At 70.6% G+C, this 115,343-nt stretch carries 104 protein-coding genes, 4 tRNA genes and 1 pseudogene (2 of these 109 cut by a window edge); 62 read left to right on the forward strand and 47 right to left on the reverse strand.

The window, feature by feature from the left end:
- Positions 1 to 992 carry the 3' portion of a replicative DNA helicase gene (dnaB, locus tag H504_RS0104230; RefSeq protein ID WP_425394036.1) on the forward strand. It extends 331 nt beyond the left edge of the window, so only the last 992 of its 1,323 coding nucleotides appear in the window; its start codon lies beyond the left edge, outside the window; the stop codon is at positions 990 to 992.
- Here the strand turns inward: dnaB and H504_RS0104235 are convergent.
- On the reverse strand, positions 989 to 1,411 hold the full coding sequence (locus H504_RS0104235; RefSeq protein ID WP_026421762.1) for a MarR family winged helix-turn-helix transcriptional regulator: 423 nt from the start codon (positions 1,409 to 1,411) through the stop codon (positions 989 to 991). The genes dnaB and H504_RS0104235 overlap by 4 nt on opposite strands.
- Before the next feature lie 48 nt (positions 1,412 to 1,459).
- On the opposite strand from H504_RS0104235, the gene H504_RS0104240 reads away from it, so the two are divergent.
- Positions 1,460 to 1,810, forward strand: a complete 351-nt coding sequence (locus tag H504_RS0104240; protein WP_026421763.1) for a helix-turn-helix domain-containing protein — start codon at positions 1,460 to 1,462, stop codon at positions 1,808 to 1,810.
- A gap of 73 nt (positions 1,811 to 1,883) precedes the next feature.
- Positions 1,884 to 2,663 (forward strand): dioxygenase family protein, encoded by a 780-nt coding sequence (locus tag H504_RS0104245; protein WP_026421764.1) that lies wholly within the window; start codon positions 1,884 to 1,886, stop codon positions 2,661 to 2,663.
- Between the two features lie 54 nt (positions 2,664 to 2,717).
- On the opposite strand, the gene H504_RS43560 is transcribed toward H504_RS0104245, so the two are convergent.
- The 3 genes from H504_RS43560 to H504_RS0104260 all read right to left on the reverse strand — a co-directional run bounded on the left by H504_RS43560 (position 2,718) and on the right by H504_RS0104260 (position 9,364).
- Positions 2,718 to 5,864, reverse strand: a complete 3,147-nt coding sequence (locus H504_RS43560; protein WP_026421765.1) for a beta strand repeat-containing protein — start codon at positions 5,862 to 5,864, stop codon at positions 2,718 to 2,720.
- 171 nt (positions 5,865 to 6,035) lie between these two features.
- Positions 6,036 to 6,905, reverse strand: a complete 870-nt coding sequence (locus tag H504_RS0104255) for a hypothetical protein (protein WP_026421766.1) — start codon at positions 6,903 to 6,905, stop codon at positions 6,036 to 6,038.
- A 218-nt stretch (positions 6,906 to 7,123) separates the two neighbouring features.
- Entirely contained in the window at positions 7,124 to 9,364 is a 2,241-nt protein-coding gene (locus H504_RS0104260; protein WP_245614069.1) for a translocation/assembly module TamB domain-containing protein, read from the reverse strand.
- Between the two features lie 64 nt (positions 9,365 to 9,428).
- Between H504_RS0104260 and H504_RS0104265 the strand changes: the two genes are divergently transcribed.
- The 8 genes from H504_RS0104265 (at position 9,429) to H504_RS0104300 (ending at position 17,209) form a co-directional block, all read left to right on the forward strand.
- The gene (locus H504_RS0104265) at positions 9,429 to 10,628 is read left to right on the forward strand and encodes an AI-2E family transporter (RefSeq protein WP_026421768.1); all 1,200 of its coding nucleotides are present in this window, start codon (positions 9,429 to 9,431) and stop codon (positions 10,626 to 10,628) included.
- Positions 10,625 to 11,779, forward strand: coding sequence for a MacS family sensor histidine kinase (gene macS / locus H504_RS0104270; RefSeq protein WP_026421769.1), 1,155 nt, complete (start codon positions 10,625 to 10,627; stop codon positions 11,777 to 11,779). The genes H504_RS0104265 and macS overlap by 4 nt, the downstream gene beginning before the upstream one ends.
- Before the next feature lie 16 nt (positions 11,780 to 11,795).
- The gene (locus H504_RS0104275) at positions 11,796 to 12,434 is read left to right on the forward strand and encodes a response regulator (protein ID WP_211239256.1); all 639 of its coding nucleotides are present in this window, start codon (positions 11,796 to 11,798) and stop codon (positions 12,432 to 12,434) included.
- A 9-nt stretch (positions 12,435 to 12,443) separates the two neighbouring features.
- Positions 12,444 to 13,061 carry a DUF1707 SHOCT-like domain-containing protein gene (locus H504_RS33220; protein WP_035303276.1) on the forward strand — a complete coding sequence of 206 codons (618 nt, stop codon included), beginning with the start codon at positions 12,444 to 12,446 and terminating at the stop codon, positions 13,059 to 13,061.
- Between the two features lie 116 nt (positions 13,062 to 13,177).
- On the forward strand, positions 13,178 to 14,206 hold the full coding sequence (gene tdh, locus H504_RS0104285) for an L-threonine 3-dehydrogenase (protein ID WP_026421771.1): 1,029 nt from the start codon (positions 13,178 to 13,180) through the stop codon (positions 14,204 to 14,206).
- Positions 14,206 to 15,384, forward strand: coding sequence for a glycine C-acetyltransferase (locus H504_RS0104290; RefSeq protein WP_026421772.1), 1,179 nt, complete (start codon positions 14,206 to 14,208; stop codon positions 15,382 to 15,384). The genes tdh and H504_RS0104290 overlap by 1 nt, the downstream gene beginning before the upstream one ends.
- A gap of 70 nt (positions 15,385 to 15,454) precedes the next feature.
- A complete protein-coding gene (locus H504_RS0104295; protein ID WP_026421773.1) occupies positions 15,455 to 16,339 on the forward strand; it encodes a LysR family transcriptional regulator in 885 nt (294 codons plus the stop codon).
- 309 nt (positions 16,340 to 16,648) lie between these two features.
- Complete coding sequence (locus tag H504_RS0104300; protein ID WP_026421774.1) at positions 16,649 to 17,209, forward strand: TetR/AcrR family transcriptional regulator; 561 nt, start codon at positions 16,649 to 16,651, stop codon at positions 17,207 to 17,209.
- Positions 17,210 to 17,594: 385 nt separating this feature from the next.
- Here the strand turns inward: H504_RS0104300 and H504_RS0104305 are convergent, their stop codons facing one another.
- Both H504_RS0104305 and H504_RS0104310 read right to left on the reverse strand, forming a co-directional pair.
- Entirely contained in the window at positions 17,595 to 17,984 is a 390-nt protein-coding gene (locus H504_RS0104305) for a hypothetical protein (RefSeq protein ID WP_245614070.1), read from the reverse strand.
- Between the two features lie 35 nt (positions 17,985 to 18,019).
- Complete coding sequence (locus tag H504_RS0104310; protein ID WP_026421776.1) at positions 18,020 to 20,134, reverse strand: MMPL family transporter; 2,115 nt, start codon at positions 20,132 to 20,134, stop codon at positions 18,020 to 18,022.
- A gap of 130 nt (positions 20,135 to 20,264) precedes the next feature.
- Between H504_RS0104310 and H504_RS0104315 the strand changes: the two genes are divergently transcribed.
- A complete protein-coding gene (locus tag H504_RS0104315; protein ID WP_026421777.1) occupies positions 20,265 to 20,993 on the forward strand; it encodes a TetR/AcrR family transcriptional regulator in 729 nt (242 codons plus the stop codon).
- A 4-nt stretch (positions 20,994 to 20,997) separates the two neighbouring features.
- Here H504_RS0104315 and leuS read toward each other — a convergent pair whose 3' ends face one another.
- Positions 20,998 to 23,808 carry a leucine--tRNA ligase gene (gene leuS / locus H504_RS0104320; RefSeq protein WP_026421778.1) on the reverse strand — a complete coding sequence of 937 codons (2,811 nt, stop codon included), beginning with the start codon at positions 23,806 to 23,808 and terminating at the stop codon, positions 20,998 to 21,000.
- A gap of 207 nt (positions 23,809 to 24,015) precedes the next feature.
- Positions 24,016 to 25,152, reverse strand: coding sequence for an esterase-like activity of phytase family protein (locus H504_RS0104325; RefSeq protein WP_035303296.1), 1,137 nt, complete (start codon positions 25,150 to 25,152; stop codon positions 24,016 to 24,018).
- A 66-nt stretch (positions 25,153 to 25,218) separates the two neighbouring features.
- Between H504_RS0104325 and H504_RS0104330 the strand changes: the two genes are divergently transcribed.
- Entirely contained in the window at positions 25,219 to 25,638 is a 420-nt protein-coding gene (locus H504_RS0104330) for an SdpI family protein (protein ID WP_026421780.1), read from the forward strand.
- Here the strand turns inward: H504_RS0104330 and H504_RS0104335 are convergent.
- Entirely contained in the window at positions 25,635 to 26,207 is a 573-nt protein-coding gene (locus H504_RS0104335) for a YqgE/AlgH family protein (protein ID WP_026421781.1), read from the reverse strand. The genes H504_RS0104330 and H504_RS0104335 overlap by 4 nt on opposite strands.
- A 296-nt stretch (positions 26,208 to 26,503) precedes the next feature.
- Here H504_RS0104335 and H504_RS0104340 point away from each other — a divergent pair, with 296 nt between their 5' ends.
- Positions 26,504 to 27,814, forward strand: a complete 1,311-nt coding sequence (locus tag H504_RS0104340; RefSeq protein ID WP_051385469.1) for an MFS transporter — start codon at positions 26,504 to 26,506, stop codon at positions 27,812 to 27,814.
- On the opposite strand, the gene H504_RS33225 is transcribed toward H504_RS0104340, so the two are convergent.
- Positions 27,722 to 29,269 (reverse strand): CCA tRNA nucleotidyltransferase, encoded by a 1,548-nt coding sequence (locus tag H504_RS33225; protein ID WP_084467369.1) that lies wholly within the window; start codon positions 29,267 to 29,269, stop codon positions 27,722 to 27,724. The genes H504_RS0104340 and H504_RS33225 overlap by 93 nt on opposite strands.
- Positions 29,270 to 29,349: 80 nt before the next feature.
- Between H504_RS33225 and H504_RS33230 the strand changes: the two genes are divergently transcribed.
- From H504_RS33230 to H504_RS0104390, 9 genes are all read left to right on the forward strand, one after another.
- A complete protein-coding gene (locus H504_RS33230; protein WP_051385470.1) occupies positions 29,350 to 29,898 on the forward strand; it encodes an NUDIX hydrolase in 549 nt (182 codons plus the stop codon).
- Positions 29,899 to 29,919: 21 nt separating this feature from the next.
- Positions 29,920 to 32,097 carry a DUF6049 family protein gene (locus H504_RS0104355; RefSeq protein WP_051385471.1) on the forward strand — a complete coding sequence of 726 codons (2,178 nt, stop codon included), beginning with the start codon at positions 29,920 to 29,922 and terminating at the stop codon, positions 32,095 to 32,097.
- Positions 32,098 to 32,131: 34 nt separating this feature from the next.
- Positions 32,132 to 33,775 (forward strand): murein biosynthesis integral membrane protein MurJ, encoded by a 1,644-nt coding sequence (gene murJ, locus H504_RS0104360; RefSeq protein ID WP_026421784.1) that lies wholly within the window; start codon positions 32,132 to 32,134, stop codon positions 33,773 to 33,775.
- Between the two features lie 97 nt (positions 33,776 to 33,872).
- Positions 33,873 to 35,414 (forward strand): protein kinase family protein, encoded by a 1,542-nt coding sequence (locus tag H504_RS0104365; protein ID WP_026421785.1) that lies wholly within the window; start codon positions 33,873 to 33,875, stop codon positions 35,412 to 35,414.
- Between the two features lie 54 nt (positions 35,415 to 35,468).
- Complete coding sequence (sigM, locus tag H504_RS0104370) at positions 35,469 to 36,098, forward strand: RNA polymerase sigma factor SigM (protein WP_026421786.1); 630 nt, start codon at positions 35,469 to 35,471, stop codon at positions 36,096 to 36,098.
- Positions 36,095 to 36,883 carry a hypothetical protein gene (locus tag H504_RS0104375; RefSeq protein ID WP_026421787.1) on the forward strand — a complete coding sequence of 263 codons (789 nt, stop codon included), beginning with the start codon at positions 36,095 to 36,097 and terminating at the stop codon, positions 36,881 to 36,883. Before sigM ends, H504_RS0104375 begins: the two co-directional genes overlap by 4 nt.
- A 138-nt stretch (positions 36,884 to 37,021) precedes the next feature.
- Positions 37,022 to 38,017, forward strand: a complete 996-nt coding sequence (trxB, locus tag H504_RS0104380; RefSeq protein ID WP_026421788.1) for a thioredoxin-disulfide reductase — start codon at positions 37,022 to 37,024, stop codon at positions 38,015 to 38,017.
- 30 nt (positions 38,018 to 38,047) lie between these two features.
- The gene (trxA, locus tag H504_RS0104385) at positions 38,048 to 38,377 is read left to right on the forward strand and encodes a thioredoxin (RefSeq protein ID WP_026421789.1); all 330 of its coding nucleotides are present in this window, start codon (positions 38,048 to 38,050) and stop codon (positions 38,375 to 38,377) included.
- Positions 38,378 to 38,576: 199 nt separating this feature from the next.
- Positions 38,577 to 39,725 (forward strand): N-acetylmuramoyl-L-alanine amidase, encoded by a 1,149-nt coding sequence (locus H504_RS0104390; RefSeq protein WP_026421790.1) that lies wholly within the window; start codon positions 38,577 to 38,579, stop codon positions 39,723 to 39,725.
- 77 nt (positions 39,726 to 39,802) lie between these two features.
- Here the strand turns inward: H504_RS0104390 and H504_RS0104395 are convergent, their stop codons facing one another.
- Positions 39,803 to 40,429, reverse strand: a complete 627-nt coding sequence (locus H504_RS0104395) for a GNAT family N-acetyltransferase (protein WP_026421791.1) — start codon at positions 40,427 to 40,429, stop codon at positions 39,803 to 39,805.
- Between the two features lie 171 nt (positions 40,430 to 40,600).
- On the opposite strand from H504_RS0104395, the gene H504_RS0104400 reads away from it, so the two are divergent.
- Positions 40,601 to 41,920: an aminotransferase-like domain-containing protein gene (locus H504_RS0104400; RefSeq protein ID WP_026421792.1), complete on the forward strand. Its 1,320-nt coding sequence runs from the start codon at positions 40,601 to 40,603 to the stop codon at positions 41,918 to 41,920.
- Positions 41,921 to 41,991: 71 nt separating this feature from the next.
- Positions 41,992 to 42,936 (forward strand): D-alanine--D-alanine ligase family protein, encoded by a 945-nt coding sequence (locus H504_RS0104405; RefSeq protein ID WP_026421793.1) that lies wholly within the window; start codon positions 41,992 to 41,994, stop codon positions 42,934 to 42,936.
- 326 nt (positions 42,937 to 43,262) lie between these two features.
- Here the strand turns inward: H504_RS0104405 and H504_RS0104410 are convergent, their stop codons facing one another.
- The 8 genes from H504_RS0104410 to rpmH form a co-directional block, all read right to left on the reverse strand.
- Positions 43,263 to 44,246, reverse strand: a complete 984-nt coding sequence (locus H504_RS0104410) for a ParB/RepB/Spo0J family partition protein (RefSeq protein ID WP_026421794.1) — start codon at positions 44,244 to 44,246, stop codon at positions 43,263 to 43,265.
- Positions 44,243 to 45,139, reverse strand: coding sequence for a ParA family protein (locus tag H504_RS0104415; protein WP_026421795.1), 897 nt, complete (start codon positions 45,137 to 45,139; stop codon positions 44,243 to 44,245). Before H504_RS0104415 ends, H504_RS0104410 begins: the two co-directional genes overlap by 4 nt.
- A 78-nt stretch (positions 45,140 to 45,217) precedes the next feature.
- Complete coding sequence (gene rsmG, locus H504_RS0104420; RefSeq protein ID WP_035303279.1) at positions 45,218 to 45,910, reverse strand: 16S rRNA (guanine(527)-N(7))-methyltransferase RsmG; 693 nt, start codon at positions 45,908 to 45,910, stop codon at positions 45,218 to 45,220.
- Between the two features lie 588 nt (positions 45,911 to 46,498).
- On the reverse strand, positions 46,499 to 47,044 hold the full coding sequence (locus tag H504_RS0104425; protein WP_026421797.1) for a Jag family protein: 546 nt from the start codon (positions 47,042 to 47,044) through the stop codon (positions 46,499 to 46,501).
- Positions 47,045 to 47,074: 30 nt separating this feature from the next.
- On the reverse strand, positions 47,075 to 48,148 hold the full coding sequence (gene yidC / locus H504_RS0104430; RefSeq protein ID WP_026421798.1) for a membrane protein insertase YidC: 1,074 nt from the start codon (positions 48,146 to 48,148) through the stop codon (positions 47,075 to 47,077).
- Between the two features lie 4 nt (positions 48,149 to 48,152).
- Entirely contained in the window at positions 48,153 to 48,458 is a 306-nt protein-coding gene (gene yidD, locus H504_RS0104435; protein ID WP_026421799.1) for a membrane protein insertion efficiency factor YidD, read from the reverse strand.
- Positions 48,455 to 48,844 carry a ribonuclease P protein component gene (rnpA, locus tag H504_RS0104440; RefSeq protein WP_026421800.1) on the reverse strand — a complete coding sequence of 130 codons (390 nt, stop codon included), beginning with the start codon at positions 48,842 to 48,844 and terminating at the stop codon, positions 48,455 to 48,457. The genes yidD and rnpA overlap by 4 nt, the downstream gene beginning before the upstream one ends.
- Before the next feature lie 16 nt (positions 48,845 to 48,860).
- Positions 48,861 to 48,998: a 50S ribosomal protein L34 gene (gene rpmH / locus H504_RS0104445; RefSeq protein WP_026421801.1), complete on the reverse strand. Its 138-nt coding sequence runs from the start codon at positions 48,996 to 48,998 to the stop codon at positions 48,861 to 48,863.
- A 475-nt stretch (positions 48,999 to 49,473) separates the two neighbouring features.
- Between rpmH and dnaA the strand changes: the two genes are divergently transcribed.
- The 13 genes and pseudogenes from dnaA (at position 49,474) to H504_RS0104515 (ending at position 65,694) form a co-directional block, all read left to right on the forward strand.
- On the forward strand, positions 49,474 to 51,060 hold the full coding sequence (gene dnaA, locus H504_RS0104450; RefSeq protein WP_026421802.1) for a chromosomal replication initiator protein DnaA: 1,587 nt from the start codon (positions 49,474 to 49,476) through the stop codon (positions 51,058 to 51,060).
- A 1,131-nt stretch (positions 51,061 to 52,191) separates the two neighbouring features.
- Entirely contained in the window at positions 52,192 to 53,322 is a 1,131-nt protein-coding gene (dnaN, locus tag H504_RS0104455; protein ID WP_026421803.1) for a DNA polymerase III subunit beta, read from the forward strand.
- Positions 53,323 to 53,354: 32 nt separating this feature from the next.
- Positions 53,355 to 54,266, forward strand: a complete 912-nt coding sequence (gene gnd, locus H504_RS0104460; protein ID WP_026421804.1) for a phosphogluconate dehydrogenase (NAD(+)-dependent, decarboxylating) — start codon at positions 53,355 to 53,357, stop codon at positions 54,264 to 54,266.
- Positions 54,266 to 55,423, forward strand: coding sequence for a DNA replication/repair protein RecF (gene recF, locus H504_RS0104465; RefSeq protein ID WP_026421805.1), 1,158 nt, complete (start codon positions 54,266 to 54,268; stop codon positions 55,421 to 55,423). The genes gnd and recF overlap by 1 nt, the downstream gene beginning before the upstream one ends.
- 208 nt (positions 55,424 to 55,631) lie before the next feature.
- Positions 55,632 to 56,168 carry a DciA family protein gene (locus H504_RS0104470; protein ID WP_051385472.1) on the forward strand — a complete coding sequence of 179 codons (537 nt, stop codon included), beginning with the start codon at positions 55,632 to 55,634 and terminating at the stop codon, positions 56,166 to 56,168.
- Positions 56,169 to 56,362: 194 nt separating this feature from the next.
- On the forward strand, positions 56,363 to 58,345 hold the full coding sequence (gene gyrB, locus H504_RS0104475; protein ID WP_026421807.1) for a DNA topoisomerase (ATP-hydrolyzing) subunit B: 1,983 nt from the start codon (positions 56,363 to 56,365) through the stop codon (positions 58,343 to 58,345).
- A gap of 46 nt (positions 58,346 to 58,391) precedes the next feature.
- Complete coding sequence (gene gyrA / locus H504_RS33235; protein WP_084467371.1) at positions 58,392 to 62,072, forward strand: intein-containing DNA gyrase subunit A; 3,681 nt, start codon at positions 58,392 to 58,394, stop codon at positions 62,070 to 62,072.
- 41 nt (positions 62,073 to 62,113) lie between these two features.
- Positions 62,114 to 62,911 carry a DUF3566 domain-containing protein gene (locus H504_RS0104485; protein ID WP_026421808.1) on the forward strand — a complete coding sequence of 266 codons (798 nt, stop codon included), beginning with the start codon at positions 62,114 to 62,116 and terminating at the stop codon, positions 62,909 to 62,911.
- Positions 62,912 to 62,968: 57 nt separating this feature from the next.
- A tRNA-Ile gene (locus H504_RS0104490) sits at positions 62,969 to 63,042 on the forward strand.
- 652 nt (positions 63,043 to 63,694) lie between these two features.
- On the forward strand, positions 63,695 to 63,832 hold the full coding sequence (locus tag H504_RS40800) for a DLW-39 family protein (RefSeq protein ID WP_157440197.1): 138 nt from the start codon (positions 63,695 to 63,697) through the stop codon (positions 63,830 to 63,832).
- Between the two features lie 51 nt (positions 63,833 to 63,883).
- Positions 63,884 to 63,956 (forward strand) — tRNA-Ala (locus tag H504_RS0104500).
- A gap of 331 nt (positions 63,957 to 64,287) precedes the next feature.
- Positions 64,288 to 65,017: pseudogene (locus H504_RS33240) on the forward strand (GntR family transcriptional regulator).
- Positions 65,014 to 65,694 carry an HAD family hydrolase gene (locus H504_RS0104515; protein ID WP_026421809.1) on the forward strand — a complete coding sequence of 227 codons (681 nt, stop codon included), beginning with the start codon at positions 65,014 to 65,016 and terminating at the stop codon, positions 65,692 to 65,694. The pseudogene H504_RS33240 and the gene H504_RS0104515 overlap by 4 nt, the downstream one beginning before the upstream one ends.
- Here the strand turns inward: H504_RS0104515 and H504_RS0104520 are convergent.
- From H504_RS0104520 to H504_RS0104530, 3 genes are all read right to left on the reverse strand, one after another.
- On the reverse strand, positions 65,691 to 65,849 hold the full coding sequence (locus H504_RS0104520) for a hypothetical protein (RefSeq protein ID WP_157440198.1): 159 nt from the start codon (positions 65,847 to 65,849) through the stop codon (positions 65,691 to 65,693). The two genes, H504_RS0104515 and H504_RS0104520, sit on opposite strands and share 4 nt — an antisense overlap.
- Positions 65,850 to 66,528: 679 nt before the next feature.
- Positions 66,529 to 66,960 (reverse strand): OsmC family peroxiredoxin, encoded by a 432-nt coding sequence (locus tag H504_RS0104525; protein ID WP_026421811.1) that lies wholly within the window; start codon positions 66,958 to 66,960, stop codon positions 66,529 to 66,531.
- Positions 66,961 to 67,135: 175 nt separating this feature from the next.
- Positions 67,136 to 67,570 carry a DoxX family protein gene (locus H504_RS0104530; RefSeq protein WP_026421812.1) on the reverse strand — a complete coding sequence of 145 codons (435 nt, stop codon included), beginning with the start codon at positions 67,568 to 67,570 and terminating at the stop codon, positions 67,136 to 67,138.
- 142 nt (positions 67,571 to 67,712) lie between these two features.
- On the opposite strand from H504_RS0104530, the gene H504_RS0104535 reads away from it, so the two are divergent.
- Positions 67,713 to 68,255, forward strand: coding sequence for a DUF2020 domain-containing protein (locus tag H504_RS0104535; protein ID WP_026421813.1), 543 nt, complete (start codon positions 67,713 to 67,715; stop codon positions 68,253 to 68,255).
- Positions 68,256 to 68,307: 52 nt separating this feature from the next.
- Here H504_RS0104535 and H504_RS33245 read toward each other — a convergent pair whose 3' ends face one another.
- Positions 68,308 to 68,979 (reverse strand): hypothetical protein, encoded by a 672-nt coding sequence (locus H504_RS33245; RefSeq protein ID WP_035303280.1) that lies wholly within the window; start codon positions 68,977 to 68,979, stop codon positions 68,308 to 68,310.
- Positions 68,980 to 69,076: 97 nt separating this feature from the next.
- On the opposite strand from H504_RS33245, the gene H504_RS0104545 reads away from it, so the two are divergent.
- Together H504_RS0104545 and H504_RS0104550 are read left to right on the forward strand one after the other, a co-directional pair.
- Positions 69,077 to 69,622: a peptidylprolyl isomerase gene (locus tag H504_RS0104545; RefSeq protein WP_245614071.1), complete on the forward strand. Its 546-nt coding sequence runs from the start codon at positions 69,077 to 69,079 to the stop codon at positions 69,620 to 69,622.
- A complete protein-coding gene (locus H504_RS0104550) occupies positions 69,623 to 70,510 on the forward strand; it encodes a rhomboid family intramembrane serine protease (protein ID WP_026421815.1) in 888 nt (295 codons plus the stop codon). It begins immediately after the preceding gene.
- 15 nt (positions 70,511 to 70,525) lie between these two features.
- Here H504_RS0104550 and H504_RS0104555 read toward each other — a convergent pair whose 3' ends face one another.
- Complete coding sequence (locus tag H504_RS0104555; protein ID WP_035303281.1) at positions 70,526 to 70,954, reverse strand: PH domain-containing protein; 429 nt, start codon at positions 70,952 to 70,954, stop codon at positions 70,526 to 70,528.
- Between the two features lie 108 nt (positions 70,955 to 71,062).
- Positions 71,063 to 71,329, reverse strand: a complete 267-nt coding sequence (gene crgA, locus H504_RS0104560; protein WP_026421817.1) for a cell division protein CrgA — start codon at positions 71,327 to 71,329, stop codon at positions 71,063 to 71,065.
- A gap of 156 nt (positions 71,330 to 71,485) precedes the next feature.
- Between crgA and H504_RS0104565 the strand changes: the two genes are divergently transcribed.
- The 3 genes from H504_RS0104565 (at position 71,486) to H504_RS0104575 (ending at position 73,638) form a co-directional block, all read left to right on the forward strand.
- The gene (locus H504_RS0104565) at positions 71,486 to 72,373 is read left to right on the forward strand and encodes a class E sortase (protein WP_425394037.1); all 888 of its coding nucleotides are present in this window, start codon (positions 71,486 to 71,488) and stop codon (positions 72,371 to 72,373) included.
- Positions 72,373 to 72,531, forward strand: coding sequence for a hypothetical protein (locus H504_RS41810; protein WP_169735320.1), 159 nt, complete (start codon positions 72,373 to 72,375; stop codon positions 72,529 to 72,531). The genes H504_RS0104565 and H504_RS41810 overlap by 1 nt, the downstream gene beginning before the upstream one ends.
- A 456-nt stretch (positions 72,532 to 72,987) precedes the next feature.
- Entirely contained in the window at positions 72,988 to 73,638 is a 651-nt protein-coding gene (locus H504_RS0104575) for an aminodeoxychorismate/anthranilate synthase component II (RefSeq protein WP_026421819.1), read from the forward strand.
- Positions 73,639 to 73,724: 86 nt separating this feature from the next.
- Here H504_RS0104575 and pknB read toward each other — a convergent pair whose 3' ends face one another.
- From pknB to H504_RS0104610, 7 genes are all read right to left on the reverse strand, one after another.
- Complete coding sequence (gene pknB / locus H504_RS0104580) at positions 73,725 to 75,719, reverse strand: Stk1 family PASTA domain-containing Ser/Thr kinase (RefSeq protein WP_026421820.1); 1,995 nt, start codon at positions 75,717 to 75,719, stop codon at positions 73,725 to 73,727.
- 76 nt (positions 75,720 to 75,795) lie between these two features.
- Positions 75,796 to 77,229 carry a serine/threonine-protein kinase gene (locus tag H504_RS0104585; protein ID WP_026421821.1) on the reverse strand — a complete coding sequence of 478 codons (1,434 nt, stop codon included), beginning with the start codon at positions 77,227 to 77,229 and terminating at the stop codon, positions 75,796 to 75,798.
- Between the two features lie 3 nt (positions 77,230 to 77,232).
- Positions 77,233 to 78,720 carry a peptidoglycan D,D-transpeptidase FtsI family protein gene (locus H504_RS0104590; RefSeq protein WP_026421822.1) on the reverse strand — a complete coding sequence of 496 codons (1,488 nt, stop codon included), beginning with the start codon at positions 78,718 to 78,720 and terminating at the stop codon, positions 77,233 to 77,235.
- Positions 78,717 to 80,183: an FtsW/RodA/SpoVE family cell cycle protein gene (locus H504_RS0104595; protein ID WP_026421823.1), complete on the reverse strand. Its 1,467-nt coding sequence runs from the start codon at positions 80,181 to 80,183 to the stop codon at positions 78,717 to 78,719. Before H504_RS0104595 ends, H504_RS0104590 begins: the two co-directional genes overlap by 4 nt.
- A complete protein-coding gene (locus H504_RS0104600; RefSeq protein WP_026421824.1) occupies positions 80,183 to 81,634 on the reverse strand; it encodes a PP2C family protein-serine/threonine phosphatase in 1,452 nt (483 codons plus the stop codon). Before H504_RS0104600 ends, H504_RS0104595 begins: the two co-directional genes overlap by 1 nt.
- Positions 81,631 to 82,089: an FHA domain-containing protein FhaB/FipA gene (locus H504_RS0104605; RefSeq protein WP_026421825.1), complete on the reverse strand. Its 459-nt coding sequence runs from the start codon at positions 82,087 to 82,089 to the stop codon at positions 81,631 to 81,633. The genes H504_RS0104600 and H504_RS0104605 overlap by 4 nt, the downstream gene beginning before the upstream one ends.
- Positions 82,090 to 82,282: 193 nt before the next feature.
- Positions 82,283 to 83,626 (reverse strand): FHA domain-containing protein, encoded by a 1,344-nt coding sequence (locus H504_RS0104610; RefSeq protein WP_026421826.1) that lies wholly within the window; start codon positions 83,624 to 83,626, stop codon positions 82,283 to 82,285.
- 129 nt (positions 83,627 to 83,755) lie between these two features.
- Between H504_RS0104610 and H504_RS0104615 the strand changes: the two genes are divergently transcribed.
- The 4 genes from H504_RS0104615 (at position 83,756) to H504_RS0104630 (ending at position 87,261) form a co-directional block, all read left to right on the forward strand.
- Positions 83,756 to 83,838: transfer RNA gene (locus H504_RS0104615), tRNA-Leu, on the forward strand.
- Positions 83,839 to 84,195: 357 nt separating this feature from the next.
- Positions 84,196 to 85,467, forward strand: coding sequence for a lamin tail domain-containing protein (locus H504_RS0104620; RefSeq protein ID WP_211239255.1), 1,272 nt, complete (start codon positions 84,196 to 84,198; stop codon positions 85,465 to 85,467).
- A 526-nt stretch (positions 85,468 to 85,993) separates the two neighbouring features.
- Positions 85,994 to 86,617 carry a hypothetical protein gene (locus H504_RS0104625; RefSeq protein ID WP_051385481.1) on the forward strand — a complete coding sequence of 208 codons (624 nt, stop codon included), beginning with the start codon at positions 85,994 to 85,996 and terminating at the stop codon, positions 86,615 to 86,617.
- 2 nt (positions 86,618 to 86,619) lie between these two features.
- Positions 86,620 to 87,261, forward strand: a complete 642-nt coding sequence (locus H504_RS0104630) for an SDR family oxidoreductase (protein ID WP_026421829.1) — start codon at positions 86,620 to 86,622, stop codon at positions 87,259 to 87,261.
- Here H504_RS0104630 and H504_RS0104635 read toward each other — a convergent pair.
- A complete protein-coding gene (locus H504_RS0104635) occupies positions 87,249 to 88,571 on the reverse strand; it encodes a D-arabinono-1,4-lactone oxidase (RefSeq protein WP_026421830.1) in 1,323 nt (440 codons plus the stop codon). The two genes, H504_RS0104630 and H504_RS0104635, sit on opposite strands and share 13 nt — an antisense overlap.
- Before the next feature lie 71 nt (positions 88,572 to 88,642).
- Between H504_RS0104635 and H504_RS0104640 the strand changes: the two genes are divergently transcribed.
- Positions 88,643 to 89,848 carry an alanine racemase gene (locus tag H504_RS0104640; protein ID WP_026421831.1) on the forward strand — a complete coding sequence of 402 codons (1,206 nt, stop codon included), beginning with the start codon at positions 88,643 to 88,645 and terminating at the stop codon, positions 89,846 to 89,848.
- A 21-nt stretch (positions 89,849 to 89,869) separates the two neighbouring features.
- Here H504_RS0104640 and H504_RS0104645 read toward each other — a convergent pair whose 3' ends face one another.
- From H504_RS0104645 to H504_RS0104655, 3 genes are all read right to left on the reverse strand, one after another.
- Positions 89,870 to 90,508 (reverse strand): TetR family transcriptional regulator, encoded by a 639-nt coding sequence (locus H504_RS0104645; RefSeq protein ID WP_035303282.1) that lies wholly within the window; start codon positions 90,506 to 90,508, stop codon positions 89,870 to 89,872.
- 253 nt (positions 90,509 to 90,761) lie between these two features.
- Complete coding sequence (locus H504_RS0104650; RefSeq protein WP_026421833.1) at positions 90,762 to 91,112, reverse strand: hypothetical protein; 351 nt, start codon at positions 91,110 to 91,112, stop codon at positions 90,762 to 90,764.
- Positions 91,113 to 91,125: 13 nt separating this feature from the next.
- Positions 91,126 to 91,470 (reverse strand): hypothetical protein, encoded by a 345-nt coding sequence (locus H504_RS0104655; RefSeq protein ID WP_026421834.1) that lies wholly within the window; start codon positions 91,468 to 91,470, stop codon positions 91,126 to 91,128.
- Between the two features lie 218 nt (positions 91,471 to 91,688).
- Here H504_RS0104655 and H504_RS0104660 point away from each other — a divergent pair, with 218 nt between their 5' ends.
- The 3 genes from H504_RS0104660 (at position 91,689) to H504_RS0104670 (ending at position 94,412) form a co-directional block, all read left to right on the forward strand.
- Positions 91,689 to 93,059: an NsdA family TPR-like regulatory protein gene (locus tag H504_RS0104660; protein WP_084467374.1), complete on the forward strand. Its 1,371-nt coding sequence runs from the start codon at positions 91,689 to 91,691 to the stop codon at positions 93,057 to 93,059.
- A 38-nt stretch (positions 93,060 to 93,097) separates the two neighbouring features.
- Positions 93,098 to 93,991, forward strand: a complete 894-nt coding sequence (locus tag H504_RS0104665) for a phosphotransferase family protein (RefSeq protein WP_035303283.1) — start codon at positions 93,098 to 93,100, stop codon at positions 93,989 to 93,991.
- Positions 93,992 to 94,133: 142 nt separating this feature from the next.
- Positions 94,134 to 94,412, forward strand: coding sequence for a hypothetical protein (locus H504_RS0104670; RefSeq protein WP_051385474.1), 279 nt, complete (start codon positions 94,134 to 94,136; stop codon positions 94,410 to 94,412).
- Positions 94,413 to 94,673: 261 nt separating this feature from the next.
- On the opposite strand, the gene H504_RS0104675 is transcribed toward H504_RS0104670, so the two are convergent.
- The 5 genes from H504_RS0104675 to H504_RS0104695 all read right to left on the reverse strand — a co-directional run bounded on the left by H504_RS0104675 (position 94,674) and on the right by H504_RS0104695 (position 99,098).
- Positions 94,674 to 95,693: a copper resistance D family protein gene (locus H504_RS0104675; RefSeq protein WP_026421838.1), complete on the reverse strand. Its 1,020-nt coding sequence runs from the start codon at positions 95,691 to 95,693 to the stop codon at positions 94,674 to 94,676.
- Positions 95,690 to 96,232: a copper resistance CopC family protein gene (locus H504_RS0104680; RefSeq protein WP_051385475.1), complete on the reverse strand. Its 543-nt coding sequence runs from the start codon at positions 96,230 to 96,232 to the stop codon at positions 95,690 to 95,692. The genes H504_RS0104675 and H504_RS0104680 overlap by 4 nt, the downstream gene beginning before the upstream one ends.
- Positions 96,233 to 96,235: 3 nt before the next feature.
- On the reverse strand, positions 96,236 to 96,994 hold the full coding sequence (locus H504_RS0104685; protein ID WP_026421840.1) for a YcnI family copper-binding membrane protein: 759 nt from the start codon (positions 96,992 to 96,994) through the stop codon (positions 96,236 to 96,238).
- Between the two features lie 69 nt (positions 96,995 to 97,063).
- Positions 97,064 to 97,561 carry a hypothetical protein gene (locus H504_RS0104690; protein ID WP_084467375.1) on the reverse strand — a complete coding sequence of 166 codons (498 nt, stop codon included), beginning with the start codon at positions 97,559 to 97,561 and terminating at the stop codon, positions 97,064 to 97,066.
- 1,084 nt (positions 97,562 to 98,645) lie between these two features.
- Positions 98,646 to 99,098 carry a DUF6474 family protein gene (locus tag H504_RS0104695; RefSeq protein ID WP_026421842.1) on the reverse strand — a complete coding sequence of 151 codons (453 nt, stop codon included), beginning with the start codon at positions 99,096 to 99,098 and terminating at the stop codon, positions 98,646 to 98,648.
- Positions 99,099 to 99,179: 81 nt separating this feature from the next.
- Between H504_RS0104695 and H504_RS0104700 the strand changes: the two genes are divergently transcribed.
- The 3 genes from H504_RS0104700 to H504_RS0104710 all read left to right on the forward strand — a co-directional run bounded on the left by H504_RS0104700 (position 99,180) and on the right by H504_RS0104710 (position 102,598).
- Positions 99,180 to 100,820 (forward strand): TM0106 family RecB-like putative nuclease, encoded by a 1,641-nt coding sequence (locus H504_RS0104700; RefSeq protein WP_026421843.1) that lies wholly within the window; start codon positions 99,180 to 99,182, stop codon positions 100,818 to 100,820.
- 66 nt (positions 100,821 to 100,886) lie between these two features.
- Complete coding sequence (locus tag H504_RS0104705) at positions 100,887 to 101,972, forward strand: S-(hydroxymethyl)mycothiol dehydrogenase (RefSeq protein WP_026421844.1); 1,086 nt, start codon at positions 100,887 to 100,889, stop codon at positions 101,970 to 101,972.
- Positions 101,972 to 102,598 (forward strand): MBL fold metallo-hydrolase, encoded by a 627-nt coding sequence (locus tag H504_RS0104710; protein ID WP_026421845.1) that lies wholly within the window; start codon positions 101,972 to 101,974, stop codon positions 102,596 to 102,598. Before H504_RS0104705 ends, H504_RS0104710 begins: the two co-directional genes overlap by 1 nt.
- Before the next feature lie 21 nt (positions 102,599 to 102,619).
- Here the strand turns inward: H504_RS0104710 and H504_RS0104715 are convergent, their stop codons facing one another.
- Positions 102,620 to 103,381 (reverse strand): SDR family NAD(P)-dependent oxidoreductase, encoded by a 762-nt coding sequence (locus H504_RS0104715; protein ID WP_026421846.1) that lies wholly within the window; start codon positions 103,379 to 103,381, stop codon positions 102,620 to 102,622.
- Positions 103,382 to 103,421: 40 nt separating this feature from the next.
- On the reverse strand, positions 103,422 to 104,495 hold the full coding sequence (locus H504_RS33250; protein ID WP_084467376.1) for an aldo/keto reductase: 1,074 nt from the start codon (positions 104,493 to 104,495) through the stop codon (positions 103,422 to 103,424).
- Between the two features lie 98 nt (positions 104,496 to 104,593).
- Here H504_RS33250 and H504_RS0104725 point away from each other — a divergent pair, with 98 nt between their 5' ends.
- On the forward strand, positions 104,594 to 105,541 hold the full coding sequence (locus H504_RS0104725) for an oxidoreductase (protein WP_026421847.1): 948 nt from the start codon (positions 104,594 to 104,596) through the stop codon (positions 105,539 to 105,541).
- The gene (locus H504_RS0104730; RefSeq protein WP_026421848.1) at positions 105,538 to 106,068 is read left to right on the forward strand and encodes a DUF1697 domain-containing protein; all 531 of its coding nucleotides are present in this window, start codon (positions 105,538 to 105,540) and stop codon (positions 106,066 to 106,068) included. The genes H504_RS0104725 and H504_RS0104730 overlap by 4 nt, the downstream gene beginning before the upstream one ends.
- Here the strand turns inward: H504_RS0104730 and H504_RS0104735 are convergent.
- From H504_RS0104735 to H504_RS0104745, 3 genes are all read right to left on the reverse strand, one after another.
- The gene (locus tag H504_RS0104735) at positions 106,065 to 107,813 is read right to left on the reverse strand and encodes a gamma-glutamyltransferase family protein (protein ID WP_026421849.1); all 1,749 of its coding nucleotides are present in this window, start codon (positions 107,811 to 107,813) and stop codon (positions 106,065 to 106,067) included. The genes H504_RS0104730 and H504_RS0104735 overlap by 4 nt on opposite strands.
- Positions 107,814 to 108,228: 415 nt before the next feature.
- Positions 108,229 to 109,086 carry a hypothetical protein gene (locus H504_RS0104740; RefSeq protein WP_026421850.1) on the reverse strand — a complete coding sequence of 286 codons (858 nt, stop codon included), beginning with the start codon at positions 109,084 to 109,086 and terminating at the stop codon, positions 108,229 to 108,231.
- Positions 109,087 to 109,184: 98 nt separating this feature from the next.
- Positions 109,185 to 109,994, reverse strand: a complete 810-nt coding sequence (locus tag H504_RS0104745) for a hypothetical protein (protein WP_157440199.1) — start codon at positions 109,992 to 109,994, stop codon at positions 109,185 to 109,187.
- A gap of 40 nt (positions 109,995 to 110,034) precedes the next feature.
- Between H504_RS0104745 and msrA the strand changes: the two genes are divergently transcribed.
- On the forward strand, positions 110,035 to 110,703 hold the full coding sequence (msrA, locus tag H504_RS0104750) for a peptide-methionine (S)-S-oxide reductase MsrA (protein WP_026421852.1): 669 nt from the start codon (positions 110,035 to 110,037) through the stop codon (positions 110,701 to 110,703).
- 311 nt (positions 110,704 to 111,014) lie between these two features.
- Here msrA and H504_RS0104755 read toward each other — a convergent pair.
- Positions 111,015 to 111,087 (reverse strand) — tRNA-Gly (locus H504_RS0104755).
- 243 nt (positions 111,088 to 111,330) lie between these two features.
- On the opposite strand from H504_RS0104755, the gene H504_RS42845 reads away from it, so the two are divergent.
- The 4 genes from H504_RS42845 to H504_RS33260 all read left to right on the forward strand — a co-directional run.
- Positions 111,331 to 112,902, forward strand: coding sequence for a sigma factor (locus tag H504_RS42845; RefSeq protein ID WP_084467381.1), 1,572 nt, complete (start codon positions 111,331 to 111,333; stop codon positions 112,900 to 112,902).
- Positions 112,903 to 113,060: 158 nt separating this feature from the next.
- Positions 113,061 to 113,498 (forward strand): hypothetical protein, encoded by a 438-nt coding sequence (locus H504_RS0104765; protein ID WP_026421853.1) that lies wholly within the window; start codon positions 113,061 to 113,063, stop codon positions 113,496 to 113,498.
- A 68-nt stretch (positions 113,499 to 113,566) separates the two neighbouring features.
- Positions 113,567 to 114,430, forward strand: a complete 864-nt coding sequence (locus tag H504_RS0104770; RefSeq protein ID WP_026421854.1) for an Fpg/Nei family DNA glycosylase — start codon at positions 113,567 to 113,569, stop codon at positions 114,428 to 114,430.
- A gap of 61 nt (positions 114,431 to 114,491) precedes the next feature.
- On the forward strand, positions 114,492 to 115,343 hold the 5' portion of the coding sequence (locus H504_RS33260; protein ID WP_425394035.1) for a histidine kinase. It continues 411 nt past the right edge of the window; only the first 852 of its 1,263 coding nucleotides appear in the window; its start codon is at positions 114,492 to 114,494; the stop codon falls past the right edge of the window.

Consider the following 115,343-nt stretch of genomic DNA (forward strand, 5'->3'; position numbering starts at 1 on the left):
GCAGGCTGGTCGAGGCGGGCACCCGCATCGTGCAACTGGGCTACCAGGGCGCGGAGGGCGCCGACGTCACCGAGATCGTCGACCGCGCGCAGGCGTCCATCTACGAGGTCACCGAGCGCAGCACGAGCGAGGACTACATCGCGCTCGAGGAACTGCTGCAGCCCACCATGGACGAGATCGACGCCATCGCCTCCCGCGGCGGCATCTCCCAGGGCATCCCCACCGGCTTCGCCGACCTCGACGAGATCACCAACGGCCTGCACCCCGGCCAGATGATCATCGTCGCGGCCCGCCCCGGCGTCGGCAAGTCCACCCTGGGCCTCGACTTCGCCCGCTCCTGCTCCATCAAGCACGGCATGAGCAGCGTCATCTTCTCCCTGGAGATGAGCCGCACCGAGATCGTCATGCGCATGCTCTCCGCCGAGGCCAAGATCCGCCTCGGCGACATGCGCGGCGGCCGGATGACCGACGACGACTGGACCCGCCTCGCCCGCCGGATGAGCGAGATCAGCGAGGCCCCCATGTTCATCGACGACTCACCGAACATGACCATGATGGAGATCCGCGCCAAGGCGCGGCGGCTCAAGCAGCGGCACGACCTGAAGCTCGTCGTCGTCGACTACATGCAGTTGATGACCTCCGGCAAGCGCGTCGAGTCCCGCCAGCAGGAGGTCTCCGAGTTCTCCCGGCAGCTCAAGCTGCTGGCCAAGGAGATCGAGGTCCCGGTCATCGCCATCAGCCAGCTCAACCGCGGCCCCGAGCAACGCACCGACAAACGCCCCATGCTCTCCGACCTGCGCGAGTCCGGCTCCCTGGAACAGGACGCCGACATGGTCATCCTCATCAACCGCCCCGACGCCTGGGAACGCGACGACCCCCGCGCGGGGGAAGCCGACCTCATCCTCGCCAAACACCGCGCAGGCCCCACCGCCACCGTCGTCGTCGCCCACCAACTCCACTACAGCCGCTTCGCCGACCTCGCCCAGGGCTAGCGACCGCGCGCCGCGCGGTACGAGTCGACGAACGTGTCGAGCAAGGTGGCGAATCGGACGCGGTCTGCCGCGGACCAGGACTCCATGGCCTGACCGAAGGCGGCGCGGCGTTTCTCGTGGACGGCCTCGGCGTGGGCGAGGCCCGCGGGGGTGAGGGACAGCACGACTCGACGGCCGTCGGTCTGGTCGGCGCCGCGGGTGACGGCCCCCTCGGTGACGGCGTGGGCGACGAGCCTGCTGGCGCGGGGTTGGTCGACGGCGAGTGCCGCCGCGATCTCGGTGACCGTGCTCGGTCCCAGTTCCTCCAGCGCGTCGACCACCAGGGTGACGGTCGGGTCGTGCCCGCCCGCCAGCGTTCGGCGGGTTTGCAGGCGGCGGATGGTGACCATCGCGCGTTCGACCGTTGCCACGGGGTCCATGCATGTAATCTTACAAGTACTTGTCGGATTACATACACAGGAGCGGCCGTGAAGCCGATCGGGTACTGGGTGAAGGAGTTGGACCGGCGCTTGGAGGAGCGGTTCGAGCAGGAACTCGGGGACGTGTCGCGGCGGGAGTGGCAGGTGCTCAACGCGCTGCCGGACGATCCCGTCGACCTGCTCGCACCGTTCTCGGGTACGCCGGAAGCGGTCGAGAGGTTGCGCGCGCGGGGGTGGGTGTCGGGTCGCGAACTCACCGAGGACGGCGCGACGGCGAAGGCCGAGATCGCGGCGAAGGTCACCCGGCTCCGCGCGTCGGTCACCACCGGGATCGGCGATGACGAGTACCTCGCCACGGTGAGAGTCCTGGAGCGGATGGTGCACAACCTGGGCGGGTGACCGAGGCTGGGAATAACCGACCCCACCGGTAGCGTCGTGCTAGGTTGTTCAATATTCAACCAAGAGGTGGGACATGACCGCACAGCCCGTGCTCTACCTGAGCCACGGCGCCCCGCCGTTGGCCGATGACGCGTTGTGGACCGAACAGCTCGCGCGGTGGTCGACCGGGTTGGCGCGGCCTGCGGCGATCCTGATCGTGTCCGCGCACTGGGAGGAAGCGCCGCTGGCGATCGGGGCGACGGAGACGGTGCCGTTGACCTACGACTTCTGGGGGTTCCCGGAGCGCTACTACCAGGTGCGCTACCCCGCGCCCGGTGCGCCGGAGTTGGCGGCCAAGGTGCGGAAGTTGCTGCGCGGCAAGGGAACCCCGGTGCAGGACGAACCCGCGCGCGGGTTGGACCACGGCGCGTACGTGCCGCTGGTCGAGATGTTCCCCGATGCCGACGTCCCGGTGTTGCAGATCTCGATGCCGACCCTGGACCCGGCGACGTTGCTGGAGATCGGCCGGAAGCTCGCGCCGTTGCGCGACGAAGGGGTGCTGATCATCGGGAGCGGCTTCTTCACGCACAACCTGTCCGGCCTGAGCATGAGCCGCGACCCCGGCCACACCCCGCCCGCCTGGTCCAGCGAGTTCGACGACTGGGGCGACCGGGCCATCGCCGAGCACGACCTGGACGCGTTGGTCGACTTCCAGCGCAAGGCGCCCGCGGCCCGGCTGGCGCACCCGAGGACCGAGCACTTCGCGCCGCTGTTCGTCGCGCTGGGGGCCACTGTGGACAGTCCGGGGGAGCAGCGGGCGGTGATCGACGGCTTCTGGTACGGCCTGTCCAAGCGGTCCTGGCAGTTCGGCTGAGAAAACGGGACTGGCCCGGGGGGAGTCCCCGGGCCAGTCCACTTCGGACGCGGATCAGTGGAACAGGTTCCGCAGCTGCGACTGGGTGTCGCTCAGCGACGACACGGCGGGCAGCGCGGAGTGCGTGTCCAGGCCGGACAGCGCGGGGGTGTGCACCGGGAGCGCCGAACCGTTCACCGGCAGCCCGTTCACCGGCAGCCCGTTGACCGGGAGACCGTTGACCGGGAGACCGTTGACGGGGAGAGCGTTGACCGGCAGCCCGTTCACCGGCAGCGAGGAGCCGCCGACCGGCAGGTGCGGCAGCGCCGGGGCCTGGAACAGGTTGCCGGAGAAGGCACCGCTCAGGCCGTCGGTGGGCAGGTTCGAGCGACCCGCGGCGGGCGGGGTGACGTGCACCGGCAGGCCGCCGGTCAGCCCGTCGGTGGGCAGGCCACCGATCACGTTGCCGCCGGGCAGGCCACCGCCGAGCAGACCCGCCACCGGCAGGCCATCGACCAGGCTCGCGCCGGGCAGGCCGCCGCCGGTGAGGCCACCGGTCAGGCCGCTGGTCGGCAGGGTGCCGCTGGTGGGCAGGGCGTGGGTCAGCGTGCCGGTGGACAGGCCGCCGAGCGGGCTGCCCATGGCCGAGCGCTGGGTGGGCAGGCCGCCGAAGATCCCGTTGAACGGCAGCTCGGTGGCCTCGAGGCCACCGACGGTGGGCAGCCGCAGCGGGGTCTCGTCGGTGACGCTTGTGTCACCGATGTGCGCGGTGTTGACCTGCTTGGCGGCGGCGACGGCGTTCGCCGCCACCTCGACCGGCACGTTGTAGACCGGGGCGTTGGCGTTGGTGGGCGCGGTGAGGTGGATGCCGTTGAGGCTGCCGCCCTGACCGCTGGTGGTGGAGTGGCCGCCGACCTGGCCGGTGGTGTTGTTGTCCGAGATGCCGAAGGCGTGGCTGCCGACCGCGGACACCGCGTCGCCGTGCGGCTGGACGAAGGCGCCCGCCGGGACGTCGGCGAGGGTGCCGGAGAGGAACCCGTAATCGCCGTTGGTGGTCAGGTCGCCACCGGAGTTGGCGGTGCTCGACGAGGTCGAGTTGGCCTTGTTGTCCCCGGCGACACCGGAGACCGCTGCGCCGAACGCCTGGACGACCGGGCCCGCCTGGGCACCGACGATGTTGCCGGAGATCGAACCGCGCTGGCCGCTGGTGGTGGCCTTGTCGCCCGCGGTGGTGGTGACGGTGTTGTCGGCGCCCGCGATGTTCTTGCCCGCGACGGCGATCGAGTCGCCGAAGGGCTGCAGCGCACCGGCGACCGGCACCGTCGCGATGTTGCCCGCGAGGCTGCCGTCCTTGCCGTCGGTGGTCGCGATGCCGCCGGTGGCGATGTCGGAGACGTTGCTGCCCTTGGCGTTGCCGTGGCCGCCGACGGTGCCGCCGATGCCGAACGCCTGGATCGGCAGGGCCGCCGGGCTCTGCACGATGTTGCCGGAGGCGGTGCCGCCGGTGGCCGAGGCCTTCGAGTCGCTGCCCGCGATGATCTGGTTCTCCAGCGCGGTGTCCGACGTGGTGTTGGCGACCGCGCCGACCCCGTTGCCGAACGCCTGGATGGGCGCCGCGATCGGGGTGTTGACCAGGTTGGCCGCGCCGACCGCGTTGTCGTCGGCCGTGTTGGCGTCGCCGCCCGCGCTGGAGAACTTGGTCTCGGTGGCGGTGATGTCGGAGTTGCCGCCCGCGCCGATGCCGTTGCTGATCAGCTCGGTGGGCACGGTGACCGGGATCTGGCCGCCGTTGCCGCCGCCGACGGAGTCGTCGCCGCTGGTGCCCGCGTCGCCGCCCGCGTTGGTGGTGGTGATGTTCTCGCAGGCGATGGTGGAGTTGCCACCGATGACGCCGCCGTTGGCGCAGGAATCGATCGGCGCCGAGATCGGGTTGTTGACCAGGGTGCCGGAGAGCACGCCCTGCTCGCCGCGGGTGATCGCGGTGCCGCCGACGCCGGTGTCGATCACGTTGTTCTGGTCGGTGGTGGCGTTGCCGATCACGCCTGCCGCGTTGCCGATGGCCGAGACCGGGGCAGCGGTGGAGGTGGCGCCGATCGCGCCGCCGAGCACCGAGTCGGTGCCGTTGGAGCGGTTGCCGCCGCCCGCGACGGACACCAGGTCCGAGGCGCAGGTGGTGTGCGACTGGCCGACGACGACCGACGAGGTGCAGTCGGCGGTGGTGGGCGCGGTGATGGCGGGCTGCACGATGTTGCCGCCGCCGGTGGAGTCGACGCCGTTGGTGTGCACGTACACCGGGTTGCCGCCGAGGTCGGGGCTCTGCGCGCCGGACTGGGCGGTGGTGGAGTTGACCGAGTTGGCGGTGGCCTTGCCGAGCACGCCGAGACCGGTGCCGGTGCCGCGGACCGGGGCGGTCAGCGGGACGACGGCGCCGTTGCCGCCGAGGGTGGAGTCCTCGCCGTCGGTCTTGATGACGCCACCGGCCAGGCTGTCGGAGCTGGTGGTGGAGTCCGAGTCGGCCTTGCCGCCGACGGTGACCGCGTTGCCGTTGAGCTGGACCGGGCTCGCGCCCTGGGCGCCGACGACGTTGCCGGACAGCGTGCCGTCCGCACCGGTGGTGGTGATGTCGCCGTCGGCGTGCGCGGTCTGGTCGGCGGTGTTGTGCGTGGTGGCGTCGCCCAGGATGCTGGCGGCGTTGCCGGTCACCTGGACCGGGGCGGCGTAGTCGAGGTTGACGACGTTGCCCGCGATCGCGCGGTCCTCGCCGGTCGTGCTGACCGGGCGGGAGATGTTGGTGGTCTGGGTCGAGTTGTTGGTGACCGACGAGTCGCCGCCGAGGGCGATCGCGTTGCCGGACACGTCGACCGGGACGGTGACGCCGCTGACGATCTTGTTGGCGCGCAGCGGGGCGTTGTTGCCGGTGAGCAGCTTCTCCGAGGCCGAGTCGGCCAGCGGGGCGACCAGCGTGCCACCCGGGACGGCCTTGAGGACCTCGCGGGGGCTGGTGGAGATGGTGCGGTTGACGTCCGGCAGGCGCTTGTCGCCCAGCACGGTGCCGATCGCGTTGTTCTGCACCCTTGCGTCGACGACGACCTTCGTGTCCAACGCGGGCGCGGGGGTGTCCGGGTTGACGTTGTCATCGGCGGAGGCGATTCCGGTGCCCAGCATGAGCAAGCCACCGGTGACCAGCGCGGTCTGGAATCCGCGCTTAGCCCAGGTCTGCATGGTTCTCCTTCATGGGTTGAACAGGCACGGGTGACCACGACGCCGGGCGCGTCGGGAGGCGGGTGGTCACCCGGGATTTCGGCGAGAGGTACTGGCTCAAGGCGCGGCCTCGGCCCCGCGGACGTGGGCGCTGGACCTGGGGAGCGCTGGGCTCCCCGGCCGCGCCGCGGATCAGTCGGGGGTGACGCCGGGCTGTGCGGCGACCGCCGCGACAACCACGACCGGGGTCGCGCGGTGCGCGAGTGCCGGGGTGGTGTCGGAATCGGCCGGGGTGACGGCCACCAGGCCGTGACCGAGGGCGTCCGCCGCGCCTGCGCCGGTGGTGTTCACCGGGCCTGCGGGAGCGGGCATGCTCAACGGCGCCAGCGGGCTGGGGCCGGTGGGTCGGGTGGGGTTCGGCCGGTCGGCCCGCGCGTCGGCGGTCTCGGGGGAGCCGCGCTGGGACAGGCCGGTGCCCGCGGCGCGCCGGGTGGCGCCCGCCGGGTGCCGGTCGGCGACCTGGGCGGCCGGGGCCGCGCTGGTCGCGGCCGGGTCGGCCTGCGTGACGTCGGGAGATCCGGGCGCCGGGTCCGCGAGCGGCCCGGTCGGCCCGGCCGCGGGGGCGACCTGGTGGCTGGTGCCGCGGCCTGCCGACCCGCCGAGCGGCAGGTCGAGCCGGACGGGGCGCAGTTGCCTGGCCAGGTCACGGCCGAACTGGTCGACGGCCTGGGTGGCCTGGGTGGCCGTCCGGGTCGCCTGGTGGCTCACCTCGGTCACCCGGGTGGCGTCGACCGGTTCGCCGACGAGCGTGCCCACCCGGTCGGTCAGCCCGACCAGGGCGGTCTTGACGTCGACGAGGGCGGGGGCGTCGGGGGCGGCGTCCACCACCGACCGCAGATCGTGCTGCAGGTCGGTGGCGACATCGGCGCTCGCGGTGGCGGTGGCGAAAGCCCACGCCGCCGCGGTACCCGCGAGGGTGCCACCGAGGACGAGCAGGGCACGGGAGAGGACGCGCCGCGTCGCGGTCGCCTCTCTCGTCTGCACGTCGTCGTGGCCGCTCATCGCTTGTCCCGGGTCGCCCTTCCGATCCGTGTGCACGGCGGGTCCGCCGTGCAGCGAAAACACTCGCACCCGAGCGGGTCGTTATGCACGCGTGACTCAGGATGCCCACCGGATCGTGTGACGAACACAGAGTGTTTCCACAGATCACGCTCAGCGACTATCACTGGTGATCGCGGGTTTCCGCCCCGAGCTGTCCACAGGGTCGAACCGAGCGGAACTCAGTCCCGCTTCAGCACCCGGGTCGCTCCGGCGGCCGCCGTGGTGGCCAGGATCCAGCCGACCGCGATCAGCACCCCCGAGATCCACTGGGACGCGCCGACCATCCGCCACTTGTTGTCCTGCCCCAGGTCGACGATGGGCAGCAGCAGGTCGGTGGACAGCAGCGGCGGGTTCCACACCGGGTTCACGTCGTTGTCGAGCTTCTGCATGGTGTGCGTGCTGAACCAGAGCGTGCCGAGGATCCAGAACAGCGCGAGCCAGATCATCGCCAGCCACGGCCGGTACCCGAAGCCGACGGTGATCTCCTGCAGCCGCCCCCAGAACCGGCCTGCCCAGTGGAGTTCGGCGTACCGGCGGCGCTGCCGTTCGAGGTGGACCTGTCGCGCCAGTTCCTCCTGTCCGCCTTCGGAGTAGACGGCGGCCAGTCGCTCGTAGGGGCCGGGCGCGAAGTCGGGTTGAACCTCCCGCAGCCACTGCAGCCGCGTTTTGACAGTTACCTCTGGCACCGCGGTGAGTGCGGTAAAGGTGAAATCCTCCAGTTCCACACCACCGTGCGCCGCCCACAGCCCGGGGCCGTCGAACACCGACACCGCCGACGCGCGGGTGAGGATCACCGCGCCGCGCGGCGGTCGCCGTTCGGGGAAGATCAGCACCAACTCCTGCGCAGTGAGCCCGTACGCGGAGAACACCTTGTCCGCGACGGGGTCCGCGGGTCTGGTCCGCCCACCGAGCCGGGCCCCCGCGAAGGTGGCCATCTTGCCCACCTCGACGAGCCGCACCCGTACACCGCCGATGGCGCGGAACCCGTGGCTGCACAGCAGGTCTTTGCCGATGGTCGCGACGCGCGCGTCCAGCGAGGGCTTGACCGTGCCGTCCGGGCGTAATCGCGGCTTGGTGAGGTGCGCGCCGGAGCAGTCGAGGCTGGAACCGATGTTGGCGTTCTGCAGCCGGATCGACCCCGCCGCGCGGATCTTGCGCAGGAACAGGGTGCCGCCGACGCGCAGCCGGTCGGCGAACAGCACGTCAACACCCGGCCCGCGCAACCGTGCCCGGGACAGGCTCGCGCTGCCGTGCACGTGCGCGTCGACCAACCGGACCTGGCCATAAGCGCGCAGCGCGGTCCGCGGGTCGCCGTCGGTGCCACCCACCCCGGTCTGCGCGCCGCGGGCCTCGACGTCGCCGAGCACCTCGACCCCGTCGGCGACCAGGGCCACCGACACCCGGCCGACGTCGCGGCCCTCGGCGAACGCCCGCGCCATGTCCTGGACGGCCGAGCGGCGGCCGAGGGTCGCCCCGGACAGCAGCAGGTGACCGCCGATCTTGGCGCCGCGCAGGCCGACGGTGCCGCCCGCGGTGAACCCGCTGTCGAGCTTCAGGTCGCCGTCCACCCGCAGCCGGTCGGCGTCGAGGACGTAGTGGTTGTCGACCGTGCCCCTGGGCAGCACGCGCACCTGGCCGTCGCCGTCACGGGCGTCGTGCAGCCGCGCGCCGGAGAACACCGCGTCACCGCCGATGCGCGCGCCCGAGAGGATCACCGTGCCCGCCACGTCGAACTGGCCGCCGCCGGTGTCGCACAGCATGTTGCCCACGATGACAAGACCGCTCGCCTCCAGCGCGGTCCCCGACGGGTGCGCCAGCCGGGCGCCGGTGAGGTGGACGCTGCCGCCGACGTGCGCGCCACGCAGCCGCAGTTCGCCGAACACGCGCAGCGCGACCGCCTGGATCGACCCGGAGACCCGCAGCCGGGCGCCGAGCAGCGCCGCCGCCCCCGCGTTGCGCAGCACCGCCCCGGCCAGCCGCAGCGTCCCCTCGACAGTGGCGTCGGTCAGGTCCAGCACCCCTGAACAGGTGTAGCCGGACTCCAACAGCAGATCGCTGCCCACCCGCACGTTCCGCGCGAACAGTCCGGGCATCCGGCAGCCGCGCAGGCTGAGCGCGACCAGCCGGGCCATCCGCAGCACCGGGGCGTGCTCGAACTCGCACCGCTGCAGCGTGATGACCGGGTCGACGGTGCGGCCCTCCAGGTCGAACCGGCCGGTGACGTGCGCGTTGTCCAACCGCAGCGCGGGCATCGCGCCCTGCCCGAGCGGGTAGGCGCCGACCAGCAGCGCGGCCAGCACCGGGCCGCGGACCCGTCGGTCGGCGCGGCCCGCCAGGTCCAGCCGGGCACCGTCGCGGAAGGACTCGAGGACCGCCCGTTCGGTGTCGGTGAGCTCGTCCGGCGGCACGTAGGCGGTCACGAGCCATATCACATCAGACAAGTTGTTCACCGCGGACCGGTTCGACCGATTACCGTGATCCGCGATGAGCAGAAACCGCGTCGCGGGCCTCAAGCACCGCACTACGCTCCCCGCCAACGACGTCACCCCGCTGGTGCCCAAGGGGCTCCGGGTCAGCGCCGCGCTGTCCTGGCGCTTCCTGGTGATCATCGGCGCGCTGTACGTGGTCCTCTGGCTGTTGGACTACTTCGCGGCCGCCGTCATCCCGGTGGCGATCGCCTTACTGCTCGCGGCGCTGATGGCCCCGGGGGTCGGCAAGCTGGTCGAGTGGCGGGTACCGCGCTCGCTGGCCACCGCGATAGTGCTGATCGGCGGCCTGGCCGTGGTCGGCGGTGTGCTCACCTTCGTGATCACCGAGTTCACCAGCGGCCTGCCCCAGTTGCAGACCCAGGTGAACAGCAGCCTCGACACGATCCAGACCTGGCTGTCCACCGGGCCGCTGCACCTGCGCGCGGACCAGATCCACTCGTTCCTGCAGAACGTGATCGACACGATCAAGAGCAACCAGGCGGCGATCACCTCGGGCGCGATCACCACGGCCGCGACCATCGGCGAGGTGCTGACCGGGTTGCTGCTGACCCTGTTCATCCTGATCTTCTTCCTCTTCGACGGGGCCGGGATCTGGCGGTTCGTGGTGCGCGGGGTGCCCGGTCCGGTCCGCGACCGGGTCGACGTGGCCGGTCGGCGCGGGTTCTCGTCGCTGGTCAGTTACGTGCGGGCCACAGCGGCGGTCGCGGTGTTCGACGCGGTCTTCATCGGCATCGGACTGTGGATCATCGGGGTGCCGCTGGTGGTGCCGCTGGCCGCGCTGGTGTTCCTCACCGCGTTCATCCCGATCATCGGGGCGCTGGTGGCGGGCACCGTGGCGGTGTTGATCGCGCTGGTGGCCAACGGGTTCGTCTCGGCGCTGCTGGTGCTCGCGGTGCTGGTCCTGATCATGCAGATCGAGAGCCACGTGCTGCAGCCGTGGCTGCTCGGCCGCGCGGTGAAGCTGCACCCGCTGGCCGTGGTGCTGGCCATCGCCGTCGGCCTGATCGCGGCGGGCATCGCCGGGGCGCTGCTGTCGGTGCCGCTGCTGGCCGTGCTCAACGCCGGGATCCGGTCGCTGCTGCACGAGGGCGGCACCGATCCGGACGAGGTGGACGTGCTCGACGACGCCTCGTCCCAACCCAACGTCACCGAGGACGACGAGGCGGGCGACCAGCCGGAGCCGGGGCGAGTGTGATCCGGCAGCCGGGGCGGGCGGTCCGCAAGGACGCGCTCAAGCCGCTCTGGCGGGCCTCGGTGCTGCTTCGGGTCATCACGTTGCTGTTCGCGGCGGGGGTGGTGGCCGCGCACTCGGGGCAGTACGCGGACGACGCGCTGGCCTGGGTGGCGGTCGGGGTGATGGCGGTGTGGACCGTCGTCACCTCTTACTACTACCTGGGCCGCGCCAGGGTCGCGCTCTGGTTCACCGTGGTCGACTTGGCGCTGTGCTGCGCGGTGATGTGCCTGTCCCGGCTCGTGCTGACCCACCGGCAGTTGACCGTGGACGACGTGCCGCTCATCCCCACCGTGTGGGTGACAGCCGTGGTCGCGGTCGGCGCGGTCCGATCCGGCATGGTCGGCGGCACGGTGTTCGGCGCGGTCGTCGCCGCCTTCAACTACGGGGTGCGCGGCTACGTCGACACCGACCTGACCAGGGACCTGGTGCTGCTGGTCGGGGTCGGGTTCGTGGTGGGGTTGGCGTCGTCGACGTCGAAGCAGTCGGCCGAGCGGCTGGCGATGGCGATGCGGGCCGAGGCGGCGACCGCCGAGCGGGAGCGGCTGGCCAGGACCATCCACGACAGCGTGCTGCAGGTGCTGGCCCGGGTCCGCAAGCGCGGCCGGGAGCTGGGTGGGGAGGCCGCCGAGCTGGCCGAGTTGGCGGGCAGGCAGGAGGTGGCGCTGCGCGCGCTGGTCGCCGCCGCGCCGCTGGAGTCCAACGGCAGCGGTCAGGCCGACCTGCGGCCGCGGCTGCAGGTCCTGGCCACCGACCGGTACCAGGTGTCGGTGCCCGGGACACCGGTGACCGTCCCCGAGTCGGCCGCGACCGAGCTGGCCTACCTGGTGCGGGAGGCGCTGGAGAACGTCGACCGGCACGCCGGTCCGACCGCGCGCGCCTGGGTGCTGCTGGAGGACCTCGGCCAGGAAGTGGTGGTCAGCGTCCGCGACGACGGCGTCGGCATCCCGGCGGGACGGCTGGCGGCGGCCGAGGAACAGGGGCGGCTCGGGGTGGCCCGGTCCATCCGGGGTCGGGTGGCCGAACTGGGCGGCACGGTCACCCTGGAGACCGCACCCGCGCAGGGCACCGAGTGGGAGATCCGGCTGCCGTACCCGGGGAGGTCGTGTGGCTGAGCGGGCGATCTCGGTGATGGTCGTCGACGACCACCCGATCTGGCGCGACGGAGTGGCCCGCGACCTGGCCGAACGCGGGTTCGACGTGCGGGCGACGGCCGGGGACGCGCCCTCGGCGGTGCGGATCGCCCGCGCGGTGCGGCCCGATGTGGTGCTGATGGACCTGAACCTGGGCACCGGTTCCGGCGTGGACGCGACCCGCGAGATCACCGGCGAGTTAGCCGGCACGCGCGTGTTGGTGTTGTCCGCCAGCGGCGAGCACAACGACGTGTTGGAAGCCGTGAAGGCAGGAGCCTTCGGTTACCTCGTCAAGTCCGCGTCCGCGGAGGAGTTGGACGACGCTGTTACCCGTACCGCCACAGGTGACGCCGTCTTCACCGCGGGCCTGGCCGGGCTGGTCCTCGGCGAGTACCGGCGGATGGCGGCAGGCCCGGCGGACCCGGCGACCCCCCAGCTCACCGACCGCGAGACCGACGTCCTGCGGCTGGTCGCGAAGGGGCTGACCGCCCGCCAGATAGCCGATCGACTCGTCCTGTCGCACCGCACGGTGGAGAACCACGTGCAGTCCACGCTGCGCAAACTGCAGTTGCACAACCGGGTCGAACTGGCCAGGTACGCCATCGAACACGGGCTGGACGCCGACCCGCCGCAGTAGCCTGGACCGGTGAGCACCGAACCGATCAACCCGCGAGACCTGCGGGTCTCCGACGCCGAACGGGAGCACGTCGTCGGCATCCTGCAGAAGGCCATCGGCCAGGGGATGCTCAGCCTCGACGAGTTCACCGCCCGCACCGACACCGCGCTGGCCGCCAAGACCCGGGTCGAGCTCAACGTCGTCCTGGTCGACCTGGCGGGCGTGGTCAACCGCGAACCCGGTAGCCCCACCGCGATGCCGCCGCAAGAGTTCCGCGCCGTCATGTCCTCGATCAAGCGCGAGGGGGTGTGGACCGTCCCGCGCGAGATGGCCGTGCACAACCGGATGGGCTCCAGCGAGTTCGACTTCACCGAGGCCGTCATCAACCACGCCGAGGTGCACATCCGGCTGGAGGTCCTCGGCGGTTCGGTCGAAATGCTGCTCCCCGACGGCGCGGGCTGCGTGAGCGACGAGGTGAGCGTGATCGCGGGCAAGGTGGAGAACAAGGTCGGCGCCGCTCGCGGTGGGCCGCTGTTCGTGCTGACCGGGCGGGTGAAGGCCGGGTCGGTGCAGATACGCAGGCCCAGCTACATCCACATCGGGTCGCTGACCGTCCGCAAGCCGTGGAAACTCAGTTGGGACACCTGATTCTTATGCGGAAATGCTGACAAGGCAGTGCGGAAAGTTGAGATGGACCGCGTGGCGTTGTCGGCGCAAGACTCCGCAGCGGAGGGTGTCGCACCCGCCGCAGGGGAGGAAGAACGTTGAAGGCACTGGTCAAACCGGCCGCCGGTCCCGGGCTGGAACTGCGGGACGTCCCGGACCCCGAGCCGGGTCCCGGTGACGTGGTGCTGCGGGTGCTGCGCACCGGCATCTGCGGGACCGACCTGCACATCGAGGCGTGGGACGAGTGGGCGGCCAACGCGGTGCAGGCGCCCCTGGTGGTCGGGCACGAGTTCGTCGGCGAGGTGGTCGCCATCGGCGCCGCGGTGACCAAGGTGTCCGTGGGGGACCTGGTCTCCGGTGAGGGCCACCTGGTGTGCGGGCGCTGCCGCAACTGCCGGGCCGGGCGCAGGCACCTGTGCGCGAACACCGTCGGCCTCGGCGTGCACACCAACGGCGCGTTCGCCGAGTACGCCGTGCTGCCCGAGGGCAACGCCTGGGTGCACCGGCACGACGTCGACCTGGACGTGGCCGCGATCTTCGACCCGTTCGGCAACGCGGTGCACACGGCGTTGTCGTTCCCGGTGCTCGGCGAGGACGTGCTGATCACCGGCGCCGGTCCGATCGGGCTGATGGCCGCCGCGGTCGCCAAGCACGCGGGCGCCCGGCACGTGGTGGTCACCGACGTCAGCGAGCCGCGGCTGGAACTGGCCCGCAAGATCGGCGCGACGCTGGCGCTGGACGTCAGCGCGCACCGGATCGCCACCGTCTACCCGCAGTTGACCATGACCGAGGGCTTCGACGTCGGCATGGAGATGTCCGGGCAGCCCTCCGCGCTGCGCGAGATGATCGCCAACATGACGCACGGCGGCCGCATCGCCATGCTGGGCCTGCCCTCGACCGAGATCCCGGTCGACTTCAGCGCGGTCGTGCTGAAGATGCTGACCATCAAGGGCATCTACGGCCGGGAGATGTTCGAGACCTGGTACGCCATGTCCGTGCTGCTGCAAGCCGGGCTGGACATCTCGCCGGTGATCACCCACCGGTTCCACCACACCGACTTCGCCGAGGCCTTCGCCACCGCCCGCGGCGGCGACTGCGGCAAGGTCATCCTGGACTGGGAGAACTGATGTACGGCGCGCTGCGCGACGACCTGCTCGGCACCATCGACGAGATCCGCGCCGCCGGGCTGTACAAGCCGGAGCGGGTGATCACGTCACCGCAGCGGGCGGCGGTCCGGGTCGGCGGCGACCCGGTGCTGAACTTCTGCGCCAACAACTACCTCGGTCTCGCCGACCACCCAGCCCTGGTCGCGGCGGCCAAGCGGGCGCTCGACGAGTGGGGCTTCGGGATGGCCTCGGTGCGGTTCATCTGCGGCACCCAGGCCCCGCACAAGGAGTTGGAGGCGCGGATCTCGGCGTTCCTCGGCACCGCGGACACGATCCTGTACGGCTCCTGCTTCGACGCCAACGGCGGCCTGTTCGAGACCCTGCTCACCGACCGGGACGTGGTGATCTCCGACGAGCTCAACCACGCGTCGATCATCGACGGGATCCGGCTGTGCAAGGCGGGCCGCAAGCGCTACCGCAACCGCGACATGGCCGACCTGGAGCAGCAACTGCGCGCCGCGGCCGACGCCCGCTACCGGCTCATCGCCACCGACGGCGTGTTCTCCATGGACGGCTACCTGGCGCCGCTGGACGAGATCTGCGCGCTGGCCGAGCGGTACGACGCCCTGGTCATGGTCGACGACTCGCACGCCGTCGGCTTCATGGGCGCCACCGGCCGCGGCACCCCGGAGCACTTCGGCGTCGGCGACCGGGTCGACATCTACACCGGCACCCTCGGCAAGGCCCTCGGCGGCGCCAGCGGCGGCTACACCTCCGGCCGCGCCGAGATCGTCGAGTTGCTGCGGCAGCGGTCCCGGCCGTACCTGTTCTCCAACTCGCTGGCCCCGTCGATCACCGCGGCCGCGCTGGCCGCGCTCGACCTGCTCGACTCGTCCGCCGAGCTGCTCACCCGGCTGCGCGAGAACAGCGCCCTGTTCCGGACCAGGATGACCGAGGCCGGGTTCGACCTGCTGCCCGGGGAGCACGCGATCATCCCCGTCATGATCGGCGACGCCGCCGAGGCGAGCCGGATGGCCGACCTGCTGCTCGACCAGGGCGTGTACGTGATCGGCTTCTCGTACCCGGTCGTCCCGCACGGCAAGGCCCGCATCCGCACCCAGATGTCCGCCGCGCACAGCACCGACGACGTCAACCGCGCGGTGGACGCGTTCGTCGCCGCGCGGGCGAAGATGGCCTGATCGGCGGCTTTGCGGCAATTCGACACACCCGTCGGCTGCACCGGCGGCGGGCGGGGAGCACCATGTGCTGGTGATCGACCCTCGACGACTGCGGGTCCTGCGTGCGCTCGCCGACCACGGCACCGTGACGGCGGCGGCCCAGGCACTGCACCTGAGCCCGTCCGCCGTGTCGCAACAATTGGCCTCGCTGGAGTCCGAGGTCGGGCAGGAACTGTTGCGGCGCAAGGGGAGGCGGGTGTGGCTGACCCCGGCGGGGGAGCTGCTGGTCGAACACGCGGACGCGGTGCTGGCCGAACTGGACCGCGCCGAGACCCGGCTCGCCGCCTACGCCGCCGGTGAGCTCGGTCAGGTCCGCATCGCCGCGTTCGCGTCCGCCATCACCACGGTCGTCGCCCCCACCATCGCCGCCCTGCGGCGGACGAACCCGGGCATCACCATCCTGGTGCGCGACGCCGAGGGCCAGGAAAGCCTCCCGCTGCTGCTCGACGGCGAGATCGACATCGCCATCACCATGCACACCGCGCACACCCCGGTCGAACACCGGATCGTCTGGGACCCGCTCTACACCGAGCCCTTCGACGCCGTCCTGCCGCCCGACCACCCGCTGATCGGCCGCCCCACCGTCGCCATCACCGACCTCGCCGACGACGACTGGATCGTCCCCCACCCCGGCAACCCCTGCCGCGAGGTCCTGCTCACCGCCTGTGCCAAGGCGGGCTTCACCCCCCGCGTCACCCACGCCTCCGACGACTTCACCGCCGAGGCCGCCCTGGTCACCGCCGGAGTCGGCATCGCGCTGATCCCCCGCACCGCCCTGCGCGGCATCGACCCCACCCAGGTCATCCCCGTGACCCCGGCCCCACACCGCCACGTCACCACCGCCACCCGCCGCGGCCGCGAATCCCACCCCCTCCTCCACCTCACCCGCAAAGCCCTCACCGACGCCGCGCCGTGAACAGGGGAGAGAGGTCAGGTCTTCGGTGCCACCGGCGCCGGTCGCTCGGGGGGCTACACGACCGGCGCCGATGTGCTCCCGGCTCGCGCCGGGGACCTGTGCACCCAGAGTTGGTGCGCCACAACTGACGCACAGTGTGGCACTAACGATCCCGTTGACCGTCCGATCGTTCACACTTGCGCACGTTCGCTAATGGCAACGCCCCCTGACTAGGCTCGATGCCGTGGGTAGCGCTCTCGTGGTATCGGGCGCGGCCACGCGGACCTCGTGGCGGGACGTGGGGTTACTTGGTTGTGTTAGTATTTACTCATGCAGGTAACAGTCACCGAGGCGGCCCGTCGGGAGCAGATCACAGGAGCGGCGATTGAGGTGCTGGCGGAGGTGGGGTACGGGAAGACCTCGTTCGCACGGATCGTGGAGCACGCGGGGCTGAGCAGCACTCGGCTGATCTCCTACCACTTCCGGGGTAAGGACGACCTGATGATGGCCGTCCTCCTCGCCGCGATGGGCACGGTTGACGAGCGGATGACGGAGCGCTTGGCGGGGGTGACCGACCGGGTTGGGATGGTCCGCGGGTACATCGAGGCACAGGTTGGGTTGTTGTACACGCACGCCAAGCAGGTCAAAGCCATTCGAGAGGTTGCTTCGGGGGTCGCCGACCTGGCGCCGGTATTGGCGGAGTTCCGGCATGGAAGGTTGGCTCGGCAGCTCACCCAGGGCCAGCGGGAAGGAGTCTTCCGCGAGTTCGATGTAACTGTGATGGCTCGAACAATCGCCAATGGGATTGATGGAGCTATCGACGCTGAGGTTGATCCGGAGATTTACGGACGGGAGTTGGCCGATCTGTTCATCCGGGCTTGTGTGGGATAAAAGGGCCGCGCCCCTGGGAGTCTCACTGATGAAACCCACCCCACATCGACGAAGGCCGCCAACCCACCCCACGCGCCTCAGAATAAACCCCCCGCCCATCGACGAAGCCCACCAACCGGCACCGCGCGCCTCGAAACCCGCCGACACCAACCGCCCGCTGGGGTGAAGTTGTTTTGTTTGGGGGAGCGGTGGCCTAAGCCGGCAGGCGGGGAAGGCCACGCTTTCCAGTGGCCCCGCCTTTTAGCCTTACCCAGGCCACCGCTAGGGGCCCCAAACAAAACAACTTCACCCCAACGGGCACAGCCCGAAAAATCCGGCGCCCCAGGCCGGCGTCGCCGAAGGCGACCAGGCCGAACCCCGAGGCGCAGCCGAGGCCCAGTGCCCCCTAAGAGCCCCAACCCCCCAGCCCCACCGCGTCAAACTCGTCATAGTCCCCTTCACCACAGGACACACCAAGCCACCGCAGCGCCAACGAGATCGGACTAACCGGAGTGCTGTCTCCGTCAGCCATGTGCACCGGCCCGAACACCGATTCCCCACTAGCCCACACCTGCGCCGTCTGCATCCCCATCCCCCCAAAGAACTCAGCCTCGACATAGGCCACCGCCCCCCTCCCCGAGCTCGCCAAGAGCAACGGCAGCAGCGCAGCAGGCGCACGCCAGAAACCACCCAGCTTGGGTTCTCCGACGAGAAGATCCTCCGTCATCCGCAGAATCGACAGATGCTGCCCCAGCGGAAGCACAACAGCGCCAGGCAAAGCGAGCGCGTCAAGCACACCCCGCCCCCCAATCGCAGCTTCCAACGTATACGTCACCGGGCAAGCTCCAGTTCGACCTCAGAAAGCCCCGCCTTCTCCTGCAACCGGCGCAGCGGTCGAGGCGCCCACCACGCGGCCGATCCGAACAGCCGGAGGATGGCGGGCACGAGCAGCATCCGCACGATCGTCGCGTCCAGCACCAACGCGACGATCATGCCGAGCCCGATGAACCGCATGCTCTGCAGCGACGACAACGCGAACGCCCCGGTCACGACTCCCAGCAGCAACGCCGCCGCGGTGATCATGCGGCCGGTGCGCACCAGCCCGGTCCGCACAGCGTCCTTTGTGGACATCCCGGTGTGCCGGGCCTCCACCATCCTGGACAGCAGGAACGTCTCGTAGTCCGTCGACAGCCCGAACACGACCGCGCCGATCAGCACCATCATGCCCGCCTGGGCTGGCTGCGGCGTGACGTCGAGCAACCCGGCGCCGTGCCCTTCCTGGAACACGAACACCAAGACACCAAACGTCGCCGACAAGCTAAGAGCACTCATGACAACGGCCTTGATGGGCAGTAGCACCGACCCGAACGCCAGGAACATCAGCACGAGTGTCGCCAGCACGAGGATCCCGACCATCCACGGGACCCGCGCCACGATCCCGTTGACCGAGTCGGCGACCAGGGCCGGGTAGCCGCCGACCATGACGGTCGCCGGTGCGGGCAGCGCCCGGATCGCGGTGATCGCGTCCCGGGTGGCGGGCGACGCGGCGTCGGTGGTCAGCGGGGTGGTCAGCACGACGACCGACCCGCGGGCGCCGCTGGGCACGGCGTCGGCGACACCGGGGACGTGCTTGACCGCGGCGACGAAGGACCCGACAGCGGCTTGGTCCGGGACACCGGGGAAGCGCAGCACGATCTTCAGGGTGTCGTTGCTCGCCGCCGGGAAGTTGGCGGTGATCGCCTCGGCGGTGGCCCGGTGCGGGTCCCCCGGCGGGAGTTGGCGCTCGTCCGCGCCGCCGAACTGGGCGTTCCCGAACGGGAGGGCCAGCAGGACCAGCACCCCGACGATCGGCACGACGAACCACAGCGGCCGACGCATGACGGTGTCGGCGATCCGACCGAGGAACCGGGCCTCACCACCACTACGCCGCCGCCAGGGCAGGGACAGCTTGTCCACCCGGTGGCCGAGGATCGCGAGCAGCGCGGGCAGCAGCGTCAGCGACACGATCGCGGCGATGGCGACGGCCGACATCCCGCCGTAGGCCATGGATTTCAGGAAGTCCATCGGGAACACCAGCAGCCCGGCGAGCGCGATCACCAGCAGGGTGGCCGAGAAGGCGACCGTCCGGCCCGCGGTCGCCACGGTCCGGCGCACCGCCGTCGGCACGTCCTGTCCGGCCGCCAACTCCTCGCGGAACCGGCCGACGGTGAACAACCCGTAGTCGATCGCCATGCCGAGTCCGAGCAGGGTCGCCACGTTGACGGCGAACGTGTTGACCTCCAGGCCGAGGCTGAGCAGCCGCAGCACGCCGAGCGCGCCGAAGATCGCGAGGCCGCCGACCAGGACCGGCAGCGCCGCGGCGACGGCACTGCCGAAGATCAGCACCAGCAGCACCAGGGTGACCGGCAGCGAGATCCCCTCGGCCACCGCGAGGTCCGCGTTCGACCGCTCGGTCATCGCCTGCTCGGTCGGCACCTTCCCGCCGACCTCCACCGCGACCCCGTCGACCGGCAGCAGGTCCTTGATCTTGTCGTAGGCGGCGTGCCTGGCGTCGAAGGTGTCACCGGCGAGGGTGATGGTGGCCATGGCCAGGTGCTTGTCCGGGCTGGCCAAGGCGGGCTGCTTGCTCGACCAGTAGTCCACCCGCGCGGCGACGGCGGACGCCGGGAGCTTGGCCAGCGCGGCGGTGACCCGTCCGCCGACGGCCGGGTCGTCGACGTTCGGCGCCCGGTACAGCACGACCACGTCGGCGGGTTTCTGGCCGAGCTCGTCCTGGATGACCTGGTCTACCCGGAACGACTCGCTGGCCGGGTCCTCGTAGCCGCCCTGGGTGAGCTTGCCGAACACGCCGAGGCCCCACAGGCCCGCGCCGATGGTGACCAGCAGGATGGCGACGAGCACCACCCACCGCCTACGGTGTACCACCGTTCCCCAGGATGCGAACATGGGGTGCTTCCTCCTGCCACGGCCGAAAAGTGTTGTTGCGCCGAGGTCGGCGGAGGTTCGGTTAACACCGTTCACTCGCTCGTCACACTATCGGGTGGTGAAAGGTGTTCACAAGGAGCGCGGGGTGCACATGACGCAGGCCACACGGCGGGACCGGGCCGCGACCGACCGGGACATCCGCAGGCAGGCGCGCGCCCTCCTGGTGACCGACGGCCCGGCCGCGGTGACGCTGCGCGCCATCGCCCGCGAGCTGGGCATCACCGCGCCCGCGCTCTACCGCTACTACAGCTCCCGCGAGGACCTCATCGAGCACCTGCGCGCCGACGTGTGCGCCGACCTCGCCGCCGAGCTGGGAACCGACCTGGTCGAGGTCGACGAGGCCGACCACCTCGGCCAGGTGCTGGCCATCTGCCGCGGCTTCCGGCGCTGGGCGCTGGCCCACCCGCAGGAGTTCGGCCTGGTCTTCGCCTCGCCGTCGTCGACCGGCGCGCACTGCCCGGTCGGGACCGGGGACAACCCGCAGGACTCGTTCGGCCGGATCTTCCTGACCGTCGCGGGCCGGGTGCTGGCCAACGGCCTCCCGGTGACCGTGCCCGACGACACGGTGCCGGACGTCCTGGTCACCGACCTGACCCGGTTCCGCGACGAACTGCTGGTCACCATCGCCGAGTCCGGCACCGACCTGGCCGCCGACCAGCTCGGCATCGGGATCGCGCACGCGATGCTGCAGTTCTGGGTGCGGCTCTACGGCCAGGTGGCGCTGGAGGTGTTCGGCCAGTTCCCGTTCCCCGTGTCCGACGCCGAGCCGCTGTTCGAGACGATGCTCGCCGACCTGGTGCGCGACGTCGGACTGGGGTGAGGGCTCACAGCACGATGTTGACCAGCCGCCCCGGGACGACGATCACCTTGCGCGGCGCGCCGGAGCCGACCAGCACGGCCACCTTCTCCTCGGCCAGCGCCGCCGCCTTCACCTCGTCCTGCCCGGCACCCGCGGGCACGGTGACCCTGCCGCGGACCTTGCCGTTGACCTGGATCGGGTACTCGACGGTGTCCTCGACCAGGTAGCGCTCGTCGGCCGACGGGAACGGGCCGTGCGCCAGCGACTCGGCGCCGCCCAGCCGCTGCCACAGCTCCTCGGCGACGTGCGGGCACAGCGGGGCCAGCATCTGCACCACCGCCTCGGCGACCAGCCGCGGCGCTCCGTCGGGGAACGACTTGGTGACGTGGTTGTTCAGCTCGATCAGCTTCGCGCCCGCGGTGTTGTACCGCAGGTTCGCGTAGTCGTCGTGCACGCCCGCGATCGTCTTGTGCAGCAGCCGCAGCGTCGCCTCGTCCGGCTCGGCGTCGGTGACCCGCAGCGCGCCGGTCTCCTCGTCGACCAGGTTGCGCCACAGCCGCTGCAGGAACCGCTGCGCGCCGACGACGTCCTTGGTCGCCCACGGCCGGGAGACCTCCATCGGGCCCATGGACATCTCGTACAGCCGGAACGTGTCCGCGCCGTAGGCCTCGCACATCTCGTCGGGGGTGACGACGTTGCGCAGGCTCTTGCCCATCTTCCCGTACTCGCGGCGGACTTCCTTGCCGTCGAAGAAGAACTTGCCGCCCTCCTCGACGACCTCGCCCGCGTTCACGTACACGCCGCGCTCGTCGGTGTAGGCGTACGCCTGGATGTAGCCCTGGTTGAACAGCCGCCGGTACGGCTCGACGCCGCTGACCTCGCCCAGGTCGTACAGGACCTTCTGCCAGAACCGGGCGTACAGCAGGTGCAGCACCGCGTGCTCGACCCCGCCGATGTACAGGTCGACGCCGCCCGGGTCGCCGGGGGACTGGGGGCCCAGCCAGTAGCGCTCGTTCTCCGGGGCGCAGAACCGGTCCTGGTCGGTCGGGTCGACGTAGCGCAACTGGTACCAGCAGGACCCGGCCCAGTTGGGCATCGTGTTCGTGTCGCGCCGGTAGGTCTTGGGGCCGTCACCCAGGTCCAGCTCCACCTCGACCCAGTCGGTAGCGCGGGACAGCGGCGGCGACGGGACCGTGTCGGCGTCCTCCGGGTCGAACGTCCTGGGGGAGTAGTCGTCGACCTCGGGCAGCGCGACCGGCAGCATCGACTCGGGCAGCGCGATGGCGGTGCCGTCCTCGTCGTATACCACCGGGAACGGCTCACCCCAGTAGCGCTGCCGGGAGAACAGCCAGTCGCGCAGCTTGTACTGGATGGTGCCGTGCCCGTGGTCGTGTTCGGTCAGCCAGGCGATGATCGCCTTCTTGGCCTCGGCGATGCCAAGGCCGTCCAGGAACCCGGAGTTGACCGCCGGTCCGTCGCCGGTGAACGCCTCGCCGTCGAAGTCCTCGGGCGGCGCGACGGTGCGCACGACCGGCAGGCCGAACTCGGTCGCGAAGTCCCAGTCGCGCTGGTCCTGGCCGGGGACGGCCATGATCGCGCCGGTGCCGTAGCCCATCAGCACGTAGTCGGCGATGAACACCGGGATCCGGGCGCCGTTGACCGGGTTGGTCGCGTGCGCGCCGGTGAAGACGCCGGTCTTCTCCTTGTTCTCCTGGCGGTCCAGGTCCGACTTCGTCGACGCGGTGCGCCGGTAGGCCGCGACGGCCGCGGCCGGGGTGTCCGCGCCACCGGTCCACCGACCGTCCACATCGGACGGCCAGGCAGGCGCGGTGATCGCGTCGACCAGCGGGTGCTCCGGGGCCAGCACCAGGTAGGTCGCGCCGAACAGGGTGTCCGGGCGGGTGGTGAACACCTCGACGTCGGCATCCTGGGGGTCGCCGACGGTGAACCGGACCCTGGCGCCGTGCGAACGGCCGATCCAGTTGCGCTGCATCGCCTTGACCTTGTCCGGCCAGTCCAGCCGGTCCAGGTCGTCGATCAGCCGGTCGGCGTAGGCGGTGATCCGCATCATCCACTGGCGCAGGTTGCGCCGGAACACCGGGAAGTTGCCGCGCTCGCTGCGCCCGTCCGCGGTGACCTCCTCGTTGGAGACCACCGTGCCCAGGCCGGGCACCCAGTTGACCGGCGCGTCGGACAGGTAGACCAGCCGGTGCTCGTTCAGCACGGCCTGCCGCTCGCCCGCGGTCAGCCCCGCCCACGGCCGCCCGTCCGGGGTCGCCCGCTCACCGGAGGTGAACTGCGCCTCCAAGTCGCTGATCGGCCTTGCCTTGCCCGCCGCCGGGTCGTACCAGGAGTGGAAGATCTTCAGGAAGATCCACTGCGTCCACCGGTAGTACTCCGGGTCGATGGTGGAGATCCGGCGGCGCTCGTCGTGGCCCAGCCCCAGCCTGCGGATCTGCCGCAGGTAGGTCTGGATGTTGTCCTCGGTGGTCTTGCGCGGGTGCTGCCCGGTCTGCACCGCGTACTGCTCGGCGGGCAGGCCGAACGCGTCGAAGCCCATCGTGTGCAGCACGTTGCGGCCGTTCATCCGGTGGTACCGGGCGAACACGTCGGTGCCGATGAACCCCAGCGGGTGACCGACGTGCAGCCCCGCGCCGGACGGGTACGGGAACATGTCCTGCACGAACAGCTTGTCCTCGGGCACCGGCCCGGCCAGCGGCCCGACCGGGTTCGGCGCGTGGTACGTGCCGTGCTGCTCCCAGTGGTCCTGCCAGCGCCGCTCGATCCGCCCGGCCAGCGCCGCGGTGTACCGGTGGGCAGGCTGCTCGTCAGTCATGGTGGAACGTCCCTCTCCGCGCTCTGGATCTACCCGCTGCTCAGCTCGAAGCGTCCTGGAAAAGCGAAAACCCCCCAGCCCGATGGGCATGAGGGGTTGCCGCGCTCACCAACCTGTCGCTGGTCAGCGCGGCCGACTAAGGAGCAGGCGGGCCACGCTCATGGCAGCCACTTTACCCCACCTGGTCCACTCCGTTTCGCCCCCGGGTCAGAGCCGGACGCCCAGAGCCACCAGTTGGGTGACCTGGGTTGTCGAGAAGTTGTCGTCGCTGACCAGCAGCAACGACCGCTCGCCGGTGCTCAGCCGGGGCCCCCAGGTGATCCCCTCGATGTTGTCCACAGTGGACAAGTGCAGGTCGGCCAGGTCGACCAGCAGCCGCTTGGTCACCGGCCGCACACCGGTCGGGTCGACCAGGTCGCGGTTGGCGACGTTGGTGGCGCCCCTGGTGTCCACCTCGTAGACCCGGACCTTGTTGCCCACGCCCTGCACGAACGCGCGCTCCACCACCAGGAACCGGGTCGGGTCGACCGGGTCGACGGCCACGATCGCGGGCACGCCGTTCGAGGCGGCACCGGTCGCGGGCACCGGGCGGGCGAACACCGGCTCCTGCGGGTAGGCGTACTGGGCGAGCTGGTGACCAGATCGGGTCTGCACCACGATCCGCGACAGCGCGCCGTGGTCCGGGGTGGCGTTCGGGCCGTCCTGCAGCAGCGGCCCTTCAACCGCCGACACGACGAGCGTGCCCGCGGCCGCGTACGTCAGGCCCTCCAAAACCAGGTTCTGCTGCGGACCGCGGCCCGGGGTCATCTTCAGGTTCGCGGGCAGCGGCAACTCGTTGACGAAGGTGCCGTCGCGGCGGGTGTTGCGGATCGACGGGTCGATCAGCACCTCCGGGCGGCGCTCACCCTCCTGGCTCCACGTGTAGTTGCCGCTCCACGGGTCCACCCGGATGTCCTCGGGGTCGACCGTGGTGCCGTCCCCGGTCGCCAACGGCGGGTAGGTCTTGCCGTCCGGCCGCAGGAACGGGTGCGTGCCGGTGAACTGGACGTCGCCGATGCCGTTGGCCGAGACGTCGACGCGGGCGGTGTAGAAGCGGGCGGGCTGCAGCGCCGAGCGGTCGTCGCTGATGAACACGTACCCGCCGGTGAACGGGTCGCGGTCGATGCCGGACAACCCGCCGACGGTGGTGCCCTGGTAGGTCAGCGCGTGCGGGACGATCCGCTCGCCGATCAGCCGCACACCGCGCTGCGGCTGCGGGTGGTGCTGGGCGGAGGCGGAAGCGGGGGCGGCGAGCACGCCGGTCGCGACGGCGGCGGCGCAGATGGCGGCTAAGGCGCGAGACATGACGGACAGCACACCGCACCAGGGTGTCCGCCGGGTGGCGCGGGGACTACCGCCTAACATCGAGCCGTGAACCTCGTCCCGCTCGCGCCCCTGGTGGCAGGTCTCCCGCTGCTCGTCATCGGCGGACTCGGCCTGGCCGGGCGACTGCCCCGCAACCGCTTCGGCGGCGTCCGCACCCCGGCCGCGCTGCGCAGCGACGAGGCGTTCCGGGTCGCCAACAAGGTCGCGGGCCCGCCGACGGCCGTCGCGGGCCTGGTCGGTGTGCTGGGCGCGGTCGTCGGGTTCGCCCTGACCAGCACCGCCGCCGTGCTGACCGTGTCGGTGATCGCGGTGCTCGGCCTCGCGGTGATCACCCTCGCCGCCGGGGTGCTGGGCAACCGGGCCGCCGAGGCCGTCCCCGAGCCCAAGCCCGCCGTCCCGGCCGGGTGCGCGGGCTGCCAGTGCGGCGGCTGCGACGTGCTGAGCAAGGTGTCCGGCTCGGCCTAATTCTCTCGAACGTCACCTGGATGGGTGGCCAGCAATGCCAGGGGCATGCCCTGGCGGCGCAGTACCCGACCCCAGAGGTCCTGCTCGGCGGGGGCGACCACGTCGCCGGGCAGCGCCGGGACCACGATCCAGTCGCCCCGATCGATCTCGCCCGCCAACTGGCCGACATCCCAGCCCGAGTAGCCCGCGAATACCCGCAGACCGCGGAACTTCGGGGCCAACGCGTCCGGGTCGGCGTCCAGGTCGACCAGCGCCACCGGGCCGCGCACCCCGATCAGCCCGCGCACCCCGTCCACCTGGACCCCGGTGCGCATCGCCGCCAGGCACAGCGCGGTCTTCTGCTCGACCGGGCCGCCGACGAACACCGAACCGGGTTGGGTGACGTGCGGCCCCCAGTTCGGCAGGACGTCGTCCACCGGCACATCACTCGGCCGGTTCAGCACGACCCCGAGCGTGCCCTCACCGCGGTGATCGATGACGTAGACCACCGTGCGGCGGAAGTTGCTGTCGAGCAGGCTGGGCGCCGCGACCAGCAGCGTCCCCGGCTCGACGTCGACATCGGACGGCACACCGACATGATCCCACCCGGACCGGGAAGACCGGGAGCGGAGTTGGCAATACCGATCGATGCCGATCGATGCCGCGCGGGGAGCCGGGAACATCCGGGCGATTCCACACGTTGGACACAGCGGTCGGCGCCTTCGTGTCCCCCGGGCTCAACTAGAACCGCCTTCGTGGAATACCGCTCGGCTGGAGCCACGTCGCGCAACTCGCCGTGAGGCGACCGGGTGTCGGCCAGGATGGGCGGCCTCTCGGGGCCGCCCATCCCTGTCTGCTCTGACGGGCCTGGCTACGCTGACGAGTCGTGAGCACGGCCCGCACCGGATCCGAGCCAGAGGCACCCGAGCCCCAGCAGAGCAGGGTCGGGCCGCGCGCTTTGCTGGCCCTGCGTGGTTTCCGCGGGCTGCTACTCACCCGGTTCTCCGCCCAATGGGGTGATGGGCTGTTCCAGGCCGGACTCGCCGGGGCGGTCCTGTTCAACCCCGAGCGCGCGGCCGACCCACTGGCCATCGCCGCCGGGTTCACCGCCCTGCTGCTGCCCTACTCGGTCATCGGCCCGTTCGCGGGCGCCCTGCTCGACCGCTGGGACCGGCGCCGGGTGCTGGTGGTCGCCAACGTGCTGCGCGGACTGCTGATCGTCGTGTCCGCGCTGGCGGTGGCCGTCGGGGCGAGCGGGACCGCGCTGTTCGTGCTGGCCCTGGTGGTGATCGGGGTCAGCCGGTTCATCAACTCCGGGCTCTCCGCCGCCCTCCCGCACGTGGTGCCGGTGCGCAACCTGGTCGAGGCGAACGCGCTGGCGACCACCCTCGGCGCCGTCATCGCGGTCATCGGCGCGGGCTGCGCGGTCGGCCTGCGCGGGATCTTCGGCGACGACAACTTCGGCTCCGGCATGACCTCCGGCGTCGCGTTCGTCGGGTCGGCCGCCTCGGCTTGGTTCGCCATCCGCTTCCCGCGCGGCGCCCTCGGCCCGGACGAGGTCGACGAGCCGTCGCAGACCCTGCTCGCCGTCGCCCGCGGCCTGTTCGACGGCGGCCGCGCCGCGATCAAGACCCCGACCGTGCTCGCCGGGTTCGTCGCGCTGCTCGCGCACCGGATGGCCTTCGGGATCGCGCTGCTGGTCACCGCGCTGCTCATCCGGTTCCGGTTCGCCGCCGGACTCGGCGGGCTCGGCCAGGTCGCCGCCCTGTTCGGCGTCGGCATCCTGGTCGCGGGCCTGGTCACCGCCCGGATCGTGGCCGCCGTCGGCTGGCGGCGCAGCCTCGCCGGGGGGCTGCTGCTCGGCGCCATCGGCGTCGTCGCGTTCGGGCTGCCGCTGACCATGCCGACCACACTCGTCGCCGCGCTGGTGATCTCCTTCGCCGGGCAGGTGGTCAAGCTGTGCGTGGACGCCGCCGTCCAGCGCGACATCGGCGACGAGCTGCGCGGACGGGTGTTCTCCCTCTACGACACCCTGGTCAACGTCGCCCAGGTCGTCTCGGTCGCGCTCGCCGCGCTGGTCGTGGCCCCGGACGGGGCCTCGCCGCTACTCGTCCTCGCCGCCGGGGCCTGCTACCTCGTCGGACTCGGCGGGTTCGCCATCGTGTCCCGAGCGTCCCGAGCGGCCCGAATCTCCTGAGTCCCCTGAGTCTCGCGCAGCCACGGCCAGCCCCTGGGCGCGCGCCCAGGACAACAGCGCCGCCACCGCGTCGTCGTAGTCCAGCGGGCCCTGGTCGAGCCGCAGCTCCTTGAGGAACGACCACGCCTTGCCGACCAGCGGGCCGGGCGGGACGTCGAGCAGCCGCATGATCTCGTTGCCGTCCAGGTCCGGCCGCACCCTGGCCAGGTCCTCCTCGGCGGCCAGCCGGGTGATGCGCTCCTCCAGGCCGTCGTAGGTGCGCTGCAGGGTGCTCGCCTTGCGCCGGTTGCGGGTGGTGCAGTCGGCCCGGACCAGCTTGTGCAGCCGGGGGAGCAGGTCGCCCGCGTCGGTGACGTACCGGCGGACGGCGGAGTCGGTCCACTCGCCCTTGCCGTAGCCGTGGAACCGCAGGTGCAGGAACACCAGCCGGGAGACGTCCTCGATGACCTCCTTCGAGTACCGCAGCTCCCGCAAGCGCTTGCGGGTCAGCTTGGCGCCGACCACCTCGTGGTGGTGGAAGCTGACCCCGCCGCCCGGGATGTGCCTGCGGGTGTCCGGCTTGCCGATGTCGTGCAGCAGCGCGGCCAGCCGCAACACCAGGTCCGGGCCGCCCTCCTCCAGGTCGATCGCCTGGTCGAGCACCACCAGCGAGTGCTCGTAGACGTCCTTGTGCTGGTGGTGCTCGTCGATCTCCAGCCGCATCGCCGGTACCTCGGGCAGCACGTGGTCGGCCAGCCCGCTGTCGACCAGCAGCCGGACGCCCTCGCGGGGGTGCGCGCCGCAGAGCAGCTTGCTCAGCTCGGCCTGCACCCGCTCGGCGGTGATCCGGGCGATCTCCCCGGCCATGTCGCGCAGCGCGTCGAGCACCCGCGGCGCCGGGGTGAAGTCGAGTTGGCTGACGAACCGGGCCGCGCGCAGCATCCGCAGCGGGTCGTCGGCGAAGGACTCCTGCGGGGTCGCGGGCGTGTCGAGCAGCCGCTGGGCGAGCGCGTCCAGCCCGTTGTGCGGGTCGATGAACTGCTTTGTCGACAAGTCGATGGCCATCGCGTTGACGGTGAAGTCGCGGCGCACCAGATCCGCCTCGATCGAGTCACCGAACTGGACATCGGGGTTGCGGCTCACCCGGTCGTATGAGTCCGACCGGAACGTGGTGATCTCGCACTGCGCGCCGCGCTTGGCCGCCCCCACCGTGCCGAACGCGATCCCGGTGTCCCAGACCGCCTCCGCCCACCCGCCGACCAGCCGCAGGATCTCCTGCGGCCGGGCGTCGGTGGTGAAGTCCAGGTCGTTGCCCAACCGGCCGAGCATCGCGTCCCGGACACTGCCGCCGACCAGGTAGAGCCGGTACCCGGCGGCGGCGAACCGGGCCGCCAGCTCGTCGGCGACCGGCGAGACGCGCAGCAGCTCGGCAACGGCGTTGCGGGCGGCGTTGGTCGTGGCAGACGTTCGAGACACGATGGACGAGCGTATCCGCACCACCCGGCCGGGACGCGCACGCCCGTCCCGACTGCGCCGTTCGCACTACCATCGCGGTCATGCCCCCGTCGTCCGGCAGGTCCCGAGGTGCCCGCACCGGGCGCCGGTTCCGCCGACGCGGCCGCAGGCTGACCACCGTCGACGAGACCTCGGCCGGTGGGCTCGTGGTCGACCCGGCCACCAGGTCGGTCGCGCTGATCGGCAGGCTGGACCGGCGCGGACGGCTGCTCTGGTCGCTGCCCAAGGGCCACATCGAGCCGGGGGAGACCCCGGAGCAGACGGCCGTGCGCGAGGTCGCCGAGGAGACCGGCATCGACGGCGAGGTGGTCCGCCCGCTCGGCACCATCGACTACTGGTTCATCGCCGACGGCACGAAGCGGATCCACAAAACGGTGCACCACTTCCTGCTCCGGGCCTACTCTTTCGAGCTGTCCGACGAAGACCTCGAGGTGACCGAGGTCGCGTGGGTGGCGCTCGACGAGTTGGACGACCGACTCGCCTACGCCGACGAGCGCCGTCTCGTCCGCAAGGCGAGGCAACTACTCTCCGAGCATCCGCTTTCACTCGATCCGGTGGAGCGGGATCTACCCGAGGTCGGACGGGCCTGACCCGATGGCTGGAGAGAAGCCGTGAGCACTCGACTGCGCCGCGCCGCCTGCGCTGCGCTGGCCGCGGTCTGCGCCGTTCTCGGCGCGCCGCTGACCACCCAGTCCGCCGCCGCGTCCGAGGTGGCGGCGAGACTGCGGGTCGACCTGGACCAACTGAACCCGCGGGTGGTGGAGGCCACCACCCAGTCGGTGACCGTCACCGGCCGCATCACCAACTCGAGCGACCGCCGGGTCGGGAAGATCGACGTGCGGCTGCAGCGCGGCGACGTGCTCGACGACGAGGCAGGCCTGCGGTCCGCGCTGGCCGACCCGCAACGCGGCGACGCGCTCAACCGGCCCGCGGTCACCTCGGCGTTCCAGCCGGTGGCCGACGCGCTCGATCCCAACCAGAGCGCCCAGTTCAGCATCACCGTGCCGGTCGGGCCGGACAAGGGCGCGCTGAAACTCGACAAGCGCGGCGTCTACCCGGTGGTGCTCAACTTCAACGGCCTGCCCGACTACGGCCGCACCGAGCGGGTCGGCGCGCTGAGCACGCTGCTGCCGGTGCTGGCCGTCCCGGGCGGCGGTCCGGCGGCGCCGCCCGCGCAGCCGACCCAGTTGAGCGTGCTGTGGCCGCTGATCGACGACCGCCCCCGCCGGGTGGAGACCCCGACCGACGGCAGCCGCACCGTGTTCGCCGACGACGGCCTCGCCGCGTCGATGTCCAGCGGCAGGCTGTTCAGCCTGGTCGACACCGCCCGCGCCGCCGCGACGACCAACGTCGCCGCGCTGCGGTCGCTGTGCTTCGTGATCGACCCGGACCTGCTCGACACCGCGGCCGAGATGGCGGCGGGCTACTTCGTGCGCGCCCCGGACGGGTCGGTGTTCCAGGGCAGCGGCGCCCGCACCGCGCAGTTGTGGCTCGACCAGGTGAAGGACCTGACCCGCGGCCAGTGCGTCATCGCCCTGCCCTACGCGGACACCGACCTGGTCGCGTTAACCCGGGCGGGCACCGCCGACCTCGTGTCGATGGCGATGTCCGAGACGTCCTCGATCGAGGCGGTGCTGGGCACCAAGCCGCTGACCAACACCGTCTGGCCCGCGGGCGGCACCATGGACGCCCGCACCCTCGCCGCGCTGAGCGGCAACACCCACACCACCGTGATCGTCGACAGCACCCGGCTGCAGAACGCGCAGGGCTCGCTGCCGTACACGCTCGGCTCGAACCTGCGCGCCATCCCGTACGACCAGCTCGTCGCGAACTCGCTGGCCCCGAAAGCCTCCGACGACGACTCCGGGGTGAAGACCTCGTCCATCCAGAACGGCCTGGCCTCGCTGGTGTTCCGCGGCGGCTTCCAGAGCACCCCCGGCCAGTCCGTGCTGGTCGCCCCGCCCCGCCGGTGGACCGCCACCCCCGCCGAGCTGACCGTGTTCCTGCAGACGCTGAACTCGCTGGAGAGCCAGGGCTTCATCCGCCCGCTCGGCCTCGACGGGCTCGTCGCGGGCGGCGACCACGGCACCGCGACCGGCCTGGACTACTCGCCGACCGACAGCGCCGCCGAGATCCCGGCGCCGGTCACCGCCGAGCTCGCCAAGGTCAACGCGGTCCAGCGGGACCTGGTGACCAACGTGCTCTCCGAGGACGCCACGATCAAGGTCACCCCGGACACCCTGGTCCGGCCGATGCGGTACGCGCTGGTCCGGGCCGGATCGTCGGCGTGGCGCGGCAACCCGGACGGCTCCCGCCGGGCCACCACCGCCGTGTCCGACGAGATGAACGCCATGCTCGCCCAGGTGTCGGTCACCGACCCCGGCCGCCCGTTGTCGCTGGCGTCGAAGGACAGCCCGCTGCCGGTGTTCATCAGCAACGCCCTGCCGGTCGCGGTCCGCGCGAAGATCAACGTCGGTGGCGACCCCGGGCTCAAGCCGGAGCAGGCGTCCGTGGTCAAGATCCCGGCCAAGGCGGGCATCCCGCGCTACCTGCCCGCGGAGGTCACCCGCACCGGCCGGTTCACCGTGACGATCTGGCTCACCACCGACAGTGGCACCTTGTTGGGAAAGTCCTCCCGGTTGGAGCTGAACTCCACCTCGTACGGCAGCATCACCATCGTGGTCACCGGCATGGCGGCCGGGGTCTTGGTGCTGCTGGTCGGTCTGCGGCTGGTGCGCAGGATCCGGGTGGCGCGCCGCGCCAAGGCGGCGGCGGACAGCGATCTCTAGGGCTGACCTACTGGTCGGGCGGACGGGTGGGTGGATGGAAACGAGGACGGTGCGGCGGGACGAGCCGGGCGCGGCGGACGGCGAACAGGTCCCGTCGCTGGCCAAGGCCAGCGGTTCGATGGCGGTCGCCACCCTGGTCAGCCGGGTGACCGGGTTCGGCTGGAAGGTCCTGATGGCCTGGCTGGTCGGCATCAACGTCTACAACGACTCGTTCACCATCGCCAACACGCTGCCCAACATCATCTTCGAGGCGCTGCTCGGCGGGGTGCTGGCCAGCGTGGTGGTGCCGCTGCTGGTGCGCTCCCAGGACGACCCGGACGGCGGCGCCGCCTACACGAACCGGCTGCTGACCGTCGGCATGACCGGCCTCGCGGTGGGCACCCTCATCGCGGTCGCCGCCGCCCCGCTGCTGACCAGCCTCTACGTCGACGACTCCACCGGCAGGGCCAACGGCGACCTGGTCACCGCGTTCGCCTACCTGCTGCTGCCGGAGATCCTGTTCTACGGCCTGTTCGCGCTGCTGTCCGCGATCCTGCAGGCCCGGCACGTGTTCGGCCCGACCGCGTGGGCGCCGGTGGTGAACAACCTGGTGATCGTGGCGACCCTGGTCGCCTACGCGGTCACCCCCGGCGAGATCTCGCTGAACCCGGTCCGGATGGGCGACCCGAAGATCCTGGTGCTCGGTATCGGCACCACCCTGGGCATCGTCGTGCAGTCGGCGATGCTGCTGCCCGCGCTGCGCCGGATCGGGTTCCGGTTCCGGTGGAACTTCGGCTTCGACAGCCGGTTGCGCGAGTTCGGCGGGCTGGCGCTGTGGATCCTGGGCTACGTGCTGGTCAGCCAGGTCGGCATGGTCATCACCCAGCGGGTGCTGACCGCGGCCGCGGCGGGCGGTGCCTCGATCTACGCGAACGCGTGGCTGCTGTTCCAACTGCCCTACGGGGTGATCGGGGTGTCGCTGCTGACCGCGATCCTGCCCCGGATGAGCAAGGCCGCCGCGAACAACGACATCGACAAACTGGTTGACGACCTGTCCACCGGCAGCAGGCTCTCCGCGGTGATGCTGGTCCCGATCAGCGCCGTGCTCACCGTCACCGGCTCCGCGATCGGCGTCGCGCTGTTCGGCACCGGCGCCACCGACGTCGCCCAGGCCGAGCGGCTCGGCGACGCGCTCGCCTTCTCCGCGTTCGGCCTGCTGCCGTACGCGCTGGTCATGCTGCAGTTGCGGGTGTTCTACGCGATGAAGGACGCCCGCACACCAACCTTGATCATGGTCGTGATGACCGTGGTGAAGATCCCGCTGATGTACATGTGCGCCGCCGTGGTCCGCCCCGACCAGGTCGTCATCGCGGTGCTGCTGGTCAACTCGCTGACCTTCGTGGTCGGCGCGGTGCTCGGCCAGATGTGGCTGTGGGTGCGGTTGGGCAACCTGCACAGCAAGAAGGTGGTGCGGGTCATCGCGGTGTCGGTGCTCGCCGGGGTCGTCGGCGCGCTCGCCGCCTGGGGGATCGGCCGGGTCGCGCTGCCGGACGTGCGGTCGCTGGTCACCGCCTGGGTGAACCTCGTCGTGCAGGGCCCGGTGGCCTGCGTCATCGCCTTCGGTGTGCTGGTCGCGCTGAAGGTGCCCGAGCTCAAGCCCGCGACGAGCCGAATCACCCGACTGGTGCGCCGGGGCTGACCCGCTCCGTCACCGGCACCCCGGCGATTTCCCGTAGGCTCGGTGCCGAAAGCGGCAGGTGGGGAGAGCGGTGACGACACGGCGGACCGAGTACCCGATGGGCGAGGGAGCGGCTGGTCAGCGGCCGGGCACCCTGGTCCCCGGCGGTGTGGTCGGCGACGGCCGGTACCGGCTGCTCGCCGAGTTCGGCCTCGACGAGCGGGTCGACGCCCACCTGTGGCGCGGGCAGGACAACCAGTTGCGCCGCGACGTCGCGCTCACCCTGTTGGTCGGCGACCCGGCCAACGCGACGGCCGCCAACGGCGCGCGGCGGGTCCTGGAGCGCACCATGCACGCCGCCCGCATCACCCACCCGGGGACCTCGCGGGTGCTCGACGTGCTCGGCCCCGGCAACGGCATCGGCCGCGACGAGGGCCTGCTCGGCATCGTGGTCGCCGACTGGTCCCAGGGCACCGACCTGGTCGACCTCATCGCCGAGCACCCGCTGCCGCCCGCGACCGCGGCCCGGCTGCTGGAGCCGCTGGCCGCCGCGGTCGAGTTGGCGCACCACTCGGGCATGGTGCTGGGTGTCGACCACCCGCAGCGGATCCGGGTCACCCCGGACGGCACGCTGCGGCTGTCGTTCCCCGGCCCGCTGCCCGAGGCGACCCTGCAGGACGACGTGCGCGGCCTCGGCGCGATCCTGTACCTGCTGCTCACCGGCCGCTGGCCGCTGCGCAACGCCCCCGCCCTGCCGCACGCGCCGCTGGCCCCCGACGGCCAGGTCGTACCGCCGCGCGCCCTGTTCGGCTACATCCCGTACGAGCTGTCCTCCGCCGCGGTGCGCAGCCTCGCCGACGACGCCACCGGCGGCATCCGCACCAGCGCGGGCCTGCTGCGGGTGCTGGAGCGGGCCAAGCAGAACGAGGACGCCACCCAGGCCATCGCCGCGATCCCGCCGGACGACGACGAGGGTGTCGAGGACGACGACGGCACCGTCTGGACGACCCGGCGCCCCGCCAACGACCGGGCCAAGCGGCGCAAGCTGGCCATCGGCGTCACGGTGCTGGCCGTGGCCACCGTCGGCGTGCTGGCCTGGGTGGGCATGGAGCTGATCAGCTTCTTCGGCGACAGCTCGCCGACCTCCGGTGGTCCGACCGTGGTCGCCACCGCCCCGGGCAGCGCGGGCGGCAACTCCGGTTCGGCCGCCCCGAAGCCGCCGCAGCCGGGCACGCCGATCCAGGCCGCCGGGGTCGAGGTGTTCAACACGAAGGGCACCCCGGACAACCCGCGCAAGGCGAACCGGGCCGTCGACGGCGACCAGAAGACCTCGTGGAAGACCGACAAGTACCAGCAGCCGTTCCCGGCGCTCAAGCCCGGCGTCGGCATCATGGCCTCGTTCGCCGAGTCGGTGCCGTTCGCCGAGGTGGTCATCGACTCGCCGAGCTCCGGCACCGTGGTGGAGGTCCGCACCGCGCCGTCGGAGAAGCCCGCGCTGGAGGAGACCAAGGTCATCGGCCGGGCCACCCTGCAGGCCGGGCAGACCAAACTGCAGTTGGACACCGCGGAGCCGACCCAGCACCTGCTGGTGTGGATCACCACCCTGGGCGACGGCAACGTCTCCGAACTGACCGAGATCGGCTTCGTCCGCGCCCAGTAACCCCTGGTCGACGCGGGGTTCAGCGAGCCTGCGACCGCCCTATACCCTGTCCGGGTGACCGCCGCCGCCAGTTCGGACGCCGACCTCATCGCGGCGCACGCCGCGGGAGACCAACACGCCTTCGCCGAGCTGGTGCGCAGGCACCGGGACCGGATGTGGGCGGTCGCGCTGCGCACCCTGCGCGATCCGGAGGAGGCGGCCGACGCGCTGCAGGAGGCGTTCATCTCGGCCTTCCGCGCCGCCGGGTCGTTCCGGGCGGAGTCGCAGGTCACCACCTGGCTGCACCGGATCGTGGTGAACGCCTGCCTCGACCGGGTGCGCCGCCGCCAGGCGCGGCCCACGGTACCGCTGCCGGAAGCCGGTCCCGGCGAGCCGGTCACGCCGCGGGACGCGATGGCCGAGCGGGAGACCAGGTTGGTGGTGCGGACGGCGCTGGCCGAGCTGTCCGAGGAGCAACGGGTGCCGATCGTGTTAGTCGACGTCGAGGGGTACTCGGTGGCCGAGACGGCGAAGCTCCTCGGCATCGCGGAGGGCACCGTCAAGTCCCGGTGCGCGCGGGGCCGCGCCAAACTGGCCAAAGTTCTCGGACATCTGCGGAACCCCGATGCAGATGCGAACGTCCCAGGTGGCGCTGTCGATGAGGGGCGAACCACGCCGATCCGGCGCCGCTGGGAGGGACGATGACCGACGAGCTTCGGGGCGCGAGCCCCGACGGGCCGCCATGGTCGGTCGACCTCTTGGCGGACCTGCACGCCGGTGTCCTCGACCCGCAGCGCAGCGCCCGGCTGTGGCCGCGGGTGAACGCCGACCCGGCCGCGCGAGCGGTCGTCAACGCGTTGGAGTCGGTGCGGGTCGGGCTTGGTGAGCTGAGCGCCGCCCCCGTGCCGCCGATGCCCACGCACCTGGCCGCCCGGTTGGACGCGGCGATCGCCGTCGAGGCGGGCCGCGCGTTCGGGCACGCCCCGGTCGCGGTGCAGGAGCCGCCCCGGCCCGCGCCCGTCATCGATCTCGCCGAGGCCCGGCGCAAGCGGAACCGGCGCACCGGGTTGGCCGTCGGCCTGGTGGCCGCGGCCGCCGCGGCGGTGGCCATCGGCTACGGGGTGCTGCCCACGACCCAGCCGACCGGCGGTGTCGCCGAACCGGCGCCGACCGCGAGCAAGCCGGGGTCGAGCGACCAGCCCGGCGCGGTGTCCCCGATCCCGGTGCAGAGCAACGACCTGATCGGCGCCACCGCCAAGGTGGGCAACAAGAAGGACTACGGGTTCCTGAAGAACGCCGACGGCCTGGGCAAGTGCCTCACCGCGAACGGCCAGGACGCGAAGGCCCAGCCGATCGGGGTCAGCCCGGTCACCCTCGACGGCACCCCCGGCGTGATGGCCATCCTGCTCACCGGCCAGATCGGCAGGCTGCGCGTGGTCGTCGTGCAGCCGGACTGCCACGCCCTGTTCAACGACGTCATCGGCCGCTGACCCGGCGCGCGCCGCCCCCGGGCCGGTGCGCGCCATCACCACGTCGGCGCGGAACAACGGCCGCCTACGATCGCGTTGACAACAGTGGCGACCGGGCGACACCGCCCGGGGCGACGTCGAGGGGCGATGGAGGGGCAGATGCCTGCGGAAGCAGACCAGATCCGGAACGTGGTCATCGTCGGCTCCGGCCCGGCGGGCTACACCGCCGCCGTCTACGCGGCCCGCGCCCAACTGGAGCCGCTGGTGTTCGAGGGCTCCCAGTTCGGTGGCGCGCTGATGACCACCACCGAGGTGGAGAACTTCCCCGGTTTCCGGGACGGGATCATGGGCCCGGACCTGATGGAGCAGATGCGCGCCCAGGCCGAGCGGTTCGGCGCCGAGCTGCGCCCGGAGGACGTCGAGTCGGTGGAGCTCGCCGGTGACGTCAAGTACGTCGTCGCGAACGGCACCCGCTACGCCGCCAAGGCGATCATCCTCGCCATGGGCGCCGCGCCGCGCTACCTGGGCGTGCCGGGGGAGCAGAAGCTGCTCGGCCACGGCGTGTCGGCGTGCGCGACCTGCGACGGGTTCTTCTTCCGCGACCAGGACATCGCGGTGGTCGGCGGCGGCGACTCGGCGATGGAGGAGGCGCTGTTCCTCACCCGGTTCGCCAGGTCGGTGACGCTGGTGCACCGCCGCGAGGAGTTCCGGTCCTCCCGGATCATGCTGGAGCGGGCGCGGGCCAACGAGAAGATCCGCTGGCAGCTCAACTCGGCGGTGACCGAGGTCCTCGGCGAGACCAAGGTCGAGGGCCTGCGGCTGCGCGACACAGTGACCGGCGCCGAATCGGTGCTCGACGCCACCGGTTTCTTCGTCGCCATCGGCCACGACCCGCGCAGCACCCTGGTCACCGGACAGGTCGACACCGACGACGAGGGCTACGTCGTCACCCGGGGCCGCACCAGCCACACCAACCTCGACGGCGTCTTCGCCGCGGGCGACCTCGTCGACCACACCTACCGGCAGGCCATCACCGCGGCGGGCGCGGGCTGCTCCGCCGCGATCGACGCCGAGCGCTGGCTGGCCGAGCACGGCACCGAGGCGGCCGAGACCACCCCGGAACTCGTCGGCGGCGGCTACAGCGCCGCGAACTGACCCCACCCACCGACCTCGAGGAGCGCAAAGATGGCAGCCAACACCGTCACCGTCACCGACAAGTCCTTCGCCGATGACGTCCTGACCAGCGAGAAGCCGGTGGTCGTCGACTTCTGGGCCACCTGGTGCGGCCCGTGCCGGATGGTCTCGCCGGTGCTCGACGAGATCGCGGGCGAGTACGCCGACAAGATCACCGTGGCCAAGCTGGACATCGACGCCAACCCGGGCACCGCCCGCGACTACCAGGTGCTCTCCATCCCCACCATGATCGTCTTCCAGGGCGGCCGCCCGGTGCGCACCATCGTCGGCGCCAAGCCCAAGGCGATGCTGCTCAAGGAGCTCGACGAGTACCTCGGCTGAGCCAGGCAACCCGGGACCGGGGTCCGCGCGTCTGCAGATGCGACGCACGGGCCCCGGTTTTCGCGTGATCGGACGACGCACCCGCCATCCCAGCGGGGGAACCGAACACCGACAAGGCACAATGGGTTACCTGTGCGGGGGTCACCGCACGGGTGCGCACCGGAGTCGACACCGGTGCCCGAGACGAGAGCGAGGGTGCATGCGGGTACTGCGCCGCGGCGATGGGGGGCCTGCCGTAGCCGAGGTTCGGTCCACCCTGGCGGCGTTGGGCCTGGTGCCACCGGCCGGTGGGGTGGCGGGCGCCGCCGACCAGTTCGACCTGGCCATGGAGCAGGCGATCCGCGCGTTCCAGCAGCAGCGCGGGCTGATCACCGACGGGCTCATCGGCCCGGCCACCTACCGCGCCCTGCGGGACGCCACCTACCAGTTGGGCGGCCGCCCGCTGGCCTACCTGGTGTCCGCCCCGATCACCGGCGACGACGTGGCCACCCTGCAGGAGCGGCTGCTCGAGCTGGGGTACGACGCGGGTCGCCCGAACGGGGTGTTCGGCGCCCAGACCGAGGCGGCGCTGCGCAACTTCCAGCGCGACTACGGCCTCACCGTCGACGGCATCTGCGGCCCGGAGACGGTGCGCGCCCTGCGCCAACTGTCCCCGCGCGCCCGCGGCGGCCGCCCGGTGCTGCTGCGCGAGCAGGAGCGGGTCCGCCGGTCCGGGCCGCGGCTGACCGGCAAGCGCATCGTCATCGACCCCGGCCACGGCGGCGCCGACACCGGCGTGTCGGTGGACGGGGTCAACGAGTCGGACCTGATGTGGGACCTGGCGCGCAGGCTGGAGGGCCGGATGGTGGCCACCGGCATGGAGGCGCTGCTCTCCCGCGGCCAGGACCAGTGCCCGGACGAGTCGACCCGCGCCCAGTTCGCCAACGAGGCCGGCGCGGACCTGGTGCTGTCGCTGCACTCGGACGCCAACCGGTCGCCGCTGGCGCAGGGCCTGGCCGGGTTCCACTTCGGCACCGGCAGCGGCAGCACGTCCACCCTCGGTGAGGCGATGGCCGGGCTGATCCAGCGGGAGCTGACCAAGCGGACCGGGCTGCGCGACTGCGGCACCCACCCGAAGACGTGGGAGCTGCTGCGGCTGACCCGGTGCCCGGCCGTGCGGGTGGAGATCGGGTACCTGACCAACCACGACGACCGGGTCCGGTTGACCGACCCGGCGTTCCGGGACGTGGTGGCCGAGGGGATCGTGGTCGCCGTCAAGCGGCTGTTCCTGCTCGGCGAGAACGACCAGCCCACCGGCAGCTTCACCTTCGCCGACGTGCTGGCGCACGAGCTGGCCAAGGCGGAGTAGCCGCAAACGTTTGCGCCACAGCGTCGAGAAAAGCCCCCAGGACCTGGTCCTGGGGGCTTTTCCGCTGGTCAGGGGGTTCAGCGCTGAAGGACGGGGGACGCGGTGCTGATCGACACCGTGCCGAGCAGCCGCTCCAGGGCGGCCTCCACGTCTTCCTTCCAGGTGATGCCAGTGCGCAGCTCCAGCCGCAACCGGGGCCACCGCGGGTGCGGCCGGACCGTCTTGAACCCGACGCTGGTCAGGAAGTCGGCGGGCACCACGCAGGAGATCTCCTCGTCCGGCTTGGCGTCGCCGAACGCCTCGATGGCCCGCACCCCGCGCCGGGTCAGGTCCTTGGCGACCGACTGGACCAGCATCCGGCCCAGCCCACCGCCGCGGAACTCCGGCAGCACGTGGAACCCGGTCAACACAACCGCGTCCGCGCTCACCGGCGACGTCGGGAACGCCGATGCCCGGGGGACGGCGTTCGGCGGGGCGTAGAGCACGAAGCCGACGGGGAGCTTGTCGCTGTACACCACCCGGCCACAGGAGCCCCAGTCGAGCAGAACGCTCGACACCCAGGCTTCCTTTTCCAGCTCGGTGGTGCCGAACTCCTCCGCCTGCTCTTTGAGGTGCGGCGCCAGCTCCCAGTACACGCATCCCCGGCAGTGCTTGGGGAGGTGCTCCAGGTTGTCCAGCGTGACGCCCACTACGCGTCGGGACACCCCACCTCCCGTGCTCGCGGTTCCGTCGCGCGCCCGCAGGGGGAAAGGACGCCGAGTTACCGCACCAGAATAGGGCGATGTGACCTGGGCCGGAACCGCGGACGGGAATCTCAGGGGTAAGTCACTCCTCTGGTTACACTGTTTTGACTGACCCACCCCTGGGAGTCACCCATGAGCACCTCCGGCCACCTGCCCGACAGACCGGGCGCCCGCAGTCTGGACCCGCACCTCGGCCGGTACGCGGCGCGAGCTACCGGGATGACGGCGTCCGAGGTGCGAGCCCTGTTCGCGGTGGCGAGCAGGCCGGAGGTCGTGTCCCTGGCCGGTGGCATGCCGAACCTGGCGGCGCTGCCGCTGGACTTCCTGTCCGAGCAGATCGCGTCCGTGGTCGCCGACGAGGGCCTCACCGCGCTGCAGTACGGCTCGGCGCACGGGGTCCCGCTGCTGCGCGAGCAGATCTGCGACGTGATGGCCCTGGAGGGCGTGACCGGGCACCCGGACGACATCGTGGTGACGGTCGGGTCGCAGATGGCGCTGGACCTGGTGACCCGGATCTTCATCGACCCCGGCGACATCGTCCTCGCCGAGGGCCCGTCGTACGTGGGCGCGCTGGGCACCTTCGCCTCCTACCAGGCCGACGTGCGGCACGTGGTGATGGACGAGCACGGCCTGGTCCCCGAGGCGCTGCGGGCCGCCCTGGCCGCCGCCGAACAGGCCGGGCGCCGGGTCAAGTTCCTGTACACGATCCCGAACTTCAACAACCCGGCCGGGGTGACGCTCGCGGTGTCCCGGCGGGCCGAGGTGCTCGACCTGTGCGCCCGGCACGACGTGCTGGTCATCGAGGACAACCCGTACGGCCTGCTCGGCTTCGACGGGCAGACCTACCCGGCGCTGCGGTCGATGGACCCGGACAACGTGATCTACCTCGGGTCGTTCTCCAAGACCTTCGCCTCCGGCCTGCGGGTCGGCTGGGCGCTGGCCCCGCACGCGGTCCGGGAGAAGCTGGTGCTGGCCGCCGAGTCGGCCGCGCTGTGCCCGCCGACGCTGAACCAGATGATCGTGTCCCGGTACCTGGCCACGCACGACTGGAAGGGCCAGATCAAGGCGTTCCAGAACACCTACCGGGAGCGGCGGGACGCGCTGCTGGCCGGGCTGGAGCAGTACCTGCCCGCCGGGTGCACCTGGACCCGGCCGGACGGCGGGTTCTTCGTGTGGCTGACCGTCCCCGAAGGGGTGGACACCAAGGCGATGCAGCCACGCGCGGTGACCGCCCGGGTCGCCTACGTGCCCGGCACCGGGTTCTACGCCGACGGGTTCGGCAGCAGGCAGATGCGGCTGTCGTTCTGCTACCCGCCGCCGGAGCGGATCACCGAGGGCGTGCGCAGGCTGGCGACCGTGCTGGCCGAGGAACTGGAGCTGCTGCGCACCTTCGGTCCCACCGCCAGCCGGACCCTGTCCGGCCCGCAGACCCCGGCGCCTGACACCGCCTGAGCTCGTTTCCCGCGCGGTGTACCTTCGGGTCCGCCGCTGATCAGCGCTGCCTGCACGAGGGAGAAGTCACCGTGTCCGACCGTTGGGTTGCCGTGCTCGCCGGGGGCTTGTCGCACGAGCGGGACGTGTCGCTGCGGTCGGGCCGCCGGGTGTCGGCCGCGCTGCGGCAGGCCGGGCTGACGGTGGAGGAGTGGGACGCCGACGCCAGTCTGCTGTCCCGGCTCCGGGAACACCGCCCGGACGCGGTCGTGATCGCCCTGCACGGCGGCGAGGGCGAGAACGGCTCCATCCAGACCATCCTGGAACTGCTGGACATCCCGTACGTCGGCACCGACGCGGGCGCCTGCCGCCGCGCGTTCGACAAGCCCACCGCCAAGACGGAACTGCGCCGCGCGGGCATCCTCACCCCCGACTGGGTGGTGCTGCCGCAGAGCGCGTTCCGCGAACTCGGCGCCCAGCCGGTGCTCGACGCGATGGTCGCCCGCCTCGGCCTGCCGCTGATGCTCAAGCCCGACCAGGGCGGCTCGGCCCTCGGCGCCCAGGTCGTCCGCTCACCCGGCGAACTCCCGACCGCGATGGTGGGTTCGCTCGCCTACAGCGACGCGGTCCTGGCCGAGCGGTTCATCGACGGCACCGAGGTCGCCGTCACCGTCATCGACGGCCCGGACGGCCCGCACGCCCTGCCCGCGGTGGAGATCAGCCCCGAAACCGGCGTCTACGACTACACCGCCCGCTACACCGCGGGCCTGACCACCTTCCACGTCCCGGCCCGCCTCGACGACGAGACCGCCGCCAAGGTCGCCGACTTGGCTGTCGCCGCCCACCGCCTCCTCGACCTGCGCGACGTCTCCCGCACCGACGCCGTGGTGAGCACGACGGGGGAGGTCTACTTCATCGAGGTGAACCTGTCACCCGGCCTCACCGAAACCTCGCTGCTGCCGATGGCAGCCGAGGCGGCGGGCCACTCCCTCGGCGACATCTACGCGGGCCTGGTCGACCGCGCCATCGCCCGCTAGCGGTTCTCGCCCGGCCAAGCGCTCACACCCGGTCGCCGCCGTTCCCGACGGCTCGCCGGGTCTCGACGCTCGTGAGCCGTACCGCGAGTCCTGACTGCCGACTCGGACGCCGCTCAACCGACTCGCCTTCGGTGGCGAGATCATCACAGTCGGCCCGCCCTCACCGCGCGGGAGTCGGCTTCCACACGTCGGCGCAGTCGACGTGGTCGGCTCCGCCGAATCGAGCGGAACCAACCGTCAAGATCACCGGCCGGGAGCCGGTGACTGCTCGGCGCAGGCAACTGTCACCGTGACGTATCGGCCTGGTGTGGTTGCCTGCGCCGATTTCATGTCTGATTCATCCCGTTTTGCGCCATCATGTCGACGATCCGTTCCAGGTCGTCGACCGAGCCGAACTCGACCACGATCCGGCCCTTGCGCTTGCCCAACTCGACCTTGACCCGGGTGTCGAACCGGTCGGACAGCTTGTCCGCCAGGTCCTGCAACCCGGGGGCGTGCATCGGCTTGCGCGGCGCGGGCTTCGGCTTGGCGGCGGGGGCGCCCTTGGCGAGGGTGACCGCTTCCTCGGTCGCCCGCACCGACAGCCCCTCGGCCACGATCCGGGTCGCCAGGTCCTCCTGGGCGCCCGCCTCGTCCAGACCGAGCAGGGCGCGGGCGTGCCCGGCGGAGAGCACCCCGGCCGCGACCCGCCGCTGCACCGGCAGCGGGAGCCGGAGCAGGCGGATGGTGTTGGTGATGACCGGCCTGCTGCGCCCGATGCGGCTCGCGAGTTCCTCGTGGGTCACCTCGAACTCGTCCAGCAACTGCTGGTACGCGGCCGCCTCCTCCAGCGGGTTCAACTGCGCCCGGTGGATGTTCTCCAGCAGCGCGTCCCGCAGCATCGCGTCGTCGGCGGTCTGCCGGACGATGGCCGGGATGGTGTCCAACCCGGCCCGCTGGGTGGCCCGCAACCGCCGCTCGCCCATGACGAGCTCGTAGCTGTCCGCGCCGAGTTCCCGGACCACGATCGGCTGCATGAGGCCGAACTCGCGGATCGAGTGCTCCAGCTCGGTCAGCGCCTCTTCGTCGAAGACCTGCCGGGGCTGCTTCGGGTTGGCGGAGATCGACGCGGTCCGGAGCTCCCGGTACACCGCGCCCGCGACCACGCCGCCCGAGTTCGGCTGGGCGGGGGTCGGGTCGATCGACTCACCGTTGCGCGCCGCGGGGCTGGGCAGCGTGATCCCACCGGTGGGCACGCCCGCCGGTGGGCCCTGCGGGATGAGGGCGGCCAGTCCGCGCCCCAGCCCGCCCTTGCGTCCGGGTCCGCTCATCGCGGCGCCCCCGCTCCTCGTTCGGCAACTTCACGGGCGGCGTCCAGGTAGCTCATCGCGCCGCGGGAACCGGGGTCGTACGCGAGCACGGACTGCCCGAAGCCGGGGGCCTCGGACACCTTCACGCTGCGCGGGATGACGGTGGCGAGCACCGTGTCGCCGAAGTGGTGCCGCACCTCGGTGGTCACCTGGTCGGCGAGCTTGGTGCGGCCGTCGTACATGGTGAGCAAGATCGTGGAGACGGTCAGCGCGCGGTTGAGGTGACCCTGCACGAGCTCGATGTTCCGCAGCAACTGGCTGAGCCCCTCCAGCGCGTAGTACTCGCACTGGATCGGGATCAGCACCTCACGGGCGGCGACCATCGCGTTGACGGTGAGCAGGCCGAGCGACGGCGGGCAGTCGATGAACACGTAGTCCGGGTCGAGCATGTCCAACTCCTCGTCGGACAGCGCCTCCTTGAGCCGGGACTCGCGGGCGGCCATCGAGACGAGTTCGATCTCGGCACCGGCGAGGTCGATGGTGGCGGGCACGCAGTAGAGCCGGTCCGACTGGTCGCTCATCTGCGCCGCCTCGGCCAGGCCGACCTCGCCGAGCAACACCTCGTAGACCGAGGGGGTGCCGGAGCGGTGGTCGACGCCGAGGGCAGTGCTGGCGTTGCCCTGCGGGTCGAGGTCGATGACCAGCACCCGCAGCCCGTGCAGCGCGAGCGCGGCGGCGAGGTTGACCGCCGAGGTGGTCTTGCCGACGCCGCCCTTCTGGTTGGCGACGGTGATGACCCGGCGGTGGGTGGGGCGGGGGAACATCTTGTCGGGGTGCTTCATCCGGGTGGCCCGCGCGGCTTCCTCTGCTATCGGGGTCCAGCCCGCGACGGAGGCGGGGGAGGGCTGGGTCATGCTCAGCGCACCTCCCCGGCGACCGTCCGGTCCGCGGCGGGCGCCGTGGGTTTCACGTGAAACATCCCTGCTCCGATCTCAGCCTCGGTGTGCACCCTGATCCTTCCTCGTCCGCCAGGCCTGCCCGCCCGTGGACTGCACGCGTTCGATGAGCACCACGGTCGTCGGCAGGTCGAGCACGGTGGCGCCGCAGATCTCGACCACCGGTTCGCCACCCCCCACCGCGGCGACCTCGACCCGGTCCCGATCCACTTCCTCGGCGGCGCTCGCGCCCTTGACGGCGACCATCCGGCCGCCCCGCCGGAGCAGCGGGAGACACCACCCGGCGAGCTTGGCCAGCGGGGCGACCGCCCGAGCGGTGACCACATCCGCCCCGGACACCCGCGACCTGACCCCCGGCTCCTCGGCCCGTCCACGCAGCACGGTCACCGACGACAGGGCAAGAGTCTCCACCACCTCGTCCAGCCACGCCACCCGCCGCGCCATCGGTTCGACGAGCGTCACCCGCAGATCCGGCCGCGCGATCGCCAGCGGTATCCCGGGCAGCCCGGCACCCGACCCGACGTCCACCACGGTCGCCCCGGCAGGCACCACCTCGGCGATGACGGCCGAGTTCAGCACGTGCCGATCCCACAGCCGCTCCACCTCGCGCGGCCCGATCAACCCCCGCCGCACCCCGTGCTCCGCCAACAACCGCACGAACCGCTCCGCCGGCTCGACCCGCGCACCGAACACAGCCTCAGCCGCCGCAGGACGCTCCAGCTCACTCAACAGCCACTCTCCGATGTTCCACGTGAAACCATGCCCCCCGATTGTCCCTGACGCCCCGCACTGATCCACCCAGGGTCGACAGAGTCGGTCCGTGTTCCTCAGATGGTGCTACCAGGGTTTGCTCGGGGGTGCGGCGGCGAGGGAAGTACGACACGGCGTACCCAGGCACCCGATACCGCGTCCAGGAGTCCCGTCGACCGATCACGGCACCCCACCGTGACGTGAACTCGGTCAGGGCAGGCACCGACCGCAAGACCGCCCGCCCATTCGGCGCTCACAGTCAACGACAGAGACCCGACCGCGACCGCCAGCACACGGCCGATCGAGCGCCAGACCCACGACATACCCACCCGCTGACTGTGTCGGAACCCTGACCATTCCAGCACTGACTCGCCCACGTTTCACGTGAAACACGCGATCGACACTTCGCGCAGATCCACTGCCGCCGGACTTGCCGCACCTGGAGTCCAAGGGCCGCACTGCTGCAGGCGAGTTCACCGAGCAGCGGCTGTCGGGCACAGGTCGCCCAACAAAAAGACGCGGCCCGCCGATAGCAGGCGGGCCGCGTCTTGGTCTGGCTGGAGCGAGCTACTGCGGGAAGACCACCACGCGACGGCGGGGGTCTTCGCCCTCGCTTTCGCTGTGCACGCCCTTGATGACGGCGACCGCGTCGTGAATGACCTTGCGTTCGAACGGGGTCATTGGCTGCAGACGGATGCGTTCGCCGCTGGAGAGGACCTTCTGGGCGGTGGCGCGGCCGAGGTCGCGGAGTTCCTCGCGGCGGTCGGCCCGCCAGCCCGCGATGTCGAGCATGAGTCTGCTGCGGGTGCCCGTCTCCTGCTGGACGGCGAGCCGGGTGAGTTCCTGGAGGGCTTCGAGCACGTTGCCGCGGGGGCCGACGAGCTTCTCCAGGTCTTCGCCGCCGTCGATGCTGATGACGGCGCGGCTGGCCTCGACGTCGAGGTCGATGTCGCCGTCGTAGTCGAGGATGTCGAGCAGCCGCTCCAGGTAGTCGCCCGCGATGTCGCCTTCTTGGACCAGCAGTTCCTCGGTCGAGGCCGGGGCCTGCTCGGCCGCTTCCTCGGCGCCCACACCGTCGGCGGTCTTCTCGGACACCTGCACCGTTTCCGGCACGGTTAACTCCTCTCCAGGTCGAGGCACGCCTCAGCGGTTCTTGCGACCTGACTTCTTGCTGCGGGATCGGTCTGCGCTCAGACCGGGAACCTGGGTGCCGCCCGACGCGGGTTTCGCGGCCTGGCCACTCTCGGCCTGCTGCACGGGTTTCGCCGTCGGGGCGGTCTTGCCGGACTGGGTCACCGGCTTGGGGTCGGTCGCCTCGGTGGTGGCCTCGTCGGCGGCGTCCTCGGGCGTGACCGGGGTGGGGCGCTTCTTGACCTGGGCAGGCTTCTGGCCGGGCTTGGGAGCGTTGGCGACGCGCTTCTCCTGGGCGGCGTTCTTGCGGGCCGCTTCCTCGGCGTCGATCTTCTTGTAGACGAAGCGCTGCTGCCAGAGGGTCCAGCCGTTGTTGGACAGCCAGTACATGATCAGGCCGATGGGGAAGAAGAAGCCACCGAAGAGGACACCCAGCGGGAAGATGTACAGGGTGAGCTTGTTCATGATCGCGGTCTGCGAGGTGGCGGCGTCCGGGTTCTGGCGGCCGACCGAGTGCCGCGCGGTGAGGTGGGTCAGCGCGCTGGCGAGCAGCATCAGCGGGATGGCGACGACGATCACGTGCGAGCGCTCGACGCCGAACTTGGCGAGCTCGGTGGCGGGCTGGGTGATCCAGTTGCTCAGCCGGGCACCGAACAGGCTGGCGTCGATGTAGCTCTCGACGCCGTGCTGGTCGAAGAAGTAGTTCTCGGTCTTGCCCGGCTTGAACTCGCGCAGCACGTGGAACAGGCCGATGAACACCGGGATCTGCAGCAGCATCGGCAGGCAGCCGCCCAGCGGGCTGACGCCGTGTTCGGCCTGGAGCTTCTGCATCTCCTGGGCCTGCTTCTGCCGGTCATTGGCGTACTTCTTCTGCAGCTTCTTGATCTCGGGCGCGAACTCCTGCATCTTCCGCATCGAGCGGACCTGCTTGACCATCGGCTTGAACAGGATGGCTCGCAGGGTGAAGACCAGGAAGGCGATGCTCAGCGCCCAGGCGATCGCGCTCGACTCACCGAACACGTGTCCGAACACCCAGTGCCAACACCACATGATGAAGGACACCGGGTAGTAGATGAAATTGAGCACTGAGCTACTCCTCGGCGGCTGTCTTCTCGGCCGGATGGGGCTTGGTTCCGGTTCTGGGTGGCGGCACCGGGTCGAGGCCGCCGGGGTGCCACGGTCCGCAGCGCAGCAGCCTGCGCAGCGCGAGCCAGCTTCCGCGCAGGGCGCCGTGGGTGGTCAGCGCCTCCGCCGCGTACTCGCTGCAGCTCGGGTAGAACCGGCAGGCCGGGGGGAGCAGCGGCGAGACCCACCGCCGGTACCCGCGGACCGGCAGCAGCAACGCGCGGGCCACCGGCCCCGGGCGCGCCTGGCCCGCTGTGGTTGTCGTGCTCACGCCCCACCGCCATCGTCTCCGGCCGGACGCAACCGGCGGATCGCCGCGTCGAGGTCCTTGCCGAGTTCAGCGCTCGTCGCCGCCGCCGCTTCGGGCAGGGCTCGCACGACCAACGCGCTGCCGGGTGGGAGAGTTCCGATCCGGTCCCGGACCAGGTGCCGCAGCCGCCGGGCGACCCGGTGCCGGACGACGGCGTTGCCAACGGCCTTACTCACGACGAAACCGACCCTCGGCGTGGCGGCCGGTGGGTCGGCTTCGGTGGGTCGGTTGCCCCCGGCGGCCGTGATGGCGTGCAGCACGAGCCTCGGTCGACCGACGCGGCGCCCGCGCCTGGTCACCAACCGGAAGTCCGCGCTGCTGGTCAGCCGGGCGGCCGCGGGGAGCACGGCGACGGGGGTGGGGTCAGGCCGACAGCTTGTCGCGGCCGCGACGGCGGCGCGACGCCAGGATGGCGCGGCCCGCGCGGGTACGCATCCGCAGGCGGAAGCCGTGCGTCTTGGCCCGGCGACGGTTGTTCGGCTGGAAGGTGCGCTTGCTCACGGCTGGTTCTCCCGGTACTCATCAGGTCAAGCTGGTCTGCCCGCCCCCGGCCGGTGTGCGGCCGGGAACTGAAAATCTGACGGCCCGCGCGCCGAGCACGCGGAACTCACCCGCCGCAAGCGGGAGACCTTATGAGGGTACGCACCGCGGCCGCCGCCATCAAACCGGGGTCCGATGTGCGGCCCGACCTGGTCGGATCCGGTATGACCCCGGTGTCTTGTGGGCGGGCCCGACCGTTGTTACCGTGCGGGCTCCCGGTTGGCCGGGACCGGTCGGAACGGGGTTAGGGAGCCCTGCCGCTCCGCCGCCGCCCGGCCACTGAGTACCTTTGACCCCCCGAGCCGGGTACCCCCCTGGGTCAGCCGTACCTTTCGTGCACAGTTGTGGACAACCCTGTGGATGCGCGTTTGACGGCAGCCACGCGCCGGGACCAGCCTTACCGCCATTGCCGACGAGGGGAGGGGAGCAGGCGCCGATGTCGGAGCACCAGATGAATCTCGGTGTGGTGTGGGAACAGGTCGTTCGCGAGCTGTCCGCCGGGACCCTGTCCCCGTCCCAGCGCGCGTGGATGCGGATGACCAGGCCTATCGGGTTGCTCGACGGCACGGCGCTGCTGTCCGCGCCGAGCGACTTCGCCAAGGAGGCGATCGAGCGCGCGCTGCGCGAGCCGATCACCAACGCGCTCTCCCGCAGGCTGGGCCGGGTGGTGTCGCTGGCGGTCAAGGTCGACGCCGCGCCCGCCCTGCCGAACGCGGTCCCGGTGGTGGCGCCGCCGGTGGCCGGGTCACCGATGCCTGCCGAGGCCGACGGCGACACGATCACCATCCCGGCCGCCGAGGTGGCCGCGATCGACAGCCAGCCGGTGGCGCCGGTGCCCGTGGTCGTCGTGGAGGTCGATGACGACGGCGAGGAGGTGGACGAGGAGGGCGACGCGCTCGCCACCGTCCACGAGATCTGGCCGACCTTCACCGGCCAGGCGCCCGCCAGCGGTCAGCCGTTCACCGCGCCCGCCCAACCGCAGACGTCGAAGACCCGGTTGAACGAGAAGTACACCTTCGACACGTTCGTGATCGGCGCGTCGAACCGGTTCGCGCACGCGGCGTCGGTCGCGGTGGCCGAGGCGCCCGCGCGGGCGTACAACCCGCTGTTCATCTGGGGCGAGTCGGGTCTGGGCAAGACCCACCTGTTGCACGCGGTCGGGCACTACGCGCAGCGGCTGTTCCCCGGGATGCGGGTGCGGTACGTGTCGACCGAGGAGTTCACCAACGACTTCATCAACTCGCTGCGCGACGACCGGAAGGTGGCGTTCCAGCGCCGCTACCGGGACATCGACGTGCTGCTGGTCGACGACATCCAGTTCCTGGAGGGCAAGGAAGGCACCCAGGAGGAGTTCTTCCACACCTTCAACACGCTGCACAACGCGAACAAGCAGATCGTGGTGTCCTCGGACCGGCCGCCGAAGCGGCTGGAGACGCTGGAGGACCGGCTGCGCACCCGCTTCGAGTGGGGGCTGATCACCGACATCCAGCCGCCGGAGCTGGAGACGCGCATCGCGATCCTGCGCAAGAAGGCGGCCCAAGATCGGCTGGCCGCGCCCGCCGAGGTGCTGGAGTTCATCGCGGCCAGGGTCGAGGCGAACATCCGGGAGCTGGAGGGCGCGCTGATCCGGGTGACCGCGTTCGCGTCGTTGAACCGGGCGCCGGTGGACGTGAGCCTGGCCGAGATCGTGCTGCGGGACCTCATCCCGGACTCGCAGGCCCCGGAGATCAGCGTGCCGACGATCATGGCGGTGACCGCGGAGTTCTTCGGCGTCTCGGTGGACGACCTGTGCGGCCCCGGCAAGACGAAAGCGCTTGCCCAGGCCCGCCAGATCTCGATGTACCTGTGCCGCGAGCTCACCGACCTGTCGCTGCCCAAGATCGGTCAGACCTTCGGCGGCCGCGACCACACCACGGTCATGCACGCGGACAAGAAGATCCGCAAGGAGATGGCCGAGCGGCGGCGCGTGTACGACCAGGTGCAGGAGCTGACCTCCCGCATCAAGCAGCGCGCCCGCGCCTGATCTCTGCCCGCCGGTGTCCGAGCTCGTGGCAACCGTGCTCAGTTGGCGATGACCCCGCCTGCGGCGACCGAGTTCGCCTGACCCACCCGCACGCGTCGATCCGTCTCTCCGGCCTCCGGACAACTCACGCGCGCGTGTCGGGCTGTCCGCTGACGGATGGAGCCGCCGGAGCTGGCTGAGCGAGGCGGTCGCGCCCGGGGGTCGGCCCATGCCCAGATCCGGCGGTCGCACCTCTTTATTGCGGCGGTGGACGACCGTCCCCGCTCCCAGAAAGGTCGACACCGGTCGCGCGCCCGCGATCCGGTCGGTCCAGACTGCCTTGACCCGCCGTGGCGGCCGTTCCAGGCCCCGGCCCGGAGGCCACCGGATCGGGCAGGGTCGACCGGTTCGGAGCGGTGGACGCGACCAGTCCCCAGCCGCAGAAAAGTCCGGCGTCGCCGCCCGGTCGCCGCCGCGCCAGGTTTATTGCCACCGTGGACCAGCTTCCCCACCAGCAGAAAAGTTCGCCACCGGCGGCCGCCCGGCGCCACCCGATCCGGCGACGAACCCGGGGAACGCGCCGGTTATTGGGCAGGTGGAACGCCGGTCCACCGGGGTAGAAAGGTCTCGAACGGGGGAACGCGGGTGTCCTGCGTCACCGGAATCGGTGGACAACCCGTGGACAACCCTGTGTACAGGCCTGTGGGTAGCGCTCGGGCGGGCTGGGGACGACTTGGCCCACATCTGGGGATGGCGCTGTGGACAACTCGGCCTCCCTGTGGACGGATCGAGCCTGTGGGTAACTCATCCACCGGACCCCCCAAGCTGTCCACGGATCCATCCCCGGGTTACCCACAGGTGGCCGTGCCCGCTGACCTGCGTGGACCACGGTCATCCACACAATCCACAGGGCTTACTACTAGTACTGTTTTTCTTCTCTTCCAGAGGAAGAAAAAGATTAAAAACAGGGGACGGCAAAAGTTGGGGACAAGTCGCGGCGGCGGCCCGGGACGCGTCCGCCGTGGCCGGGGCGCCCCGGATGACGGGAGGGCGGATCACGCTCTACGGTTGGGGCTCACAGCGTGGACAGCTCGACGGTTCGGTCATCGCACGTCAGGTGCCGCCCACCGTCCGGGCCTGGAAAGGACACCCATGAAGATCCGCGTCGAGCGCGACGGCCTGGCCGACGCCGTCGCCTGGGTCGCGCGCAGCCTCCCGTCCCGGCCCCCGGTTCCCGTCCTCGGCGGGGTGTTGTTGGACGCGGGCTCGACGGAGGGCGCCGACGGGCTGACGGTTTCCGGCTTCGACTACGAGGTGTCGGCCACGGTCGGCGTCCCGGCGACGGTCGCCGACGGCGGGCGGACGCTGGTGTCGGGGCGGCTGTTGGCGGACATCACGAAGTCGTTGCCCGCCCAGCCGGTGGAGATCTCGGTCGACGGCGCGCGGGTGGCGATCACGTGTGGCAGCGCGAAGTTCAGCCTGCCGACGATGCCGGTGGACGATTACCCGGCGCTGCCGAACATGCCGCAGCACGCGGGGGAGCTGCAGGGTGAGGTGTTCGGCCAGGCGGTGAGCCAGGTCGCGGTGGCGGCGGGCAAGGACGACACGCTGCCGATGTTGACCGGTGTCCGGGTGGAGATCGCCGGGGACAAGTTGACGTTGGTGGCGACGGACCGCTTCCGGTTGGCGATGCGGGAGTTCGAGTGGAAGCCGTCCGGGGATGTGGAGGACGCGGCGGTGCTGGTGCCCGCGCGGACCCTGGCCGAGGCGGCGAAGGCGTTGGGCAGCTCGGGGCGGACGGTGGAGCTGGCGCTCTCGTCCGGGGACGGGCTGCTGGGGTTGTCGGGGTCGGGGCGCCGGACGACGAGCCGGTTGTTGGACGCGGAGTTCCCGCGGTACCGGCAGTTGTTGCCGAGCGAGCAGACGTCCAGCGCGGTGATCGGGGTCGCGCCGCTGGTCGAGGCGATCAAGCGCGTGTCGCTGGTGGCCGAGCGCGGCACCCAGGTCCGGTTGGAGTTCGACAACGGGGTGCTGCGGTTGTCGGCGGGCGGGGACGACGAGGGCAGCGCCGAGGAGGAGTTGCCGGTGGAGTTCACCGGTGACCCGGTGACCATCGCGTTCAACCCGGGCTACCTGCAGGACGGGCTCGCCGCGTTGCACAACGACCGGGCGGAGTTGTCGTTCACCACACCGAACCGCCCGGCGCTGATCAAGCCGGTCGGCGAGGATGGGGTCATCCCGGGCTACCTGTATCTGCTGATGCCGGTCCGGCTCCCGGGCTGACCGGACCACCCGTCACACCGGAGGGAAAGACCGTGCAGCTGGGACTGGTCGGCCTGGGCAAGATGGGGTTCAACATGCGCGAGCGGCTGCGCGCCGCCGGGCACGACGTGGTCGGCTACGACCGCAACCCCGAGGTCAGCGACAGCGCGTCGCTGGCGGACCTGGTCGGGAAGCTCGACGCGCCGCGCGCCGTGTGGGTGATGGTGCCCGCGGGGGAGGCGACCCGGCAGACGGTGGAGCAGTTGGGTGAGCTGCTCGCCGAGGGCGACCTGGTGATCGACGGCGGCAACTCGCGCTACACCGACGACAAGGTCAACGCGGAGTTGTTGGCGGGCAAGAAGATCGGCTACCTGGACGTCGGTGTGTCCGGTGGCGTGTGGGGCAAGGAGAACGGGTACGGCCTGATGGTCGGCGGCGACGCGGACCTGGTCGAGCGGGCGCTGCCGATCTTCGACGCGCTCCGGCCGGAGGGGCCGCGGGAAGAGGGCTTCGCGCACGCGGGCAAGGTCGGCGCCGGTCACTACGCGAAGATGGTGCACAACGGCATCGAGTACGGGCTGATGCAGGCGTACGCCGAGGGCTACGAGCTGCTCGACGCCGCGCACGAGGTCACGGACGTCCCGGCGGTGCTCAAGGCGTGGACGCGGGGCACGGTTGTCCGGTCCTGGTTGCTCGACCTGCTGGTGAAGGCGCTCGACGAGGACCCGGGCCTGGCGGAGCTGACCGGGTACGTCGAGGACTCCGGCGAGGGTCGGTGGACGGTCGAAGAGGCGATCAACCACTCGGTGCCCGCCCCGGTGATCTCGGCCGCGCTGTTCGCCCGGTTCGGTTCGCGGCAGGGGGACTCGCCCGCGATGAAGGCGGTCGCCGCGTTGCGCAACCAGTTCGGTGGGCACGCGGTGCACAAGGCGGGACCCACGTCCGGCTCCGGCCACGTGGGCTAGTGCGGGTCCGGCACTTGCAGGTCAGCGACTTCCGGTCCTGGGAGCGGGCCGACCTGGAGCTGGACGGCGGGGTGTCGGTGCTGGTCGGCGCGAACGGGCAGGGCAAGACGAACCTGGTCGAGGCGATCGGGTACGTGGCCACGCTCGGCTCGCACCGGGTCGCCTCCGACCAGCCGCTGGTGCGGCACGGGTGCGCGCGGGCGATCGTGCGGACGGCGGTGGTCAACGACGGCCGGGAGTTGACGGTCGAGTTGGAGATCACGCCGGGCAAGGCGAACCGGGCCAGGATCAACCGCGGTCCGGTGCCGCGCACCCGGGACGTGTTGGGGATCTTGCGCACGGTGTTGTTCGCGCCGGAGGACCTGTCGCTGGTGCGCGGGGACCCGGGTGAGCGCCGCCGGTTCCTGGACGAGTTGTTGGTGTTGCGCGCGCCGCGGTACGCCGGGGTGCGCGCGGACTACGAGAAGGTGCTCAAGCAGCGGAACGCGTTGTTGAAAAGCGCGGCCACCAATCGGCGCGCGCGTCGGGCCGACCCGGACGCGGTGTCGACCCTGGACGTGTGGGACAACCACCTCGCGGTGCACGGCGCCCAGTTGTTGGCGGCCCGGTTGGACCTGGTCGCCGACCTGGGGCCGCGGGTCGCGGCGGCTTATGCCGGGGTGGCGCCGGAGTCACGTCCGGCGCACGTCGCCTACCGCTCGCAGATCGAGGACACGCTGCCCGCGGGATACGGGAAGCATGGTGGGGAGCGCGCGGACGTCGAGGTCGTGGCCGACGCGCTGCTGGCCAGGATGGCGCTGCGCCGGGACGCCGAGCTGGAGCGCGGGGTGAGCCTGGTCGGACCCCAGCGCGACGAGTTGGACTTGGTTTTGGGGGAGACCCCGGCGAAGGGATACGCGAGCCACGGTGAATCTTGGTCGTTCGCGCTGGCGTTGCGGCTGGCGTCGTACGAGCTGCTCAAGGACGAGGGCAGCGAGCCGGTGCTGGTGCTCGACGACGTGTTCGCCGAGTTGGACCGGCGGCGCAGGCAGCGACTCGCCGAGGTGGCGGTCGGCGCGGAGCAGGTCCTGGTGACGGCCGCGGTGGAGGAGGATGTGCCCGCGGAGCTGTCCGGGGTCCGGTTCGAGGTGGCCGGCGGGGAGGTGCGGCGTGTCTGACGACCTGTTCGGCGGCGCGCTGGACCCGGTACCGCCGCGACCACCCCGAGTGACCGGGCGCGGGCGAGTTGCCCCCACATCTGGGGATAAACCTGTGGATAGTGTGGATAACACCGTCACCGTGCGGCCATCCGGGGGACTCGGAGCGGGCAAAAGCCAGGCTCTATCCACACCCGGGGGTGGACAACTCGCCGATTCATCCACAGGGGTGACGCAGAGTGAGGGTGAGCCGCGGGACGCGGAGCAGCCGCGGGGCCCAGATCTTGCCAGAGCCGCGCTGGCCGCCGCCCGGCAGGCCGCCAAGGCCAACCCGAAACGCGTTGTTCCACGTGGAACAGTGGGCGCGACCTCGCGACGGCGACGACGGTGGTCCGGTCCGGGTGGTGACGAACGGGACCCGCAGCCGCTGGGCAGGCTCGCCTCCCGGATGGCCGTGGAGCGCGGCTGGCAGGAGAACCTCGCCGGCGGGCAGGTCTTCAGCCGGTGGTCCACACTGGTCGGAGCGGATGTCGCCGAGCACGCCCAACCCGTCGCGATCAAGGACGGGGAGCTGACCGTGCGGGCCGACTCCACCGCGTGGGCCACCCAACTGCGGTTGCTGCAGCGCCAACTGCTGGCCAGGATCGCCGCGGCGGTCGGGTCCGGCGTTGTCGAGCGGCTCCGGGTGCAGGGTCCGTCCGCGCCGAGTTGGCGGTACGGGCCACGGCACGTTCCCGGTCGTGGACCACGGGACACCTACGGCTGAACCTCGCGGGTCGAGACAGCGCGGGTGGCGTCCGGACTCGCGCTGGTTGTCAAGCGACGCTCTGTGAGCGAACCAGGGGTGTCCTTGACCCGATTCTGCGCGGCCGCACCAGTAGTATGTAGCGAGGGGTGTGCCGCGGCTGGCCCGCCGGTCGCCCCGGCAGTCGTTCCGACGCACGAGGAGACACCGGGAACGTGGTAGCTGACCAGCAGGACAACTCGTACGGTGCCGGCTCCATCGGGGTGCTCAAGGGCCTCGAGGCGGTCCGGCTGCGTCCCGGCATGTACATCGGCTCCACCGGCGAACGCGGGCTGCACCACCTGATCTGGGAGGTCGTCGACAACTCGGTCGACGAGGCGATGGCCGGGTACGCGACCAAGGTCGAGGTCACCCTGCTCGCCGACGGCGGCGTCCGGGTCGTCGACGACGGCCGCGGCATCCCGGTGGGCGAGCACCCGGAGGAGAAGCGGTCCGCGCTCGAGGTCGTGATGACCGTGCTGCACGCGGGCGGCAAGTTCGACAGCGACAGCTACGCCGTCTCCGGCGGTCTGCACGGCGTCGGCATCTCCGTGGTCAACGCGCTCTCGACCCGGCTGGAGGCGGAGATCAAGCGCGACGGCCACGTCTGGACGCAGACCTACCGCGACTCCGAGCCGGTCGCCCCGGTGCTGCGCGGCGCCGAGACCAGGGAGACCGGCACCACGATCACCTTCTGGGCCGACGGGTCGATTTTCGAGACCACCGAGTACAGCGCCGAGACGGTGGCCAGGCGGCTGCAGGAAACGGCGTTCCTGAACAAGGGCCTGATCATCGTCCTGCGCGACGAGCGGGTATCCGACGCGGACACGGTGGAGGACGCGGTCGGCCTGGTGGCCAAGGTCAAGGAGCGCACCTACCACTACCCGGGCGGGCTCGAGGACTTCGTCAAGCACATCAACCACAGCCGCGAGGCCATCCACAAGTCGGTCATCGCGTTCGAGGCCGAGGACAAGGCCCGGCACGTGCAGGTCGAGGTCGCGATGCAGTGGAACACCGGCTACAGCGAGTCGGTGTTCACCTATGCCAACATCATCCACACGCCCGAGGGCGGCACCCACGAAGAAGGTTTCCGCGCCGCGCTCACCCGCGTGGTCAACGTGTACGCGCGGGAGAAGAAGCTCCTGAAGGAGAAGGACGCCAACCTCTCCGGCGACGACGTGCGCGAGGGCCTGGCCGCGATCGTGTCGGTGAAGCTCGCCGAACCGCAGTTCGAGGGGCAGACCAAGCAGAAGCTGGGCAACACCGAGGTCAAGACGTTCGTGCAGCAGACCTGCAACGAGTGGCTGGCCGACTGGTTCGAGCGCAACCCGAGCGACGCGCGGACGATCGTCACGAAGGCGGTGTCCTCGGCGCAGGCCAGGATGGCGGCGCGCAAGGCGCGGGAACTGGTGCGGCGCAAGGGCGCGCTGGACATCGGCGGCCTGCCGGGCAAGCTGAAGGACTGCCGCTCCACCAACCCGGAGGAGTGCGAGCTCTACATCGTCGAGGGCGACTCGGCAGGCGGCTCGGCGAAGGAGGGGCGCGACTCGCTGTTCCAGGCGATCCTGCCGATCCGGGGCAAGATCATCAACGTCGAGAAGGCCCGGATCGACCGGGTGCTGAAGAACACCGAGGTGCAGAGCCTGATCACCGCCCTCGGCACCGGCATCCAGGAGGACTTCGAGGTCGGCAAGCTGCGCTACCACAAGATCGTGCTGATGGCCGACGCCGACGTGGACGGCCAGCACATCCGGACCCTGCTGCTGACCCTGCTGTTCCGCTTCATGCGCGGGCTGATCGAACAGGGGCACGTGTACCTGGCGTCCCCCCCGCTCTACAAGATCAAGTGGCAGCGCATCGAACCCGAGTTCGCCTACTCCGACCGCGAACGCGACGGCATGCTGGAAGCCGGGTTCGCGGCGGGCAAGAAGATCAACAAGGAGGACGGCATCCAGCGGTACAAGGGCCTCGGCGAGATGAACGCCGAGGAGCTGTGGGAAACCACCATGGACCCCGCCAACCGCGTGCTGCTCCGCGTCACCCTCGACGACGCCGCCCAGGCCGACGAACTGTTCAGCGTCCTGATGGGCGAGGACGTCGAGGCCCGCCGCTCGTTCATCACCCGCAACGCCAAGGACGTTCGCTTCCTCGACGTGTAGCCGGTCCCGCGTCGCCAAACCCCCCGCGTGAAAGGAACGCCCGGACGTGACCGAAACCCTGCCCCCTCCTGGTGACCGCATCGAGCCGGTCGACATCCAGCAGGAGATGCAGAACTCCTACATCGACTACGCCATGAGCGTCATCGTCAGCCGCGCCCTCCCGGACGTGCGCGACGGCCTCAAGCCGGTCCACCGGCGCGTGCTGTACTCGATGTTCGACACCGGTCTGCGCCCCGACCGCAGCTACGTCAAGTGCTCCCGCGTCGTCGGCGACGTCATGGGCAACTACCACCCCCACGGCGACTCCTCCATCTACGACACCCTGGTGCGCCTGGCCCAGCCCTGGTCCATGCGCTACCCGCTCGTCGACGGCCAGGGGAACTTCGGTTCCCCGGGCAACGATCCAGCAGCCGCGATGCGCTACTGTATTGATGCAGAAACGCGCGTAAAGATGCACGACGGCTCGTCGGTGCGGATCGGGGACATCGTCCCGGACGCGCAGCCGAACACCGACAACGTCATCGACCTCAAGGTCGCCGACCGCGACGGCAACCCCGTTCGCGCGGACAGGCTGTTCCACTCGGGCGAGCACCCGACGCTCAAGCTGACCACCCGCGAGGGGTACGAGCTGACCGGGACGCACAACCACCCGGTGCTGTGCCTGGTGTCGGTGGCCGGTGTGCCGACCTTGCTGTGGAAGCTGCTGGAGGAGATCCAGCCCGGCGACCGCGTCGTCATGCAGCGCACGCCGATGGAAGAGGTCGGCCTACCCACGGCTGGAGAATGCGCAGCGGCAATTGATGCGGCCAAGCAACTCGTCGACATGACCAGCGAACCGGTGATCGTCGGACCAGACGGGTCTCCGGAGTCCGCACTTGCACCCGCCCCGCTCGTGCCGGAGTTCATCTGGCAGGGAGGTAGCGCGCTCAAGCGGGTATTCCTGCGTTCCCTGTTTGATGAGAGCGGGACATTCTCCGGTAGCAGCCACGAGATCGCTTACCCCACTCACAGCACCGCGCTCGCCCATGAGGTCCAGCAGTTGCTGTTGGAGTTCGGCGTGGTGAGCAAGCTGGTCGGCTATGACGACGGTGAGATCAAGGTCGTGGTCACCAACCGCCGGGACGCGCGGCTGTTCGCGGCCAATGTCGGCTTCCTGCAGGCGAAGCAGGACCAGCTCGAGGCGATCCTCGCCACCATCCCGACCGAGAGCCGCTCGATGTCGAGCGACCACGTGCCGTTCGTCGGCGAGTACATCCGCGCGAACGGCGCCGTTCGGTGGACTGAGCGCGATTGGCTGCGCAGGCACAACGTCGACCGGATCGAGCGGTGGGAGACCAATCGCGACGAGATCGTCGAGCGGATCACCCAGCCGGGGGTGCTCGACGTCGTCGAGCCGTTGGTGGACGGGCGGTTCTACTACGCGCAGGTGAAGTCGATCGCCGACGCCGGGGTGCGGGCGGTCTACAGCATCCGGGTCGACACCGACGACCACGCGTTCGTCACCGACGGGTTCGTCAGCCACAACACCGAGTCCCGGTTGATGCCGCTCGCGATGGAGATGTTGCGGGACATCGGCGAGGACACCGTCGACTTCGGGCCGAACTACGACGGCAAGACCGAGGAACCGAGTGTTCTGCCGTCGCGGATTCCGAACCTGTTGGTGAACGGCGGTAGCGGTATCGCCGTCGGTATGGCCACGAACATCCCGCCGCACAACCTGCGTGAGGTGGCCGATGGTGTGGTGTGGGCGTTGGATAACCCGGACGCGTCGGACGAAGAGTTGTTGGCGGCGTTGCTGACCCGGGTCAAGGGGCCGGACTTCCCGACCAAGGCGTTGATCCTCGGTACGGCGGGCATCGAGGAGGCGTACCGGACGGGGCGCGGGTCGGTGCGGATGCGCGCGGTGGTGGAGGTCGAGGAGGACGCGAAGGGGCGCACCATCCTCGTCGTCACCGAGCTGCCGTACCAGGTGAACCCGGACAACCTGATCGAGAACATGGCGCAGTTGGTGCGCGACGGGAAGCTCACCGGGATCTCCGAGATCGCCGACGAGTCGAACTCGCGCAGCGGCATGCGGATCGTGATCGGCCTCAAGCGCGACGCGGTCGCCAAGGTCGTGCTGAACAACCTGTACAAGCACACGCAGTTGCAGCACAACTTCGGCGTCAACATGCTCGCCCTGGTCGACCAGGTGCCGCGGACGCTGCGGATCGACCAGATCGTCCGGCACTACGTCAACCACCAGATCGAGGTGATCGTCCGGCGCACCCGGTACCGGCTGCGCAAGGCCCAGGAGCGGGCGCACATCCTGCGCGGCTACGCCAAGGCGCTGGACATGCTCGACGAGGTGATCGCGTTGATCCGCCGGTCGCCGTCGGCCGACGAGGCCAAGGTCGGGTTGATCTCGCTGCTGGATGTGGACGAGATCCAGGCGACCGCGATCCTCGAGTTGCAGTTGCGCAGGCTGGCCGCCCTGGAGCGGCAGCGGATCATCGACGAGCTCGGCGAGATCGAGCGCTACATCGCCGAGCTGGAAGCGATCCTGGCCAGCGAGGAGCAGCAGCGGCAGATCATCCGCGACGAGCTGATGGAGATCGTCGACAAGCACGGCGACGACCGGCGCACCCGGATCATCCCGTTCGACGGCGAGGTGTCGGTCGAGGACCTGATCGCCGTCGAGGACGTCGTCGTCACCATCACCCGGACCGGCTACGCCAAGCGCACCAAGACGGACCTGTACCGGGCGCAGAAACGCGGCGGCAAGGGCGTGCAGGGCGCCACCCTCAAGCAGGACGACATCGTGGCGCACTTCTTCGTGTGCTCGACCCACGACTGGATCCTGTTCTTCACCAACAAGGGCCGCGTCTACCGCGCCAAGGCCTACGAGCTGCCCGAGGCCAACCGCGCCGCCCGCGGTCAGCACGTCGCGAACCTGCTGGCGTTCCAGCCGGACGAGCAGATCGCGCAGGTCATCCAGATCAAGGACTACACGGTCGCCCCGTACCTGGTCCTCGCCACCCGCGACGGCCTGGTGAAGAAGTCGAAACTGGCCGACTTCGACAGCAACCGCGCGGGCGGTCTCATCGGTATCAACCTCCGTGAGGAGGACGAGCTCGTCGGCGCCGTGCTGTGCTCGGCCGACGACGACCTGCTGCTCGTGTCCGCGGGCGGCCAGTCCATCCGGTTCCACGCCAGCGACGAGGCGCTGCGCCCGATGGGCCGCGCCACCTCCGGCGTCCAGGGCATGCGGTTCAACTCCGGTGACGAGCTGCTCACCCTCGGTGTCGTGAAGGAGGGCACGTTCGTTTTGGTCGCCACCGACGGCGGGTACGCCAAGCGCACCCCGATCGAGGACTACTCGGTCCAGGGCCGGGGCGGCAAGGGCGTGCTGACCATCCAGCACGACAGCAGGCGTGGCAGGCTGGTGGGGGCGGTCATCGTGGAGTTGGAGGACCAGCTCTACGCGATCACCTCCTCCGGCGGCGTCATCCGCACCGCGGCCAAAGAGGTGCGCAAGGCGGGCAGGCAGACCAAGGGCGTCCGGTTGATGAACCTGGGCGAAGGGACCACCCTGGTCGCCATCGCCCGCAGCGCCGAGGCCACCGCCGAGGTCGAGGGGGAGATCGCGGAGGTCGAGGCCACCGAGGTCGACACCGCCGAGGTCGTGGTCGAGGCCACCGACTCGACGGACCCGACCGACGCGCCGGAGCAGACCGAGCAAGACTGAGCAGGACGTAAGACCGAACCACCAAACAGGGGACACCGCTCGTGACACAGCCCGAGAAGCCGGACACAACCGGACAGGAACCGGAACGGACTTCGGTCATCGCCACGACGGCCAAGGACGCGCCCACCACCGCGGAGAACGCCACCACACCCGACGACGGTGGCGCGGTCGAGGCGAACGAGACCACGCCACCGCCGTGGGCGCGCGTCACCCAGGACCAGCCGACCCCCGCCGGGTTCCCCACCACCGAACCCGACCCGGACGTCACCCAGGCCCTGCCCAACCCCGGCAACGGCCGCGTTTACCAGCAGCCCAACGACGAAGCCACCATCTCCGTCCAGCGGCCCGCCATCGCCAACACCCCCCTGTTCACCGACCCGCCGCCCCGGGCAGCGGTCAACCTCGACAGCAGCCTGCGCACACCCCCCGGCGGCGCCGGAACCGGCCCCACCAGCGCCCGCCGCCCCGGCCGCGGCCCCCGCCGCGCCAACCTGCAGATCAAACGCGTCGACCCGTGGTCCGTGCTGAAGCTCAGCCTGGTCCTCGGCCTCTGCCTGTTCCTGATCGGACTCCTCGCCGTCGCCGCCCTCTACGTCGTCCTCGACGGCATGGGCGTCTGGGACAAGATCAACGGCATCTCCAGCGAACTGCTCAACGCCAGCGACAACGGCAACTCCGGCCCCCTCATCAGCGCGGGCCGCGTCTTCGGCATCGCCGCCATCATCGGCGCCATCAACATCATCCTGTTCAGCGCCCTGTCCACCGTCGGCGCCTTCATCTACAACTTCGCCGCCGACCTCGCGGGCGGCCTCGAAGTCACCCTCGCCGAACGCGAGTAGGGGGATACCGATTTGGGGACCCGAACACCCATGCGGTAACCTTCCGGTGTTCGACACGGGCCTATAGCTCAGGCGGTTAGAGCGCTTCACTGATAATGAAGAGGTCGGAGGTTCAAGTCCTCCTAGGCCCACGGGACGGACTCGGGCGATCTGTGTTCACGGAATGCGTGAACCGGGTCGTCCGTTGTCGTATCTGGGGGGCGACCCCCCAGACCCCCACGGTGCGGCGGGCGCCGGAACCAGCGTTTGCTCGCTCGGGCCTGTCGGCCCTCACATCGGTATGTAACCAATGGGCTTGTCGCCCCACGGTGCCTGGGCGGCGGAACCAGCGTTGCTCGCTCGGGCCTGTTGGCCCTCACATCGAGTATGTAATCAACGGGCTTGTGGCCCACGGTGCCGTGGGCGGCGGAACCAGCGTTTGCTCGCTCGGGCCTGTCGGCCCTCACATCGAGTATGTAGTCAATGGGCTTGTCGCCACGGTGCGGTGGGCGGCGGAACCAGCGTGGTTGCTCGACCTTCGGTCGTCGGGTCGAGGTGTGTGTGACCAATGGGGTTGTTGGCCCACAGTGCGGGGGCGCGTAGGTCGTGGAACTTGTGGAGCGGCTGGGAGCGGGGCGGGGCCGTGTAGTCGGCGTGGGTCGCCTGCTCAACTGGCTGTGGGGGGTGTGGATCTAGGGGGATGGGGGTGGGTGGGGGCGGGGGTGTGGCAGACTGGGAGGGTGCCGGGCCGGACGGGGAGGGCCTGGGGACGTGGTGGAATTGTGCCTGAAGGAGGCATTGGTCGTGAAGAAGCTTCTTGCGCTTGCCGCGGTTGCGGGTGGCGTTCTGCTGGTCATCAAGCGGAAGAACTCGGCCAAGGCCGAGGCCGCGTTGTGGCGCGAGGCGACTGCGCCCGCGAACAATGGGGCGAAGAAGGCCTGAAAAGGGCTTTGTGCAGTAGGCATGGCCAACGGTTTTGGGCCGTGCCGAAATGGGGACGTAGCTCAATTGGCAGAGCACTGCCTTTGCAAGGCAGGGGTTAGGGGTTCGATTCCCCTCGTCTCCACGATGTGAGCGAGAGCGGTAGAGGCAGGTCGGCGGCGGTGTTGGCTGCGGCGGAGGTCCTCCTGCTCGATGTCGACGGGCCGATGTGCGAGGTCTTCCCGACACTGGCTGCTGCGAACAGCGCGGCGGCTTGTTCGGTGTAAGCCCTGTTCCAGCGGCCACCACCTCACGTGAAGCCCGCCCGGCCATCATGCCGTAGTTCGAGCTGTCCAAGAAGGCGACCTACCCGAGCGAGCTCTCTAGGTCGGCTAGACAGGTCTGCGGGTAGACCTACAGATTTGCATGCGTGAGCGCACTTGTCCGTGCACGCACGGAACGACCGAGGGGCGGTCATGGCACTCGATCCGGACGATCCGCGTCCGCCGTATGTGCAGGTGGCGAACGCTCTGCGCGCGGCGATCCTGACCAAGAAGTTCGCCGCTGGGGACAAGCTCCCATCCCGCGCTGAGCTGGCCAAGGCGTACAACGTCGCCCCCATGACCGTGCAGAACGCCCTACGTGAGCTGCGTGAAGAAGGCTTGATTGTGTCCCCGGGGAGAGACCTTGCACGGCGCCATGCAGGAGCCGCTGGACAAGATCCGTGCCGGACGCCTGCGGCCTGAGTCAATCCACGTGCGCATCCTCATCCCGGACACCACGGCCCCACTAGCCATTCCGTGCCGGGCAGACGACCTCACCGACAGCCCGGAGTTCCGAGCCCGCGCCACCGCGATCATGCACCGCCACGTTGGTGCCATCGTCGACACCGTCAACGAGCTGGGCTCACTCGGCCTGATCAAGGAAGCCCGCGCCACGGTCCGCGTCCACCACGCCGCGCCGCTGTTCAAGCTTTACATCATCAACAACGAAGAGACCTTCTTCGGCTTCTACCCCGTCCGCGAACACGTCCTGACCTTCGGCGAGACCCCCACGCCGATCTACGACCTGATGGGCAAGGACGCCATCCTCTTCCACCACTCCACCACCGAGGACGACACCAGCACCGGCAGCCAGTACGTCGAGCAGGCCCGCACCTGGTTCGACAGCATGTGGAACACCGTCAGCGCCGAGTTCACCCCATGACCTCGGTTGACGACCCCACCACCCTCCACCGACTGCTGGCAGCAGCCGACACGCTTCTCCTCGATTTCGACGGTCCAGTCTGCTCCGTCTTCGCGGGCTCCCCGGCCCCTGTGGTCGCCGACCAACTTCGTGACATCCTCGTCGAAGGTGGTCATGTCGTTCCCGCCCAGGTCAAAGCGTCTCTTGATCCCTTTGACGTGCTCCACTACGCCGCCACCCTCGGCCCCGACGAGGCTCGCTATGCGGAAGCAGCTTTCGCCGCCCACGAGGCCGAGGCCATAACCGGCGCTGCTCCCACACCAGGCGCGCACGAGTTGATGAGCGCTTGGTGTGGGAGCAACCGACCGTTGTTCATCGTCAGCAACAACAGCCGCACGGCGATCGACGCTTACATAGATCTCCACGGGCTCCGGAGTTTGGTCGCCGGTGTCTCAGCTCGTGAAGATGCCCGAGTCGACCGCCTAAAGCCGAACCCATACTTGGTTGACCAGGCGCTGGCCGGTCGGGCGCGAGATGCGGCTGTGTTTGTTGGCGACTCGGCCACGGACCAACAGGCTGCGCAAGCAGCACATGTGCCGTTCATCGGATTCGCGAACAAGCCAGAGAAGATCGACGGGCTTGGCGCCGCCATGGCGACGTCGATGAGACTTCTAGCGGAAGCTGTGCAGCGCTTCTAGAACGTGTGGTCTTGGAGCCAGCGATGTACCCAGTCACCCAACTGGTTGCCGCTGAGTCCGGCGACGTCCTCTTCGCTGAGCGGTGCGGTCACGGCGGTGTCGTCGGGGAGACGTCTGAAGATGCTGACCTCGGACTCGCCCGGCTGCGTACCCACCTGGAGGTAGAGCGACGGGCCGAGGATGGAGTCGAGCCCAGTCCAGCATGCGGGTGCACGACTCACCCAGCGTGCCGGAGACGTGGACCTCCACCCGACCGGACGGGGCACGCGTGGTGAACAGGCTGACGCTGCTTACCCACAGGCCGTGCTCAACGATGTGCTGGCGGACGGAATCGGTCAGCAGGGCGATCCGGTCCCACATGACGGTGGGTGTGATGGCTGCCGTGGTCTTCACGCGGCCACTCACCACCCTCTCTGGATATGCGTCCACAAAGGGCGCAAATTGTCGACCCGAGAGAGCTACCTTGAGTGCCTGGTCAGTCACCGTCCGCTTGCCGGAGTGGTTGTGCGTAGGTGGCGCAATGAGCAGGCTGACCGACTGGGTCGAGTCGGTGCCGGGGGAGCATATGCGGTGGCTTCGTGTGCCCCGGTCATGCCCCCAACGTGCCCGGATGGGTGGGGAACCACGGGGAACAGCGGCTGGAGACCCTGAGTTTATGACGTAGCGTCGTCAGAAATGGGCGCCCAGGTAACGCGCGGTATCCGTGGGCACCTTTGCAAGGCAGGGGTTAGGGGTTCGATTCCCCTCGTCTCCACCAACTGAATACGGGCGCGAAAGCCCAGGTCAGCCGGATGCTTCGGTCGACCTGGGCTTTGTGCGGAATTGGGTGTCGGGCTAGTTCAGCGCCGCGTCCAGGGTGATGGTGGTGCCGGTGAGGGCGGCTGAGACGGGGCAGATTTGTTTGGCGGTGGTGGCGAGGGTGGTGAAGGTGTCGGCGTCGAGGCCGGGGACGGTGGCTCGGGTGGTGAGGGCGATGCCGAGGATGGCGAAACCCTCGCCTTGAGGGCCGAAGGTGACGACGGCGTTGGTCTCGATGGACTCGGGTGGGGTGCCGTTCTTGCCGAGCAGGCCGGAGAGTTGCATCGAGTAGCAGGCGGAGTGCGCGGCGGCGATGAGTTCTTCTGGGCTGGTTTGGCCGTTGGCCTCTTGGGCGCGGGACGGGAAGGACACCGTGAACTCGGCGGCGCCGGAGGTGTCGAGGGTGACCTGGCCCTTGCCGCGGGCGATGTCGCCGGTCCAGACGGTGGTGGCCTTGCGGTCGGTCATGTGTTGCGCTCCTCGAGGTGTGGGGTGGGGCACCACAAGTCCTACCCGGGGGAGCGGCGGCGGGCATCTCGAGGGGGCGGGAAGTGTGGCGTGGCGGGGTCACAGCCAACCCCGCCACGCCGGAGGTGCGCGTCAGCCCCGGTGTCCGGTCCGGAGGATGCGCGGAGGGGGTCGCTCAGCCCGTGACGCCCGCGGGTTCGCGCTCGGTGGACCGGGCGCGGCTGAAGATCTCGTCAACCGCCCACGTGCCGGGGCCGACGAACGCGATCAGCAGGAACGCCCAGCAGTACACCGCCGCGGGCTCGCCGCCGTTCTGGATGGGCAGCAGGGCGATGGACTGGTGTACGGAGAAGTACGCGTAAGCCATGGAACCGGAACAGACCAGCGCTGCCCAGCGGGTGCCGAGGCCGAGCAGCACCAGGGCGCCGCCGACCAACTGGATGGCGGCGGCCCACCAGCCGGGCCACTCGCCGAACGCGGGTACGCCGCCGCCCTTGGGACCGCCGAGGACGTTGAACAGGGTGGCGGCGCCGTGCAGGGCGAACAGGAAGCCGATGACGATCCGGAACAGGGCTAGTACGTGGGCCTTTGTTCTGTCGAACAGGTCCATGCCTGGCTCTCTTTCATTCGGAACAACAGGGGTGTCATCCATCCGTGGCCGAAGCCACACACTCAGTAGTCCCCGAGGGCCTGATCCGGTTCAATGAGTGGCCGGGACCACACTTTGCGTGATCTGGTTGACTTGCCCCGCTATGAGACGAGCCGTGATCATCGCCGCGCCCCTGCTCGCCGTCGCGGCCTGCACCAGCAGCCCACCCGCGTCGCAGACCACCGCCGCGGCCCCCGCCCCGCCGACCGCCACCAGGTCGACGGCGGCCGCGCCGAACGTGCCGCCCGCGCCCGAGCCCGCCGCCGACGGCCCGTGCCCGTACCTGGAGAGCGCGGTGGTGGCCGACGCCAACGGTCAGCACGTGACGAAGGTGCGGACGTCGGCCGACAAGCCCGAGCCCGCGTGCTTCTTCTACCGGCCGGACGGCAGCGTGCAGTTGACCGTGCGGGTCTACTCCGGTGAGCCCGCGGTGGCGAAGCTGATCGTGGACCAGGCCGCGCCGATCACGTCGTCGAACCCGGCGTCGTCCCCGGCGGGCTGGACCGGCGGCTCGATGTCGACGGACAAGGGCGCGGTCTACGCCGTCTCGAAGGCCGGTTCGGCCGTGGTGGTGACCACCAACCAGGAGCAGACCATCAAGGCCCGCAGGCTCACCGAGACGGTCATCACCAACCTGGGGCTCTAGACACGCCGATGGCGGCCACCCCGGACAGGGTGGCCGCCACCGACGCGAACCGCTAGTTCTTCTCCGAGCTGATCGGCTTGCTCGGCTGGGCCTGCCCGTTGCGCTCGGCCCCGGTCCCGTTCGCCTCCGCGACCGGCGGTTTCGGTGCCGGTGCCGGAGGGGGTGGGGTCGGCGTCGACCGGCCGCGCAGCACGGCGACCGCGCCCGCGCTGACGCCGAGCAGCGCCAGCAGCCACGGCCAGCGGCGACGCTTGGTCGACGGGTCCTTGGCGGCATCCCGAGCCGCCGACTTCGCCGCCCGCAACTGCGTCTCCAGCTCCTTGCGGTACTGCTTGACCTGCGGCTTCAGGTTCTTCTTCAACTGCCGCACCTGGCCGCGCACCGGCCCGGCCGCCTTGTTCGCCTGCCGCACCGCGCCGGACCTGGCGGCCTCCTTGCGGGCCTGCTTGGCGGCCTTGCCCAGGTCCTTGCGGGCCTGCTTGGCCGTCTTGGCCAGCCGCTTGCGGGTGCGGCGGGTGGTCTGCAGGACCTCGTCCCTGGCCACCTGCGCCGACTCGGCCAGCGCCTCCGCGACCTGCTGGGGGGCGACGCCCTTGGCGGCGAGCTTCTGCTCGGCGACGTGGGCTGCTTCCGCCCCGGCCGCCGAGGCGCGCACCGCAGCGTGGCGTGCCGCGCGCCAGCCGGTGCCGACGGCCTTGCCCACCGTCTCTCCGGCCCGGGTCATGGCTTCACCTCGTCCATCTTCTGTTCCGGGGACCTTCCCGACCCCATCAATCCTGCCCCTTCCGGACGGATCTCGCCGAAGATGGCACGATGGGGCGGTGGCTGAAAGCAAAGACTCCCCAGTCGGGTCGACGGTGACCGCGACCCTGCACACCTCGCAGGGCGACATCCGGATCACCCTGTTCCCCGACCACGCGCCGAAGACGGTCGCGAACTTCGTCGGCCTGGCGGAGGGCACCAAGGACTACTCCGAGTCGAACGCCCAGGGTGCGGAACAGGGGCCGTTCTACGACGGCTCGATCTTCCACCGGGTGATCGACGGGTTCATGCTGCAGGGCGGCGACCCGACCGGCACCGGCCGCGGCGGCCCCGGTTACCAGTTCGCCGACGAGTTCCACCCGGAACTGCAGTTCAACAAGCCGTACCTGCTGGCGATGGCGAACGCGGGCCCGAACACCAATGGCTCCCAGTTCTTCATCACGGTGGCGCCGACCACCTGGCTGAACTTCAAGCACACGATCTTCGGTGAGGTCGCCGACCAGGCGTCGCGCACCGTGGTGGACGCGATCGGCTCGACCGCGACCAACCCGGGCGACAAGCCTGTCACCGATGTCGTGATCACCAAGGTCTCCATCGAGCGCTAGGTGACCACACCGCCGTACCAGCCCGACCCGGGGACGCAGGCGGGGTTGCCCGCCTGCGTCCGCCATCCCGACCGGCCGACCGGGCTCAGTTGCACCCGCTGCGGGCGCCCCGCGTGCCCGGAATGCCTGGTCGAGGCCTCGGTGGGGTTCCAGTGCGTCGACTGCGTCGGGGCTGGCCCGGTGGCGCGGCCGACGACGGTCGCCGGGGCGCCGCTGCGCGCGAAGCCGTCGCTCGTCCCGGCGCTGATCGCGGTCAACGTGGTGTTGTACGCGATCACCGCGCTGCTGGCCCACAACCCGGTGGACAACCAGGACTCGGACCTGTTCGCCGACCTGGCCACCTACTCGCCGTCGATCGCCGACGGCGACTGGTGGCGGGTGGTGACCGGCGGTTTCCTGCACTACGGGCTGCTGCACATCGCGTCGAACATGCTGTCGCTGTGGTTCCTGCGTGACATGGAGCTGCTGCTGGGCAGGTTGCGGTTCGCGGCGCTCTACGGGCTGTCGTTGCTGGGCGGCAGCGCGGCGGCGTACGCCTTCGGGGCGGTGGACACGCCGACGGTCGGCGCGTCCGGCGCGATCTACGGCGTGTTCGGCGGCCTGCTGGTCGCGGTCATCCGGCTCAAGCTGGACAAGCACGCCCTGATGAACGTGGTCGGGCTGCTGGCGGTCAACCTGGCCATCAGCGTGGCGGTGCCGGGGATCTCCCTGGTGGCGCACGTGGGTGGCCTGCTGGTGGGCGTGGCGGTGACCTTCGGGATGGTCTACGCGCCGCCGACGCAGCGCCGTGCCTGGCAGGTGACCACCGTCGTGCTGGTGGCGGTCGCGCTGGCCGGGATCTTCGTGATCCGCACGGTCCAGTTGCGCGAGCAGCTCGGCATCCAGTGAGTCGCCAGTGAGCCGTTAGGTCCGCAGCCGGAGCAGCTCGGCGACCACGTCCTGGGGGTCGGCGCCGAGGTCGAGCCTGCCCAGCAGGACGAGCGCGGGTTCGGCCGCGTTGTCCGCGTCGAGTTCCACGGCGCTGGACGTGCGGCCGAGCCTGCGGGTCTCGGTCAGCCGGACGTTCACCTCACCCCAACTCCACTGCCTGCTGCCGAACATCCCCCGAACGGTGAGTCCGGTGGAATCGGCGGCCAGCCGGGGTCGGGCCAGCGTGCCGTGCAGCGCGAGCGCGGCGAGCAGCACTGCGGCGATGATCAGCAGCAGTGTGCCCCCCGCGTCCCGCATCACGGCCGCGACCAGGGCGGACGCGGCCGCCAGCAGCCAGCCGACGGCCACGACCTTGGGCTCTGGCGCCCACTGCCGCGCGGTGTCCTCGGGTGTCACGGGCATTCATCCACAGTAGTTATCCACAATGGGGACTACTTACATCCGTGTGGTTCAGTGACCGTCCGCCGAACGGAGCAGCGGTCGACACCCCGTGTGGTGACCTCGACCGGGTCAACGCCACCGCATGGTCATCAGCAGACCCGCGATCATCAGGGAAAACCCGATGGCGAAGTTCCAGTTGTCGAGGCTCGCCATGAATGGGATCTTCTGACCGGCGATGTAGTTCACGACCAACCAGGCGAGGCCAAGCACCATGATGCCGAGCATCACGGTGATGTAGATCGGGTGGGACGGCCCGGCCTGCTTCACCTTCACAGGCGTGCGGCGGTCGGCCGGCGCGGTGTACACGGCCTTCTTGCGGACCTTGGACTTCGGCATGCTGTCCTCGCCTGACGTGGTGCGGTCGGGTGCGGGCGCGCTCGTGTTGGGCGCGACTCCCGCCGTGCAACACGTTAACGTAGCTGAGCAGGTCGGCGAATCACCAGTCGCCAACGATGCCGGATCGCAGGCTGAGAGGAGCCTCGCGTGACAACGCTGGACACCGGGGGTCCGCCGCCCACCGCGCTCGACGAGCCCGGGGGCCAACCGCCCCCGCCGCCCGGCCGCGGTGACCGGATCCGCGCGGTGGTGCGCGGGATCGGCGAGGTGCTGATCACGGCGGGCCTGGTCGTCCTGCTGTTCGTCGTCTACGAGGTCTACGTGACCGACTGGGTGTCCGCGGGCAAGCAGCGCGACGCCACCCAGGCGCTGGACAACCAGTGGAAGAAGGAGGACCAGGCGCCCGCCGCCCCCGAGCAGCAGCGGGTCGAGCGGTTCGACGGCCTGGACGAGGGCACCGGCTTCGCCAAGATGCACATCCCGGCCTTCGGCGCGGACTACGCGTTCACCATCATCGAGGGCACCACCGAGCGGTCCCTGGAGATCGGCCCCGGCCACTACAAGGGCACCGCGTACCCCGGCGAACCCGGCAACTTCGCCGTCGCGGGCCACCGGGTCGGCAAGGGCGCCCCGTTCAACGACGTCGACCTGCTGGACTCCTGCGACGCGATCGTGGTGGAAACCCGGTTCAGTTGGTTCGTCTACCGGGTGCTGCCCAAGAAGGACGAGGTCAGCGGCTGGGCCACCGGCAAGGGCACCGACCCGCGCTGCCAGGGCGTCGCCCCGCTCGGCGGCCCGTACACCGGCCTGGTCGGCCAGGAGATCGTCAACCCCAGCCAGGGCTCGGTGATCGCTCCCATCCCCGGCCACCCCGACGACGCCCCCAGCGTCGGCGAGCGGGCCACCCTGATGACGCTGACCACCTGCCACCCCCGCTTCTCCGACCGCCAGCGGCTCATCGTGCACGCCGTCATGGTCAAGCAGTGGGCCAAGGACCCGACCAAGCCCGGCGAGACGCCCCCCGAGCTGAAGGAGACCAACTGATGTACGGGTGGCTGTGGCGGCACCTGCCTGGCCCGGTCGCGGTCCGGGCGACCACCGCTGTCGTGCTGGTGCTCGCGGTGGTGGCGCTGCTGATGTTCGTGATCTTCCCGTGGGTGGAGCCGAAGCTGCCGTTCAACCAGGTCACCACCACCCAGTGAGCTCCGCGGCCGGGCGGTGATCGGCGGGTCTTCGAGTTCGGCCCACCGGTCCACGCGGAGCGGCCGGCCGAGTTGTCCACATCGAGACGGGTTGTCCACAGACCGCGGTCGCACCCCCTTGACACATCGCCGGTCGCGCTACGGTCAGGAATGGGCCCCCGGCCCCCGGGTGGGTGGGGCCCTGTCTGGACCACGGGTCGGATGATCGTCAACCGCTGGACCGGGTGGACTGGACCGAGTGAACCTTGATCTTTCGGGCCAGACCGGCTCCGGGTCGAGGACCAACCCGCGGACAAGCCGCGCGGTTGGTGACCGCCGAAGCGGCTCCTTGAGTGGGGTTCGAGCGGAGCCGGGCTGTGGTCATGGTCCGGGTGGAATCAGCCGGTCGGCTTTTCCGGTGACGGGTGGTAAGAACTCGGGGGCCGGTGCGGGGGCGGGCGGGGTAAGTTGACCGCCATGCGGGTCCTCGTCGTCGACAATTACGACAGCTTTGTCTACAACCTCGTGCAGTACCTGGCTCAGTTGGGCGCTGAGTGCGAGGTGTGGCGCAACGACGCTGAGCGGTTGGTGGCGGCGGACGCGTTGGACGGGTTCGACGCCGTGTTGGTGAGTCCGGGGCCGAGCACGCCGGAGCGGGCCGGGTACAGCGTTGAGGTTGTTCGGCGGTGCGCTGAGCGGGCGCTGCCGGTGCTCGGGGTGTGTCTCGGGCACCAGGCGATCGGGGTGGCGTGGGGGGCCACTGTGGCGCAGGCGCCGGAGTTGTTGCACGGGAAGACGAGCCTGGTGCACCACAGTGGGGCCGGGGTGCTCGCCGGGCTGCCGGACCCGTTCACGGCGACCCGGTACCACTCCTTGTCCGTGGTGCCGGAGACGATCCCCGAGGACCAGTTCGAGGTGGTCGGCCGCACCGAGAGCGGGATCGTGATGGCGATGCGGCACCGGGAACTGCCGGTGCAGGGTGTCCAGTTCCACCCCGAGTCGGTGCTGACCGACGGCGGGCACCGGATGTTGGCGAACTGGTTGGCGACCGCCGGGCACGTGGTGCCGGAGGCGCGGATCGCCGATCTGGAGCGCGGTATGCGCGAGCTGACCAAGGCCCTGGCCTAGCTGTAGGCGACGCGGGCCGTCAGAGCCCAGACGAACGAGCAGGCCCCCACCCGCGATCGGGATGGGGACCTGGCTGTGTGCTCGGGCTACCTGGTCGGGATGGTGATGGTCGGGAAGTTGCCGTGGCCCTTGCCGACCGCCACGCCGATGGTGTCGGTTTTGTTGATCTTGTCGCCGGGCTGCTGCTGCTGGTCGGTGATCTTGCCGAACTCGTCCGGGTCACTGGTGGGGTCGTCGGTCGTGTTGAACTGGCCGGTCCAGCCCATGCCGCGCAGCAGTTGGCTCGCCTCGGCGAGGGACTTGCCGCGCAGGTCGGGCATGTCGATGTTGACCTTGTCGCCCTTGGAGACGCTCAGCGTCACCGTGGTGCCCTTGCGCGCCTTGCCGGACTTCGGCGCCTGGTCGACCACCTGGCCCGCGGGCTGGTCCGAGGACACGTCCTTGCGCTGCGGGGTGAACCCGGCGGCGGTGAGGTTCTGCGCGGCCGTGGCGTAGTCCTGGCCGATGAAGCTGGTGATGTCGACCGTGTCCGGGCCCTTGCCGATCACCAGTTTCACCTGGGTGCCCGGGTTGACCTGCTGGCCCGCGGGGGGCGTCGAGTCCACGACCTTGCCGATCAGGTTGTCCTCGCCGTCCTTCACCGCAGACTCGTCGGTCGTGCTGGCCACCTGCAGCTTGGCCTGCTGCAGGATCTGCTTGGCCTCGTCCGGTGTCTTGCCGGTGAGGTCCGGGACGGCGACCTTGCCCGGCGCGGTGCCGATCTTGAGGGTGATCCGGTCGCCCTTGCGGACCGTGCTGCCCGCCGCCGGGTTCGAGTCGACGACCTTGCCGATGTCGTCGGCGGTGCACGCCGCGGGCTGCCCGTCGCCGGTGTCGCCGCAGGCCACCGCTTCCCGCACCACCTGCAGGCCCTGGCCCGCCAGCGTCGAGTTCGCCTGCGCCTCCACCTGGTGGCGCACGTCCGGCAGCGAGAACGTGTCCGACGTGGTGGGCGTGCGTTCCTGGCTCATCAGGATGAACAGCAACGCGATCAGCGCGGCGACGATCAGCGCCACCAGCACGATCAGCCACGTCTTGCGCCGCTTGCGCCTGCGTTCGTCCTCGGCGTCGTACGCGTTGTAGCTGTCGTAGTCGTCCGCGACGGCCTCGGGCCGGTGGCGGCCGCGGGCCTCGGCCGGGCGTCCCTGCCCGAGTACGGCGGTGCGGTCCTCGTCGGTCATCACCATCGGTGCCGCGGGGCGCTGCCCGGAGAGCACCCGCACGATGTCGGTGCGCATCTCCGCCGCCGACTGGTACCGGTTCGCCGCGCCCTTGGACATCGCCTTGAGCACGATCGCGTCCAACTGCGGGCTCACCCGCGGGTTCAGCGCCGACGGCGGCCGCGGGTCCTCCCGCACGTGCTGGTAGGCCACCGCGACCGGCGAGTCACCGGTGAACGGCGGCTCCCCGGTGAGCAGTTCGAACAGCACGCAGCCGGTGGCGTACACGTCGCTGCGGGCGTCGACCGACTCGCCGCGCGCCTGTTCCGGCGACAGGTACTGGGCGGTCCCTATCACCGCGGCGGTCTGGGTGACCGCGACCTGCCCGTCGGCCACCGCGCGGGCGATGCCGAAGTCCATCACCTTCACCGCGCCGGACCGGGTGATCATCACGTTCGCGGGCTTGACGTCGCGGTGCACGATGCCGTGCCGGTGGCTGAAGTCCAGCGCAGCGCACACGTCGGCCATGATCTCCATGGCGCGCTGGCCGGGCAGCGGACCCTCGGACTTCACGATGTCGCGCAGCGTCCGCCCGTCCACGTACTCCATGACGATGTAGGGCAGCGGGCCGGACTCGATGCGGGTCTCGCCGGTGTCGTACACGGCCACGATCGCCGGGTGGTTGAGCGCGGCGGCGTTCTGCGCCTCGCGGCGGAACCGCTCCTGGAACTGCGGGTCGCGGGCCAGGTCCTGACGCAGCACCTTCACCGCGACCTCGCGTCCGAGCCGGACGTCGCGGCCGCGGTGGACCTCGGACATGCCGCCGTAGCCGATCGTCTCGCCGATCTCGTAGCGGTTGGAGAGCAGTCGCGGTGTGGTCATCGGTGCGTTGCCCCGCTCCTAGTCATGTCCTGTCTCATCTTGCCTGCTCGTGCGACCTGTGGTGGCCGGTCGCGGTTCATCCGGTCGGCCCGGTTTGCTTGCACCTGATGGTGACCGGCGTGCCCAGCGGGACCCGTCCCATCGGCGAGATCTCGTAGACCAGGCAGGTGCCAGGGTCCTCCGGGACGACCCCGGTCTCGGTGAGGACCCTGGGCGACACGCCGAGTCGGGCGAGTTCGTCGGCCACCTCGCCCGCCGGTCTTTTCGCGTACCGGGTGGGCATCACCGCGACCTTGCCGTCGTCGGTGTCCTCCGGTTTGGTGCGCGTGGTCGGCTGGCCCGCGGGGGGCCCGCCGGGTTCCACGGTCTCGCCCGGGGACACGGCGCTCGTCGTGCGCGGCGTGCCGGGGACCTCGTTGTCCGGGCCGCCGCCCTTGCCGAAGATCGCGGGCAGTCCGAACGCCAGGGCCAGGACCAGGGCGACGGCGAGGATGCCGATGGCCACCCATAAGCCGGTCCTGCCGTGCCGCTGCGGGTGTTGCGGCAGCGGGTAGCCGGGGGCACCAGGAGCACCGGGGTGTGGGGGGACCACGGGCAGCCCCGGGTGGGTGCCGGTGGCGGGACCACCGCGGTGCGCGGCCGCCATCGCCAGTCCGGACGGGGTCGGCAGGGGCAGCCCGGCGCGGATGGCGGCGACCGCGGCCGCGAACTCGCCGCCGCTGCCGTAGCGCTGTCGCGGGTCCTTCACCAGGGTCGCCTCGACCACTGCGCGCGCGCCCGGCGGCACGTCCGGCGGCAGCGGCGGCGGGATGTCGCGGATGTGCATCATCGCGACCGTCACCGCGTTCTCCGACAGGAACGGCCTGCGCCCGCTGAGGCACTCGTAGCCGACCACGGCGAGCGAGTACACATCGCTGGCCGGTTCGGCCTCGTGCCCGAGCGCCTGCTCCGGGGCGATGTAGTGCGCGGTGCCCATCACCATGCCGGACCGGGTGACCGGGGCGGCGTCGGCGGCCTTGGCGATGCCGAAGTCGGTCAGCTTCACCACACCCGCCGGGGTGATCAGGATGTTGCCCGGCTTGACGTCGCGGTGCACGTAGCCGCGTTCGTGCGCGGCCTGCAGCGCGTGCCCGGCCTGCTCCAGGATGTCGAGGGTGCGGTCGGCGCCGATCCGGCCCTCCTTGGCCAGGATCGCCGCCAGCGGCTCGCCCTCGACCAGTTCCATCACCAGGTAGGCGGTGTCCTCGGGGCCGTCCACGATGGCCGCGGTCTCGCCGTAGTCGTGCACCGAGGCGATGCCGGGGTGGTTGATCGACGCGGTGGTGCGCGCCTCGGTGCGGAAGCGGTGCAGGAACTCCGCGTCCCCGCACAGTTCCGGCTTGAGCACCTTCACCGCGACCGGCCGGTCCAGCCTGGTGTCGGCGGCCTCCCACACCTCGCCCATGCCACCGACCGCCAACCGGCGGGCGAGCCGGTAGCGGTCGGCGAGCAGTTGACCCGAGGTGAGCACGGCTCAGCCCCCGCCCACGACGGCGGCCATGGTGGCCCGGCCGATCCCGGCGGACAGCTTGCTGCCGGTGGCGGCCACGTCCTGGCTCTCCACCACCACGGCGACGGCGATCTTCGGGTCGTCGGCGGGCGCGAACGCCACGTACCAGGCGAACGGCGGCGTGTTCTTCGGGTCGTTGCCGGTCTCGGCGGTGCCGGTCTTGGACGCGATGTTGAGGCCGGGCCGCTTGCCGTCGCCGCCGGTCTTGCCCTCCGAGGCGATCATCATGTCGCGCAGTTGGGTGGCCGAGTCCCTGGAGATGGCCCGGCCCATGCTGTCGGTGCTCAGCCGGGAGATCTCCGACAGGTCCGGCGCCAGGATCGACTTGACCAGTTGCGGTCGCATCCGCTCGCCGCCGTTGGCGATGGTCGCCACGATCTCGGCGTTCTGCAGCGGGGTGAACCGCACGTCGCGCTGCCCGATGCCGGTCTGCATCAGCGCGGCCTTGTCGGCGATGGACATGCAGTTGGCCGCCGCGCCGAGGCAGGACTGCTGCACCGACATCGGGATGGACAGGCCGTCGTCGCCGACGCCGTACTTGGCGGCCTGCGCGGTGATCTTGTCGGTGCCCTCGTCGGCGGCCAGTTGCGCGAAGGACGTGTTGCAGGACAACGAAAGCGCGACCTCCATCGTCACCCCGTCCGGGGTGCCGTTGCAGAAGCCGCGGTTGTAGTTGCGCAGCTCGGAGCCGCCGACCTGCAGCTTGTCGGTCGAGGTCAGCTTGTCGTCCTTGGTCTTGCCGTCCTCGAGCGCCGCCGAGGCCACGATCAGCTTGAACGTCGAGCCGGGCGCGTAGGTCTCCGAGATCGCCCGGTTCAGCATCGGCTTGGCCTTGTCGTTGTTGTACTGCTTCCAGGCCGCCTCCTGGGCGGCGCCGTCGTGCGCGGAGAGCGGGTTCGGGTCGTAGGACGGGGTGCTGACCATGGCCAGGATCTCCCCGGTCTTCGGGTTCAGCGCCACCACCGACCCGGCGAAACCGGCCTGGGTCATCGCGTTGTAGGCGGCGGCCTGCGCGGCCGGGTTGATGGTCAGCTCGATGTTGCCGCCGCGCGGGTCCCGGCCGGTGATCAGGTCGGACAGGCGGCGGACGAACAGCCGGTCGTCGGAGCCGTTGAGGATCTCGTCCTCGGCCCGCTCCAGGCCGCCCGCGCCGTAGCGCACCGAGTAGAACCCGGTGACCGGCGCGTACATCGGGCCGTTGGTGTACTGGCGCAGGTAGCGCAGCCGGTCGTTGGTCGGCTGCACGGTGGCCAGCACCTGGACCTGGCCGTTGCCGTCCTGGGCGAGGATCTTGCCGCGCTGGCGGGCGTACTCCTCGAGCAGGACCCGCTGGTTGCGCGGGTCCTCCCGGTAGGCGTCGGCCTTGATGATCTGGATGTAGGTCGCGTTGGCCAGCAGCAGGATGATCATGCCGATCATGGCGAGCCCGACCCGGCGCAGCGGGGTGTTCATGTCGGCCGCTCCACCATGACGGTGTGCGCCTCGGCGATCGGCGCCTGCGGGACCGGCCGCGGCCGCGAGCCCGTCTGCGGTCGGCGCGCGGCGTCGGAGATCCGCAGCAGCACGGCGACCAGCACGTAGTTGGCCAGCAGCGAGGAACCCCCGTAGGACAGGAACGGCGCGGTGATGCCGGTCATCGGGATCAGCTTGGTGACACCGCCGACGACCACGAACACCTGCATCACCAGCAGGAACGACAGGCCGCCGCCGAGCAGCTTGCCGAAGGTGTCGCGGACGGCCAGCGCGCTGCGCATGCCGCGCAGCGCGAGCACGGTGTAGACCAGCAGCAGGGCGGCCATGCCGATGAAGCCGAGCTCCTCGCCGATGGCCGCGGTGATGAAGTCGGTGTTGGCCAGCGGCACCAGGTCCGGGCGGCCCGCGCCGAGGCCGGTGCCGCCGACACCGCCGGTGCCGAGGCCGAACAGGGCCTGCGCGATCTGGTAGCCGCCGCCCGCGTCGGCGTAGGTGGCCAGCGGGTCGACCCAGTTCGCGACCCGCTGCTGCACGTGGGTGAACAGGTTGTACGCGACGATGGCGCCGCCGACGAACAGCAGCAGCCCGACCGCGACCCACACGGCGCGCTCGGTCGCCACGTACAGCATCACCAGGATCGTGCCGTAGAACAGCAGCGAGGTGCCGAGGTCCTTCTGGAACACCAGCACGCCCAGCGACACGGCCCAGGCGAACACGACCGGCCCCAGGTCGCGGGCGCGCGGCAGGTCGACACCGAGCACCCGGCGGCCCGCCGCCATGAACAGGTCGCGTTTGGACACCAGGAAGCCCGCGAAGAACACCAGCAGCAGGACCTTGGAGAACTCGCCCGGCTGCACCGAGAACGGGCCCAGCTTCAGCCAGATCTTCGCGCCGTTGATGGTCGGCGCGATCACGCTGGGCAGGAACGCGGGCAGCGCCAGCAGCACCAGCCCGACCAGGCCGAAGGTGTAGCTGTACCGGGTCAGCATCCGGTGGTCCTTGATCACGATCAGCACGCCGAGGAACAGCGCCAGCGCGACCGTGGTCCACAGGATCTGCTTGGGCACGTCGTTGTTGATCTCCCGGCCCAGCCGGATCGCCTTCTCCGTCATGGCCAGGTCGATCCGGTAGATCATCACCAGGCCCAGGCCGTTGAGCAGCGCGACGCACGGCAGGATCAGCGGGTCCGCGTAGGGGGCGAACCGGCGCACCGCCACGTGCGCGACGCCGAACAGGCCGAGGAACGCCAGGCCGTACCAGACGATGCGCAGCGACAACTGCTGCTCCTGGTTGGCCTCGACGAGCATCAGCGCGATGGTCACCACGAAGGCCGCGAACCCGAGCAGCAGCAGCTCGGTACCGCGGCGGGTGGGCGCCGCCTTGTCGACGCCCGCGCTCTGCCCGGCCACCGGACCAACCGCGCCCTGGACCGGAGATCCCATCAGCCGCCGCCCTTGCCATCGCCGCGCGGGTTGCGGCAGTTCACCCCGGGCTCGGGCCGCCCCGACGACGCGGTCGCGGTCGTTTCGGCCGTCGTGACCACCTCGGTCGTCGGCACCGGGGCCTGGGTGGTGACGGTGGTGGTCGGCTGCACCGGGATGCCCGGTTGCTGACCGGGGGTCGGTGCCGGGGTCGTCGTGGTCTGCCGGGCGGCCAGGTCGGCGCAGTCGGGCAGGCCGAACTTGCTGCGCAGCTCGCGGACGAACTCGCGCGCGTCCACCACGTTGCCGAACGTGTTCGTGCCCGACCGCACCTCGTCCTTGCCGACCTGCTCCAGGTCGTCGACGTAGAACTTGTCGCAGGTGGCCGCGTTCGGGTCGCAGGAACCCTGCAACTGGCTGTTGAGCGACAGGCCGAGCACGCTGCCGCGGACCCCCTGGAAGATCGCGATCTCGCCCGCGTCGCCCTCACCGACGAAGTACTGGTTGTTCACCCAGATCCTGGCCGCCACCGCGCCCGCGCCGAGCAGCACCAGCAGCAGCGCCAGGCCGACGATCAACCGGACCCGCTTGCGCCGCTTCACCCTGGGGTCCGGCGGCGGGGGCTGCTCCACCTTGCGCGGCTCCGGCCGCGGCGTGGTCATCGCGCTCGCCCTGGCCGCGGGCGAGTCCGGCGGCGGCGTCTCGTCCTGGCCGTTGCCCGCCGCGCCACCGACGATCGGGTGGTTGTCGCCGTAGTCGATGTCCACCACGTCCGCGATGATCACCGTCACGTTGTCCGGACCACCGCCGCGCAACGCCAGCTCGATCATCCGGTCGGCGCACTCCTGCGGATCCGGGATCCGGATCGCCTCCGACAGCGTCTCGTGGCTCACCGGACCCGACAGGCCGTCCGAGCACAACAGGTACCGGTCACCCGAGCGCGCCTCGCGCACCGTCAGGCTCGGCTCCACCTCGTGCCCGGTCAACGCCTTGAGCAGCAACGACCGCTGCGGGTGCGTCGCCGCCTCCTCCTCGGTGATCCGGCCCTCGTCGATCAGCGACTGGACGAACGTGTCGTCGTGCGTGATCTGCGAGAACTGGCCGTTGCGCAGCAGGTACACCCGCGAGTCGCCGACGTGCACCAACCCGATCCGGTTCCCGGCGAACAGGATCGCGGACAGGGTGGTGCCCATCCCGTCCAGGTCCGGGTCCCCGGCCACCAGCTCGGCGATCGCGCCGTTGCCCGCCAGCGTCGCCTCGCGCAACTGCCCGAGCAGGTCCTCACCCGGCTCGTCGTCGTCGAGCGGGGCGAGCGCCGCGATCACCACCTTGCTGGCGACCTCACCGGCGACGTGCCCGCCCATCCCGTCGGCCAGCGACAGCAGGCGCGGACCCGCGTACACGGAGTCCTGGTTGTTGGAACGCACCAGGCCCCGGTCACTGCGGGCCGCGTAACGAAGAACAAGGGTCATGAGCGCAGCTCGATCACCGTCTTGCCGATACGGATCGGGACGCCAAGAGGCACCCGGAGGGGTTGGGTGACCTTAGCCCGGTCCAGGTAGGTCCCGTTCGTCGAGCCCAGGTCTTCCACGTACCAGTCCGTCCCGCGCAACGACAACCGGGCGTGCCGGGTCGAGGCGTAGTCGTCGTCGAGCACCAGCGTCGAGTCGTCCGCCCGACCCATCAGGATCGGCCGCCCGTCCAACGTGATCCGCGTCCCGGCCAGCGCGCCGTGCGTCACCACCAGTTGCCGCGGCACCTTCCCGCGCACCTTCCCCGCCGCCGACCGGCGGAACCCCGGCATCGCCACCCGCAACCCGGAAGCGGCGTACAGGTCCGAGCGGACCACCCGCAGCGCGGCCAGCACGAACAGCCAGAGCAGGGCCAGGAAACCCGCTCTGGTCAGCTGCATCACCAACTCAGGCACCGCTGTGACCGCTCCCGCTTCTCGGTGGCATGGACATGCCACAAGTGTCCCCAACTCGACATGAGGACTGCCCGGGAGTCTCCCGGACAGCCCTCAGGACGTCTGGCCGACCTCGTCCGTTGCGTGGCCACCGCCGCGCACCGCGCCCCATCGAGCTTCCCCGACCCGGGGGGACCCGGCAGGACGGAACCGCTCAGCCCTGCGTGCGGAACACCAACGACGAGTGGCCGATCCGCACCACGTCGCCGTCGGCCAACTGCCACGTCTGCACCGGTGTGCCGTTGACCGTCGTCCCGTTGGTCGACCCCAGGTCGGCCAACGTCGCGCTCTGCCCGTCCCAGGTGATCTCCAGGTGGCGGCGCGACACGCCGGTGTCCGGCAGCCGGAAGTCCGCGTCCTGACCCCGGCCGACCACGTTCCCGCCCTGCTTGAGCGAGTAGTTCCGGTTCGACCCGTCGTCCAACTGCAGGCTCGCCGACAACTGCCGCGGCCCGGTCTGCACCGCGGGCGGCGCGTACCCGCCCTGCTGTCCGTACGGGTCCTGCTGGCCGTAACCACCCTGCTGCTGGCCGCCGTAACCCTGGTCGTAACCACCCTGCTGCTGGCCGTAACCCTGCTGGCCGTAACCCTGGTCATAGCCACCCTGCTGCTGGCCATAGCCCTGGTCGTAGCCCTGCTGGCCGTAGCCCTGCTGCTGGCCGTAACCCTGGTCATAGCCACCCTGCTGCTGGCCATAACCCTGGTCGTAGCCCTGCTGGCCGTAGCCCTGCTGCTGGCCGTAACCCTGGTCGTAACCACCCTGCTGCTGGCCGTAGCCCTGCTGCTGGCCGCCGTAACCCTGGTCATAGCCACCCTGCTGCTGGCCGTAACCCTGGTCGTAGCCACCGTCGCCCTGGTGCTGCTGTCGCTGGTGCTGGCCGTAACCCTGGTCGTAGCCACCGCCGCCCTGCTGCTGCTGTGGCTGGCCGTAGCCGTGACCGTAGTTGGGATCATTGCCGTACTGGCCCTGGCCGTACCCGTACTGCTGCTGTCCGTACGGGTCGCCATCAGGCGCCTGGCCGTAGCCGGGAGGCTGGCTCATGGATCGGTCTCCTGCGTTGCGGGGTTGTGCCTGCCGTCTGCCTGCCTGGTGGCCTGCACCACCGCCGGAAGGTGACACCTTCACGTCGGGGTCGACGGACGAGCGGGTTCGGAACTGTCCGGTGTGCAGCGCGTCGGAGCGCTCCAAGGAGACTACGACCTCGCCATAGGTGTCCCACCCGTGCTCAGTGAGATGCTCGGCCACGCAGTCCGCCAACAGCGCCCTCATGCGGTCCTCATCACCCGCGAAGTTCTGGTGGTCGGCCGGACCCAACTGCACCACATAGTGGTTGGGCACCAACAACCGACCGCCCGCCAACTCGCGGACGTTGTCCTCGCTCTCGCGCTGCAGCGCCTGCGCCACCTCCTGCGGCACCACGTTGCCACCGAACACGCGCGCGAAGGTGTCCCCCACGACGTTCTCCAACTTGCGGTTCAACCGCTGGCCGATGCCCAAGGGACCTCCTTCCCGCACGTGCTCCTGGACCGATCGTATCCGGGCGCGCCATGCAGGACACGGGTATGTGCGAACCAGGTTTTCCACCGTGCTACTGTTCTCCACGTCCCGCAGCGGACACCCCCACTCGGGCGAGTGGCGGAATGGCAGACGCGCACGGTTCAGGTCCGTGTGTCCGAAAGGACGTGAGGGTTCAACTCCCTCCTCGCCCACGACCGATGGCCGATCTGTGTCCGCGAAAAGCGCGGACGGGGTCGGTCGTCTTTGTATTGGGGGGCGACCCCCCAAACCCCCACGGTGCGGGGGGGGGGGGGGGCGCGTTGGGTGCGGTGGCGTGCAGGTCCGCCACGGGTGGTTCTTCTCTTCTTCTCGTCTTCTTTGTGTGCTGAACCCTGGGTTGTTGGCGTGGGAGGGGTTTGGTCGAGGGGATGGTGTCGGAGAGAGAAGGGGTGGGGACTGTGCGTGAGTGGCGGGGTGTGGTTGCGGGTGGGGTTGGGGTGTTGCTGGTGCTCGGGGGTGCGGTGGGGGTGCCTGCGGCGGGGGCGGCGGCGGGAGTTGGGGCGGGGGGTGTGCGGATCAACGAGGTGGTGACGACGGGGGATGTGAATGACTCCGTTGAGTTGTACAACGCGGGGACCTCGGGGGTGGATGTGTCGGGGTGGGTGTTGCGGGATGACCAGGACTCGTCGAAGTACAAGATCGCGGCGGGGACGGTGTTGGCGCCGGGGGCGTACCGGGCGTTTGACGTGCACGGGGCGTTCGGGTTGGGGGCGGCGGACGAGGCGCGGTTGTTCCTGGCGGATGGGGTGACGCTGGTGGACAGCTTCGGGTGGTCGGCGCACTCGGACGCGTCGTGGTCGAGGTGTGCGGATGGGGTGGGGGCGTTTCGGCAGGTCGACACCGTGACGTTGGGTGGGCAGAACGACTGTGTGGCGGCGTCGGCTTGGCCGGGGGGAGGGGCGGTGGCGACGGCGGATGCGGCGAATGTGTTCGGGTCGGATTTGAGTGGGTTGGTGGTGGACGGGAGTGTGCTGTGGGGGGCGCAGAACTCCGGGAAGTTGTGGCGGCTGGTGTCGAACGGGAGTGGGGGGTGGAAGCCGGACACGGCCAACGGGTGGGGGTCGGGGAAGGCGTTGCGGTTCCCGAGCGGGTCGGGGACGCCGGACGATGAAGGTGTCACCGTGACGGCGGCGGGGGCCTCGGGCGGCGTGTACGTGTCGAGTGAGCGGAACGCGGATTCGTCGGGGACGAGTCGGTTGTCGGTGCTGCGGTACGACGTCAGCGGGTCGGCGACGACGTTGACGGCCGCGAAGGAGTGGAACCTGACGTCGGCGTTGCCCGCGGTGGGGTCGAACCTGGGGCTGGAGGGGATCACCTGGGTGCCGGACGCGAGCCTGACGGCGGCGGGGTTCCGCGACGAGTCCGGGGCGTCGTACAACCCGGCGAACTACGGGGCGCACACCGGTGGGGTGTTCTTCGTGGGTGTCGAGGGCACGGCGATGGTCTACGGGTTCGTGTTGCAGGACTCGGGGGCGTTCACGCGGGTGGCGTCGATCAGCAGCGGGATGGCGGGCGTGATGGAGCTGCAGTGGGAGCCGCAGGCATCGCGGTTGTGGGTCGTCTGCGACGACACGTGCGACGGGCAGCACCGGACGTTGCAGGTGAACGCGCTGGGCGTCTTCGCGACGACCGCTGTCTACAACCGTCCTAGTGGGATGGCCAATCTGAACAACGAGGGGTTCGCCCTCGGCGCGTGTGCGGCGGGGTCGAAACCGGTGTACTGGGCGGACGACAGCAACGACAGCGGGCACGCGTTGCGGCGGGGCACCGTCAACTGCTGAGCCGTCAACTGCCGAGCCGGTCGCCGTGGCCCCGGTCGACGCCGGGGCCACCGGCCGCGCCGCGCGGCGGGGGCGGCCGTCCCACCCGGTCGTGGCGACGAGCGGTACCGCCTGACGGTGGTGGGTCGGCTGATTCCCGGGGTGGCGAATGGCCCATTTCCCACGACGAGGTTCGGGGGTAGTTGGTGGGTTGTTCGCGGGGGGCAGGAAGACGGGGAAATTGATCAGGTGAGCGGCTCGGGAACTGGTGGTGCCCGTGGTGCGTTGGGGACTGTGGGTGAGGGTGCGCGGCGTGCCGTGGGGGGTGGGGGTCACCCGGACGGCCGCACAGTCGGGGTGAAGTCGGGATGTCGGTCGTCGACCGGTTACCGACCGCTCGGCGCCGCCGGTCGCAGCGGAGCGGTTTTGGGGTCTTAAACATCCCTGCCTTGCTGGTACTCAATTGAAGTACCAAATCGAACACGGCGGGGATCGGCACGCGGAGAAGGAGCGGCCGGCGCGCGGTGGTAGCGAAGGGCGGAAGTTCGTGACCGGCATTCCTGGGCGCACAGCGGTAACCGAGAGCCTCAAGGCACTGCCCGCGCAGCTCACCCCGCCGGTCGAGCTTCCCGCCGGGGTGCACGAGCTGGCGGTGGCCGCGGCCGGTGCGCTGGGGTGGTCGGGCACGGTGTTGCCGGAGATGACCCTGCACGGTCGCCGGGTGTGCCTGGTGGTGGACCTGAAGGCCGATGTGCACGCCGAGCGGATCTGCCTGGGCCAGGAGCCGGTGACCGACCGGGCGAGTGTGTCCACCTGGGCCTGGCCGGAGCTGCACGGTCGGGTGCCGGAGCCCGCGGTGCGGATCGTGGGGGCGATCGCGGTGGCCAGGCACTGGCGCACCGGTTTGGCGAACGCGGTCCCGTTCCTGCGCTACGGCGACGCGGCGATGGTGTTGCCGACGTCGGCCGTGTTGACGCACGACTACCTGGCGAACTGCCTGCCCCGCTCCCGCGCGTACGGCGTGGGGATCGTCAGCGCGGAGCCGGACGCGCGGGTGGAGGTCGACCTGCCGGGCCGCCAGGAGCGGGCCTACCCGGAGGTGGACGCCCTGTACCGCTGGGTGAGCGAGCTCGCATATGACCAGATCCTCGACGCGGCAGGCGTCTCCTGAGCATGCGCCTGGTCATCGCCGGGGGGCACGGCAAGATCGCTCTGCTGGTGACCGGGCTTGCCGCCGCCCGCGGTGACACCGTGATCGGTGTGGTGCGCAATCCCGATCACGTGCCGGACATCCGGTCGCACGGCGGTGATGGCGTGCTGCTGGACCTGGAAACCTCGACGCCGGAACAGATCGCGGCCGTGTTCGCAGGCGCGGATGCTGTCGTGTTCGCCGCGGGCGCCGGTCCGGGCAGTGGCTTGCAGCGCAAGGACACCGTGGACCGGGCGGCGGCCGTGCGCACGGCGGAGGCGGCGCAGCTCGCGGAAGTCCCGCGCTACCTGCAGATCAGCGCGATGGGCTTGGACCGGGTGGTCGAGGACGAGGTGTTCAACGCCTACCTGCGGGCCAAGGACGCGGCGGAGCGTGACCTGCGGGCGCGCGATCTCGACTGGACGATCCTGCGGCCGGGCCGGTTGACCGACGATCCGGCCACCGGACGGGTGACCCTCGCGCCGTCCGTGGCGCGCGGCGAGGTTGCCCGCGCCGATGTCGCCGCCGTGGTCCTCGCGCTCCTCGATGAGCCGGGCAGTGTCGGCAAAACCCTGGAACTCGTCGGCGGTGATGTCCCGGTGGCGGCCGCGGTTCAGGCGATCTGACCCAGAACCCGGTCGCAGTAAGGGTTCCGGAACCGGCCACCCGGGTCCACTTCGGACCGGACGCGGCGGAAGTCGTCGAACCTCGGGTACCGCTCGCGCAACGCGTCCGCGTCGAGGGTGTGCATCTTGCCCCAGTGCGGGCGACCGCCGACCGCGCCGACGATCGACTCGAACAGGTCGAAGTACGCGCGGTACGGCATGCCCAGGTACTGGTGGATGGCGAGGTATGCGGAGTCCCGGTCGTATGCGGTGGAGAGCCAGATGTCGTCGCGGGCGGCGACGCGCACTTCGACCGGGAACATCACCGGTTCGGCCAAGCGGGGGACCTGGGCGCGGAGTTCGGTGAGCACATCGCCGAGGGAATCGCGCGGGATCGCGTACTCGGACTCGACAAAACGAACTCGTCTGCTGGTCACGAATACCTTGTGCGACACATCGCTGTACGTGCGCGGTGACAGCACGGCAGCCGAGAGCTTGTTCAGTGGTCGAACCAATGCCGGAATTGCCCTGCCGATCTTGCACAGCGCGCCGAACGCGGCGTTCTCCACGACCTCGTACTCGAAGAATCGGCGCGCGCGGCCGAGTGGTTTCGGCTGTGCCCCGACCGGTAGGCGGTTGTTGCGCTTGGTCAGCGCATTGTGCCCGTAGGGGAACCAGTAGAACTCGAAGTGGTCGTTCTCGGCGCAGTTGGTGTCCAGGTTGGCCAGCACGTCGTCGAGCGGTTCGGGGCGTTCCTCGGCGGCGAGCGCGAACGCGGGTTCGGTGCGCAGGGTGATGGTGCTGATCACGCCGAGCGCGCCGAGGCCGATCCGGGCGGCGGCGAACAGGTCAGGTCGCTCGGTGGCCGAGCAGTGCGCGACCGTGCCGTCGGCCAGCACCAGTTCCAGGGCGCTGACCTGGGTGGCGATGCCGCCGAGCCGGGCGCCGGTGCCGTGCGTTCCGGTGGAGATCGCGCCGGAGACGGTCTGCGCGTCGATGTCGCCGAGGTTGGCCAGCGCCCGGCCGATGCCGTCGAGTGCGGTGTTCACCGCGGCGAGTCCGGTGCCGGAGCGGACGGTGACCTCGCCGGTGGTCTCGTCGGCGGCGACGATCCCGGTCCAGTGGGACAGGTCGAGCGCGATGTCGTGCGCGGCGCCGACGGCGGTGAACGAGTGGCCGCTGCCCCGGGCGCGCACGGTCTGCCCCCGGTCGGCCGCGTCGGTGATCGCCGCGCTGATCTCGTCGACGTCGCGGGGCGCGCGTACCTCGGTGGCGGTCGCGGTCTCGGTCCCGGCCCAGTTGCGCCAGGCGGGTGCGGCTGTCCCTGCCATCGCTGCCTCCATACCGGAACGCTAGGTGAATCTGCTTCACATTTCAAGACCGGATCGCGTACGGTTGACCCGTGTCCAGCACCCGCGACCGCCTCGACGCGGCGACCGAACACCTCGACCCACCGGTCGCCGTGGTCGACCTCGACGCCTTCGACCACAACGCCGCCGACCTGCTCCGCCGCGCCGACGGCCGCCCGATCCGGGTGGCGAGCAAGTCGGTGCGCTGCCGGTACCTGCTGGAACGGGTCCTGCGCCGACCCGGCTTCGCGGGCGTGATGAGCTACGCGTTGCCGGAAGCGCTGTGGTTGACCCGCGCCTGGACCGGGACCGACCTCGCCGACACCGACATCCTGGTCGCCTACCCGACCGTCGACCACTCGGCGCTGCGCGCCCTGGCCGCCGACGACGCGGCCCGCGCCCGGATCGCCATCATGGTCGACTCGGTGGCGCACCTCGACCTGGTCGACGCCGCCCTCGGCGCCGACCACCCGGAACTGCGGGTGTGCCTGGAACTCGACGTCTCCTGGCGCCCGCTCGGCCGACTGCACATCGGCGCCCGCCGGTCACCGGTCTTCACCCCGGGACAAGCGGCGACCCTCGCGGCCGCGATCACCGCCCGACCGGGGTTCCGACTGGTGGGCGTCATGGGTTACGAGGGCCAGATCGCGGGCATGGGTGACGCGCCCGCGGGCAAACCCGTGCTGGGCGCGGCTCTCCAGTGGATGCAGCGGGGCTCCGCGAAGGAGTTGGTGCGACGGCGCGCGGCCGCGGTTCGCGCGGTGAAAGCCGTGTGCCCCTTGGAGTTCGTCAACGGCGGCGGCACCGGCAGCATCGAGGTGACCCGGGCCGACCCGTCGGTCACCGAGATCGCGGCGGGCTCCGGGCTGATCGGTCCCGGCCTGTTCGACGGCTACCGCCGGTTCACCCCCGAACCGGCCGTGCTGTTCGCCCTCCCCGTGGTTCGCCGCCCCACACCGGGAATCGCCACGCTGTTCAGCGGCGGCTACGTCGCGTCCGGACCGGCCAACCGCGACCGGCTCCCGATTCCCCAGTTCCCCCAAGGGTTGCGGCTGCTCACCGTGGAAGGCGCAGGCGAGGTGCAGACCCCGGTGACCGGTGCGGCGGCGGCCGGGCTGCGCGTCGGCGACCGGGTGTGGCTGCGGCACGCCAAGGCGGGCGAGTTGGCCGAGCGCTTCACCGAGTACCACCTGATCGGTGGTGGTGTCGAGGGTCGCGCGGTCCCCACCTATCGCGGTGAGGGACACAGCTTCGGGTAGACCGCGCGGTACCTCTCCCCGTCAGGCCCGTTCGGCTACCTGCCCCACGGCTTTCATCTGGCCGGACAGGTAGCTGCGCACCACCGTCTTCGCCTCGGCGATCACCGTCTCCTCCGGGAACAGCTTGCGCCGGAACGCCAGGTTCAGGATGCCGTCGGCGATCTCGTTGGCCACCGCGACCGGCAACCGGATGTCCTCGAACGGGATGCCGAACCGGTCGGCCAGGAACGAGGCCAGGTTCTCCGCGATCACCGTGTTGTTGTCCCGCTCGCCGTCGATCAGCCGCAGGTCCACCACGTCACCGAACCGGATCCGGCTGAACCCGGGCACCTCGCGGTACATCCGCACGTAGCTGTCGAAGATCAGGTCGGCGCCGTCCCACCAGTGCTCGAGGTGCGCCTCGTCCAGCCTGCCCGCGATCTCGGTCATGAAGTGGTCCAGGTTGCGCTGGGTCAACGCCTGCACGACCGCCCGCTTGTCCGGGAAGAACTGGTAGAGCGACCCGACCGCCACGCCTGCCCGTTCGGCGATGAGTGTGGTGGTCACCCCGTCGTAGCCGAGTTCGTCGACCAACTCCGCACAGGCCTCGAGCATCCTCTGCACCCGCTTGGCGCTGCGCTGCTGCACCGGCTGGCGGCGGAGTGGGGTAGGGCTGGCCACAGCGTCTCCTCCTGATCGCTGACGTACATCTTGCCCGTCCAACGACTGAGGGAGACGCGCGAAATGGCCTGTGCACCACTTCCGGGAACGAGTTTCGCGAACTACCCGCGAGTAGTAAGGGGTTGGAGCCGCGGACCGATACCGGTAGGGGACGCGGAAAGCAACAGCAGCACCGGTCCGCGGAGTACGGGGGTCGGGTCGGCGACCCGGGTTCCGCTCCGTCCGGGGGAACGGCGGAACCCGGGCCGCCCGCTCAACGGGCGCCTGCCAGCCTGCGCGAGCGGCGCGAACCCGGCTCGCTCTTGCCGCGGCGCGGCGTGTGCTGCGGCGCGAGGCCACCGGCGACCAAGTGCTCGTAGGCGGCCCGCCACACCGAGCACGGCGCCTTCTGCTGCCGCCACCGGCTCGAGCACACCGGGCAGTTGCCCTTCTCGTCCGGCTCGTGCGCGGAGAGCATGGACCGCCAACCCTCGGTCAACCGCGGCAGCTCGGAGCGGGCCACCGACAGCAGCGAAGGGGCGTCCGCCCGCTTGGCCAGTTCGGTGAGCATGTCCAACCGCTCCCAGACGGCGCTGCGCAGGACCTGGCCGAGTATCTCGTCCACCTCAACGTCACCGTTACCTTTCCGCCTGTTCGGCGGCTTCGCGGAGGGCGGTGCGCAGTTGGCCGAGTTGGCCGCTGGAGAGCACCGCCGTCTCACCGGGTGGCCCGACCAGGACCACCTTGTTCTTCTCCACGAGCACGGTGAGGCACCGGTCGCGGTTGATCACGTCACCACAGGCCACCCGCCACACCCGGCGCTCGCCCACCGAACCGGGCAACCCGCCGCGGAACAGTTCTCGGTGCGGGTCGACGGGCAGGGCCGGTGGGGAGGCGAGGTCAACGTGGGTCGTCTCGGCGCGCTCGTCCGCCCGCCGGGCGGGGACCGCCACCGGGCTCAAGACCGACCGGAGAAGTTCCACGTTTCTCGGTTTCCCTCCGTGCTCGTACGCTTACCACGAACTACATTGAGGCGTGCGGAACGAGATTGGAGCGTCACAGCGCCGATCGGCGGTGGTTTCACGGTGAGCGGTCACGGAAGTTCGGTCGAGCCGATCAGGTTCGCCGATCCACCCTTCTCGCTGCCTGTGAAGTGCGCTTACTCTGCGGTTGACGCCCGGTTGAGGAGTGAGGGGGCGGAATGAACTCGATCGGATCTTCGGGTTCTCCCATTTCTTCGGACACGTGGGAGGAACCCGAGATGCGGGCCGCGCTCGCCGCGCGGGAGGTCAGTTCCGTGTACCGGCTGCTCCGCCGCACTGGCGTGTCGCAGCGCCAGATCGCGGCGATGACCGGCCAGTCGCAGTCCGAGGTGTCGGAGATCCTCAAGGGACGTCAGGTCATGGCCTACGACGTCCTCGCCAGGATCGCCGACGGGCTGGGTGTCCCTAGGGGATACATGGGTCTCGCCTACGACGAGGTCACCGCGGTTCGGGTGGCGGTGACGCGTGAGGCGTCACAGCCTGAGGAGAGCGAAGAGGTGAAGCGTCGGGAGTTCCTGGCACACGCGGCCGCCGTCACGGTGGGCGCGAACGTGCTGGGCAACAACTCCGGGTCGTGGGTCGCCAACCCCGTCCAAACCCCCGCGCCAGGTCGGATCGGCATCACCGACGTGCGCCAGGTTGAGGCGGCGACCAGGGCGTTGCGGTCGCTGGACTACCAGTACGGCGGGGGTTTCTGCCGCGACGCAGTGGTCGCGCAACTGTCCTGGGGTCAACAGATGCTCGGCGCGTCCGGGCCCGAACACGTCAAGCAGCGCCTGCACGTGGCGCTCGCCGACCTGCACAACCTGGCCGGGTGGACCTCGTTCGACATCGGTCTGACCGACTCGGCCCGCAACCACTTCGGCAAGGCGCTGGAGTTGGCGAAGGCGGGCAAGAGCGAGCCGCTGGTGGCCAACATCCTGTACCGGATGGGCCGGGTCTACCTGCACAAGGAGTCCCCGGACGACGCGCTGAAGATGTTCCAGCTCGGTCAGATCGCCGCCCAGGAATCGGGTTCGGAGTTGGCGGTCGCGGTGATCTGCGCCAACCAGGCCTGGGCGTACGCGCTGATGGGGCACAAGGACCAGACCATGAAGCTGATCGGCCGGACCCGCGACGAGTTCGCCCGCGCCGACCACTCCAAGGCCGAGGACTGGGTGCGGTTCTTCAACGAGACCGACGTGTACGCCATGATCGGCACCGTGCACACGGTGTTGGCGCAGACCAGCGACCCGACGCACACGAAGTTCGCCATCCCGGCGCTGACCAAGGCGATCGACTCCTACGGCGACGACTACGCCCGCAGCCGGGCGTTCAACCTCAGCGCGTTGGCCACCAACCACATGTTGGAGGGCGACATCGACCACGGCGCCAAGGTGGGCCGCACGGCGGTGGAACTGGCCGAGACGTTGAAGTCGTCGCGGGTCCGGGACCGGTTGAAGCCGCTGCTCGACGAGGCGAGCAAGCGGCGCAACAACGCCGACGCGCGTGACCTCGCCGAGCAGATAATCAATCTCAGCGTGGCCTGAGCGCGGCGGCGCGGAGGTCATTGGGGTCGGGGGGACCGATGGCCGCGGCGGGGTTGTTCACCAGGGAGAACCTGGACGCCGTGTTGGACCGGGTGTGCGCCAGGGTCGGGGTCGACCCCGGCGGCGCCCGGCTCCTGCGGTTCACCAACAACGCGGTGTTCCAGCTCGCGGCGGCGCCGGTTGTGGTGCGGATCGTCGGGTCGGTGGCGTTGCGGCACCGGGTGCGCAAGGTGGTACGGGTGGCCCGCTGGTTCGCCGATCACGGGGTGCCCGCGGTCAGGTTGACCGTGGGGATCGAGCAGCCGGTGTTCGTCGGCGCCTACGCGGCCACGGTGTGGGACACGGTCGTCACCAGCGGTGGTACCGCGCCGCGGGCCGCTGATCTCGCCGCGTTGTTGCGCCGGGTGCACGCCCTGCCGTTGCCGGATCTGCCCTCGTGGGACCCGCTCGACGACGTCCGGCGGCGGTTGGGCGAGGCGGAGGGGTTGGCCGTCGACGACGTGTTGTTCCTGCGGTCGCGGTGCGACGAGGTGGCGGCCCGGCTGCTCGACCTGGACTTCCCGCTGCCGCGGGGGCTGGTGCACGGCGACGCCCACCTGGGCAACCTCATCCCGAGCAGCGCGGGCCCGGTGCTCTGCGACTTCGACTCCAGTTGCCTCGGTCCGCCGGAGTGGGACCTGACGCCACTGGCGGTGGGGGTGAGCCGGTTCGGCGAGCCGACCGCGCGGTACCGGGAGTTGGCCGACGGCTACGGCTTCGATGTCACTCGCTGGAGTGGCTTCGCGGTGCTGCGCGAGGTGCGTGAGCTCAAGCTCATCACCAGTGTTCTGCCGATCATGAACAGCAGCCCGCAGGTGCGGCCTGAGCTGCTGAGACGGCTCCGGGACTTCCGCACCGGGGATACCTCGGCCCGGTGGTCGCGTTACCGCTGACGGTGGTTTCCCGCCCGGATGGCGGTATTCGCGCGGGTAACGCGCTGCGCATTGTGAACGACGCCAGGGTCAGCGCGCCCGATCATCCGCATCGGCGCCTGCCCTGCTCACCGTCCGTGTTGGCCGTCCCGCGAGGTTGCCCATGTTCCGGAACCGCCGCCGTGCCCTCGCCTCGGCCCGCGCCCTGGACCAGGCCGTCGACAGCCAACTCGCCGCGGTCGCGAAGCTGCCCGAGGACGCGCGCCGCCGCTCGGCCGACCACCTGGCCGAGCTGGTGCTGCTGGCCCAGGCCTACCGGCACTACGCGCGGGGCTGGATCTCGCACCGGGAGCTGGCGAACCGGGGCCGGTCGGCCACCGCGCGGCTGGCGCACCTGCGCTCGCCGCGGCCCGCGCCCGCGCACCTCACCGAGCAGGACTGACCACTCACCGTTCCCCCGTTCGGCCTACTTCGTCCCACGGCGTCGGTTGCCGGGATCGGCAGGCGGGCGGTGAGCGGCGGCTGCGCCGCGCCGAACGCGATCCACAGCCTGTGGACAACTCGGCCATTTCATCCACAACTGTGCACAACTACCTGTGGACAACTCCGATTACCTGGGGATGTGCGAGAAGATCCGCAGGTCAGGGCGCACGAGTGACCCACAAGACCTGTCCACAGGCGGTGGGGTGTCGCCGATCCCGGGTCAGCCGAGCGGCGCGCGGGTGAGCACCACGGCGAACCCGAAGGCCAAACCCATGATCGAGAGCTCGCAAGCGGCCAGCGCGACCAGCGGCGTGGTCCGGTGCGCGATGATGCCGGGCAGCAGCCGCCAGCGGATGTTCGCGCCCAGGGCGGCGAGCCCGGCCAGGCAGCCGATCTTCATCAGCACGAGGATCCCGTAGCCGGTGCCGAACAGGGCCTGGACCAGCGTGCGGTTGGGGTTGACCAGCAGTTCGACCGCCCCGTTGAAGAAACCCGTCACCGTGACGACCGCCAGGCAGATGGTGGCCAGCCTGGAGAACCGGGGGAGCGCGTGCGCGAGCAGCGTCCGGTTGGCGGCCAGCAGCACGACGACCGCGCCGAGCCCACCGGTCCACGCCGCGGCGGACATGACGTGCAGCTCCATCGAGATCATGGTGATGTCGTGCCAGCGCCAGTTGGTGGCGTGCCCGGTCACCGGCAGCGGCAGCAGCGCGAACAGCGCCACGGCCGCCCGCAGCTCGGCGGGCACCGACTCGCCGACCCGCACCGACCACAGCGCCAGCCCGAAGCTGAGCAGCGCGAACCCGGCGACGAACACCAGCGCCTTGCCCGCGCCGATCGTCCGCACGTACTCCCACACGTCCGCGACCGACACCGTCGACCCGGCCCGCAGCTCCGCCGTCTGCAGCACCAGCGCGACCAGCGCCGCGACCGCCCACACCAGGGCGCTGAGCATGGCGGCCCGGCGGGCCCCCGCCAGCACGGGTTCGGCCAGCTTCGGCCGGTCGAACCCGATGAGCAGGGGCACCAGGCCGAGCCCGACCGTCACCACGGCCGCCATGTCCAGCACCGCGCGCACGACCGGGAGACCGACCCGGACCACCACCGCCGGTTCCGGCAGCCCCGGCACCGGCGCCACCGCGGTGACCGCGAGGCCGACGAGCACACCGGCGATCGCGGACACCACCAGCGCGACCAGCAGCCGGGGGTGGGTCTTGGTGGTGGTCCGGGCCCGGGTCACGGCGAGCTGCCCCCGACGCGCAGGGCCAGGAACATCCCGACCCCGACGAGCACGACGGCGCCCACGATCCACACCCACACCGGGGCACCGCCACCGTCGTCGCCCGAGGACGGCGTGGTCGCGGCCACCTGGTCCGCGGGTGCCGGGGTGCCGGTGCCCGCGGTGGTGAGGGTGAACTTCAGCTCGCCGGACACCGGGTGCCCGTCGGCGGAGAGGATGCGGTAGCCGACGGTGTAGTCACCGACCGGGCCGAGCGGGCGGACGGCGACGGACACGATGTTGCCGTTGACCGAGGTCTTCCCGTTCTGCCACTGCCCCTTGCCGTCCGGCCCGACGACGACGATCGAGTTGAGGTTCTCCCCGATCTGCACCGGCTGGTCGAAGGTCAGTTCCACGGTGGCCGGACCGGCGCCCAGCGACGCCTTGTCGGCGGGCGTGCTGGACACGAGTTGGTTGTGCGCCAGCGCCGGTCCGGCCAATCCGACCAGGGCGAACAGGGTGACCACGAGCGCCGCGGTGGCACGGCCGAGTGCGCGCATCGGCTACTGCCCGGCCTTCGCGACCGCCCGCCGCGCCCGCAGCGTGGCGCCGACACCGAAGCCCAGCCCCAACGCGCCGACCACCAGGCCCGCGGCGCCGAGCCACCGGGCCGTCGTGTCACTCGACTTGGTCTCGGCGGCCTCGGTGTGCGTGTCGGTCGTGTTCGCGGTGTTGGCGGGCGCCATCGACCCGTGGTCGTCGCCCGACCCGCCCTTGGTCAGTTGGATCACTGGCGCCGGGTGCTCCGGCTCCTCGGCCCCCGCCGCGGGCGGCGGCGCGTCCCAGTTGACCACCTTGCCGTTGTCGTAAGTCTGGATCGCGGGCATCACCAGTTGGTCGGCGTCGGGCAGCGCCCCCCCGGACACCTCGAACTCGGCGAACTCGTTCGGCGCGATCCGGGTGCCCGCGGCCGCGGTCCAGGTGACGGTGCTGACCGCCTCGGTGACCTGGGTGCCGTTGGCGCTGACCGGTTTCGCCAGCTTCGCCTTGGTGACGACCGCGGTCCACCCGGCCATCGGCTTGGTCCGCAGCGACGGGATGGGGGTGTCCTGCGGGAAGTGCACCTCGAGCTTGACGGTGCCCGCCGTGTTGTCCTCGTTCGGCACCCGGAAGGTGATCTTGGTGTAGCCGCCCTGCGCGGCCGTCTCGCCGATCACCTTCGCCGTCACGTGCGCCGAGGCGATTCCCGACCCGAGCAGCACGACGGTCCCGGCCGTGGCGAGGAGAACCCCCGCCCGCGCGGCAAAACGATAAGTCGACATAGCGATGTATCTCCTGAAGATTTGATGGACGAGCCGCTTGGAACCGGCTCGTAGTGGGTGCGGGGAACTTCAGGAGAAAACCGGCGGCCCGCGCCTACCGCACACCACTCGTAAGACGATCGCGAGCAGGTGGTTCGCCGGTGTGCTGATCGACCCTGTCGCGGCCTCGGCGCTGCTCGGCGCGAGACTCACCGTCAACGCGCGTACCAGCCCCGCCACCGCACCCGCGATCACGGTCAACGCCGTAGTCGCCGCGGTCAACAGGAACGCCGTGACAACAGTGGCCGCGGCGTGCGTCGCCAACATCAGCCCACCGTCAACGGCATGACTGTGTTCGTGCCCGAGGTGTGGTGCCGCGACATCGGTCAGCAACACGTGCAACCCGACCTGGCTGACCCCCAACAACCCCAACGTCGCGACCAACCCACCCCGCCGGTCCGCCAAGGCCGTCCCAGCCCACGCCACCAACCCGACCAGCACCACCGTGACCGCCGTATCCGGCAGCCCACCCCCAGCCATCCCGTGCGCCGAGATCGCCAACGCCCCACTCGCCCCACCCAGGAGCACACCACGCACCACACGCGACACGCGTGGCTGGCTCACTCGACCGGGGGGCACAACCCCACAGCGTATTCGCCCCTGTCCAGCACCCTCTACGTGGCACTTTCCCCCCACCCATCACCCCGGCCCGGCAGTCACCCCACCCACTCGCCTCTCCGCCACATCCCCAAGCCCCCGTTGCCCACCAAACATCCCCACCCGCGCGCAGCCCCCAATCAGATCGCTGCAACCACTACCGAACAACCTCCCACCCACGACCCCCACCAAGCCCACACCCCCACCCTCCCAATCACCCCATCCAGCTATTGACACCCACCGGCCCAGGGCACACCCCCCAACCCGGCCCCCACCCTCTCCGGGGGGCGTCCCCGATGCCAGTCTACCGGCCTGGAGCAGCGAGCGACCACGAACCAGCTCGCCTGTGGACAAGCTGGCTCATTGTGGACAACTGGTGCGAGTAGACCCGTCCAAACGGACCCCGGAATCAAATCCAGTACGACCAGTACCCCATCCAGCTATTGACAACCGCAGGCCTGGGGCACACCCTCCAACCCGGCCCCCGCCCTCTCCGGGGGGCGACCCCGGTGCCAGTCTACCGGCTTGGCAAGGTCAAGAACTGCGAGCCTGCTCGCCTGTGGACAAGTCGCCATGCTGTGGATAACCAACCCGAACAGACCTGCCGGAACGGCCCCTGGAATCACAAGCCACTACGACCAGTACCCCATTCAGCGATTGACAACCGCAGGCCTGGGGCACACCCTCCAACCCGGCCCCCGCCCTCTCCGGGGGGCGACCCCGGTGCCAGTCTACCGGCTTGGCAAGGTCAAGAGCGGCAAGCCCGCTCACCTGTGGACAAGCCAGCACGCTGTGGACAACCAACCCGAACAGACCAACCTGAACGGACGCCCGAGAAAGGCCAGGAGCGGTCAGCGCCCGGTCCGGCAAAGCAGGCTCGAAACCACAAGGCCGGTGCCGGTCAGATCGTGACCCCAAGCAGGGAGAAACGGCCCTCTCAGGCGATCCCGATGCGTCCCACCGCGCCAAGTGCGGAATCGTCAGCGCAGGCTAACCAGACCCACAGGCCCCGGATTCACAGCCCCAACGCGCTCAGCAGCCGGTCCTCAACGCGGTCCAGCTCAGACCCAATGGCCCGATGCGCGGCCCGACGTCGGGCTGTGGGCATCCGTTCGGCCGCGCGGACCGCAGCGGCCAGTTGGCGGAGTTTGTGGTCGGCTTCTTCCGCGAAGGCGTGGTCGTCCGCGGTGGCGCCTGTTTTGGTGCGGAGTTCGGTGATGCCGGTGGCCGCTCCGGCGATGCGGGCGTGCAGGGCGCCGCCGCGGCCGGTGTAGGTGCCGAGGTCGTCGGGGGAGACGCCGAGTTTGCGGGCTTTGTGCCGGTCCCAGCGTTCGCGGAGGGCGGCGGCGGTGTGCAGGACGTAGGGGGTGACGACCGGGAGGACCGCGGGGGCGATGACCTTGGCGACGGCGATCGCGTTTTTGGCCTTGGCGGGGGTGAGCCGCGGTCCCGGGTTCTTCGGTGCCATGTGCTGAACCTACTTGGCGTGATCGCCGGGGGCACGCCGGCACCGGATCAGCGCCGGGTTGGGGCAACTAAGCTGCGGTGTGTGACTACTACGGTGCTCCTCGACGCCGGCGTGGTGAGCCGCTGCAGGCGTCGTGTGCACCTCGAGCACGACCCGGCGATGCGTGACGCGCAGCGGTCGGCACCCGATCCGACGGCCGAGCTGCGGAAGGCCGATGCGACCAGGCATCGGCGGGTGACCGCGGACGGGTTGGCGGCCCGGTTCGGCGGTCGGTGGGTTGAGGTGTCCGGCGGTCCGGAGTCGCGGGCGTCGGACCGGGAGGCGGCGACCGCGGCCGCGTTGACCGAGGGCCACGACTTCATCTGGGGTGCCACTCTTCCGCGTGACCCCCGTTCGGGTCGCCGCGGCACTATTGACCTGTTGGTCCGCAGCGGCGCCGGTTACGTCCCGGTGTTGGTCGTCCGGCACAAGGTCACCGACCCGGGCACCGGCGCGCGCACTTCCCCGCTGGCGGAGCTGGATCACGTGGGTGGTCGCCCCGACTCGGCCCGCAAGGTCCGGCCGCAGCCCCGGGATCAGCTCCGGCTGGCGCACACCCGCCGCCTGCTGCAGGCCGCCGGGTTCGCCGACGAGCGCTCCGCCTTCGCCGGGGTCATCGGCATGGACGGCGACGCCGTGGTGTGGCACGACCTGCAGGCCCCGACCTGGCCCGGTGGCCGCACGGCGCTGGCCGAGTACGACTCCCGCTTCGCCGACCGGATCGCGGTGGCCACCGCCGCCGCGACGGGGACGCCCGCGTTGGCCGAGCCGTCCCGCATCGTCGAGTGCCGTAGTTGCCCGTGGTGGCCGGTGTGCGAGGACGCCTTGGTCAAGACGCGTGACGTGAGCTTGGTCGTGCGCGGTGAGGACGCGGGGATGTTGCGCTCCGCCGGGGTCACCTCGGTCGACGCGCTCGCGGGCATCGACCCGTACGACACCGACGTCCCCTTGGTCGGCATGCCGGTCGCGGACGCCGTCGGCCTTGCTCGTGCGTGGCTCGCCGATCTCACAGTGGTCCGCCGCACGCAGACCATCGATGTGCCGCGCGCCGACGTCGAGGTTGATGTGGACATGGAGAGCTTCGGCGACGCCGGTGCCTACCTGTGGGGCGTCCTCCTCTCCGGTGCCGACATCGGCGAGCCCCGGGGTTACCGCGCGTTCGTCAGTTGGGAGCCGTTGCCCACCGACGACGAGGCCCGTTCGTTCGCGGAGTTCTGGCGGTGGTTGACCGGTGCCCGTAAGGCCGCCGCCGATCGCGGTCTGACCTTCCGCGCCTACTGCTACAACGAGCTGGCCGAGAACCGGTGGTTGTTGGCGTCGGCGAAGCGGTTCGCCGGGTTCCCCGGGGTTCCGCGCAAGCGGGAGATCACCCAGTTCATCGAGTCGGACGAGTGGTTCGACCTGTTCGGCAGCGTCCGCGAGCACTTCCTCTGCTCGCAGGGCAAGGGCCTCAAGACGATCGCCCCGGTGGCCGGGTTCGCCTGGCGGGACCCGGAGGCGGGCGGCGAGAACTCGATGCGCTGGTACCGGGACGCGGTCGGCCTCGACGGGGACGAGCCGGTGTTGCCGCAGCGGACCCGGTTGCTGGAGTACAACGAGGACGACGTGCGCGCCACGGCGGCGTTGCGGGCGTGGATGACCTCGCCCGCGGTGCACGACATCCCGTACGTCGGCGACATCTGATCACTCGCACCGCCCCGGCGACTCGCCTACGGTGGCATCCGTACCCGAGTGGATGAGGAGTCGCGCATGCCGCAGCAGGTTCGGGGTGTTGTCGCCCGTGGCAAGGGCAGGCCCGTCGGTGTCGAGACGATCGTGGTGCCCGATCCGGGTCCCGGTGAGGCTGTCGTCAAGATCCAGACGTGCGGGGTGTGCCACACCGACCTGCACTACCGCGAGGGCGGGATCAACGACGAGTTCCCGTTCCTGCTCGGGCACGAGGCGGCCGGCGTCGTCGAGTCGGTCGGCGAGGGGGTGACCGATGTGGCGCCGGGGGATTTCGTGATCCTCAACTGGCGCGCGGTGTGCGGGAAGTGCCGGGCCTGCCTGAAGGGCAAGCCGTGGTACTGCTTCAGCACCCACAACGCCACCCAGCCGATGACGCTGGAGGACGGCACGAAGCTGTCGCCCGCACTGGGGATCGGCGCCTTCGCCGAGAAGACCCTGGTCCACAGTGGACAGTGTACGAAGGTCGACCCCTCGGTCTCGCCCGCGGCCGCGGGCCTGCTCGGCTGCGGTGTCATGGCCGGCATCGGCGCCGCGGTGAACACCGGCGCGGTGACCCGGGGCGACAGCGTCGCGGTGATCGGCTGCGGCGGGGTCGGTGACGCGGCGATCGCGGGCGCGAAGCTGGCGGGCGCGACGACGATCATCGCGGTCGACGTGGACGACCGGAAACTGCAGTGGGCCAAGGGGATCGGCGCCACGCACACCGTCAACGCCAAGTCCGGCGACCCGGTCACGGCCATCCAGGACCTGACCGGCGGCTTCGGCGCGGACGTGGTGATCGACGCGGTCGGCCGCCCGGAGACCTGGAAGCAGGCGTTCTACGCGCGCGACCTGGCCGGGACCGTGGTGCTGGTCGGCGTGCCGACCCCGGACATGCGCATCGAGATGCCGCTGATCGACTTCTTCGCCCGGGGCGGCGCGCTGAAGTCCAGTTGGTACGGCGACTGCCTGCCCTCCCGCGACTTCCCGTACCTGGTGGACCTCTACCAGCAGGGCAGGCTCGACCTGGACGCCTTCGTGTCCGAGCGGATCGCGCTGGACCAGGTGGAGGAAGCGTTCGAGCGGATGCACCGCGGTGACGTGCTGCGTTCGGTGGTGGTCTTCTGATGTCGCACCGGGTCGACCACGTGGTGACGTCCGGGACGTTCAGCCTGGACGGCGGCACCTGGGACGTCGACAACAACGTGTGGATCGTCGGGGACGACAGCGAGGTCGTGGTCATCGACGCCGCGCACGACCCGGACGAGATCCTGGCCGCCGTGGCCGACCGGCGGGTCGTCGCGATCATCTGCACCCACGCGCACGACGACCACATCAACGCCGCGGCCGACCTCGCGACGGCCACCGACGCCCTGGTGTACCTGCACCCCGCCGACGACGCGCTGTGGCGGATGACCTACCCGGACGCCGACTTCGAACCGCTGCACGACGGCCAGCAATTCGAGGTCGGCGGCGTCTTCCTGCAGGTCCTGCACACGCCGGGCCACGCGCCCGGCGCGGTCTGCCTGTACGCGCCCCAACTCGACGCGGTGTTCAGCGGCGACACGCTGTTCGCGGGTGGTCCCGGCGCCACCGGTCGGTCGTTCAGCGACTTCCCGACGATCATCGACTCGATCTCGGAGCGGCTGCTGACCCTGCCCGCGTCGACCAAGGTGCACACCGGCCACGGCGACTCGACCACGATCGGCGCCGAGGCCCCGCACCTGGACGAGTGGCTGGCCCGGGGGCACTGACCGCGGGCGGGGCCGATTGGTCTAGCGGGGCGCCATCCGCAGCGCGCCGTCCATCCGGATGACCTCGCCGTTGAGGTAGTCGTGGTCGATCAGGGTGAGCGCCAGCGACGCGTAGTCCTCCGGCGTGCCCAGCCGCTTCGGGAACGGGACGCCCTCGGCCAGCGCGGTCCGGAACTCCTCGCTGACCGTCGCCAGCATCGGGGTGTCGACGATCCCGGGCGCGATGGTCACCACCCGGATGCCGGAACCGGCCAGGTCGCGGGCGGCCGGGAGGGTCAGGCCGACGATGCCGCCCTTGGACGCCGAGTAGGCCGCCTGCCCGATCTGGCCGTCGAAGGCGGCGATGGACGCGGTGTTGATGATCACGCCGCGCTGCCCCTCGTCGTCCACCGGCGAGGTCTTGGCGATCTCCGCCGCGGCCAGCGTGACCACGTTGAACGTTCCGATCAGGTTGATCTCGACGACCTTGCGGAACAACCCCAGGTCGTGCGGGCCGCGCTTGGACAAGATCCGCGCCGAGGGCCCGATGCCCGCGCAGTTCACCACGATCCGCAGCGGGTTGGGCCCGGCGGCGGCGGTGGAGACGGCGGCCGCGACCTGGTCGGGCTCGGTGACGTCGGCGGCGAGGTAGCTGACGCCGGGGACGGCCGGGGCGTTCTCGATGGCCGCGGGCAGGTCGATGGCGAAGACCGCGGCGCCGGACCCGGCGATGGCCTTGGCCGTGGCGGCGCCCAGACCGGAGGCGCCTCCGGTGACGATGGCGGCGGTGCCGTCGATCTGCATCTGCGTTCCTCTCGCCGACTGCGGTGTCCCGCGGCAGAGGTTAACGCCCGTTCAGCGGCGGCCCCACTCCGACGGCAGCGCTGTGTCCGGCAGCACTCGGCCCGGCAGCACTGTGCCCGGTCGCACTGGTTCCGGCAGCACCGGGTCCGACCGCGCTGGGCCGGACCCGGCAGATCCCGTCGATGGCGACCAGGTCGTCGGCGGTGGGCCGCCAGTTCGCGGCGGCGGCGTTCGCGGTGACCTGGTCGGCGCTCGTGGCGCCCGCGATGACCGAGCCGACCACCGGTTGGGCGGCCAGCCAGCCGATGGCCAGCGTGGTCATGCTGATGTCGCGTTCCCCGGCGAACGCGCGGAGTTTCTCGATCCGGTCCCACGGCGCGTCGGCGAGCAGGCGTTGGCGACCCGCGAGGCGGCTGCCGTCCGGCGGCGCCTCGCCGCGGGCGTACTTGCCGGTCAGCAGGCCGTTGGCCAGCGGGAAGTACGGCAGCAGGTGCACCGAGAACCGGGTGCAGGCGGGGATGAACTCGCGTTCGGCGTCCCGCTCCAGCAGCGAGTACTGGTTCTGCGCGGACACGACCGGGCCGACGTGCTCGGTGCGGGCGGTCCAGCAGACGTCGGCGATCTGCCAGGCGGCCAGGTTGCACACCCCGGCGTACCGGATCAGCCCGTCGCGGACCAGGTCGTCGAGCGCGGAGAGGGTTTCCTCGATCGGGGTGCCCGGGTCGGGCCGGTGCAGTTGGTACAGGTCGATCCAGTCGGTGCCCAGCCTGCGCAGCGAGGTCTCGGCGGCCCGCCGGACGTACCGGCGGGAGCCGCGGGCACCGAAGTCGGGACCGTTGACGCCCTGCATGTCCAGGCCGAACTTGGTGGCGACGACGGCCTTGTCCCGCCGTCCGACCAGGGCCTGGCCGAGCAGTTCCTCGCTGCGGCCGCGCGGCGCCCCGTACACGTCGGCGACGTCGAACAGGGTCACGCCCGCGTCCAGCGCGGCGGACACCAGGTCGCGGGAGCCCGCCAGCGACTCGGCGGCCGTGCCCGGTCGGCCCAGGTTGTTGCAACCCAGCCCGACGGCGCTGACCACCAGTCCGGACTCGCCGAGGTGACGCAACTCCACCCGCTGACCATAAGGCGGGGGAAGCAGGCTGAGCCAGACATCGGACGCAACCCGGGCCAAGCCCTGTGTGGGTGAACGCGGTAGGGCAGGCTATGCCCATGAGCACGACACCTGCTGGTGACCCGGGGGTCCCGTCCCCCGGTTGGACCGGCGCCGACATCCCCGACCTCGGCGGCCGGACCTTCATCGTGACCGGCGGCAACAGCGGTCTCGGCTTCGAGACCTGCCGCGCGCTGGCGGGCCGGGGCGCCCGCGTCGTCCTGGCGGCCCGCGACCCGGAGAAGGGGCGCGCCGCCGTCGAGCGCATCCAGGCCGAGCACCCGGACGCCCTGGTGGAGGCCCGGGTGCTGGACCTGGCCGACCTGGACAGCGTCGAGGTGTTCGCCGCGGGCATCCAGCAGGTGGACGTCCTGATCAACAACGCGGGCGTGATGATGCCGCCGCGCACGACCAGCGCACAGGGGTACGAGCTGCAGTTCGCCGTCAACCACCTCGGGCACTTCGCGTTGACCGCCCGGCTGCTGGACGTGCTGGTCGCCGGGGCCGACCCGCGGGTGGTGACGGTGACGTCGTTCCTGCACCACCGCGGCCGCATCCACTTCGACGACCTGCACGGCGAGCACAAGTACTCGCGCAGCGGCTACTACACCCAGTCCAAGTTGGCCAACGTCGTGTTCGGCCTGGAGCTGCACCGGCGGCTGCGGCTCGCGGGCACCGAGCTGACCAGCGTGCTGGCGCACCCCGGGTACTCGGCCACCAACCTGCAGTCGTCCGGCCCGAGCGGTGTGATGAAGCTGGCGCTCAAGGTGACCACCCGGTTCGCCGCGCAGGACGCCGCGATGGGCGCGCTGCCGCAGCTCTACGCCGCCGTGTCGCAGGACGTGGAGGGTGGCCAGTTGATCGGGCCGAACGGGCGCAAGGAGCAGAAGGGCTACCCGACCGTGGTCCAGCCGCTGGAGGCCGCCCGGGATCGCGAACTGGCGAAGCGGCTGTGGGACACCAGCGAGGAGCTGACCGGCCTGGACTTCGGGCTGGCCGCGCGGTGACCGCCTACATCGCACTGCTGCGCGGGGTGAACGTCGGTGGCCGGGCGAAGATCGCGATGGCCGACCTGCGGGCGGTGCTGACCAACCTCGGCTACACCGATGTGCGGACCCTCCTGCAGAGCGGCAACGCGGTGTTCGACGCGACCGGCGACGAGGCCGAGGTGGAGCAGGCGGTCGAGGCGGCCCTCGCCGGTGAGCTCGGGCTGACCACCCGCTGCCTGATCCGCACCGGCGCCCAGGTCCGGGCCGTGATCGAGGCGAACCCGCTGGCCGGGCTGAACGACGACGGCTCGAAGATGGTCGCCGGTTTCCTCTCCGAGATGCCGGGCGCCGAGGCCGCCGCCGCGTTCGACCCGGTCGCCCTGGACCCGGACAACGTCCGCGTCGGCGACCGGGTCGTCTACCAGTGGTGCCCGGACGGCATCAGCAACGCCCCGACCGTGGGGGTGTTCGTCGAGCGCAAGTGGAAGGTCGTCCTGACCGGGCGGAACTGGAACACCGTCACCAAACTCGCCGCCATGGCCTAACGGCCTGCCGCGTACCCCTGCATCCCGCGCGGGTTGGCCGCCGCCCGCAGCAGGCCCTCTTGATCACGCGACACCGCGGACAACCTGCCCAGCGACCACGGCTCGGCGTCGACCACCTGGTGTCCCCTGGCCCGCAACTCGTCGGACACACCGAGCCGGGACTCCACCTGAGCCCGCCCCGGGATCGACCCGCGCGGGTAGAAGGAACTGGGCACCGCGTCGGAGTGCCACGCGGGGGAGTCGATGGCGGCCTGCAGGTTCAGGCCGCCCACCGTGTGCGCCAGCCAGAAGCACAGTTGCCACTGGTCCTGCCCGTCGCCGCCGGGGGTCCCGAAAGCCAGCGCGGGGACGCCGTCGCGCAGGGCGAGGCTGGGGCTGAGCGTGATCCGCGGCCGTTTCCCCGGTGCCACCGTGTTCGGCAACCCTTCCTCCAACCAGAACATCTGCGCGCGGGTGCCCAAGCAGAACCCGAGACCGGGGATGGTCGGCGACGACTGCAACCAGCCACCGGACGGGGTCGCCGAGACCAGGTTCCCCCAGCGGTCGACGACGTCGATGTGCACTGTGTCGCCCCGGGTGGTCCCGTCCGGGCGCACCGTGGGCTCGCCGATCGCGCCCGACACCGGGGCGTCCAGCGGCGCCGCGCTGAGGAAGGCGGGCAGGCGCGGGGTTCGACCGTCGGGGGAGCCGGGGCGCAGGTCGAAGGAGGCGGTGTCGGTGATCAGGGCCGCGCGGTCGGCGGCGTAGCCGCGCGAGAGCAGGGCCTCCAGCGGGACGTCGGTGTCCCCGTACCAGGCTTCGCGGTCGGCGAACGCCAGCTTGGTCGCCTCCAGCGCCAGGTGCACCGTGTCGGCCGTCGCCACTCCGTCCACATAGGACAGGTCGAGTCGTTCCAGCAGCCGCAGTTGCTGCAGCAGCACCGGGCCCTGGGTCCAGCCGCCGCACTTGGCCAGCGTCCACTCGCCGAAGTCGGCGGTGACGGCCCGCTCGTAGCCCGCGGACCAGTCGGCCACGTCTTGGCCGGTCAACACCCCCGCGTGGTCTCGACCGGAGTCGTCCCGGAACGCCAACCGGCAGAACCGATCGATCTCCTCCGCCACGAAACCCTGTGACCACGCCCGCCGGGCCGCGTCGATCTCGGCCTCCCGGCTGGGGCCGACCGCAGCGGCCAGCAGCCGCTCCCACGTGTCGGCCAGCCGCGGGTTCGCGAACCGGGCCCCGGTGGCGCCGAACCACAGTTCACCCGAGCTCGGCCAGTGCTCGGTGAACAGCTCACGCACCGTGTTCACCACCGCCGTCACCCGCTCCAGCAGCGGGAACCCGTTCCGCGCGTACCCGATGGCGTAGGACAGCACGTCGGCCAACCGCTTCGTGCCGTGGTCGCGGAGCAGGGTCAACCAGCCGTCCCACGCCCCCGGCACCGTGGCGGCGAGCAGGCCACTTCCCGGAACCAGGTCCAAGCCGAGGTCGCGGTAGCGCGCCGGGGTCGCCGCGCGTGGCGCGACACCCTGCCCGCACAAGACCCTTGGCGTGGGATCACCCGCCGTGGTGAACACCGCCGGTACCTCGCCGCCCGGCCCGTTCAGGTGCGGCTCGACCACCTGCAGGACAAACCCGGCCGCCACCACCGCGTCAAACGCGTTGCCGCCGTCCTCCAACACCGCCATCCCAGCCGCCGAGGCGAGCCAGTGGGTGGACGCGACCATGCCGAACGTGCCGACCAACTCAGGCCTCGTGGTGAACATGCGATCAACCTACCGCCGGGGCATTCGAACACTTGTGCACACTGTGGATAACTCCTGTGGATAACTTTGCGCGCAACTCGGCGCCCACCACCCGAGAAATCGGCTCTGAGCTGGGGATTCACCCTGTTCGGGTGGTGCCCGTGACCCCTCATGACTCCCCGCAGTTATCCACAGGTGGGGACAGTGACGACCGCTCCAGCCCCCTTCTCTGTTCACCCATCCCAGCGACAAAAGTTATCCACAGGAGAACCCCTCCACACCCTGTTTCAAGATCTTTCGTCCGACCCCACGGGTAGACTGGCATCGAGGGCTGCCCCCGGGAAGGGTGGGGGCCGCCCTGGGGGTGGTGGGGGTGGCTGGCAAGCGGTTTGGGGTGGGTTCGCCGGATCGTGTGAGGGAGGGGTGGGGGCTGGGTTTACCACGCCTGGGAGTGGGAGTGTGGTGCGGCGAGGCTGGAGTGCTTTTCGCCGACGCTCTTGCCGATGAGGAAGGCTGTCAGCGCGACTCCGGCCAGCACCACGATGGCCAGGATGATCACCAGGACGGTCTTGCCCCGACCGCTCTTGTTGTTGGCCGCGAACACGTCCTGGCCCTGGTGCCACGCGTGGCTCAGGTCCGGGACCTCGTCACCGGCCCACCACGGCGGCGAGCTCTCCACGGGTCGCTGTCGCTGGGTCCACTGCGGTTGCGGCTGCTGCTGTTGCAGCGGTACCGGCTGTGGCTGTGCGACCTGCTGCTGGGGCAGCGGCGGCGGGATGTTCGTGGTGACGGTGCGCATCTCGCTGCTCGACACGACCTGGGTGCGGTCGGCCTGTTGCTCCGGGTTGCGCACGACCTGCGTGCGGTCCGGCTGCGCCTCTTCCCGCCGCACCGTCTGCGTCCGGTCGCTGTTGGGCAGTCCGGGCGGGGGTGGGGTGTCGTCGGTGATCGGCGGGATGATGTTGGTCTGCTCGACCGCGGGGGTGTCGTCCTGCCATTTGAACGCGGGCGGGAACGGGCCGTCGACGGACTCCGGCGTGCCCGGGGTCACCGGCGCCGAGGAGATCGGCTGCGCGGGGGCGGGTGGCGGGGTGGTCGGCGCGGGCGGCAGTGGGAGCTGGGTGATCGGTTCGGCGGCGGGTGGGGTGGGTACGACCGGCAGGCTGGGCAGCCCGGTGTCACCGGATGCGGCCTTGGCGAGAACGGCGTCGCGCCGCACGCGGTAGTCGTCGGAGGACAGGCGCCCCGCGGCCAGGTCGGCGTCCAACTGCCTTAACTCTTCTTGCCACGTCATCGCCGAGCCCCTCACCCCAATCACAGGTCGCGCACAAGTGTGCGCGGTAAGGAAGACCGCGCCTGCCCACGTACCCTACCCAATGTGACTTGGGGGGTTCAGCCGGCAGGCAGCGCCGCCTCGGTCTTGGCCAGCACGGTGTCGAGGTAGGCCCGCAAGTCCTTGTCCACCTTCGTCGACTCGACGGTGACCAGGACCGTCCAGTTGCCCGACTGGTAGATCGCCCGCAGGTACTGCACGCCGCCCCGGCCGGTGCGGACCAGTTGCACGTCGTTCGGCGCGCTCTCGGTCAGCCAGCCCTCGTCGATCGCGTACCGCAGCGCGTCCACCGCCCGGTCGGGTCCGCCGCCGTTGTCCAGGGCGTTGACGGTGAGTGACCGCGGCCCGTCCGTCGAGGCCGCGTTCACCAGCCCGGTGCTGCCTTTGGCGGAGAGATCCGAGCCGTAGAGGTCGAGCTGCACGCCCACCGTCACCGGTAAAACCGTCGGCGGTGACCACACCGTGCCCGGTAACGCCGGGAACTGCTTCGCCAACTTCTCCGCCGCGGTGGCCTCTGCCTGCGGCTTCTCCTCGGCCTTGTCACCGCTGAACAACCAGACTCCCGCGCCCACCGCGGCCGCGACCACCACAACCCCCACCGCGATCACGCCGATCCGCCGTTTGGGTTGTTCGGTGAACACCGCCTCGCCGTCCGTCTGCGGCTGGTCCACCTGCGTTCGCCGCTGCTGCCCCGCCGTGCGCTGCGGCAGGAACGCCGATGACGTGGTCCGCCGGTTCGTCCCGGACGCCGCCTCGGCCAGCGCCTCGTCCCGCAACCGCCGGTGCTCGGCGATGTCGATGTCGCCCGCCGCGAGCTGTTCGTCCAGGTCGCGGATGTTGTCCTGCCACTGCATGCGTTGGTCTTCCACTCGGCTCGATCCTGCCCGGCCCGGTCTCTACAGTGGGGTCATGACGCTGTTCAGGCGGGACAAGACTCGCATTGTCGCAGCCGACGAGGCGCTGCCGGGCCGCCAAGAGCCCATGGTGGTCCCCGCGGCGCACGCCGTGTACCCCGACCGCCCCATCGCACCCCCCTTCCCGCCGGGCCTGCGGACCGCGGTCTTCGCCATGGGTTGCTTCTGGGGCCCCGAACGGGTCTTCTGGCAACTCCCCGGCGTCTACACCACCGCCGTCGGCTACACGGGCGGCCACACCCCCAACCCGACGTACGAAGAGGTCTGCTCAGGCCAGACCGCCCACACCGAGGCCGTCCTCATCGTCTTCGACCCCACCAAGACCACCTACGAGGCCCTCCTCAAGGTCTTCTGGGAAGGCCACGACCCCACCCAGGGCCTCCGCCAGGGCAACGACCTCGGCAGCCAGTACCGCTCCGCCCTGTACTACGCCGACGAGGCCCAGCACACCGCCATCACCTCGTCGCTGGCCGCGTACCAGGCCGCCCTCACCGCCTCCGGCCACGGCCACATCACCACCGAGGTGGCCCCCACCACGCCCTTCTACTACGCCGAGCCCTACCACCAGCAGTACCTCAGCCCCGCCAAAAACCCCAACGGCTACTGCGGCATGGGCGGCACCGGCATCACCTGCCCCATCGGCCTCGGCGTCCCCGGTAACTGACCTCGTCGCTGAGCGCCCCGCTCAGCTTGTCTCGCAGTTCCGGGTCTCGACAGACTCCAGGCGCTCGATCGCCGTGATCAGCCGCCGCGCGTGATCACGACCTCTTCGCGGTCGTTGACCGCGAAACCTCCACCCCTGTGACCTACCCCGACCCCCGCACCCGCTGGGTCTACTGTCCCACTCCAGCCCACCCACGGCGGGGGTCCGGGGGCCTGCCTCCCGGGGCGGGGTGTGGGGGCTCCGCCCCCACACAAGCGTGGCCGAGCAAGAAAAGGCGAATGCTCCCCATGAGCATTCGCCTGCCACTTGCGAGCGGATGACGAGACTCGAACTCGCGACCCTCACCTTGGCAAGGTGATGCGCTACCAACTGCGCTACATCCGCTTACCGGCTCTTGCCGATGTGGGGGAACTATAGCTTAGGCTCGCCCAGCGCTGTGCGGGTGGGGGTCTGACTCCCGCCTCCCTACGTGAGAGGGGTGCCGTTGGGCCGGTCGGGTCGCTCTGGGCGGGCTAGTACGGATGATGGGGTCCTCTTAACGTTATTCACGTTTATCGACCGCCGGTCATTCGGGTGTGGCATCTTGTTCTCCACTGTCTCGTCGGCCAGGAGGAGGTACCGGGCCGGATGACCGGGATTCACCGGCCTGCGGGCGGGCGTCGGGTTGGCGACGACGCGGACGAGGATTTGGTTCTGCTGCGGCGGTTGCGTGCTGGGGATGACGCCGCGTTCGGGGAGTTGTTCGCGCGGCATTCGGATGCGGTGCGCCGGTTGGCCCTGGGGTTGGTGGCCGATCGGGCCGAGGCCGAGGATTTGGCCGCCGAGGCGTTTTTCCGGGTTTTGCAGGCGGTTCGCCGGGGTTCCGGGCCGGTGGACAACGTGCGCGGGTACCTGTTGATCGTGACGCGGCGGGTGGCTTGGGAGTGGAGCGCGCGCAGGCGGGACGTGCCGGTCAGCGATGAGGAGCTCAGCCACCGGGTGGGGGCCGGTCCGGACGACACGGGTGTGTCGACCGAACGGACGTTGATCACGCGGGCGTTCACGAGTTTGCCGGAGCGTTGGCGGAGTGTGTTGTGGAAGGTGGAGGTCGAGGGGGAGCGGCCCGCTGTTGTCGCGGGCAATTTCGGCTTGAGTCCGAATGCGACGGCGGCGTTGGCGCGGCGGGCGCGGCAGGGTTTGCGTGCGGCGTACTTGCAGGCGCATTTGACTGTGGACCGCGGTTCCACCGGGTGTCGTTCGGTTCTCGAGAAGCTTGGCGCGTACACGGCTGGGAGCATCAAGGGCACGGAGCGGCGTAAGGTGCGCGCGCACTTGGCCACGTGTTCTTCGTGTACCGCCATGCAGGCCGAGTTGCAGGATGTTTGTTCCGGTCTTCGCGCGCACGCCGCGTTCATCGCGGCGCCGTTGGCGGGGTTCGCGTTGTGGCAGCAGGTGGGGCTCGCGTCCTCTTCGGTTTCGACGGGCGCCGTTGTCCTGAAGGGCTTGTTGTCCAGCGCGAAGATCCAGGTGACGTTGGCGGCGACCTCGGCGGCCGCGGTCGGGGTGTTCGGGTTGGCCCTGGTGCCGTGGGGGGCCAGTGGTGACCAGCACGCGTTCGCCGAGTTCGACGGCGCGGGTCCCACGGAGTTGCTGGTCGTCCCGCAGCCGTCCGACGCGGCCGTGGTGGATCCGGCGCCGTCGGGTTCGGTGACGCCGCCGTCGGTGCCGCGGCGCACGTCGGCGCCGACGTCCCAGCCGAGCGCGCCGAAGCAGCCGGAGGTCCGGACCACGCCGCAGGCCCCCGCGGCCCAGCAGACGACGCGGGCGGCCAGCGAGGTGGTGCGGGTGCCGGTGCAGCAGCAGCGGCAGCAGCCGCCCGCGAACCAGCAGGCGGAGCAGCCGCAGCAGCAGCACCGCCCGGTCGGGCAGCAGCGGTCGAACAGCCTGGCGCCGCAGCGGGTGCCCACGTTCGACGAGTCGCTGCCGATCGTCTACACCTCGACCACCACCACCTACCAGCACAGTTGGTCGTCGTACGACGGGTACGAGGTGATCACCGAGACCACGGTCACCACCAAGGTCAACTCGGCCGGGCAGACGACGGCGGTGACCAAGCAGGCCGAGTACACCCGGCCGCGCAGGCCGGGGTCGTGGCGGGGCGGGGCCTGGGGTGGCTCCGTGTCGACGCTCACCGTGACGAGTGGTCGCCACCCCCGATAGTTGATCAACTCGGCTCGGCGGTGCCACAATCGGCCCGCACTGCTGGTCGGGCATTTCACCCGTTGGTCGCAGCGGGGAGGCGGTAACGTTGTCTCCTGGTGCTGTCAGACCCACGGTGTGTGCCCTGCGGGGCCGCGCCAGCGGCCGGAGGGCGGGAGATGACGCGTCAGGTCCGCGACGTGAACGGTCGGCTCTGGACCGTGCACGGCAGCCTCGAGTGGCGTACCCCGGCCACCGAGGACGATTTCGAGCACGACGTGGCGGCGGGCTATGTGCCCGGCGTGGTGATGCTGTCGCTGGTCGTGGTGTTGGTGATCGCCCTGGTGGCGTGGATGCCCGCCGACGTGTACGTCCCCATCTGGTTACTCCTGCTGCTCATCCTGGCGATGTTGTTCTTCCCGGCCCGGTGGATCGTGCGCAGGCCGTGGCGGCTGCTCGCGGAGACCGGCGACGACGGCGAGGGCGAGCCCACCGAGCGGTGGGTCGGCACGATCCGGGGCTACTTCAGCGCGCGCAACGAGCTGGCCCGGGTCGCCAAGGAGATCAGCCAGGACACCCAGCCGAGCTACGAGGGCATCCTCAAACCGGTCACCTGAGCGCGCACAACCGGTGACGCCGGGTCGCGGGGCATGACAGCGCGGCCCGGCTCGGCGAGACTGGTCGCGTGCCGGAACTCCCCGAGGTCGAGGCCCTGGCCCACCACCTGCGCGAACACGCCGTCGGGCGCACCGTGGCGCGGGTCGACGTCGCCTCGCTGAGCGTGCTCAAGACCGCCAGCCCGCCGTGGACGGCGCTGCACGGTCGGCCGGTGACGGGCGCGTCCCGGTACGGCAAGTACCTGGACCTGGACGCCGACGGCCTGCACCTGGTCACGCACCTGGCGCGGGCGGGCTGGCTGCGCTGGGCGGACACGATGTCGGCCACGCCGCCCAAGCCGGGCAAGGGCCCGCTGGCGCTGCGCGTGCACCTGGGTCCGCCGGGTCAGGGCCCAGGGTTCGACCTGACCGAGGCGGGCACCAAGAAGGGCCTGGCCGTGTGGATCGTCGAGGACCCGGCCCAGATCGAGCAGATCGCCACCCTCGGCCCGGACGCCCTCGACCTGACCCGCGACGAGTTCGGCGCCCTGCTCGGCGCGCGGACCGAGCGGCTGAAAACGATCCTGACCAGCCAGAAGGTCATCGCGGGCATCGGCAACGCCTACTCCGACGAGATCATGCACGTGGCGAAGCTCTCCCCCTACGCCACACCTGCGCGGCTGCCGGGGGAGTCGGTGGACCGGCTCTACGAGGCGACCCGCACCGTGCTGACCGACGCGGTGGCCCGGTCGGTCGGCCAGGACGCGGCCCGGTTGAAGGGCGAGAAGCGCTCTGGTCTGCGGGTACACGCGCGTACCGGCCTGCCGTGCCCGGTGTGCGGGGACACGGTGCGCGAGGTGGCGTTCCACGACAAGTCGTTCCAGTACTGCCCGACCTGCCAGACCGGCGGCAAGCCGCTGGCCGACCGGCGGATGTCCCGGCTGCTCAAATGATCAGCCGAGTACCTTGGGGGCGTCCTTGTCACGCCAGTCGGGGGAACGGGAGCATGTGCGGGTGGGCCAGTTCCTGACCGAGCGGGCGTTCGTCGGTGTCGTCGCCACGCTGATCGTGCTCGGCCTGTTCGTGTTCCTGTGCAGGCCACGCAAGTCCGGGACCGTGCACGACGCGGTGTTGGACACGGTGCAGCGGTTGTCGAAGGCGGCGCCGGAGCTGCGCAACGGGCTGACCGAGCACGCCGCCGACCAGGCGACCACGCACCTGCGGGAGATGCTCAAGTGCGTCGCGGTCGGCCTGTCCGACCGGGAGGGCAGGCTGCTGTCCTGGGACGGGTCGGCCAACGAGCACTACGCCGACCTCGAGGAGCTGATCTTCGAGACGGTCCGCGAGGGGCACCGGGCGCACGTGCAGCACGAGAACCTGCAGTGCCGCAGGCGGGGCAGTTGCCCGATGCGCACCGCGGTGATCGTGCCGCTGCTGGTCGACGGGCAGGTCGAGGGCGCGCTGGTGGTCGTCGGCGGGGTGGACAGCAAGCGGATGATCCGCGCCGCCGACGAGGTGGCCCGGTTCCTGACCATCCAGTTGGAGCTGGCGAAGCTCGACGAGTCGAAGCAGCAGTTGGCGCAGGCGGAGCTGCGGGCGCTGCGGGCGCAGATCTCGCCGCACTTCATCTACAACACGCTGAACACGATCTCGTCGCTGATCCGCACCGACCCCGAGCAGTCCCGGGAGCTGCTGCAGGACTTCGCGGCGTTCACCCGGTACTCCTTCCGGTCCAACGGGATGTACGCGACGCTGGCCGACGAGCTGGGCAACATCGACCGGTACCTGACCATCGAGTGCGCCCGCTACGGCGACCGGCTCAGCGTCCGGCTGCGGATCGCCCCCGAGGTCCAGGGCGTGGTCGTG

Source organism: Actinokineospora inagensis DSM 44258 (assembly GCF_000482865.1).
GTDB classification, from domain to species: domain Bacteria; phylum Actinomycetota; class Actinomycetes; order Mycobacteriales; family Pseudonocardiaceae; genus Actinokineospora; species Actinokineospora inagensis.

Coding starts and splice junctions, on each gene's coding strand:
- trxA (WP_026421789.1), top strand. CDS start 38,048: ATGGCAGCCAACACCGTCACCGTCACCGACAAGTCCTTCGCCGATGAC.
- H504_RS0104670 (WP_051385474.1), top strand. CDS start 94,134: ATGTTCCGGAACCGCCGCCGTGCCCTCGCCTCGGCCCGCGCCCTGGAC.
- H504_RS0104375 (WP_026421787.1), top strand. CDS start 36,095: ATGACCGACGAGCTTCGGGGCGCGAGCCCCGACGGGCCGCCATGGTCG.
- H504_RS0104630 (WP_026421829.1), top strand. CDS start 86,620: ATGCGCCTGGTCATCGCCGGGGGGCACGGCAAGATCGCTCTGCTGGTG.
- H504_RS0104685 (WP_026421840.1), bottom strand. CDS start 96,994: ATGTCGACTTATCGTTTTGCCGCGCGGGCGGGGGTTCTCCTCGCCACG.
- H504_RS0104740 (WP_026421850.1), bottom strand. CDS start 109,086: ATGACGTGGCAAGAAGAGTTAAGGCAGTTGGACGCCGACCTGGCCGCG.
- H504_RS0104665 (WP_035303283.1), top strand. CDS start 93,098: ATGGCCGCGGCGGGGTTGTTCACCAGGGAGAACCTGGACGCCGTGTTG.
- H504_RS0104635 (WP_026421830.1), bottom strand. CDS start 88,571: ATGGCAGGGACAGCCGCACCCGCCTGGCGCAACTGGGCCGGGACCGAG.
- crgA (WP_026421817.1), bottom strand. CDS start 71,329: ATGCCGAAGTCCAAGGTCCGCAAGAAGGCCGTGTACACCGCGCCGGCC.
- H504_RS0104515 (WP_026421809.1), top strand. CDS start 65,014: ATGACCTCGGTTGACGACCCCACCACCCTCCACCGACTGCTGGCAGCA.
- H504_RS0104400 (WP_026421792.1), top strand. CDS start 40,601: ATGAGCACCTCCGGCCACCTGCCCGACAGACCGGGCGCCCGCAGTCTG.
- msrA (WP_026421852.1), top strand. CDS start 110,035: ATGACGCTGTTCAGGCGGGACAAGACTCGCATTGTCGCAGCCGACGAG.
- H504_RS0104705 (WP_026421844.1), top strand. CDS start 100,887: ATGCCGCAGCAGGTTCGGGGTGTTGTCGCCCGTGGCAAGGGCAGGCCC.
- H504_RS0104595 (WP_026421823.1), bottom strand. CDS start 80,183: ATGGGATCTCCGGTCCAGGGCGCGGTTGGTCCGGTGGCCGGGCAGAGC.
- H504_RS0104535 (WP_026421813.1), top strand. CDS start 67,713: ATGAGACGAGCCGTGATCATCGCCGCGCCCCTGCTCGCCGTCGCGGCC.
- H504_RS41810 (WP_169735320.1), top strand. CDS start 72,373: ATGTACGGGTGGCTGTGGCGGCACCTGCCTGGCCCGGTCGCGGTCCGG.
- H504_RS42845 (WP_084467381.1), top strand. CDS start 111,331: ATGACCGGGATTCACCGGCCTGCGGGCGGGCGTCGGGTTGGCGACGAC.
- H504_RS0104315 (WP_026421777.1), top strand. CDS start 20,265: ATGACGCAGGCCACACGGCGGGACCGGGCCGCGACCGACCGGGACATC.
- H504_RS0104310 (WP_026421776.1), bottom strand. CDS start 20,134: ATGTTCGCATCCTGGGGAACGGTGGTACACCGTAGGCGGTGGGTGGTG.
- H504_RS0104600 (WP_026421824.1), bottom strand. CDS start 81,634: ATGACCCTTGTTCTTCGTTACGCGGCCCGCAGTGACCGGGGCCTGGTG.
- H504_RS0104290 (WP_026421772.1), top strand. CDS start 14,206: ATGTACGGCGCGCTGCGCGACGACCTGCTCGGCACCATCGACGAGATC.
- H504_RS0104590 (WP_026421822.1), bottom strand. CDS start 78,720: ATGAACACCCCGCTGCGCCGGGTCGGGCTCGCCATGATCGGCATGATC.
- leuS (WP_026421778.1), bottom strand. CDS start 23,808: ATGACTGACGAGCAGCCTGCCCACCGGTACACCGCGGCGCTGGCCGGG.
- H504_RS0104300 (WP_026421774.1), top strand. CDS start 16,649: ATGCAGGTAACAGTCACCGAGGCGGCCCGTCGGGAGCAGATCACAGGA.
- H504_RS0104255 (WP_026421766.1), bottom strand. CDS start 6,905: ATGAGCGGCCACGACGACGTGCAGACGAGAGAGGCGACCGCGACGCGG.
- H504_RS0104325 (WP_035303296.1), bottom strand. CDS start 25,152: ATGTCTCGCGCCTTAGCCGCCATCTGCGCCGCCGCCGTCGCGACCGGC.
- H504_RS0104365 (WP_026421785.1), top strand. CDS start 33,873: ATGGGCGAGGGAGCGGCTGGTCAGCGGCCGGGCACCCTGGTCCCCGGC.
- H504_RS0104235 (WP_026421762.1), bottom strand. CDS start 1,411: ATGGACCCCGTGGCAACGGTCGAACGCGCGATGGTCACCATCCGCCGC.
- H504_RS0104680 (WP_051385475.1), bottom strand. CDS start 96,232: ATGCGCGCACTCGGCCGTGCCACCGCGGCGCTCGTGGTCACCCTGTTC.
- H504_RS0104710 (WP_026421845.1), top strand. CDS start 101,972: ATGTCGCACCGGGTCGACCACGTGGTGACGTCCGGGACGTTCAGCCTG.
- H504_RS0104575 (WP_026421819.1), top strand. CDS start 72,988: ATGCGGGTCCTCGTCGTCGACAATTACGACAGCTTTGTCTACAACCTC.
- dnaA (WP_026421802.1), top strand. CDS start 49,474: ATGTCGGAGCACCAGATGAATCTCGGTGTGGTGTGGGAACAGGTCGTT.
- H504_RS33245 (WP_035303280.1), bottom strand. CDS start 68,979: ATGACCCGGGCCGGAGAGACGGTGGGCAAGGCCGTCGGCACCGGCTGG.
- H504_RS0104245 (WP_026421764.1), top strand. CDS start 1,884: ATGACCGCACAGCCCGTGCTCTACCTGAGCCACGGCGCCCCGCCGTTG.
- trxB (WP_026421788.1), top strand. CDS start 37,022: ATGCCTGCGGAAGCAGACCAGATCCGGAACGTGGTCATCGTCGGCTCC.
- H504_RS0104695 (WP_026421842.1), bottom strand. CDS start 99,098: ATGGCACCGAAGAACCCGGGACCGCGGCTCACCCCCGCCAAGGCCAAA.
- murJ (WP_026421784.1), top strand. CDS start 32,132: ATGGAAACGAGGACGGTGCGGCGGGACGAGCCGGGCGCGGCGGACGGC.
- pknB (WP_026421820.1), bottom strand. CDS start 75,719: ATGACCACACCGCGACTGCTCTCCAACCGCTACGAGATCGGCGAGACG.
- H504_RS0104735 (WP_026421849.1), bottom strand. CDS start 107,813: ATGTTCACCACGAGGCCTGAGTTGGTCGGCACGTTCGGCATGGTCGCG.
- H504_RS0104660 (WP_084467374.1), top strand. CDS start 91,689: ATGAACTCGATCGGATCTTCGGGTTCTCCCATTTCTTCGGACACGTGG.
- H504_RS0104415 (WP_026421795.1), bottom strand. CDS start 45,139: ATGACCCAGCCCTCCCCCGCCTCCGTCGCGGGCTGGACCCCGATAGCA.
- H504_RS0104525 (WP_026421811.1), bottom strand. CDS start 66,960: ATGACCGACCGCAAGGCCACCACCGTCTGGACCGGCGACATCGCCCGC.
- H504_RS33230 (WP_051385470.1), top strand. CDS start 29,350: ATGCCCCCGTCGTCCGGCAGGTCCCGAGGTGCCCGCACCGGGCGCCGG.
- H504_RS43560 (WP_026421765.1), bottom strand. CDS start 5,864: ATGCAGACCTGGGCTAAGCGCGGATTCCAGACCGCGCTGGTCACCGGT.
- H504_RS0104530 (WP_026421812.1), bottom strand. CDS start 67,570: ATGGACCTGTTCGACAGAACAAAGGCCCACGTACTAGCCCTGTTCCGG.
- H504_RS0104555 (WP_035303281.1), bottom strand. CDS start 70,954: ATGCCCGTGACACCCGAGGACACCGCGCGGCAGTGGGCGCCAGAGCCC.
- H504_RS0104275 (WP_211239256.1), top strand. CDS start 11,796: ATGGTCGTCGACGACCACCCGATCTGGCGCGACGGAGTGGCCCGCGAC.
- H504_RS0104265 (WP_026421768.1), top strand. CDS start 9,429: ATGAGCAGAAACCGCGTCGCGGGCCTCAAGCACCGCACTACGCTCCCC.
- dnaN (WP_026421803.1), top strand. CDS start 52,192: ATGAAGATCCGCGTCGAGCGCGACGGCCTGGCCGACGCCGTCGCCTGG.
- H504_RS0104410 (WP_026421794.1), bottom strand. CDS start 44,246: ATGAGCGGACCCGGACGCAAGGGCGGGCTGGGGCGCGGACTGGCCGCC.
- H504_RS0104390 (WP_026421790.1), top strand. CDS start 38,577: ATGCGGGTACTGCGCCGCGGCGATGGGGGGCCTGCCGTAGCCGAGGTT.
- H504_RS0104765 (WP_026421853.1), top strand. CDS start 113,061: ATGACGCGTCAGGTCCGCGACGTGAACGGTCGGCTCTGGACCGTGCAC.
- H504_RS0104725 (WP_026421847.1), top strand. CDS start 104,594: ATGAGCACGACACCTGCTGGTGACCCGGGGGTCCCGTCCCCCGGTTGG.
- H504_RS0104715 (WP_026421846.1), bottom strand. CDS start 103,381: ATGCAGATCGACGGCACCGCCGCCATCGTCACCGGAGGCGCCTCCGGT.